The organism is Phaeobacter sp. B1627 (genome assembly GCF_006265095.1).
Taxonomy (GTDB): domain Bacteria; phylum Pseudomonadota; class Alphaproteobacteria; order Rhodobacterales; family Rhodobacteraceae; genus Epibacterium.
Genome location: NZ_VCNK01000028.1, coordinates 1 through 82,023 on the forward strand (window position 1 = coordinate 1; position 82,023 = coordinate 82,023).

At 62.8% G+C, this 82,023-nt stretch carries 89 protein-coding genes; 45 read left to right on the plus strand and 44 right to left on the minus strand.

Annotation, left to right across the window (positions count from 1 at the left end; all coding sequences use genetic code 11):
• Nucleotides 1-266: 266 nt before the first annotated feature.
• From maiA to hmgA, 6 genes are all read right to left on the minus strand, one after another.
• Nucleotides 267-914, minus strand: coding sequence for a maleylacetoacetate isomerase (gene maiA / locus FGE21_RS14820; protein ID WP_139664286.1), 648 nt, complete (start codon nt 912-914; stop codon nt 267-269).
• A complete protein-coding gene (locus FGE21_RS14825; RefSeq protein WP_139664151.1) occupies nt 907-1,137 on the minus strand; it encodes a DUF2783 domain-containing protein in 231 nt (76 codons plus the stop codon). The genes maiA and FGE21_RS14825 overlap by 8 nt, the downstream gene beginning before the upstream one ends.
• Entirely contained in the window at nt 1,134-2,756 is a 1,623-nt protein-coding gene (locus FGE21_RS14830) for an FAD-dependent oxidoreductase (RefSeq protein ID WP_139664153.1), read from the minus strand. Before FGE21_RS14830 ends, FGE21_RS14825 begins: the two co-directional genes overlap by 4 nt.
• Nucleotides 2,757-2,874: 118 nt before the next feature.
• Entirely contained in the window at nt 2,875-3,825 is a 951-nt protein-coding gene (locus tag FGE21_RS14835; RefSeq protein WP_139664155.1) for an MBL fold metallo-hydrolase, read from the minus strand.
• 92 nt (nt 3,826-3,917) lie between these two features.
• Nucleotides 3,918-5,174 carry a fumarylacetoacetase gene (gene fahA / locus FGE21_RS14840; RefSeq protein ID WP_139664157.1) on the minus strand — a complete coding sequence of 419 codons (1,257 nt, stop codon included), beginning with the start codon at nt 5,172-5,174 and terminating at the stop codon, nt 3,918-3,920.
• 103 nt (nt 5,175-5,277) lie between these two features.
• Nucleotides 5,278-6,633, minus strand: a complete 1,356-nt coding sequence (gene hmgA / locus FGE21_RS14845) for a homogentisate 1,2-dioxygenase (RefSeq protein WP_139664159.1) — start codon at nt 6,631-6,633, stop codon at nt 5,278-5,280.
• Nucleotides 6,634-6,707: 74 nt separating this feature from the next.
• Between hmgA and FGE21_RS14850 the strand changes: the two genes are divergently transcribed.
• Together FGE21_RS14850 and FGE21_RS14855 are read left to right on the plus strand one after the other, a co-directional pair.
• Nucleotides 6,708-7,154 carry a MarR family winged helix-turn-helix transcriptional regulator gene (locus FGE21_RS14850; protein WP_139664160.1) on the plus strand — a complete coding sequence of 149 codons (447 nt, stop codon included), beginning with the start codon at nt 6,708-6,710 and terminating at the stop codon, nt 7,152-7,154.
• 36 nt (nt 7,155-7,190) lie between these two features.
• Complete coding sequence (locus tag FGE21_RS14855) at nt 7,191-8,423, plus strand: adenylate/guanylate cyclase domain-containing protein (RefSeq protein WP_139664162.1); 1,233 nt, start codon at nt 7,191-7,193, stop codon at nt 8,421-8,423.
• Between the two features lie 209 nt (nt 8,424-8,632).
• Here FGE21_RS14855 and FGE21_RS14860 read toward each other — a convergent pair whose 3' ends face one another.
• The 4 genes from FGE21_RS14860 to FGE21_RS14875 all read right to left on the minus strand — a co-directional run bounded on the left by FGE21_RS14860 (nt 8,633) and on the right by FGE21_RS14875 (nt 12,069).
• The gene (locus tag FGE21_RS14860) at nt 8,633-9,442 is read right to left on the minus strand and encodes a division plane positioning ATPase MipZ (RefSeq protein ID WP_139664164.1); all 810 of its coding nucleotides are present in this window, start codon (nt 9,440-9,442) and stop codon (nt 8,633-8,635) included.
• Between the two features lie 494 nt (nt 9,443-9,936).
• Nucleotides 9,937-10,158 (minus strand): 50S ribosomal protein L31, encoded by a 222-nt coding sequence (rpmE, locus tag FGE21_RS14865; RefSeq protein ID WP_139664166.1) that lies wholly within the window; start codon nt 10,156-10,158, stop codon nt 9,937-9,939.
• Nucleotides 10,159-10,169: 11 nt separating this feature from the next.
• Nucleotides 10,170-10,541, minus strand: a complete 372-nt coding sequence (gene rplS, locus FGE21_RS14870; protein ID WP_139664168.1) for a 50S ribosomal protein L19 — start codon at nt 10,539-10,541, stop codon at nt 10,170-10,172.
• 325 nt (nt 10,542-10,866) lie between these two features.
• Nucleotides 10,867-12,069, minus strand: a complete 1,203-nt coding sequence (locus FGE21_RS14875) for an MFS transporter (protein ID WP_139664170.1) — start codon at nt 12,067-12,069, stop codon at nt 10,867-10,869.
• A gap of 67 nt (nt 12,070-12,136) precedes the next feature.
• Here FGE21_RS14875 and FGE21_RS14880 point away from each other — a divergent pair, with 67 nt between their 5' ends.
• On the plus strand, nt 12,137-12,559 hold the full coding sequence (locus FGE21_RS14880) for a helix-turn-helix domain-containing protein (RefSeq protein ID WP_139664172.1): 423 nt from the start codon (nt 12,137-12,139) through the stop codon (nt 12,557-12,559).
• On the opposite strand, the gene trmD is transcribed toward FGE21_RS14880, so the two are convergent.
• The 11 genes from trmD to FGE21_RS14930 form a co-directional block, all read right to left on the minus strand.
• Nucleotides 12,556-13,374, minus strand: a complete 819-nt coding sequence (trmD, locus tag FGE21_RS14885; RefSeq protein ID WP_139664174.1) for a tRNA (guanosine(37)-N1)-methyltransferase TrmD — start codon at nt 13,372-13,374, stop codon at nt 12,556-12,558. The two genes, FGE21_RS14880 and trmD, sit on opposite strands and share 4 nt — an antisense overlap.
• 95 nt (nt 13,375-13,469) lie before the next feature.
• Complete coding sequence (rimM, locus tag FGE21_RS14890; RefSeq protein ID WP_139664176.1) at nt 13,470-13,973, minus strand: ribosome maturation factor RimM; 504 nt, start codon at nt 13,971-13,973, stop codon at nt 13,470-13,472.
• Between the two features lies 1 nt (nt 13,974).
• Nucleotides 13,975-14,124, minus strand: coding sequence for a hypothetical protein (locus tag FGE21_RS20090; RefSeq protein ID WP_176695452.1), 150 nt, complete (start codon nt 14,122-14,124; stop codon nt 13,975-13,977).
• 6 nt (nt 14,125-14,130) lie between these two features.
• Entirely contained in the window at nt 14,131-14,784 is a 654-nt protein-coding gene (gene bluB, locus FGE21_RS14895) for a 5,6-dimethylbenzimidazole synthase (protein ID WP_255731604.1), read from the minus strand.
• Nucleotides 14,785-14,788: 4 nt separating this feature from the next.
• Nucleotides 14,789-15,157, minus strand: a complete 369-nt coding sequence (rpsP, locus tag FGE21_RS14900) for a 30S ribosomal protein S16 (RefSeq protein WP_139664178.1) — start codon at nt 15,155-15,157, stop codon at nt 14,789-14,791.
• A gap of 59 nt (nt 15,158-15,216) precedes the next feature.
• On the minus strand, nt 15,217-15,525 hold the full coding sequence (locus FGE21_RS14905; protein ID WP_139664288.1) for a chorismate mutase: 309 nt from the start codon (nt 15,523-15,525) through the stop codon (nt 15,217-15,219).
• Nucleotides 15,526-15,529: 4 nt separating this feature from the next.
• The gene (locus FGE21_RS14910) at nt 15,530-16,135 is read right to left on the minus strand and encodes a GNAT family N-acetyltransferase (protein WP_139664180.1); all 606 of its coding nucleotides are present in this window, start codon (nt 16,133-16,135) and stop codon (nt 15,530-15,532) included.
• Nucleotides 16,132-16,659, minus strand: a complete 528-nt coding sequence (locus FGE21_RS14915) for a GNAT family N-acetyltransferase (protein ID WP_139664182.1) — start codon at nt 16,657-16,659, stop codon at nt 16,132-16,134. Before FGE21_RS14915 ends, FGE21_RS14910 begins: the two co-directional genes overlap by 4 nt.
• Entirely contained in the window at nt 16,656-17,186 is a 531-nt protein-coding gene (locus tag FGE21_RS14920; RefSeq protein WP_139664184.1) for a GNAT family N-acetyltransferase, read from the minus strand. Before FGE21_RS14920 ends, FGE21_RS14915 begins: the two co-directional genes overlap by 4 nt.
• A gap of 8 nt (nt 17,187-17,194) precedes the next feature.
• Entirely contained in the window at nt 17,195-18,730 is a 1,536-nt protein-coding gene (gene ffh, locus FGE21_RS14925; protein ID WP_139664186.1) for a signal recognition particle protein, read from the minus strand.
• Nucleotides 18,731-19,120: 390 nt separating this feature from the next.
• Nucleotides 19,121-19,702, minus strand: a complete 582-nt coding sequence (locus FGE21_RS14930) for an FMN-dependent NADH-azoreductase (RefSeq protein ID WP_139664188.1) — start codon at nt 19,700-19,702, stop codon at nt 19,121-19,123.
• Nucleotides 19,703-19,832: 130 nt separating this feature from the next.
• Between FGE21_RS14930 and FGE21_RS14935 the strand changes: the two genes are divergently transcribed.
• Both FGE21_RS14935 and FGE21_RS14940 read left to right on the plus strand, forming a co-directional pair.
• Nucleotides 19,833-20,711 (plus strand): LysR family transcriptional regulator, encoded by an 879-nt coding sequence (locus tag FGE21_RS14935; RefSeq protein WP_139664289.1) that lies wholly within the window; start codon nt 19,833-19,835, stop codon nt 20,709-20,711.
• Nucleotides 20,711-21,637, plus strand: a complete 927-nt coding sequence (locus tag FGE21_RS14940) for a DMT family transporter (RefSeq protein WP_176695453.1) — start codon at nt 20,711-20,713, stop codon at nt 21,635-21,637. Before FGE21_RS14935 ends, FGE21_RS14940 begins: the two co-directional genes overlap by 1 nt.
• A gap of 98 nt (nt 21,638-21,735) precedes the next feature.
• Here FGE21_RS14940 and FGE21_RS14945 read toward each other — a convergent pair whose 3' ends face one another.
• A complete protein-coding gene (locus FGE21_RS14945) occupies nt 21,736-22,077 on the minus strand; it encodes a helix-turn-helix transcriptional regulator (protein WP_139664190.1) in 342 nt (113 codons plus the stop codon).
• A gap of 406 nt (nt 22,078-22,483) precedes the next feature.
• On the opposite strand from FGE21_RS14945, the gene FGE21_RS14950 reads away from it, so the two are divergent.
• The 6 genes from FGE21_RS14950 to FGE21_RS14975 all read left to right on the plus strand — a co-directional run bounded on the left by FGE21_RS14950 (nt 22,484) and on the right by FGE21_RS14975 (nt 26,162).
• The gene (locus FGE21_RS14950) at nt 22,484-22,825 is read left to right on the plus strand and encodes an AtpZ/AtpI family protein (RefSeq protein WP_139664192.1); all 342 of its coding nucleotides are present in this window, start codon (nt 22,484-22,486) and stop codon (nt 22,823-22,825) included.
• Nucleotides 22,826-22,863: 38 nt separating this feature from the next.
• A complete protein-coding gene (locus FGE21_RS14955; protein WP_139664194.1) occupies nt 22,864-23,667 on the plus strand; it encodes a F0F1 ATP synthase subunit A in 804 nt (267 codons plus the stop codon).
• A gap of 68 nt (nt 23,668-23,735) precedes the next feature.
• Complete coding sequence (locus FGE21_RS14960) at nt 23,736-23,960, plus strand: F0F1 ATP synthase subunit C (protein WP_005636439.1); 225 nt, start codon at nt 23,736-23,738, stop codon at nt 23,958-23,960.
• An 86-nt stretch (nt 23,961-24,046) separates the two neighbouring features.
• A complete protein-coding gene (locus FGE21_RS14965; RefSeq protein ID WP_139664195.1) occupies nt 24,047-24,613 on the plus strand; it encodes a F0F1 ATP synthase subunit B' in 567 nt (188 codons plus the stop codon).
• Between the two features lie 4 nt (nt 24,614-24,617).
• Nucleotides 24,618-25,175, plus strand: coding sequence for a F0F1 ATP synthase subunit B (locus FGE21_RS14970; RefSeq protein WP_139664197.1), 558 nt, complete (start codon nt 24,618-24,620; stop codon nt 25,173-25,175).
• Between the two features lie 174 nt (nt 25,176-25,349).
• A complete protein-coding gene (locus FGE21_RS14975; protein ID WP_139664199.1) occupies nt 25,350-26,162 on the plus strand; it encodes a phosphate ABC transporter ATP-binding protein in 813 nt (270 codons plus the stop codon).
• Between the two features lie 108 nt (nt 26,163-26,270).
• Here FGE21_RS14975 and FGE21_RS14980 read toward each other — a convergent pair whose 3' ends face one another.
• Entirely contained in the window at nt 26,271-27,038 is a 768-nt protein-coding gene (locus tag FGE21_RS14980) for a FadR/GntR family transcriptional regulator (protein ID WP_139664201.1), read from the minus strand.
• Between the two features lie 154 nt (nt 27,039-27,192).
• Between FGE21_RS14980 and FGE21_RS14985 the strand changes: the two genes are divergently transcribed.
• Nucleotides 27,193-28,407, plus strand: a complete 1,215-nt coding sequence (locus FGE21_RS14985; protein ID WP_139664203.1) for a PLP-dependent aminotransferase family protein — start codon at nt 27,193-27,195, stop codon at nt 28,405-28,407.
• Nucleotides 28,408-28,535: 128 nt separating this feature from the next.
• Nucleotides 28,536-31,991, plus strand: coding sequence for a chromosome segregation SMC family protein (locus FGE21_RS14990; protein ID WP_139664205.1), 3,456 nt, complete (start codon nt 28,536-28,538; stop codon nt 31,989-31,991).
• Between the two features lie 109 nt (nt 31,992-32,100).
• Here FGE21_RS14990 and FGE21_RS14995 read toward each other — a convergent pair whose 3' ends face one another.
• From FGE21_RS14995 to FGE21_RS15010, 4 genes are all read right to left on the minus strand, one after another.
• Nucleotides 32,101-33,300 (minus strand): lytic murein transglycosylase, encoded by a 1,200-nt coding sequence (locus FGE21_RS14995; protein ID WP_139664207.1) that lies wholly within the window; start codon nt 33,298-33,300, stop codon nt 32,101-32,103.
• Nucleotides 33,301-33,341: 41 nt separating this feature from the next.
• Nucleotides 33,342-34,253 (minus strand): adenosylcobinamide-phosphate synthase CbiB, encoded by a 912-nt coding sequence (cbiB, locus tag FGE21_RS15000; protein ID WP_139664209.1) that lies wholly within the window; start codon nt 34,251-34,253, stop codon nt 33,342-33,344.
• On the minus strand, nt 34,250-35,302 hold the full coding sequence (locus FGE21_RS15005) for a threonine-phosphate decarboxylase (protein WP_255731605.1): 1,053 nt from the start codon (nt 35,300-35,302) through the stop codon (nt 34,250-34,252). The genes cbiB and FGE21_RS15005 overlap by 4 nt, the downstream gene beginning before the upstream one ends.
• 149 nt (nt 35,303-35,451) lie before the next feature.
• Nucleotides 35,452-36,426 carry a glutathione S-transferase family protein gene (locus FGE21_RS15010; RefSeq protein WP_139664211.1) on the minus strand — a complete coding sequence of 325 codons (975 nt, stop codon included), beginning with the start codon at nt 36,424-36,426 and terminating at the stop codon, nt 35,452-35,454.
• Between the two features lie 306 nt (nt 36,427-36,732).
• On the opposite strand from FGE21_RS15010, the gene FGE21_RS15015 reads away from it, so the two are divergent.
• The gene (locus FGE21_RS15015) at nt 36,733-37,098 is read left to right on the plus strand and encodes a hypothetical protein (RefSeq protein ID WP_139664213.1); all 366 of its coding nucleotides are present in this window, start codon (nt 36,733-36,735) and stop codon (nt 37,096-37,098) included.
• A gap of 225 nt (nt 37,099-37,323) precedes the next feature.
• Here FGE21_RS15015 and FGE21_RS15020 read toward each other — a convergent pair whose 3' ends face one another.
• Nucleotides 37,324-38,496, minus strand: a complete 1,173-nt coding sequence (locus tag FGE21_RS15020; protein WP_139664215.1) for a MalY/PatB family protein — start codon at nt 38,494-38,496, stop codon at nt 37,324-37,326.
• 160 nt (nt 38,497-38,656) lie between these two features.
• Here FGE21_RS15020 and def (FGE21_RS15025) point away from each other — a divergent pair, with 160 nt between their 5' ends.
• The 6 genes from def (FGE21_RS15025) to FGE21_RS15050 all read left to right on the plus strand — a co-directional run bounded on the left by def (FGE21_RS15025) (nt 38,657) and on the right by FGE21_RS15050 (nt 41,829).
• Nucleotides 38,657-39,184 (plus strand): peptide deformylase, encoded by a 528-nt coding sequence (gene def, locus FGE21_RS15025; RefSeq protein ID WP_139664217.1) that lies wholly within the window; start codon nt 38,657-38,659, stop codon nt 39,182-39,184.
• Nucleotides 39,181-39,690 carry a peptide deformylase gene (gene def / locus FGE21_RS15030; protein ID WP_139664219.1) on the plus strand — a complete coding sequence of 170 codons (510 nt, stop codon included), beginning with the start codon at nt 39,181-39,183 and terminating at the stop codon, nt 39,688-39,690. The genes def (FGE21_RS15025) and def (FGE21_RS15030) overlap by 4 nt, the downstream gene beginning before the upstream one ends.
• Complete coding sequence (gene def / locus FGE21_RS15035) at nt 39,687-40,184, plus strand: peptide deformylase (RefSeq protein WP_139664221.1); 498 nt, start codon at nt 39,687-39,689, stop codon at nt 40,182-40,184. The genes def (FGE21_RS15030) and def (FGE21_RS15035) overlap by 4 nt, the downstream gene beginning before the upstream one ends.
• Nucleotides 40,185-40,355: 171 nt before the next feature.
• Nucleotides 40,356-41,300: a methionyl-tRNA formyltransferase gene (fmt, locus tag FGE21_RS15040; RefSeq protein ID WP_139664223.1), complete on the plus strand. Its 945-nt coding sequence runs from the start codon at nt 40,356-40,358 to the stop codon at nt 41,298-41,300.
• A gap of 3 nt (nt 41,301-41,303) precedes the next feature.
• Complete coding sequence (locus FGE21_RS15045) at nt 41,304-41,540, plus strand: hypothetical protein (RefSeq protein WP_139664224.1); 237 nt, start codon at nt 41,304-41,306, stop codon at nt 41,538-41,540.
• Between the two features lie 49 nt (nt 41,541-41,589).
• Nucleotides 41,590-41,829 (plus strand): GlsB/YeaQ/YmgE family stress response membrane protein, encoded by a 240-nt coding sequence (locus tag FGE21_RS15050; protein WP_139664226.1) that lies wholly within the window; start codon nt 41,590-41,592, stop codon nt 41,827-41,829.
• Nucleotides 41,830-42,017: 188 nt separating this feature from the next.
• Here the strand turns inward: FGE21_RS15050 and FGE21_RS15055 are convergent, their stop codons facing one another.
• The 5 genes from FGE21_RS15055 to FGE21_RS15075 all read right to left on the minus strand — a co-directional run bounded on the left by FGE21_RS15055 (nt 42,018) and on the right by FGE21_RS15075 (nt 45,561).
• Nucleotides 42,018-42,641: a trimeric intracellular cation channel family protein gene (locus tag FGE21_RS15055; protein ID WP_139664228.1), complete on the minus strand. Its 624-nt coding sequence runs from the start codon at nt 42,639-42,641 to the stop codon at nt 42,018-42,020.
• A gap of 33 nt (nt 42,642-42,674) precedes the next feature.
• A complete protein-coding gene (gene rnhA / locus FGE21_RS15060) occupies nt 42,675-43,133 on the minus strand; it encodes a ribonuclease HI (RefSeq protein WP_139664230.1) in 459 nt (152 codons plus the stop codon).
• Entirely contained in the window at nt 43,126-43,725 is a 600-nt protein-coding gene (locus tag FGE21_RS15065; RefSeq protein ID WP_139664232.1) for a class I SAM-dependent methyltransferase, read from the minus strand. Before FGE21_RS15065 ends, rnhA begins: the two co-directional genes overlap by 8 nt.
• A gap of 82 nt (nt 43,726-43,807) precedes the next feature.
• Nucleotides 43,808-44,764 (minus strand): 4-hydroxy-3-methylbut-2-enyl diphosphate reductase, encoded by a 957-nt coding sequence (ispH, locus tag FGE21_RS15070; RefSeq protein ID WP_139664234.1) that lies wholly within the window; start codon nt 44,762-44,764, stop codon nt 43,808-43,810.
• 227 nt (nt 44,765-44,991) lie between these two features.
• A complete protein-coding gene (locus FGE21_RS15075; RefSeq protein WP_139664236.1) occupies nt 44,992-45,561 on the minus strand; it encodes an NYN domain-containing protein in 570 nt (189 codons plus the stop codon).
• A 137-nt stretch (nt 45,562-45,698) separates the two neighbouring features.
• Here FGE21_RS15075 and folK point away from each other — a divergent pair, with 137 nt between their 5' ends.
• The 13 genes from folK (at nt 45,699) to FGE21_RS15140 (ending at nt 58,006) form a co-directional block, all read left to right on the plus strand.
• Complete coding sequence (gene folK, locus FGE21_RS15080) at nt 45,699-46,268, plus strand: 2-amino-4-hydroxy-6-hydroxymethyldihydropteridine diphosphokinase (RefSeq protein ID WP_139664238.1); 570 nt, start codon at nt 45,699-45,701, stop codon at nt 46,266-46,268.
• A 110-nt stretch (nt 46,269-46,378) separates the two neighbouring features.
• On the plus strand, nt 46,379-46,732 hold the full coding sequence (gene rpoZ, locus FGE21_RS15085) for a DNA-directed RNA polymerase subunit omega (protein ID WP_139664241.1): 354 nt from the start codon (nt 46,379-46,381) through the stop codon (nt 46,730-46,732).
• A 36-nt stretch (nt 46,733-46,768) separates the two neighbouring features.
• Nucleotides 46,769-48,901, plus strand: a complete 2,133-nt coding sequence (locus FGE21_RS15090; protein WP_139664242.1) for a bifunctional (p)ppGpp synthetase/guanosine-3',5'-bis(diphosphate) 3'-pyrophosphohydrolase — start codon at nt 46,769-46,771, stop codon at nt 48,899-48,901.
• Between the two features lie 32 nt (nt 48,902-48,933).
• A complete protein-coding gene (locus tag FGE21_RS15095; RefSeq protein WP_139664244.1) occupies nt 48,934-49,680 on the plus strand; it encodes a DUF2062 domain-containing protein in 747 nt (248 codons plus the stop codon).
• 272 nt (nt 49,681-49,952) lie between these two features.
• Nucleotides 49,953-50,711 carry a pyridoxine 5'-phosphate synthase gene (locus tag FGE21_RS15100; RefSeq protein ID WP_139664246.1) on the plus strand — a complete coding sequence of 253 codons (759 nt, stop codon included), beginning with the start codon at nt 49,953-49,955 and terminating at the stop codon, nt 50,709-50,711.
• Entirely contained in the window at nt 50,708-51,145 is a 438-nt protein-coding gene (locus FGE21_RS15105) for an ABZJ_00895 family protein (RefSeq protein ID WP_139664248.1), read from the plus strand. Before FGE21_RS15100 ends, FGE21_RS15105 begins: the two co-directional genes overlap by 4 nt.
• Nucleotides 51,146-51,163: 18 nt before the next feature.
• Nucleotides 51,164-51,577 (plus strand): holo-ACP synthase, encoded by a 414-nt coding sequence (acpS, locus tag FGE21_RS15110; protein WP_139664250.1) that lies wholly within the window; start codon nt 51,164-51,166, stop codon nt 51,575-51,577.
• Nucleotides 51,578-52,002: 425 nt separating this feature from the next.
• On the plus strand, nt 52,003-52,839 hold the full coding sequence (lepB, locus tag FGE21_RS15115) for a signal peptidase I (protein ID WP_139664252.1): 837 nt from the start codon (nt 52,003-52,005) through the stop codon (nt 52,837-52,839).
• 349 nt (nt 52,840-53,188) lie between these two features.
• On the plus strand, nt 53,189-53,875 hold the full coding sequence (rnc, locus tag FGE21_RS15120; protein ID WP_139664254.1) for a ribonuclease III: 687 nt from the start codon (nt 53,189-53,191) through the stop codon (nt 53,873-53,875).
• A complete protein-coding gene (gene era, locus FGE21_RS15125) occupies nt 53,872-54,777 on the plus strand; it encodes a GTPase Era (protein ID WP_139664256.1) in 906 nt (301 codons plus the stop codon). Before rnc ends, era begins: the two co-directional genes overlap by 4 nt.
• 122 nt (nt 54,778-54,899) lie before the next feature.
• Nucleotides 54,900-55,229, plus strand: a complete 330-nt coding sequence (locus FGE21_RS15130; protein WP_139664258.1) for a DUF1491 family protein — start codon at nt 54,900-54,902, stop codon at nt 55,227-55,229.
• 2 nt (nt 55,230-55,231) lie between these two features.
• Nucleotides 55,232-55,957: a DNA repair protein RecO gene (gene recO / locus FGE21_RS15135; RefSeq protein ID WP_139664260.1), complete on the plus strand. Its 726-nt coding sequence runs from the start codon at nt 55,232-55,234 to the stop codon at nt 55,955-55,957.
• Nucleotides 55,958-56,122: 165 nt separating this feature from the next.
• Nucleotides 56,123-58,006 (plus strand): PhoX family phosphatase, encoded by a 1,884-nt coding sequence (locus FGE21_RS15140; RefSeq protein WP_139664262.1) that lies wholly within the window; start codon nt 56,123-56,125, stop codon nt 58,004-58,006.
• 215 nt (nt 58,007-58,221) lie between these two features.
• On the opposite strand, the gene dgt is transcribed toward FGE21_RS15140, so the two are convergent.
• From dgt to FGE21_RS15155, 3 genes are all read right to left on the minus strand, one after another.
• On the minus strand, nt 58,222-59,577 hold the full coding sequence (gene dgt, locus FGE21_RS15145; RefSeq protein WP_139664292.1) for a dGTP triphosphohydrolase: 1,356 nt from the start codon (nt 59,575-59,577) through the stop codon (nt 58,222-58,224).
• Between the two features lie 253 nt (nt 59,578-59,830).
• Entirely contained in the window at nt 59,831-60,754 is a 924-nt protein-coding gene (locus FGE21_RS15150; protein ID WP_139664263.1) for a cation diffusion facilitator family transporter, read from the minus strand.
• A gap of 4 nt (nt 60,755-60,758) precedes the next feature.
• A complete protein-coding gene (locus FGE21_RS15155) occupies nt 60,759-61,526 on the minus strand; it encodes a sulfite exporter TauE/SafE family protein (RefSeq protein WP_139664265.1) in 768 nt (255 codons plus the stop codon).
• A 147-nt stretch (nt 61,527-61,673) separates the two neighbouring features.
• Between FGE21_RS15155 and FGE21_RS15160 the strand changes: the two genes are divergently transcribed.
• Both FGE21_RS15160 and FGE21_RS15165 read left to right on the plus strand, forming a co-directional pair.
• Entirely contained in the window at nt 61,674-63,359 is a 1,686-nt protein-coding gene (locus FGE21_RS15160) for an acyl-CoA dehydrogenase family protein (protein ID WP_139664267.1), read from the plus strand.
• A gap of 101 nt (nt 63,360-63,460) precedes the next feature.
• Complete coding sequence (locus FGE21_RS15165) at nt 63,461-64,180, plus strand: SGNH/GDSL hydrolase family protein (protein WP_370285738.1); 720 nt, start codon at nt 63,461-63,463, stop codon at nt 64,178-64,180.
• Nucleotides 64,181-64,291: 111 nt separating this feature from the next.
• On the opposite strand, the gene FGE21_RS15170 is transcribed toward FGE21_RS15165, so the two are convergent.
• Complete coding sequence (locus tag FGE21_RS15170) at nt 64,292-65,890, minus strand: phosphoenolpyruvate carboxykinase (RefSeq protein ID WP_139664268.1); 1,599 nt, start codon at nt 65,888-65,890, stop codon at nt 64,292-64,294.
• A 380-nt stretch (nt 65,891-66,270) separates the two neighbouring features.
• On the opposite strand from FGE21_RS15170, the gene FGE21_RS15175 reads away from it, so the two are divergent.
• The 7 genes from FGE21_RS15175 to FGE21_RS15205 are packed head-to-tail and all read left to right on the plus strand — an operon-like array spanning nt 66,271 to nt 71,741.
• Nucleotides 66,271-66,972 carry a response regulator transcription factor gene (locus FGE21_RS15175; protein WP_139664269.1) on the plus strand — a complete coding sequence of 234 codons (702 nt, stop codon included), beginning with the start codon at nt 66,271-66,273 and terminating at the stop codon, nt 66,970-66,972.
• A gap of 41 nt (nt 66,973-67,013) precedes the next feature.
• Nucleotides 67,014-68,753, plus strand: coding sequence for a sensor histidine kinase (locus FGE21_RS15180; protein ID WP_139664270.1), 1,740 nt, complete (start codon nt 67,014-67,016; stop codon nt 68,751-68,753).
• A gap of 7 nt (nt 68,754-68,760) precedes the next feature.
• A complete protein-coding gene (locus FGE21_RS15185; RefSeq protein ID WP_139664271.1) occupies nt 68,761-69,213 on the plus strand; it encodes an HPr kinase/phosphorylase in 453 nt (150 codons plus the stop codon).
• Entirely contained in the window at nt 69,200-70,114 is a 915-nt protein-coding gene (gene rapZ / locus FGE21_RS15190; RefSeq protein ID WP_139664272.1) for an RNase adapter RapZ, read from the plus strand. Before FGE21_RS15185 ends, rapZ begins: the two co-directional genes overlap by 14 nt.
• 9 nt (nt 70,115-70,123) lie before the next feature.
• Nucleotides 70,124-70,531, plus strand: coding sequence for a PTS sugar transporter subunit IIA (locus FGE21_RS15195; RefSeq protein WP_139664273.1), 408 nt, complete (start codon nt 70,124-70,126; stop codon nt 70,529-70,531).
• Nucleotides 70,532-70,801, plus strand: coding sequence for an HPr family phosphocarrier protein (locus FGE21_RS15200; RefSeq protein ID WP_139664274.1), 270 nt, complete (start codon nt 70,532-70,534; stop codon nt 70,799-70,801). It begins immediately after the preceding gene.
• A gap of 37 nt (nt 70,802-70,838) precedes the next feature.
• Nucleotides 70,839-71,741 carry a lysophospholipid acyltransferase family protein gene (locus FGE21_RS15205; protein WP_176695454.1) on the plus strand — a complete coding sequence of 301 codons (903 nt, stop codon included), beginning with the start codon at nt 70,839-70,841 and terminating at the stop codon, nt 71,739-71,741.
• Nucleotides 71,742-71,922: 181 nt separating this feature from the next.
• Here FGE21_RS15205 and FGE21_RS15210 read toward each other — a convergent pair whose 3' ends face one another.
• Nucleotides 71,923-72,798 carry a 3-hydroxybutyryl-CoA dehydrogenase gene (locus FGE21_RS15210; protein ID WP_139664276.1) on the minus strand — a complete coding sequence of 292 codons (876 nt, stop codon included), beginning with the start codon at nt 72,796-72,798 and terminating at the stop codon, nt 71,923-71,925.
• A 156-nt stretch (nt 72,799-72,954) separates the two neighbouring features.
• Between FGE21_RS15210 and FGE21_RS15215 the strand changes: the two genes are divergently transcribed.
• Nucleotides 72,955-73,779 (plus strand): DUF6473 family protein, encoded by an 825-nt coding sequence (locus tag FGE21_RS15215; RefSeq protein ID WP_176695455.1) that lies wholly within the window; start codon nt 72,955-72,957, stop codon nt 73,777-73,779.
• Nucleotides 73,780-74,081: 302 nt separating this feature from the next.
• On the opposite strand, the gene FGE21_RS15220 is transcribed toward FGE21_RS15215, so the two are convergent.
• The 6 genes from FGE21_RS15220 to FGE21_RS15245 form a co-directional block, all read right to left on the minus strand.
• A complete protein-coding gene (locus FGE21_RS15220; RefSeq protein ID WP_139664278.1) occupies nt 74,082-75,011 on the minus strand; it encodes an electron transfer flavoprotein subunit alpha/FixB family protein in 930 nt (309 codons plus the stop codon).
• Entirely contained in the window at nt 75,011-75,769 is a 759-nt protein-coding gene (locus FGE21_RS15225) for an electron transfer flavoprotein subunit beta/FixA family protein (RefSeq protein ID WP_139664279.1), read from the minus strand. Before FGE21_RS15225 ends, FGE21_RS15220 begins: the two co-directional genes overlap by 1 nt.
• Nucleotides 75,770-76,044: 275 nt before the next feature.
• Nucleotides 76,045-76,617, minus strand: a complete 573-nt coding sequence (locus FGE21_RS15230; protein ID WP_139664280.1) for a cob(I)yrinic acid a,c-diamide adenosyltransferase — start codon at nt 76,615-76,617, stop codon at nt 76,045-76,047.
• A gap of 3 nt (nt 76,618-76,620) precedes the next feature.
• Nucleotides 76,621-76,824 carry a twin transmembrane helix small protein gene (locus FGE21_RS15235; RefSeq protein ID WP_139664281.1) on the minus strand — a complete coding sequence of 68 codons (204 nt, stop codon included), beginning with the start codon at nt 76,822-76,824 and terminating at the stop codon, nt 76,621-76,623.
• Nucleotides 76,825-76,896: 72 nt separating this feature from the next.
• The gene (locus FGE21_RS15240) at nt 76,897-77,727 is read right to left on the minus strand and encodes an SDR family NAD(P)-dependent oxidoreductase (RefSeq protein ID WP_139664282.1); all 831 of its coding nucleotides are present in this window, start codon (nt 77,725-77,727) and stop codon (nt 76,897-76,899) included.
• Between the two features lie 31 nt (nt 77,728-77,758).
• Nucleotides 77,759-78,409, minus strand: coding sequence for an SH3 domain-containing protein (locus tag FGE21_RS15245; RefSeq protein WP_139664283.1), 651 nt, complete (start codon nt 78,407-78,409; stop codon nt 77,759-77,761).
• Between the two features lie 347 nt (nt 78,410-78,756).
• On the opposite strand from FGE21_RS15245, the gene parC reads away from it, so the two are divergent.
• Together parC and FGE21_RS15255 are read left to right on the plus strand one after the other, a co-directional pair.
• On the plus strand, nt 78,757-81,105 hold the full coding sequence (gene parC, locus FGE21_RS15250) for a DNA topoisomerase IV subunit A (RefSeq protein ID WP_139664284.1): 2,349 nt from the start codon (nt 78,757-78,759) through the stop codon (nt 81,103-81,105).
• Nucleotides 81,106-81,290: 185 nt separating this feature from the next.
• A complete protein-coding gene (locus tag FGE21_RS15255; protein ID WP_139664285.1) occupies nt 81,291-81,887 on the plus strand; it encodes a hypothetical protein in 597 nt (198 codons plus the stop codon).
• Nucleotides 81,888-82,023 lie beyond the last annotated feature (136 nt).

Below are 82,023 nucleotides of genomic sequence, written 5' to 3' on the forward strand. Positions count from 1 at the left end.
CTGGCTAGGAGTCCTGACCCTAATAAGATTTTGAAAATACTTAATAAGAATTTCGGCAGGTATCAAACTGAGTGAAACCCGTCAGCGCTCCCGCCCGCGTCTCCGCCCCCCGTCGGGGACTGTCGAAACGTTTGGGCATGGCGCGGCGCGCGCCCGGAACGGGCGCGCGCCGCGCCGGTCGCTTCGGGCAAAGCCCGAAGCGAAACCCCTCTCAAGCCGGTTCTATCGGGCAGGCTGACTATCCGGCAGGGTCCTTTGCGTGGCTCCTACCGGGCAGGTCCCAAAGGACGATGGCGGTCGGGATGTGCGGCGGCAAAGGCCGGGTGCGCGGAACAGATGTCTTCGACACGCAAAAGACGCGGAAAGGGCGTCAGATCAATACCCCAGCGCCGCGCATTGTAGAGCTGCGGTATCAGGCAGATGTCGGCCAGCCCCGGAGCGGTGCCGGTGCAGTATGTGGTCTCGCTCCACCGGTCGAGGAGACGTGAGAAACTCGCAAGCCCGGGAGCGATAAAGTGCTGCATCCAATCGCGCATATCGGGTTCTGCGTTGCGCTGGCTGGCACCATAGGAGGCGACGGAGAGGTTGCAGACCGGGTGCAGGTCCACCGCGATGCTTTGGGCCAGCGCTTCCTGATAGGCCCGCTCGACCGGATCCTCCGACACGAGACCAAGGGCGCGCGTGACATCCAGATAGGTCAGGATGGCCAGCGACTGGGTGAAGCGCTGACCATCGATCTCCAGCACCGGCACCAACCCCTGCGGATTGCGTTCCAGATGGGCAGGGCTTCGATGATCACCGGCAAGCAGATCGAGGGCGCAGCGGTCATAGGTGATCCCGGCGAGGGCGAGCGCGATCCGCACCCGGTAGCTCGCCGAGGACCGCCAATAGTCGTAGAGCACCGCATCAGTCATGCCCACCATCATGGGGCCGGTCATTGGAACCGGCGCCTTTGGCCTTTGTCAGAGCCTGAATGAATGTCGCCTGATCGCCGATGTGGTTGGCAAGGATCAGGATCAATCGTGCGTTCAGCGCGTCGCTTTGTGCCTTTGTCAGACCGTCATGCGCGGCCAGAAGCTCCGCGTAGACATCGTCTGGCCGGTCGAGGTTCGGGGTCAGGATCAGAGGGGAGGTCACGGTCTATACTCCTGTCCGATGGCGCGGCGCAGAGCTGCCCGGATGGCGCCGTCGTCATATGTTTCCATGCGGGCCGCCACATGCTGATCAGGCCGGATCAGATAGACAGCCGAGCCTGCAGTGCCCAGATAGCGCGCGGCGAGTGCTCCTGTTTCATCCGCGTCTGTCGTCACTGCGAGCCGGGGGATCGTGAGGCCTGCCTCCTCCACCACATCCGGGGCATCGGCGTTGAGGGTCAGCAATGTGAAGCCGTGGCCAAGCTGCGGCAACAGGAAGCCATCGCCCAGAGGAGCATCCGGGCAGGGGGCACCGGGGCGGGTGCCTGCATCCGCACCGGGCAGCCGGTCGCCTGAATTCAAAACGGACCCGTCATAGACCGTGGGCAGGGACAGACGTCCGGAATTGACCAGAGGCCGTGCGAAGGGGTGGTGCTCGGAGAGGTCCAGCACCGCATCGCGAAAGATCCGGGAGATGTCCGATTTCGGGGTGATGAAATCGGTCGAGCGGGAGGAGTTCAGAATATTCTCTTCGGCGGCGGCCACGCGCTCTGCGTCATAGCTGTCGAGCAGGCTGTCCTCGGCAAGCCCCTCCAGCACCAGTTGCAATTTCCAGATCAGATTGTCTGCATCCTGAAAGCCGGAATTCGCGCCCCGCGCCCCGAACGGCGAGACTTGATGAGCGCTGTCACCGGCAAAGATCACCCGATCATGGCGAAACCGGGCCATCCTGCGGCATTGAAAGGTGTAGATCGAGACCCATTCCAGCTCGAACCCTGTGTCCTCGCCGAGCATGGCCTTCAGCCGGGGAATGACGTTCTCCGGCTTTTGTTCTTCGGTCTTGTCGATGTCCCAGCCGAGTTGCAGATCAATGCGCCAGACACCATCCGGTTGCTTGTGCAGCAGCGCCGATTGGCCGGTGTTGAAGGGTGGGTCAAACCAGAACCAGCGCTCGGTCGGAAAATCCGCCTCCATGGTGACATCTGCGATCAGGAAGTTGTCCTCAAAGACGCGACCGATGAAATCCAGCCCCATCATGGCGCGGATCGCGGAGCCTGCCCCGTCACAGGCGATCAGCCAATCTGCCTCCAGCGAATAGGGTCCGTCGGGGGTGTCGATCGTGAGCGCGGTGTGGCTGTCGTGGGGGCGGACAGCCGTCACCCGGTTCCGGCCCCGGATTTCGATCGAGGCCCCGTCGGCCTGGAGGGTGCGAATACGCTGCACCAGATAGTGTTCGATATAGTATTGCTGCAGGTTCACAAAGGCCGGGAACTGATGACCGGCTTCGGCCAGAAGATTGAAGTCATAGACTTTGCGGTCGCCGAAGAAAACTTTGCCCTGATTCCACTGCACCCCCTTGTCGACCATGGCCTGACCGACGCCGAGCCGGTCGGCGATCTCCATCGTGCGCTTGGCAAAGCAGATGGCGCGAGAGCCGAAACTGACCTTGTCGTTGTCGTCCAGAACCACTACCGGCACCCCGCGTTGAGCCAGATCGATCGCCGCCGCGAGGCCGACGGGGCCGGCGCCGACGACAATGACCTTGTGGCGCGGAGGGTGGTCCGCATCTTGATCCCTGTTGCGCGCATAGGGGTACAGGGGGGTCTCAAATATCTTGTTCACGCGGTGTCCTCCCTCGGTCAGTGGACGGCAGGCCCGACCCGGTGGCGGGACCGGACCTTTCTGACCCGTCCCGCCCCGGCGTCATAAATCGCTCTCTTCAATGGAGAGAGGCGGACCCTCAGGATTGCAGAGCCTCCCACATGTCGAGATCGCGTTGCGCCGTCCATATGCGCGGGGTGTCGATGCCGCGGGCCTCGTCATAGGCGCGGGCAACGTTGAAGGGCAGGCAATGCTCGTAGATCGCGTAGTCCTTGAATTTGGGATCACAGACCGCGCGCACGGCATCCCAGGCGTCCTTCAAAGAGCCTCCCCGGGCGGCGACCTGTGCTGCCGGGCGATAGGTGCTGGCGACGAAATCGCGGGTATTTTCAATCGCGGCGTTGACCATGTCCTTGCCCACAAGGGCGTCGCCGCGGCCGGGAGCGATGGCATCCACGTCGTAGGATTTGATGTTGTCGAGCGTTCGCCCCCAGTCGCCGAAATGGCCATCGCCGCAATAGCAGGCGGAGTGGTATTCGACGATATCGCCGGTGAACATGACATTCTGATCGGGCACATGGATGACCGCGTCACCGGCTGTATGCGCACGCCCGAGATGGCGGATGTCGACACGGCGGTTGCCGAGGTACACGGTCATGGAGTCGGAGAATGTGGTAGTGGGCCATGTCAGGCCGGGAATGCTCTCATGTCCTTCGAACAAGCGTGGAAAGCGTTGAAATTCACTGTCCCAGTCTTCCTGGCCCCGCTCTGCGACCATTGCGCGCGCGGTGTCCGACATGATGATCTGGCCCGCTCCGAAGGCCGAAGCACCCAGCACACGAACGGCGTGATAGTGGGTCAGAACGACATGGGAAATCGGCTTGTCGGTCACGGATCGAACGCATTCGATGACCTTGTTTGCCAGGCGCGGTGTTGCCTGTGCCTCCACTATCATCACGCTGTCATCGCCGATGATGACGCCGGAATTGGGATCGCCCTCGGCGGTGAAGGCATAGAGCCCATCGCCGATTTCGGTGAAGGAAATATTTTTCTCGCTCATGTCGCCTTGGGATGCGAATGCCTTGGCCATCGGGTCGTGTCCTTCTCAGACTGGGTCCGCAGGAGAGGCTGGGGAGCCTCCGGCGGAGGTATTTGGGAAAAGATGAAAGGAAAGGGAGGAGGTCATCGCGCGTAGGGGTCTGCCAGAGCTGGTGTGACTTTGCCGGTGCATTCGCCAAAGCCGATGGTGTAGCCATCGCCTCTGGCTGCTCCTGTGAGTGTCAGGGTGTCGCCATCTTCAATGAAGCTGCGTGTGGCGCCCGAAGCCAGTGTGATCGGGTCTTTGCCGCCCCAGCTGAGTTCAAGGAGAGAGCCGCGTTCGTTCTTGTTGGGGCCCGAAATTGTACCCGACCCGAGAAGATCCCCTGCGTTCATCGGGCAGCCCGACGTCGTGTGATGCGCCAATTGCTGCGCGGCGGAGTAGTACATTTCGCGGTAGTTTGTACGCGCCAGGGTTTCCTCCGCGCCGCCGTCCGGGCGAAGCGATACGGAGAGATCAATGTCATAGAGCATCGGGCCGCAGTCTTCGAGGTGGTCAAGCAGTTCGACCTCACGCGCAGGCGTACTGCAACGAAACGGTTCCAATGCGGCTTTTGTGACGATCCAGGGGCTGATTGATGTTGCGGTGGCCTTCGATTGGAACGGGCCGAGGGGCTGGTATTCCCACGCCTGAATGTCCCGCGCGGACCAATCGTTCAGAAGCACATAGCCAAAGATGTGATCATCGGCCTCCTGCACCGTGATCGGACGCTCGGACGGGGTGCCAACGATCGCTCCCATTTCCAGTTCGATGTCAAAACGGGTGCAAGGCGCCCAGCGAGGAGTTTCGTCGTCCGGCCCTCGGACCTGCCCCCATGGCCGGCGCACCTCGGTGCCCGAGACGACGACCGAAGATGCGCGCCCGTTATAGCCGATGGGTATGTGCAGCCAATTAGGCGGCAAGGCGTTTTCTGCACCACGGAACATGGTGCCGACATTGGTGGCATGGTGGCGTCCGGCATAGAAATCCGTGTATTCGGAGACCATAAACGGCATGTGGAGTTCGGCATCTTTTGTGGGCACCAAAAGCGGCTCAACCTTCTTCTGATCCTGTGCCCCGTCCTGCAACAAGGTCGTCAACCGGTCGCGCAAGGCCGCCCAGACAGCGGGACCTTCTTCCATAAATTCGTTCCAGAATGGCATCTCGAAAAACGGCTCAGTGCCCAGCCGGACGACTCCCGCCTCTTCAGCGGCCTGCAGGTCGAGGATCATGTCCCCAATGGCGACGCCGCAGCGTGCCCTCCCACCACCGGTGGAAAAGACACCATATGGCAGGTTGTTGAGCGGAAACGGGTGATGTGCATCATTTGCCGATGTGACCCAGGATTTCTTCAAAGGCATGCGTGATCCTTCTGGAGCGGGGACTGTCCCCCGTCCTTCATCTTTTTGAAAATACCTCGGGGGTGAATGCGGCCCGACGGGCCGCAGAGGGGGCAGAGCCCCATCATTTCCGCCCCGGAGCGCCGTCAAACTTCTTCTCGAGGCTGGTCCAGCAGTCAATGTAGTCGTCCTGCAACGGGGCGTCCCGGGCTGCGAATTCCGTCAGATGCTGCGGGAAACGGGTCTCGAACATGAAGGACATGGTATTTTCCAGCTTTTCAGGCCCGAGATTGGAATTGGACGCGCCCTCAAAGGCATTTTTATCCGGACCGTGCGGCAGCATCATATTATGAAGACTGACACCGCCGGGGATGAACCCCTTCGGTTTGGCATCATACTGGCCGTAGATGTTACCCATCAGTTCCGACATTATGTTCTTGTGATACCAGGGAGGGCGAAACGTGTTCTCTGCCACCATCCAACGATCCCGGAACAGAACGAAGTCTATATTGGCGGTGCCCGGTTGTCCGGATGGTGCAGTCAGCACAGTGAAGATCGACGGGTCGGGATGGTCGAACAGGATGGCGCCGACCGGACAATAGGTACGGAGATCATATTTATAGGGCGCATAGTTTCCGTGCCAGGCGACCACATCGAGCGGGCTTTGCCCAATCCGGGTCTCGTGAAACTGGCCGCACCATTTGACGGTCAGTGTCGAGGGCACCTCCCGGTCCTCATAGGCTGCGACCGGTGCCTTGAAATCGCGCGGGTTGGCCATGCAATTCGCCCCGATGGGCCCGCGTCCCGGCAGGTCAAATTTCTGGCCGTAGTTCTCGCAGACAAAACCGCGTGCGGGCCCCTGCAGTACTTCGACACGGTAGACAAGACCGCGGGGCAGGATCGCTATTTCCTGGGGTTCCACGTCAATGATCCCCAGCTCGGTGGCAAAGCGCAACCGGCCCTCCTGCGGCACCACGAGCATTTCCGAGTCGGCGGAATAGAAATAGGACTCCTGCATGGATTGGGTCACAAGATACACATGTGACGCCATGCCGACCTGAGTGTTCACATCCCCCGCCGTGGTCATCGTCCGCATGCCGGTCAGCCAGGTCAGGCCTTCGTCTGAATGCGGTATCGGGTCCCAGCGATATTGACCCAGAGATGTCACATCCTGCGGAATATGGGGGGCTGTTTTCCAGTAGGGCAGCGCCACGCGTTCGTAGCGATGAGAATGTTTGACGCTGGGCCGGATGCGGTAGCACCAGCTGCGCTCGGGGCGTTCGGCGGTGAAGGCGGTGCCGGAGAGCTGTTCGCCATAAAGACCATAGTTGCATTTCTGCGGACTGTTCATCCCCCGGGGCAGCGCACCGGGCAGCGCTTCTGTTTCGAAGTCATTACCGAACCCGGGCATATAGCCCTCTGTCGTGCCCTGGTTGGAGGGAGCCTGGATCATCTGATCCGGAAGCGCGGCGCTGGTCATGGGGCAGTCTCCTCTTGCATCTTCTCCTCGGTAGTAGTTGTTTTTGTAACTAACAAGGGATGCGAGAGGCAGAGATGGCTGAAGACGACGATTTTGTTGTGCAGGACTTTCTGCCCTTTCTGTTGAACCGTGCGGCAGAGGACTCTTCGCTGGCGTTTCAGAAACAGTACAAGGGGCGCTATGGGATGTTGCGGACGGAATGGCGCGTGCTGTTTCATCTCGGCATATATGAGCGTCTGACGGCGCGCGACATCAGCCTGCGCGCCAAGATACACAAGACCAAGATCAGCCGCGCCGTGGCCAAACTGGCGGAGCGTCGCTGGATCACCCGCAGCCGCGATGTGGCGGACCGACGCTCTGAACATCTGCAGCTGACAGCCGCCGGCCGTGGGGTTTATGACGATTTGCGGCAGCAGGCCAGGATCTATGACGCCCGGCTCACCGAACGATTTGACCGCGCGGAGATTGCGCTGCTGCGCCGCATGCTGCGACAGCTGGCCAACATGGAGGACTCGGGCTAAACCCGGGCACATCAAAACTGATCCGAGCAGGATGCCATGACACAGACCTCTCCTTCTGACCTGTTGAATGTCTGGCTCATCGGTCAGGGTCTGAAAGCGCGGGGTCGCGAGGATATGCTGCGTGCCTTCTGCGAGCAGCTGGTGAATTACGGTGTCCCCTTGGTGCGGATGCAACTGGCGCAGCGGGCGCTGCATCCGGAATTCGGAGGCATCGGGTTCACGTGGACGCGGGCCGAGGGTATGCATTTTGAATATTTCAGGCGCCCCGATCAGGCGCAGGAAGATTGGTACGCCAGCCCGTTCTACGCCCTGATCAAAAGCGGCGAGGCGGAGATGCAGGCGGATCTGACGGGGCCGGAGGTGCATCGTTTCCCGATCTTTGCTGACTTGCGCGCGAAGGGGGCGACCTCGTATTTCGTCCATTGGCAGCCGATCGGAGAAGTGACCCGTCGCGATTATGACCCGGAACGGCTCAACACCGAAGGGGTTCTGGCGTCCTGGACCTTTGATGGTGACCCTGCCGAAGCAGAGCGCCATCGGGACGTGATCCGCGGCTGTTTTGAAACCCTGGTGGTGGTCCTGTCCACGGCGAGCAATCGGGAAATGGGACGCTCGTTGCTGAAGGTATATCTGGGCCGGGACGCGGGCGAGCGGGTCTTGTCCGGTGAAATCAGGCGCGGGTCGTCAGAGCTCATCGATGCGGTGATCTGTCTGTTCGATCTGCGGGGCTTTACGACGCTGTCGGAGCAGCTGCCGGGAGAGGCGCTGGTCGATCTGTTGAACGATTACTTCGGGCATGTGGTGGAGGTCATTCAGGCCCACGGCGGCAATATCCTCAAGTTCCTGGGGGATGGGGTGATGGCGATGTTCAACGTCGGGACGCTGGAAGAGGATGCCCGGGCCGCGTTGCGCGCGGTGTCTGAACTGGCACCCCGGATGGAGGCGGTGAATGCGGCGCGGGCGACGGCCGGCCTGCCTCTGGCGCAATATTCGGTGGCGCTGCACGCGGGAGAAATCCTCTATGGCAATATCGGGGCCCCGAACCGGCTTGATTTCACCGTCATCGGGCCTGCGGTCAACCTGACGGCGAGGATTGCCGATATGCATCGGACGGTGGAGCGGCCGATCATCCTGTCGGAGGATGTCCGCAGAGCGGTGGGGGGCGATGCTGAAAATCTGGTGTCGGTCGGGCGATACATGCTGCGCGGGGTGGCGGCGCCTATCGAGCTCTTCACGCTCTACATCCCGGAGGAGGCTCCTGCCTCCTGATGGCCTGCGGCGGTTCCGTGGTGGCAGGGATGACACATCCGCATGGGCGGTGCGCGGGGGGCTGCTGCTCAGAGGTGTTTCCGTCCGTTCCGGACCGACCCGCGCGCGCCGGGCCAAAGGCCCGGCGCGCGCTCCCCGCCGACCCCGAGGGGGCCCACCTTTGGTGGGAGCAAAAGGGGGCGGAAGGCCTTCGCCGAGGCTTTCACATGTCAGATGTCGATGGTTACCTCGGGCAGATCCAGCGCCTTCATCATGTCCCGCAATTCCTGGCGGGCTGCGATATTTGAGATGTTGAGCTGCTTGACGCCGACGTCCTTCAGGTCAAGGAGCGTCAGCCCGCGCGGAAACAATTCGCGAAAGACCACCCGTTCGGAAAAGCCGGGAGCGACACGAAACCCGATGCGCTTTGACAGCATCTTGATGGCGCGTTCCATCTTTTCCTTGTTGACCATCCGCTGTGTCCCGACCCGGTTGCGGATCACGATCCAGTCGATCGGTGGCAACCCTGCCTGCGCGCGCAATTGCCGCGCGTTCCAGACCATCTCTGAATAGACCGAAGGGCCTTTGATCTTTTCCCCCTTGTCGTCCGTATGGGCAAGGAGGTCAAAATCCACAAAGCTGTCGTTCAGAGGGGTGATCAGCGTATCCGCCAGCGAATGGGCCACCTGGCTCAACCGGGTGTGGGAGCCGGGGCAGTCGATCAGGATGAAGTCGTAGGCCGGCTCCAATTCAGAGATCGCAGCCGACAGGCGCAGGTCATAGATGTTCTCTCCTGGCTGCAGCGTATCCGGGTCTATCTCGGGCAGCTCGTGTAGGGACACCATGGGAAGGGTCACGTTGGAGGCCGCGATGAAGGCCAGTCGGTTCTCCAGATACCGCCCGAGCGAGCGTTGACGCAGGTCGAGGTCAAGTCCCGCCACTTTGTAGCCCATCCGGGCCAGAGTTGTGGCCACATGCATGGAGACGGTTGATTTTCCGGCACCGCCCTTTTCGTTGCCGACGACAATGATATGCGCCATCTACAATGATCCCTTTGAAGCTGCACCTGTTTGCCAAGGCGCTCTTGTCTTTGCCGGGACTATAGAGACCACGCGAATCAATGGAAAGCGCATAAGGCCCTGTATTAGAGCCTGATTCTCATCAAAGGCTTTGGCTGCGTGAATTCACGTCAGCGCAGTCGCGCCGCTGCGCCAAATTCCGCATGTGTTGCCGCATCCAGGGGGCGGTCCTCCTGCAGCAGGTCAAATGGAACAGGTCAAATGGAACAGGCCAGGTGGATCAGACCAGGTGGATCAGGCCAGGTGGATCAGGGGAAGCGCTTCGGGCCGGACAGAGTCGGGGAGGGGCGCTGTCAGGTCGAGTTGCGTTGGGCCGAGTTGCGTCAGGTCAGGTGACGTCTGGCGCGCTGCAGGTGGTGAATCGGGGTGGCGGGGAGCGGGGGGCAACGGGTGCTGCAACGAAAAACGCCGCCCTGAGGGCGGCGTTTCGTATCGTTTCGATCGGACGGGCCGGTTCAGAAACCGAGGCCTTCGTATTTCTTTTTGAACTTGGAAACACGGCCACCGGCATCCAGCAGGCGGGAGGTGCCGCCGGTCCATGCAGGGTGGACCGAAGGATCAATGTCCAGCGCCAGCTGGTCGCCTTCTTTGCCCCAGGTGGAGCGCATCTGAAGGACGGTGCCGTCGGTCATTTTGACGTTGATGAAGTGGTAGTCGGGATGGGTGTCTTTTTTCATGATACCACTCCTCAGGCTTTGGCTTTGTAGTGCGCGTCTTCGGCAATACGTGCGGATTTGCCACGGCGCGAACGGAGGTAGTAGAGCTTGGCGCGGCGGACACGGCCACGGCGCACAACCTCGATGGATTCGATGTTGGTCGAGAACAGCGGGAACACACGTTCCACGCCTTCACCGAAAGAAATCTTGCGGACCGTGAAGGAGCCGGCGATGCCGGAACCATTCTTGCGGCTGATGCAGACGCCTTCGTAGGCCTGCACACGGGTCCGGGTGCCTTCGGTCACTTTGTAGCCGACGCGGATGGTGTCACCGGCTTTGAAGTCGGGGATGGTTTTCCCCAGGGCGGCGACTTGCTCCGCCTCCAGTTGTGCGATCAGATCCATCTGATCTTCTCCTTTGCTGCTCGTGGTTTTGTCCACGAAGTTCGTATGATCCTCAGCGCTCGTGGTCTTCATCGGGTCCGCGCGGGGTTCAGGGAACCACATGCGCCCGCCAGAGTTGAGGTCTCGTTGCTTGTCGGCGCCGTCGGTAGTGCAGGACTGCTGAAGAAAGCAGGCTTGGGCAATACAAAACGGGTCCGGGCGACTCAAACAGAGCCTCGGACGCGCGGTGAATAGTCCAGATAGGCCCTGTTTGCAAGTCTCTTCCGCAGGCCCCGGTGCCACCAGGCAGAGCCGGTGCCACCAGACAGAGACAGGGGAAGGCGGCTCAGGCCCGGAGCCGGAAAGGGAGCGACCGCAAGCGTATAACAAGGGCGGCCCCCGCGCAAACCCCGAGCGGCAGTACAATGGCAAGGAACAGTCCGGAATAGCCGAGGACCCGCAGGATTGGCAGGCTCAGCAAGGGCGAGGCGATCTGCCCGAGAAAGACCGATGTGGTCATGACCCCGGCGGCCCGTCCGCGTCGTGAGGGGGGCGCGGAATTCAACGCGATCTCATTGAAGTTGGGGGATACGATCGCAAAGCCGAGCCCGACCAGACCCGCACCGGCATAGATGGCGCGCAATTCGGTGGCCTGCGACAGGGTCAACATGCCCCCGCCCATCAGGCTGAACCCCAGCGCGAAGAGGCCGGAGTGCCCCAGTCGCGGTTTCCACCTGGCATAGCGCGTGGCCACCAGTGCCCCTGCGAGGGTCAACGTGCCGAGAACGCTCCCGATTATGGCGGTATTGGTCACGCCGAGGCCCGATATGAAGTAGGGCAATTGCGTGGGCATGGTGAAGAAACACAGCGTCGTCAGCATCTGCAGCGCCGCCATCGCCCAGAGACCGCGCCCAAGGGCCCGGTCGCCTGCATCCTGCGTGGTTGGGCGCGGGCGGGGGAGGTCAGAGCGCGCGCGGACGGGCAAGGCGCGCCAGAGAAACGGCAGCATCACGAGGGCGAGACCATGGATCGCAAAGGCGGAGTTGGGCGATATCACCGCCAAAGCGCCGGCCAGGGTGATCGACACGAACCCACCGATATTGCGGGCCGAGATCTGCAGGCCCAACACGACGGTGCGGGCGGCGCCCTCAAAGTAATCCGCGATCAGGACCGTCTGCGCGGTCATGATCAGGGCCACCGCAGCCCCCAACGCAAACCTGCTCAGCAACAGGGCGGGCAGACTGTGCAACAGCACGCCGCTGCATCCCGCGATCGCGAACAGCCCGACGCCGAGCAGCAGGAGCCTTCGGGGCGCGCTCCGGTCGGCCAGCAGGCCCGCCCAGCCTGCGAGCAGGACCACGGCAACCGACGGGGCGGGGATCAGCATCCGGGTCAGCAGCGCCGCCTGCGGGTGGTGGGCAAAACGGGCTTCCAATCCCGGCAGGGCCGGGCTGATGGCGGCATTTGCCATGGTCGTCAGGGTTGCCGCCAGCAAGAGCGCCACCGCGCGACGGTCGCGCAGCACAGAGCGGGAGGGATGGACGGACATGAGGATCTCCTTGCCATGAACGGATCTGGCAGGCAGGCTACGAATTCAAGTCAGCTTGAGGTCAAGGATGAAGTTGCTGGATATCGCGACGGTCGCAGAGCGCAGCGGTCTGAAGCCGTCAACACTCAGGTACTACGAGGAAAAAGGTCTGATCCATGCTCTGTCTCGGCACGGTCTCAGGCGGCAGTACGGGCCTGAGGTGCTGCAGCAATTGGCGCTTGTGGCGATGGGCAAGATGGCCGGATTCGCACTTGATGAGATCGCGGCGATGTTCGGCCCTTCGGGGCGGCCGGAGGTGCCGCGTGCAGATCTGCAGGCGCGGTCGGATGCGATGCTGAAGCAGGCCCGCCAATTGGAGGTCCTGGCGCAGATGCTGCGGCACGTGGCGGATTGCCCGGAGCCAAACCATCTGGAATGCGGCAAATTCCAGAAGCTGCTGCGGCTCGCCACCAAGGCACAGAAGCGGGCGGGGCGAACCGCGCGCGGCTAGTCGTCCCGGGACTGACGCTGTTGATAGGCCTGCCAGAGGTCGGGGCGGCGCGCCTTGGTGATCTCCTCGCTCATCTGGCGGCGCCAGTCGGCGATCTTGCCGTGATGGCCCGACATCAGCACCTCGGGGATCTGGCGTCCCTGCCATTCTGCGGGGCGGGTATATTGCGGATGTTCCAGCAGACCGGAGGAAAAGCTCTCCTCCTCGGTGGAGGCCTGATTGCCAAGCACGCCGGGGATCAGGCGCACGGTGGCGTCGATCAGGGCCTGCGCGGCCAGCTCGCCGCCGGTCATCACGAAATCGCCGAGGCTGACCTCCATGATGCCGTAGTGTTCCAGCACCCGCTCGTCGACCCCTTCGAAACGGCCACACAGCAGGGTCATCCCGTCGCAACGGGCGAAGGTCTGCATCATGGCCTGATCCATCCGACGTCCGCGCGGCGACAGGTAGATCAGCGGCCAGTTGCCGCGGGTGCCGGTCCTGGCATGCTCGATCGCGTCTCCCAGCACATCGGCGCGCAGCACCATGCCGGCACCGCCCCCTGCGGGCGTGTCATCGACATTGCGGTGTTTGCCGATGCCGAACTGGCGCAGATCTATGGTTTCCAGCTGCCACAGCCCCTGCTGCAGGGCCTTGCCGGTCAGGCTCTCGCCCAATACGCCGGGAAAGGCGCCGGGAAAGAGGGTCAGGATCTTGGCCTTCCACACCCCGGCGAGGTCCGGCGTGTCGCGGATCAGGGCACGCGGCTTCAGGGTGGCGCCAATCGAGAGGCGCCCGTGAGACTTCAGGGCTGGTTTGCGCGGAATATCGGTCATGGCGATGTGATTGCCGCCCTTGTGGCGGCTTTGCAATAGTAATCTGCCCGGTCCTGTGATGCACCGCGTGGATGGCGCAGAGCTGCCGCAGAAACCTAGAACAGCCCCTCGGGCGGGTCTGCCACGATACGGCGCGCGCCAAGGTCAACAGTCGGCACGGCCGCCAGCGTAAAGGGCAGCAGCACGGTGCCCTTCAGCCCCGGCCCCTGCAGTTCCAGCAGATCAGCAGCCCCGTGATTCTGGACGGATTTGACCTGTCCCAACAGGGTGCCGCCGGTGTCATAGACCTCCAGCCCGATCAGATCGGCGTGGTAATATTCGTCATCCGGCAACGACGGCAGGCGGTCGCGCGGGGCATAGAGCTGCACGCCCTTCAGCGCATCGGCCTCTTCCTTCGTTTCCACTCCGGCCAGACGTGCGGCAAAGCCATTTTTCACCGCGCGGGTCAGGGCGAGCGCGTAGCGGGTCTTGCCGTCCTCGCTCAGAAGCGGCGAATAGTCTTCGATATCTTCGGGGGTGGCGCAAAAGCTCTTGAGCCGTATTTCGCCCCTCACACCGTAGGATCCGGCAATCGCGCCGACGCAGATGAGTTCGTCCATGTCACATCCGGCAGATCATGCCGGTCCCCGTTTCTAGTCTGCCCCAGTCGCCGCCCGCGACAGCGCAGCGGTCGCGCGCGCCACTGCGTTCATATAGCACCCCCGCGCCAAAGGCGATCAGGGTGAAGATCAGCATGCGGATCAACCCCATAGCCGATCAACGCGTCTCGACCGGCAGCGCGGCAAAGCGCTGTTCCCAGCCTTCCTGTTCCAGCTCCGGCGTGTCGGACAGACGTTCCGGATGGCCGATACAGACATATCCAACAAGGCTCCAGCCCTGTGGCACGTCCAGATCGCGCGACATCTGTTCGGGGTCCAGGATCGACACCCAGCCAAGCCCGAGCCCCTCGGCCCTGAGGCTGAGCCAGAACAGGGTGATCGCAGTCACCACCGAGTAGCGGCGCATCTCGGGCATGGTCTGGGCCCCAAGCCCGTGGCCCTTTTCAGTCTCGTCATCGCAGTAAAATGCGATCTGCACCGGGGCATCGCGCATGCCGGACAGCTTGAGCCGGGCATAGGTCGCCGCGCGGTTCTCGCTGTAATCCGCAAGCGCGGCCGCGTTGGCGGTTTCAAAATTCTCCAGAGCCGCCGCACGGGCGGTCTCGCTCTCGACGCGGATAATGCGCCAGGGTTCGCTCAGCCCCACCGAAGGGGCCAGCGAAACGGCAGCGAGGCAGCGCGTCAGCACTGCCTCGTCCACCGGATCGGTGCGAAATCGCCGGACGTCCCGACGAAGCCGCATCAACAGGTCAAGCTCGGCGCGGAACGCTTCGGGGAAACACCCTTTCTGATCCACGCCGGGCCGTGTCACGGGATTATTCCGCGTCTGCTGTGGCGTCTGCAGCCTCAGCCGCCTTGGCGGCTTTCTCGTCAGCGCGGTCCTGGGCTTTCTTGCCCGGGGTGCCCTTCTTGGGGTTGCTGCGGGCCGGCTTTTCACGGACGCCTGCGGCTTCCAGCATACGGGCAACGCGCTCGGTCGGCTGTGCGCCCTGGTCGAGCCATGCCTGCACGCGCTCCATGTCCATTTTCACGCGCTCTTCGCTGTCTTTCGGCAGCAGCGGGTTGTAGGTGCCCAGCTTCTCGATGAAGCGGCCGTCGCGCGGCATGCGGCTGTCAGCGGCCACGATGCGGTAGAAGGGGCGTTTCTTGGAGCCGCCGCGGGCCAAACGGATTTTCATTGCCATGGTGTCATTCTCCTTTGATGGCGTTGAACGGGATGTCCTGATGTCAGGTCACATCCCGCCTATTCTTGGTGTTTCCTGTGATGGCGGATGACCTCATCGATGATGAAGTTCAAAAACGCCTTGGCGAATTCGGGGTCGAGGTCGGCCTCTTTCGCCAGGTCTTCGAGTCGTTCGATCTGTGCGGCTTCGCGCGTGGGATCGGACGGAGGAAGGTCGTGTTGCGCCTTGAGCATGCCCACTGCCTGGGTGTGCTTGAAGCGCTCTCCCAGGGTGTAGACGAGGATCGCATCAAGGCGGTCGATGCTGTCGCGGTGGCCTTTCAGCACCTCGGCGGCGCGGGCCACAGGGTCGGTCGCAGGGTCGGTCATGGTGTCAGTCAATGGCCCATCCTTTTGGTTTGAACAGCGGGTCGGCGTAATGGCTGATTTCCATTTCGATCCCATGTGCAAGCTGGCTGTCCCTGAGTTGCGCGGGCGTGGGGTGGCGATAGACCGCGTCATTGCCGTCGATGGTCTGCGCGTCATGGTCCTTTTTGGCGCCAAGGCGTTCTGCCAGACGGATCGAATCGAGGTTCTTCGGGTCGATGTAGCTGACCGCACCGTCCCAGCCCGCTTGCGTGTAGAGGTAATTCCGGGCGGCATGGGTGGCTTCCAGCGCATAGCCTTTGCCCGCCTTCTCCGGCCAGATGATCCAGGCGATTTCGCGCTCTGGCCAGCCCGCGGGCTGCCAGCCTCCGGCCATGCCGAGGGTTTCGCCTGTGGCCTTGTCGTGGATCATCCACATGCCAAAGCCACGGATCTGCCAGTGGCCGACCTCTGCCGCATAGAGCATCCAGGCCTCATACGGGTTCAGTGGCCCGCCCATGAACCGCGCGCGATACGAGGTGAAGGTCGCCTTGAAGTTCGGGTAATCCTTTGCCTCGGGCCCACGCAGGACCAGACGCCCGGTTTCGATGACCGGGATGGCAGAAGCGGTCATGCCAGATCCTCTTGTTTCGGGTGACGCCAGATTTCGCAGGGCGTTCCGCGCAGGGTTCCGGTGGTCTCAAGCGTCGCGCCAAGCCGCTGGGCAAGCGCGCGCGAGCGATGGTTGTCCGGACGCACGTAGCTGATGACACCGTCGTGACCCTGATGCAGCGCCGCATACCGGCGGGCCGCGGTGGCGGCTTCCAATGCGATGCCGCGGCCTTCGGCGGCGTCAAACACGGTCCAGCCCAGTTCGGGCTCCTGCCACCCCGGGGCAAAGATCACGCCGGCCCAGCCGACAAAGGCGCGCGTCGCCTTTTCGGTGATGTGCCAGAGGCCATGGTCGTTCAGCACCCAATGCCCCAGGCGCGCAACCAGCGCCTGCCATGCCCCGTCGAGGTCGCGGGGGCCGCCGACAAAATGGCTGCGCTCGGTCTCGAAGAAAGCGGCCATATGGGACAGGTCGCTGCCATGAGGGGCCCGCAGGATCAGCCGTTCGGTTTCGATCACCGGAATGGGGAGGGTCATCGCGGTCATGCGTAGGCCTCCAGACCGGGGCCTGCCGTGTCGGGGAGATGGCGATAGACCAGATCAACCGGGTCGTAGCTGCGGGCATTGGGGTCCAGCACCGCCCCCAGCCGCTCGGCCAGCGCAATGGAGCGGGCGTTCTTTTCGTCAATGTAGCTGACCAGCGTCGGCACATCTAGGATCTCGAAGGCATAGTCGCGCATGGCGGAGGCCGCCTCCAGCGCATAGCCCTTGCCCTCGAAGCCCTCAAACAGGATCCAGCCCAGCTCCAGCTCGGGGAAATGCGGCGGTTTGCTGACGCAGACCTGACCGGCCAGTTCGCCCTCGGCGGTTTCGATTGCCAGGCCGCCCCAGCCGAAAATCTCCCATGCGCCGACTTCGGCCAGCATGCCCGACCACAGCTGCGACCGGGACTCGGGCGCCTCCATATAGCGCGACCGGTCGCTCTGGAAAAAGGTCCAGAACGCATCGAGATCCCCGGCCTCATGCGGGCGCAGGATCAGACGATCGGTTTCTATGGTGGGGGCGGAGGACATCGGGGGCGCTACTTTTTCTTGCCAAAACCGGAGAGGCCACCGGGCAGCCCCATGCCGCCACCGAGACCGCCGAGACCACCGGGAAGGCCCTTGCCGCCGCCCAGGGCCTTGGCCGCAGCCTCCAGCGCCTTCGGGTCCATCTGGCTCGGGTCCATGCCGCCGGGCAGACCGCCGGCCATGTCGGGCATGCCGCCTTTGCCGAACATGCCTTTCATGGCCTGTTTCAGCATCGAGCCTTTGCCCATCTTGCCCATTTTCTTCATCATGTCCGCCATCTGGCGGTGCATTTTCAACAGCTTGTTGAGGTCAGAGACCTCCATGCCCGAGCCCGCCGCGATGCGCTTCTTGCGGCTGGCCTGCAGCAAGGCGGGGTTGGCGCGTTCCTTCTTGGTCATCGACTGGATCATGGCGACCTGGCGTTTGATGGCGCGATCGTCAAAGCCCGAATCCTCGACCTGCTTGGCCATTTTCCCCATGCCGGGCATCATCTGCATCATGCCCTGCATGCCGCCCATCTGCAGCATCTGTTCCAATTGCATGCGCAGGTCGTTCATGTTGAACTGACCTTTCATCATGCGCTTCATCATGCGCTCGGCCTGTTCGGCCTCGATGGTGTCCTGTGCCTTCTCGACGAGCGCCACAATGTCGCCCATGCCAAGGATACGGCCCGCAATCCGGTCCGGCTCGAAGGTCTCGATGGCGTCCATCTTCTCGCCGAGGCCGACAAAGCGGATCGGCTTGCCGGTCACCGCGCGCATCGACAGCGCCGCACCGCCACGGCCGTCGCCGTCCATCCGCGTGAGGACCACGCCGCTGATGCCGATCTTGGCGTCGAATTCCTCGGCAACCTCGACGGCGACCTGACCGGTCAGCCCATCCACCACCAAGAGCGTTTCGCGCGGGCTGACCACGCGGGCGACATCCTCGACCTCCTGCATGAGGACTTCGTCGATCTGCAGGCGGCCCGCGGTATCGAGCATATAGACGTCATAGCCGCCGAGCGCAGCCTGCTGCTTGGCGCGTTTGGCGATATCGACGGGTTTCTGCCCCGGCACGATCGGCAGGGTGTCAACGCCGACCTGCTGGCCAAGCACGGCAAGCTGATCCATCGCCGCCGGACGGTAGACGTCCAGCGAGGCCATCAGGACCTTCTTGCCTTCTTTTTCCTTCAGCCGTTTGGCCAGCTTGCCCGTGGTTGTCGTCTTGCCGGAGCCCTGCAGGCCGACCATCAGGATCGACGCGGGCGGATTGTCGATCTTGAGCGCGCCGGGGTCGCCTTCACCGCGCAGGGTCTCCACCAGCGCGTCGTGCACGATCTTCACAACCTGCTGGCCCGGGGTCACCGATTTGGTGACCGCCTGACCGGTGGCGTCTTCCTGCACCTTCTTCACAAAGGCGCGCGCCACCGGGAGCGAGACGTCGGCTTCGAGCAGGGCGACGCGAACCTCGCGCAGGGCGGTTTTGACATCGTCGTCGGACAGGGCGCCCTGTTTGGTCAGCCGGTCAAAGACACCGGACAGGCGTTCGGATAGATTTTCAAACATGCCCTCTCGGCCTCCTTTGCCGGTTTAAAACGCGTGCCCCACATGTAGGGGGCGGTGGAACGATGCACAATCATCCCCGGTCAGTGACACCACAATAGGGTGCCGGATGGGAACGATCCAAACAGTATTGCCCCCACGGGCGCAACGCGCTGGTGGAGGGCGATCCCCGGTATCAGCCGAGGACCGGAAGTCACAAGAGGCTTCCGGAGTTGCGAGGGACGTACCCCCGCTACACTCAGGAGTCAAGTCAGGCTTTGCCCGGCAGTGCTGGCCGTACGGGCAGTTCAGGCAGTTCAGGCAGGTCGGGGGGCACGGGCTGCGCTCGTGTCCCAACCGAGCCCGTGATCAAAGACCACCACGGGCTCTTGGCTTCGGGCAGGACGACCCGGATCAGGCAGCCAGGCCGGCGATCTCGTCCTGCGCTTTTTTGGCGGAGCCGTCAGGGTCCAGAGCCTGTTGGTCGGCGGCCACGATGTCTACATTGGTGATCCCGATGAAGCCCAGCATATGGCGCAGGTAGCGGCTGGCGTAGTCGGCATCGGACCCGGCCGCGACGCCACCGGAGGCAACCACCAGAATCGCGCGCTTTCCTGTCAGCAGACCTTCGGGACCGTTTTCCGTATACTGAAAAGTCAGCCCGGCGCGGGCAACCTGATCGATCCAGGCCTTCAGCGTCGTGGGCACGGTGAAGTTATAGATCGGGGCGCCGATGACGATGGTGTCGGCGGACTGCAGCTCTGCGACCAGAGAATCGGACAGGGCGAGCGTCGCCTTTTGCGCATCGCTGCGCTGGTCGGCCGGCGTGAAATTGGCCCCGACCCAGGCCTCATCCAACAGCGGCAACGGTGTGGCAAGATCCCGGCGGATCACCTCTTTTGCGCCGAGACGCTCCACCACCTGTGCGGTGAGGTCGCGGGTCACGGACCCGGTGAGGCGGGCGGAGCTGTCGATATGCAGTACGGTCTGTGCCATTGTCTTGGTCCTTGTGCAGCAGAAATATCTGTGTCTGCGTCAAGAATGAGTATTTGCATCCGCGAACACAATTTGTGATATTCAACAGGAGCTGTGCGTGTCCGCGCAGAGCGTCATCGCGGGGGTCAGGTTGGAAAATTGGGATGAGGTGCGCACCGCCTATCAGGTCGCGCGACTGGGTACGGTGAGCGGCGCGGCGGAGGTGCTGGGCGTGCATCATGCGACCGTGATCCGCCATATTGACGCGATCGAGGCCAAGCTGGGCGTGAAACTGTTCCAGCGTCACGCGCGCGGCTACACCCCCACCGAGGCCGGCCTGGATCTGTTGCGGGTGGCGCAGGCCACGGATGATCAGTTCAGTCAGCTGGTCGGGCGCCTCAAGGGGCAGGGGGATGAGGTCTCGGGCGAGCTGGTCGTGACCTCCCTGACCTCGATGGCGCCGATGCTGGCGCCCGCCCTGTCGGATTTCCAGAAGATGCATCCTGAACTGGTGATCCGCTACCTCACCGGCGAGCGGCTGTTTCGTCTCGAATATGGCGAGGCCCATGTGGCCCTGCGCGCAGGCGCCGCGCCGGAGCAGCCGGACAATGTCGTCCAGCCGTTCCTGGGGCAGCGGCTGGCGCTCTATGCCTCCCGCGATTATGTGGAGCGCTATGGCATGCTGAACGGGGTGGAGGACATGGTGAACCACCGCTTCGTTGCCAGCGACAATGAAAACACCCGCGCCCCCTTTGAGCGTTGGCTGCGCGCGAATATTCCCGCCAGCAACATCGTATTCCGCTGTTCGGATGCGGTTGCGGTCCATCAGGCCATTCACGCCAGTGCGGGCATCGGGTTCATCTCCCTGTGGGAGGCCGCATGCCGGTCGGAGCTGGTGCAGATGATGGCGCCGATGGACGAATGGACAGGCCGGATCTGGCTGGTGACCCATGTGGATCTTCACCGGACCAACAAGGTGCAGAGCTTCGTACGGTTCCTGAAGGACCGGGCCAGGGACTGGCCGCAATAATGACCGCCGACACCCCGTCCGGCCGGGCCAGGGTGCCGCTGGCCGCTGACCACAAGGGGCACCTTGCGATGCTGGCCTTCTCGGCGCTGGTGGCGGGGTCATTCTCGCTCGGGGCAATGGTGGCCAACGAGATCACCCCGGCGGCCCTGAATGCGGCCCGGTTTGGTCTCGCGGGCGTGCTGATCGGGGCGGCCTCGGCGCTTGGACCGGGGCTGCGACGGGCGCATTTCGCCGCGCCATGGCGGTATCTGCTGCTGGGCGGGGTCTTCGCGATCTACTTTGTGCTGATGTTCTACGGGCTGCAGACCGCCGCACCGGTGAGCGCGGCCGCGGTCTTTACCCTGACGCCGGCCATGAGCGGCCTTTTCGGCTGGCTGCTGTTGCGACAGGTGACGACGCCCCGCATGGCGGTGGCTTTGGCCATTGGCGGGGCGGGGGCGATCTGGGTGATCTTCCGGGCCGATATCTCGGCTGTTCTGGCGTTCGAACTGGGCCGCGGAGAAGCGATCTACTTCGTCGGCTGCGTCGCCCATGCCCTGTATACGCCGATGGTGCGGAAGCTGAACCGGGGCGAGCCGGCGCTGGTTTTCACCTTCGGGATGCTGGTGGCGGGGGCGCTGGTCCTGATCCTCTTTGGCTGGCGGGATCTGCGGGCGACCGACTGGACCGGGTTGAAGCCGATTGTCTGGATCGGACTTTTCTATCTGTCCTTCTGTGCGTCGGCTTTTACCTTTGTGCTGCTGCAGTTCGCGACCCTGCGCCTGCCCTCGGCCAAGGTGATGGCCTATACCTATCTGGTGCCCACATGGGTCATCCTGTGGGAAATCGCGCTGGGTGGGGCCTGGCCCGCTGGTCTGATCCTGTTCGGCATCGCACTGACCATTGTCGCGCTACTGCTGCTGCTGAAGGACGAGAGCGGCCCCTGACCGACCAACTGCTGCGGGCGCAACGGGGGGGGGCTGGTCCGCGCCGGACGCTCCGGACTGGCCTGCGCGGGGCGCCAGGACTGGCCTGCGGCAGGGCGCTAGGGCTCATCCGCCGGGGGCGCGGCGAGTTCGCTTTCCAGAAACCGTTCGAACGCATCGAGGTTCACCGGCTCGAACTGACCAAATCCCTGCATCCACACCGAGGCGGCTCGCAGGGCGTCGGGCTGCAGCTTGCACCACTTCACCCGCCCGCGCTTCTCCTGCGCGATCAGCCCGGCGCGGGACAGGATCACCAGATGTTTCGAGATCGCCGCCAGCGACATGTCGAAGGGGTCGGCCACATCGGTGACGGCCATGTCGTCTTCCAACAGCATGGTCAGGATTGCCCGCCGGGTCGGATCGGCCAGGGCCGCAAAAACGGTGTCGAGGGTTTCGCTCATGGGGGACAGTCCTAAACCGCCGACCACGGGCCGGCAATCCCGAACTCCTTGGCGCAGGCGCCATCACCCGGTGCGACGACCGGACCCGATACCGCGATACCGGGCCCGGGTCTTCTGTCGCTGCAATCGGCGCGGCTGTCTGCCATCCGTCCGGGCGTTCGACGCGGCGGTCCCGTCCCTGGGGGCGGTGGGGTCTTTTTCAAGATCAACCGGATGGTTGAATATGGCATTTGCCTCAAATTGCAGGCCCGCACCGGAAACCCGTTGGCTGAGCCAGAGAGGGAGCTTGGGTTTGTGCCTTGAAAATAAACGATAAATTCAAGTTTTCACCGGAGGATATGCGCAATTGACTCTCAGCGGGGGACCGCTTAGCAACAGGCTCAGATTTCGTGTGAGGATGCGTCCGTTGATCGACGATGACCAAAAGCAGCGCATGGCGCAGCTGGAGGAAAAGCTGGCTGCCGCCAAACAGGCGCATGAGGAGCCGGCGCCCCGCGCGGATGAACATTATTCGATGGCCAATCAGGCCTGGCGAATGGTGACGGAATTGGTGGCCGGTCTCGTGATCGGCCTCGGCATCGGATACGGGTTGGATGTCCTTTTGGGGACGATGCCCATCTTCATGGTGCTGTTTATAATGCTGGGTCTGGCCGCCGGGGTGAAAGTAATGCTCCGCAGCGCACGCGAGATCCAGGACAAGCAAATGGCCGAGGCGGAAAAACACGCCGACGCTGATAAAGACGTATGAATGCCGGGCTTCGGGCCGGCGACAGGAGAAGCGGAACGATGGGCAAACTGGTCTTTTACGTAGCTTTGGCTCTGGTTGTTGTCTCGGGTGTGCTCTTCGCCCCGGAACATGCGGGTCTGGCCATCCATCCGATGGATCAGTTCACCGTCGAGGCGCTGTTTGGCGGCGCGCACGTGGCCTGGTATACCCCCACCAACGTGACGCTGTGGATGTTCCTGGCCATCGGCGCGATCTTCGTTCTGCTGGTGCTTGGCTCTGCCAACCGTGGCATCGTCCCCTCCCGCGCCCAGTCCGTGGCCGAACTCGCCTATGGCTTCATCTACAAGATGGTCGAAGACGTCGCTGGCAAGGACGCGGTGAAATTCTTCCCCTATATCATGACACTGTTCATGTTCATCGTGACCGCGAACTTCCTCGGCCTGATCCCGATGAGCTTCACCACCACCTCGCATTTCGCCGTCACCGGCGTGCTGGCGGTCATCGTCTTCGTTGCCATCACCGTGACCGGCTTTGTGCTGCACGGCGCCAAGTTCCTCGGCCTGTTCTGGGTGAGCTCCGCGCCGCTGGCTCTGCGTCCGGTTCTGGCCCTGATCGAGGTGATCTCATACTTCGTGCGCCCCGTGAGCCTCTGCATTCGTCTGGCAGGCAACATCATGGCAGGCCACGCGGTTCTCAAAGTTTTCGCAGGATTTGCCGGGGCGCTCGGTTTCGCCTCCTTCCTGCCGATCTTCGCTATCAGCGCCTTTTACGCGCTCGAAGTTCTCGTGGCCTTCATCCAGGCCTACGTGTTCACCATTCTGACCTGCGTCTATCTCAAGGACGCGCTGCACCCGTCGCACTGATAACCCCGCACGGACTGCTGGTCTGAACTACCAATCTGCAACTTCCAAATCTGTAAGGAGATACTATCATGGAAGGCGATCTCGCATACATCGGCGCTGGCCTGGCTGGCATGGGTACTGGTATTGCTGCTCTGGGTGTTGGCAACGTTGCTGCTAACTTCCTGGCAGGCGCGCTGCGCAACCCGTCTGCGGCTGCGTCCCAGACTGCAACCCTCTTCATCGGCATCGCATTCGCAGAAGCTCTGGGCATCTTCTCGTTCCTGGTTGCTCTGCTGCTGATGTTCGCCGTCTAAGACCTTCGGAAGCTTTTTCCTTACGGCCGGGCGGAGCGCGATCTGTGCGCCGCCCGGTGTAACGGCAAGTTCCATAGGAGGACGACATGGCAACCAATACGCATGACGCAGGTCATGGAGCTGCCGACGCGGCGCATGGTGCAGCAGATGCTGCCCACGGTTCTTCGGGCATGCCGCAGCTGGACTTCTCGACCTACGGAAACCAGATCTTCTGGCTTCTGGTCACGCTTGTCGTGATCTATCTGATCCTGTCGCGCGTTGCGCTGCCTCGTATCGCAGCGATCCTGAACGAGCGCCAGGGCACCATCACCAACGACCTCGCCGCGGCAGAAGATCTGAAAGCCAAGGCACAAGAGGCCGAAAACGCATATAACAAGGCTCTGGCAGATGCCCGCGCCGAGGCACAGCGTATTGCCGTTGAAACCCGCGCCGAAATTCAGGCCGGTGTCGATGAGGCAATCGCCAAAGCGGATCTGGAAATCTCGGCCAAGGCTGCAGAATCCGAGGCCGCCATTGCCGAAATCCGGGCTTCTGCTCTGGATAGCGTCAAAATCGTCGCGTCCGACACTGCCTCTGCGCTGATTGCGGCGCTCGGTGGCAAGGACGATGCCAAAACCATCGCGGCTGCGGTCGCCGAACGGACGGAGGGCTAAGATCATGCGTGTTACTCTTGCACTGGCTTTGACCCTTGCCTCTGCCGCGCCTGCCTTCGCAGCCGGCGGGGGGGCCAACCTCGGCAACACCGACTTTGTCGTTATTCTCGCGTTCCTGCTGTTCGTTGGCATCCTGCTCGCTGCCAAAGTGCCATCCATGATCGGCAAACAGCTCGACGGACGTGCGGAAAGCATCAAGTCGGAACTGGAAGAGGCGCGGGCGCTTCGTGAGGAAGCTCAGACACTTCTGGCATCTTACGAACGCAAGCAACAGGACGTTCAGGCTCAGGCGGACCGCATCGTTGCGAATGCACGCGCCGAGGCCGCTGCCGCTGCCGACCAGGCCAAGGCCGATCTCGAAGCCTCTATCGCGCGCCGCATGGCTGCTGCGGTGGAACAGATCGCGTCTGCCGAGGCCTCTGCCGTCAAAGAGGTGCGCGATCGTGCCATTACCATCGCCATCGAGGTCGCCGATCAGGTGATTTCCAAGCAGATGACCGCGACCGAAGCGAACAAGCTGATCGACGCGGCCATTCAGGAGGTCGACGCCAAGCTGCACTAAGCCGCTTGACCGTTGAAATCTATCTCAAAAGCCCCGGTGGAAACGCCGGGGCTTTTGCATGGGGGCTTTTGCGTGCGGCCATGAATTTTTTATGACAGTTTTGCGTTGCGACGTGATCGATTAACGCTCTTGTGCCACTGCAGGGAAAACCAATAGCCCCAAGGCAGTCTGCACATGTTTCATCCGCTCCCCTTCCATCAGCAAATGAAAGCCTCCGGCCCCGCTGAGGCGCCCGTCATGTCGTTGCGGGACTTCAGTCTTTCGCTGGATCAACGGGCGCTGCTGTCGGGGCTGACGTTTGATCTGTTCAAGGGCGAAGTGCTGGGGCTCATCGGTCGGGCGGGATCGGGCAAAACGGCCCTGTTGCGCGCCATGTGCCGTCTGCTGGACGAGAGCCGTGGAATTGCCACCAGCGGCGCACTGATGTTCGGTCAGCACGACGTCTACGGTCGCGCCTGTGACCTCCCCGCCGTGCGCCGCAGGGTTGCCTTCGTGCCGCAGCGCGCCAACCCGTTCCCGACCTCAATCTGGGACAATATCGCCTATGGCGCGCGCTTGCATCGGGTGGCCATGGACAAGCCCTCGATGGCGGAGCTGGTCGAGACCACCTTGCGCCGGTGCCTGTTGTGGGAGGCGCTGCGCGACGATCTTCACCGCAAACGGGGCACCGATCTGCCGATCCATCAGCAGCGCCTGTTGTGCATCGCCCGAAGTCTGGCAATCCAGCCGCACGTTCTTTTGCTGGACCGGCCGACGGGATCGATCGACCGCATGGAGCTGGAGCTCCTGAACCGGCTGGTGGACGATCTGAAAACGGATCATACGCTGGTTCTGGCCACCTCGACCCTGTCTGAAACGGCGCAGGTGGCCGACCGCGTGGCCTATATGGAAGCGGGCAGCATTGTCGAGATCGACAGCGCCGAGATGATCTTTACCGCGGCCCTGAACGCGGGCACGCGCGCCTTCATCGACAGCATCGGGATGTGACGTTTTCACAGGGCAGGGCGGCCCGGAGGCGGCAACGCGGCGCGTGGGGGGTGCGGGGGGCGCAGGGATGCCCGGTACTGCGCCCTCGGCTGAGGGCCTCAGCTCTTCCTAGCGGTTGCGCTCATGCTGCAACCGCTGGGCCGCGATCTCTGCATTGCGGTTGGCCCGGATCTGCTCTTCCAGCGCTTTCTTGACGTAGTCCAGGTGGGTCTCCACCGCGTGGCGTGCGGCTAGCGGATCGCGGTCCTGAAGGGCGGCATTGATGGCGCGATGCTGCTCCAGCAGCGCCTCGCAGGTGGTGTGCTGGCGGAACATGATCTGCCGATTGTAGAACACGCCCTTGCGCAGCATATCGAACATGGAGCGCATCATATGCAGCATGACCACGTTGTGGCTGGCCTCCAGTATCGCGGAGTGGAATTGCGCATCGAGCTCTGCGGCGTCATCGGAGTGCCCGGGATCACCCGCCTGTGTCATCTTGTCAAAGATCGCCTGAATGACCTCCAGATCCGCATCCGATGCAAACCGGGCGGCACGTTCCGCCGCGAGACCCTCCAGATCCCGGCGGAAGGAGAGGTAGTCGAACACCGCTTCGTCATCGCTGGCGAACAGCTGGATCAGCGCCGGCGAAAAGGCCGACCCCAGAACATCGGCGACAAACACGCCGGATCCTGCACGGCTGACCAGCAGGCCGCGCCCCTGCAGCTCGGTCAATGCGTCGCGCAACGAGGGTCGCGACACGCCAAGCCGGTCGGAGAGTTCGCGCTCCGAGGGTAACCGCTCGCCCGGCCGCAGGATGCCACGCAGGATCAGCTTTTCGATCTGGCGCACGACTGCAGCCGAGAGCTTTTCCGGCTGAACTTTTTGAAACGGCATTCGAAACCCCCGCGCCCTGAATTGGTCAAAGTACATGACCACTTTGTGCGCCCACTCGCAAGATCACGAAGGTTGAAATAATAGGTCAGCACTGTTGACATTATTTTCCGTTTCCTATCCGTTGCACGCAGATCGACGAAAGGAAATATCGGAAATGGCACTCCCTGCGCAATTTGCAACACGAATGAGCCGCATGAAAGCTTCGGAAATTCGCGAGCTGCTGAAGTTGCTGGATCAGCCCGGCATGCTGTCCTTTGCGGGTGGGATACCCGACGCCGCGTTTTTCCCGGCCGAGGCTTTCGCCGGCGCGTTTCAGGATGCGCTCTCGCCCGGCCGGCAGGCGCAGTCGCTGCAGTATTCGGTGAGCGAGGGCTACCTGCCGCTGCGACAGTGGATCGTGTCGCATATGGCGCGGCTCGGCGTGACCTGCCGGCCCGAAAACGTCTTGATCACTTCTGGCTCGCAACAGGCGCTGGATTATCTCGGCAAACTCTTCCTCAGCCCCGGCGACACGGCATTGGTCGGCTGGCCGACCTACCTCGGCGCGCTTGCCGCCTTCAATGCCTATGAGCCCCGCTACGACCGGCTGCGGGTCGGCGAGAACCGGTCCCACGCTGAGTATGCCAGCGCCGCAGAGGCTGCGGGCGGGCGGGTCAAATTCGCCTATCTCAGCCCCGACTTCGACAATCCCACCGGGCTGACGCTGACGCCGGCCGAAAGGTTGCAGGTTCTGGACACGGCGGCAGCGCTCGATTGCGCGGTGATCGAGGACGCGGCCTATCAGGGGTTGCGCTACGATGGCGACCCCGTGCAGCCGCTGCTGGCGCTGGAACAGGCGCAAAAGGCGGGCGATCTGGAGGCCTGCCGGACGATCTATTGCGGGACCTTCTCGAAAACCCTGTCGCCGGGCCTGCGGGTCGGCTGGGTGGTGGCCTCCACCCCGGTGATTTCCCAATTGGTGCTGATGAAACAGGCGGCCGACCTGCATTCCCCGACCCTGAACCAGATCGCGATCCATCAGGTGGCCGATGCGCTCTTCGATCCCCACACCGCAGCGCTGCGAGAGGCATACCGCAGTCGTCGTGATGCGATGCTGGCGGCCCTGCAGGATCACATGCCGCCCGGTGTCAGCTGGACCCGGCCGGAGGGTGGCATGTTCATCTGGGTCACCCTGCCCGAGGGGCTGAATGCCGCAGCCCTGCTGGAACGGGCGCTGGCCGAGGAAAAGGTGGCCTTCGTGCCCGGACAGGCGTTTTTTGCGGATGGGTCTGGCGAGAACACGCTCCGGCTGAGCTTTTCCAACAGCCAAGAGGCCGAGATTGCCGAGGGTATGACGCGACTGGGCCGCATCCTGACATCCGCGAACTGAATCGGGGTTATCCACAAGATATGGTGGCGCAGCGTGAAGGGAAGTCCCGATTTTGCGGTCTGCCCCGTTGACTCCCAGCCCGCGAGCCGCTGTGATTTCTGGCGACGGAATCACTTGAAAGGACGCTCTTGCGGTTCTCCAAACTCAGGCTGACTGGCTTCAAAAGCTTTGTGGACCCCACCGACCTGATCATCTCCGATGGTCTCACGGGCGTTGTGGGGCCAAACGGCTGTGGCAAGTCGAACCTGCTGGAGGCGCTGCGCTGGGTGATGGGCGAAACCCGCGCCAAGGCGATGCGCGGTGGCGGGATGGAGGATGTGATCTTTGCGGGCACCGCCTCGCGTCCGGCCCGCAATTTCGCCGAGGTCAGCCTGCAGATCGACAACTCGGAACGGCTGGCGCCATCGGGATTCAACGAGGCCGACCAGCTCGATATCGTGCGCCGCATCACGCGCGACGTCGGCTCCGCCTACAAGGCAAACGCGCGCGATGTGCGGGCCAAGGACGTGCAGATGCTCTTTGCGGATGCCTCCACCGGTGCCCATTCGCCGGCTCTGGTCCGACAGGGGCAGATTTCGGAACTGATCAATGCCAAGCCCAAGGCCCGCCGGCGGGTGCTGGAAGAGGCGGCCGGTATTTCCGGTCTCTATCAGCGCCGCCACGAGGCAGAGCTGAAATTGCGCAGCACCGAACAGAACCTGCTGCGGGTGGACGATGTCATCGAACAACTGGCCAGCCAGCTGGGGCAGTTGGGGCGGCAGGCGAAACAGGCACAGCGCTACCGCGAGATTGGCGAAAAACTTCGGCTTGCCGAGGGGACGCTGCTGTATCGCCGCTGGCGCGAAGCGGACGATGCCCGGGCCAGCGCCGAGGACGACCTGCGCACCCGCGTGACACAGGCCGCCAAGGCGGAGGCACTGGCCCGCGCCGCTGCGGTTCAACGCGCCGACGCCGAAGAGGGCCTGCCACCGCTGCGCGAGGAAGAGGCGATCGCAGCGGCGATCCTGCAGCGCTTCGTGGTGCAGCGGGATGCCCTGTCCGATCAGGAGGCGCAGGCCCGCCAGAGCATTGAGCGTCTGAACAACCGGATCCAGCAGCTCGGCAATGACATCGACCGTGAAACCGGCCTCAACAAGGACGCGGGCGAGACCATCGAGCGGCTGGAATGGGAGAAGCGGGAACTGGCCAAGGCGGGCGAGGGCCACGAGGACCGGATGGAGGAAGCCGCAGAGCTGGCCAAGGACTCCGCCGTGATCCTGCAGACGGGCGAGGATCACCTGTCGCAGGTGACAGAAGATGTCGCGCGCCTCGCCGCTCGCCACCAGTCCGCCCAGAGATTGGTCGAAGATTGCCGCCGTGCGCTGGACCGGGCGGAGGGGGAAGGCGCACGGGCGCAGGCCGCCATGGGCCTCGCGCGGGAGGCGCTCGCCGGATCGGAAGAGGCCTTCGAGACCGCGGTTGACGCCGAGGAAGAAGCGCGCGAAGCCGCTGAAATGGCCGAAGACGCGCTGGCCGAAGCGGATGAGCTGCGCACGCAGACGCAGGCCCATGAGACCGAGGCTAGGGCGCAGCGCTCCGAGGCAGAAGGCGAGCTTGGTGCCCTCAGGGCCGAAGTCACGGCGCTGGCGAAACTGGTGGAACGCGACACCGCCGAGGGCGGGCAGATCATGGACGACCTGCGGGTCACACCGGGTTATGAAAAGGCGCTTGGGGCCGCTCTGGCTGACGATCTGCGGGCGCCCTTGGCCGATGAGGACGGCCCGACCGGCTGGCTTCATCTGCCGGCCTATGCACGCGACATGCCGTTGCCCGACGGCGCGGATCCGCTGGCAAAGTATGTGGACGGGCCAGAGGCGCTCTGGCGGCGGATTTCACAGATCGGGGTTGTCGATCCGGACAGCGCGGCGCGCCTGCAGCCGAGCCTGCAGCCGGGTCAGCGGCTGGTGACGCTGGAGGGCGACCTGTGGCGCTGGGACGGCTATCGGTCCTGGGCGGAGGATGCACCCTCGGCGGCGGCGATGCGGCTGGAGCAGATGAACCGGCTGGAGGCGCTCAAGCAGGACATGGCCCACGCCAATGCCCGCACGGAAGGGGCGCAGGCTGCGCATGAAACCCTGATGCGCAAACTGGAGGAAGTGACCCGCGCCGATCAGGCTGCCCGCCAGGCCCGCCGGACCGCTGACCAGCGGGTGGCCGATGCGGCACGGGCCCTGAGCCGGGCCGAGGCGGAGCGCAACCTCGCCGAGGGCAAGCTGGAGAATTTTGGCATCGCCGTCGCCCGTCACGAAGAAGACGCGATGACCGCGCGTTTGCAGCTGAAAGAGGCCGAAACGGCGCAGGCTGGGCTGGGCGATCTGGCCGAGGCCCGCGCCCGGGTCGAGGATATCAAACACAGCGTCGAGGCGGCCCGGATCACCATGCTGTCCCATCGGTCGGCGCTGGATGAGCTGCGCCGCGAGGGCGAGGCCCGCACCAAGCGGGCGCAGACGGTGACAAAGGAAATCTCCGGCTGGCGGCACCGGTTGGAGTCGGCCGACAAGCGGATTTCGGAGCTGGAAGAGCGCCGCGAGACCAGTCTCGAAGAGCTGGAGGATGCGATGGCCGTCCCCGGTGAAATCGCCGAGATGCGCGAAGAGCTGAATGACCAGATCGCGGAGGCGGAAACCCGCAAGTCGGAGGCCACAGAGGCGCTTGTTGTCGCCGAGGGGGTCCTGCGGGAGGCGGTCCACACCGAACGGGAGGCGGAGCGCCTGGCCTCCGAGGCGCGCGAGGCCCGGGCCCGCTCCGAAGCCCGCACCGAGGCCGCCCGAGAGACCGTTGACGCCACTGCCGAGCGGATCTCGGAAGAGATGCAGCTTGCGCCGGAGGAGCTTCTGGAGACGCTCGGCGTCGCCCCCGAGGACATGCCCACCGCCGAGGAATTGGAGATCGAGGTCAACCGTCACAAGCGCCAGCGCGACGCGCTGGGGGCGGTGAACCTGCGGGCGGAAGAAGATGCCCGCGAGGTGCAGGAAGAATACGACACTCTGGTGGCCGAGAAACTGGACCTCGAAGAAGCGGTCAAGACCCTGCGCTCCGGTATTGCCAGTCTCAACCGGGAAGGGCGCGAACGGCTTCTGACGGCCTTTGAACAGGTGAACAGCTCCTTCACCATGCTGTTCACCCATTTGTTCGGCGGCGGCGAAGCGAACCTGCTGATGGTCGAGAGCGATGACCCGCTGGACGCCGGGCTGGAGATCATGTGTCAGCCACCGGGCAAGAAACTGTCGACCCTGTCGCTTTTGTCGGGCGGTGAGCAGACCCTGACGGCGATGGCGCTGATCTTTGCGGTCTTCCTGTCGAACCCGGCGCCGATCTGCGTGCTGGACGAGGTCGACGCGCCGCTGGATGACGCCAATGTGACCCGCTTTTGCGATCTGCTCGACGAGATGTGCCGCCAGACAGACACGCGGTTCCTGATCATCACCCACCACGCGGTGACGATGGCGCGGATGGACCGCCTGTTTGGCGTCACCATGCAGGAAAAAGGGGTCAGCCAGCTGGTCTCTGTCGACCTGAAAAAGGCCGAAGCATTGGTGGCCTGAGGGTGAACTGAGGGTGGGCTGAGGTCGCCTGAGCCTGTCCACCGGACCGTCCTCAGGCCCGGAAAAGAGACCCGTCGCAGAGAATGCAGAGAATACTGTCGCCGAGAGGCTACAGCGCCCGCAGGAGCGCCTCGGTCGGCCAGGCATCCGCAGGCATCCCGAGACGTTTCTGTTCCGCCTGCACCGCTGCCCGGGTGTTTGCCCCGAGAATACCGTCCACAGCGCCAACGTCATGACCACGGGCCTGCAGACGCCGCTGCAGCTCCTTCATCTGCGCGCCCGATAGCCCGGCTTCGGGCGTGCCTGCGTCATAGACGGCCGCTCCGCTCAGGCGCGTGGCAAAGTAGGCGGCGGTCAGCACATAGGTGAAACTCTGATTCCATTCGAAATAGACGTCGAAATTCGGATAGGCGAGAAAAGCGGGCCCCCTGTGCCCCTGGGGCAGCAACAGCGAGGCCTTTGCATCCTTCATCGCAAAATCCCCCTGGCGGGGCGTCACGCCCATGGCGGCCCACTCGGAGACCGGGGTCTTGTAGGCGGGGCCGGATCGGGCCACATCCATTCCTGCGGGGATCGTCACCTCCTGCAGCCAGGGTTCGTTCGGCCGCCACCCCAGCCCGGCAAGCATGCGGGCGCCGGACATCAGCGCATCGGCGGCAGAGGTCTTGAGCGTCACATGGCCGTCGCCGTCCGCATCCACCCCATGTTCAAGAATATCCCCCGGCAGCATTTGCACCATGCCGATTTCACCAGCCCAGGCGCCGGTGGTGCGGGCCGGATCGAAATCCCCCTTGCGGTAGAGCTCCAGCGCGGAGAAGATCTGGGGTCGGAACAATTCCGGGCGGCGGCAGTCATGGGCCAGCGTCACCAAAGCGTTGCGCGTGTTGAAATCCCCCTGAAACGCGCCGTAATCGGTCTCAAACGCCCAAAAGGCCAGCAACACGCCGCGATCAATCCCGTATGTGGTTTCGATCCGGTCGAATATCCTGTCGAACTCTTCTGATTTTCGCAGGCCCCGGGTCAGGCGGTCCTGCGAGATGAGGCGGCGCGAAAATTCAATGAACGGTTTCTGGAAAACGCCCTGTGCCCGGTCGGCGCGCAGAACCTTCGGGTCCTGTGCAACGCCCGCAAAGAAGCCGTTCACGGTGTTGATGGAATAGCCCGCGGTGACGGCCTCGTCCTTCAGGTGGCGCACGAAATCCTGAAACGCCCCCCCGCAGGCGGCGCTCGACAGGCCGGGGATGGCGGCAAGTGACGCAATCAGGGCGATGCGGTGCAGGACCGCTTTGGGGCTTGTCAGCGCACGCATGGCCGTCGTCCTTTGGTTGGGGCAATCGGGGCAGAGACTATCTAGAACAGCAGGGCCAATGCAACCGTCAGCAGAAGGGCAAGGGCCCAGGATTTCCACAGAACCTCGGTGCATCTGTCTATGGCGTGGGCATCGGCGCTTTTGCTGCCCGCCTCATTGACCCAGGCGAAGCTGCGCAGTTCACCCTCGTAGGAGCGGGGGCCGGCCAGCGCCACGCCGAGGGCCCGTGCCATCGCCGCTTCGGGCCAGCCTGCGTTGGGAGAGCGGTGCTTGCGCGCATCGGTTGCGATCTCGCGCCAGTCGCGGCCACAGCCGGATACAATGGCGATCAGGGCGGCGCTCAGCCGGGCCGGGACCAGGTTCAAAAGATCGTCGAGCCGGGCCGCTGCCCAGCCGAATTCCTCATAAGTTTCGGTGCGGTAGCCGATCATGCTGTCGGCGGTGTTGATCAGTTTGTAGACCAACAGCCCCGGCAAACCGCCGATCAGGAACCAAAAGGCAGGCGCGATCACCCCGTCCGAGAAATTCTCGGCACCGCTTTCGATGGCGGATCTGGCCACCTGCGGCCCTGTCATCTGTTCGGTGTCGCGGCTGACGATCCGGGCCACCGCAGCGCGTCCCTCGGGCAGGGTCAGGCGCAGCCCGGCCGCGACCTCCTGCACATGGGTGATCAGCGAGCGATGCGCGATCAGAATGGCCGCGATCAGCAGCGAGACCAGCCCACCGAACCACGACAGGATCCAGCCGAGGATCAGCCCGCTGAGCACCAGCACGCCGACGGCGATCACGCCGTTGCGCCGCCGTCCCTCGCCGTCATTCAACCGGTCGTCCAATCTCTGAACCAGCCGGCCCATCAGAACCGCAGGATGCGGCAGCCGGGACCACAGCCATTTGGGCTCTCCAAGGGCGGCATCAAGGATCAGGGAGGGGATCAGCAGCAGGGCGGTGCTCATGCGAGGGCGGTCTCCAGTTGGCTCCAGCGCGACTCTGGTGGCAGGCCCAGGCGCAGGAAGCGGGTGGAATAGGGGAAGATGCGGCTCCAGATGTGGGAGCGGGCCAGGCGGATCTGCCAGATGTGCGCATCCTCCACATCGTAGAGCCGGAACAGGTCGGTGCCGCCGACCGTCTGCGCGCCTGCCGCCTGCATCAACTGGTCGAGACGCGAGGCCCCATCCGCCAGTTGCAGGCGCGTTGCCGCCGCCCAGTCCTGATCCCGGAGCGCATGGGTGCCGGTCCGCAGCGCCGGGCCGGACACGGGCCAGGGTCCCATGGCGGCGCTCAGACCTGCGATCAGCTCCGGGTCGCCAATCGCAAACCCAAGCCGCAGACCAGCAAGGCCCCAGAATTTGCCAAAGCTCTTGAGGATCACGGTGCCGGGTGTCGCGGCCCGGGCGATCAGGCTCTGATCCGGGCAGATATCGCAGAAGCTTTCGTCAATCACGCAAAACGGGGCGCGCAGCTCATCGGCCAGCCACAGCCGTCCGTCCGGGTTGTTGGGGTGGACCACGACCTGTGCCTCGGTCGGGCCTTCATCGCGGATCTGCCAGCCAAAGGCGTCAAAGGCGGCCGCATGTTCATTATAGGTCGGGGTGGTGATCCGCACGGTGCCGGCCTGACGCAGCGCCGGAAGGCGGGCAATCAGCGCCGAAGCTCCGGGCGCGGCCAGAATGGCGGCTTCGGGCGGGACCTGCCAGAACGCCCGCGCCGCATCGATCAACGCATCCTGCGCCGCGCTGTCGGGCAGGGCAGTCCAGTCTTCGGTCCGCATCGGCGGCAGGGGGTAGGGGGCCGGGTTGATCCCGGTGGAGAGGTCGATCCAATCCTCGCGGCTGCCGCCGAACCGGGCCATCGCGGCACAGAGGTTGCCCCCATGGTCGCGTCCCCGCCCGGCAGCGCCGCCCTCGGTGGCGGAGGTCTCGGAAAACGGCGCCAGAGTCTGCACCTGAGTCTGCACCTGAGTTTGCATCTGGGATGGCGGGGCGGTGATGTGGCTTTCTGCCATGGGGGGACGGCCCTGTATCATATGCGGTTGCGCGCAGGATATGTCCCAGCCCGCCCGATAAAGCAAGCGTGGCGGCTGGGTCGCCCCCTGCCGCCGGAGTTGCCGCCAACCTGCCGCCACGCGTGCTGTCGCGGCCGCGTGATCCGGGATCAGCCCCGATTGTGAGGCGCGGTCCAGTCGAGAACAGGATTGATCGGCAGGATGCGGTTTGGATTGATGGTGTCGTGGCTGTAGTGATAGTGGCGCACGATATGCGGCATGACGACGGTCTCGGCCACGCCGGGCATCTGATAGAGCGCGCGCGTGTAGGCCCAGAGGTTGGGATAGTCGATCAGCCGCCGGCGGTTGCATTTGAAATGCAGATGATACACCGGATCGAAGCGCAACAGGGTGGTGAACAGCCGCCAATCGGCCTCTGTCAGCGTGTCGCCAAGCAGATACCGGTGCTGGCTCAGCAGGTCCTCAAGCCAGTCGAGACTGTCAAACAGCGGCACGACTGCGGCGTCATAGGCCTCCTGCGTGGTGGCAAACCCTGCTTTGTAGACGCCGTTGTTCACGGTATCATACACGCGCGCGTTGATCGCTTCGATCGGCTCGCGCAGGCTTTCGGGCCAGAAATCCAGCGTGTTGCCGGTGATCCCGTCAAAGGCCGAATTGAACATCCGGATGATGTCGGCGCTTTCATTGCTGACAATGGTGTTCTGCTCCTTGTCCCAGAGCACCGGGACCGTGACCCGCCCGGAATAATTCGGATCCGCCTTGGTATAGATCTGATGCATGAGGTCAAAGCCGAACAGGTCATCCCCGGTGGCGCCCTCGGCATCTTTTTCAAACGTCCACCCCTTGTCGAGCATGTCGGGATGGACCGCCGATACGCTGATATGGTCCTCCAGCCCCTTGAGCTTGCGGAAGATCAGCGTCCGATGCGCCCAGGGACAGGCGTAGGACACATAGAGATGGTAGCGGCCGCTTTGCGCTGCGAACCCTGTCTGACCGTCCGGACCTGCACGGCCGTCAGAGGTCAGCCAGTTGCGAAACTGCGCCGCCGAGCGCTTGAACGCGCCGCCCTGCGATTTCGTGTCATACCAAACATCTTGCCATTCGCCGTCAACCAGCAGTCCCATCCGTCGCCCTCGCTCTCCATTGCATGTGACAAAGGATAGGCAGCGAGGGAGGGCTCGGCCACCCATGCCCATGCGCAGCACCTCTGCACCGGTGCACAGTATCGCCGTATAGTGCCCCCATACAGTGCAGACACAGGGGCCTGAAACGGGGCCTGAAACGGGGCCTGCCGCAAAACCCGGAGTTCACGGTCGCGGTCTGGGCACCACACCCTCTCTGGCGACGGAGGAGAAACGGTGTCTTCACTTGATTTTAGCGAAATTCGGGCCATCCTTGTTCCCGACTCAAGAGCCGCCGGGGGAACGAACATGACCACTTTCATTCCGCAGTCCGTACAGGACGCGTTGGACATGGCCCGTCGTCAGGGGCTGAAGAAAAAGAATCGCCTGCGGGTGCATGTGGGCGATGAGATCTTTCCGGTCTTGCGCCAGTGGGACGGGGGCTTTTGTGTTGAGGCTGACCGGGTACCGCAGCTGCGTGGACTTGTGGATCTGTATGAAGGCAGCCGGCATTTGTCGCAGTGTCTGATCGTCGCTTCTGAGGCGGACAGCGGCGAAATGCGGTACGAATTCAAACGTGCGACGGCGGCGTCCGAAAAGGCGCCTCTGGATTTCTACCGAGCGCCGGATGCGCCCATCGGGCTGCTGGGCCACGACGCCTGGAGCGAGAGCTGAGGGGCGCGGAGAGAGCTGAAGCCAGGACGAAAGCTGAAGCCTGGACGAAAGCTGAAGCCTGAGCGCAATCTGAAGTATATGGCGCAAGGCGACGATGATCCCCTGCAACAGGCTTCTGCAGGGTGGGTCGGTTCGGGTTTGACCCGAAACGACGATTGTATTCGAAACCCATGCCGTGGCCCTGCCGATAGCGGTTCTGCTGACAGCGGCCCTATTGCCTATTGCCTATTGAAGGTCAGCAAAGGCCTGCGTCAGCCGCTCACAGGCCTCCTGCACACGCGCCCGCTGGGTGCCGAGGTTGAACCGGAGGCAGCTTTCCCCACCGCTGCCGAATGTGGTGCCATGGTTTGCGGCGATCCGCGCGCCCTGTTCGACGCGCCTGGTGAATTCCTCTCGGCTCATACCGGTGCCGGAGAAATCCACCCAGGCGAGATAGGTGGATTGAAGCTCCATCGACTTCAGGCCGGGAATGGCATTGACGGCAGCATCAAACAGCCTGCGGTTGCCATCGAGATAGGGCACCAGCGCCTCCACATAGGCGACACCCTCCGGGGAATAGGCCGCAATCGTGGCCGTCTCGCCCGCCGAATTCCCCTGCAGATAGATCGCCAGCATCCGGCGCCGGAACTGTGCGCGCAGCCCCTCATCCGGCAGAATGACCTGCCCGGTATGAAGCCCTGCAAAGTTGAAGGTCTTCGACGGCGCGGTCAGCATGATCAGCCGGTCGCTGATCTCCGGCGCGGCCAGCGACATCGGGATGTGGCGCGCGCCACCAAAGACCAGATCATGGTGGATTTCGTCGGAAATCAGCAGCAGGTCATGACGTTTGCAGAACGCGGCCACGGCCTGCAATTCGTCCCGCGTCCAGACCCGGCCGCCGGGATTATGGGGCGAGCACAGGATCACCATTTTCTCGCGCCCCGTCATTTGCGCGTCATAGGCGGCAAAATCCATCGTGTAGCGACCGTCCTGCACCACCATCGGGCATTCCACCACCTCGCGCCCGGCCAGGCGAATGACCTTGGCAAAGGCGTGATAGACCGGCGTGAACAGGACGATGCCGTCGCCCGCCTCAGTGAAGGTATCCAGACACAGGCCGACCCCGTTCACCAGACCGGTCGTGGTGAAGATCGCATCCGCATCAACCTGCCAGCCGTGCCGGTGCTCCATCCACCACTGGATCGCGGCTTTGTAGTCCGACTCGAGGTTGGCATAGCCATAGATGCCATGATCCGCCATCTCGCGCAGGCGCGCCGAGACCACCTCCGGCACCTCAAAGTCTGTATCCGCCACCCACATTGCCAGACCGTCGTCGGGCGCCACACCGTAGAGCGGCTCCATCATATCCCATTTTGCACAATGGGTCCCGCGGCGATCGGTGATCTTGTCGAAATTCATCAGAGGCTCTCTTTGGTGGTGTTTTTCCCGAGGCTAGCCAAATGTGCGCCCTGCGCAAGCCTTGCCAATGTGATGGTACAAACACATGGTCCGGGGATGATCGCCCCGAATGGGCGCAACAGGCGTTGCGGCCCTTGGGCGATTGGCCTAAATCGGGGGCATGAAACGCCCGATCCTGATCCATCCCGACCCGCGTCTGAAAAAGACTGCCGCCGCCGTGCCTGACTTGTCGGACGACCTGCGCGTTCTGGCCGACGATATGCTGGAAACGATGTACGCCGCCCCCGGCATCGGTCTTGCCGCGCCCCAGATCGGTGTGTTGGACCGGCTGATCGTGTTGGATTGCATCAAGGAAGGCGAGGGGGAGGCCCGCCCGCTGGTCATGTTCAACCCACGTGTGCTTGCGGCCTCGGACGAGACCAACGTCTATGAGGAAGGCTGCCTGTCGATTCCGGAACAATACGCCGAAGTGACTCGCCCCAAGGTCGTGGATGTGGAATGGCTGGACCGCAACGGAGCCTTGCAGACCGAGACCTTCGACGGGCTCTGGGCCACCTGCGTCCAGCACGAGATCGATCATCTCGATGGCAAGCTGTTCATCGACTACCTGAAGCCGCTCAAGCGGCAGATGATCACCCGCAAAATGCAAAAACTAAAGCGGGAACGCGCGCGCGGCGGCCCGTCATGACGTCGCGGCCGATCGTCACCTGGCCGGACTCGCGGCTGACGACCCGCTGCGACCCGATCCGCCCGGACGAGGACCTCTCCGGGCTGATCGACGACATGCTGGACACCATGTATGCCGCGCCGGGGCGGGGACTTGCGGCGCCGCAGGTGGGCGTTCTCAAACGCCTCTTTGTGATGGATGTCTCCTGGGTGGATGGTCCTCGGCGGCCGGTCGTGATGATCAACCCGGAAATCCTGTGGCGCAGCGACGGGATCGCATCCGGCGTTGAGGGCTGCCTGTCGATCCCCGGCGTTTCCACAGAGGTGGCGCGCCCGGTTCAGCTGCGGGTCCGGTGGCAGGATCAAGACGGGGCCTCTCAGGAACAGGACTTCGACGGTTTCGCCGCGCGCTGCATCCAGCATGAATACGACCACCTTGAGGGCCGACTGACCTTTGACCACCTCGCGGATGACGCCCGCAGACAGGCAGAGACCGACTATCTGGCAGCCAGGGACCCAGCTCAATGACGATACGCACATGCCTGCCATGGCCTGACAAACGCCTTCGCACAAAGGCGGAGGAGGTCACGGAAATCACCGATGAGATCCACGGCATCTGGTCCGACATGATTGATACGATGGACGCGATGCCCGGGGTCGGGCTTGCGGCGACACAGATTGGCGTCATGCTGCGGCTTGCCGTCGTCGATGGCTCCTCCGAGCGGGGGCGCGCGGTACGCCTCGCCAACCCGGAGATCCTGCACGCATCGATTGAGCTGCGCGAACATGACGAAGCCAGCCCCAATCTTCCCGGGGTTTCCGCGCGGATCAAACGCCCCCGCGCGGTCACAGTCCGCTTCCTCAATCAGGACGGTATCGTGGACCGGCGCGATTTCGTCGGCATCGAGGCAACCTCGGTGCAGCACCAGATCGATCACCTGAACGGCCGGATGTATTTTGACCATCTCTCGAAGGTGAAGCGCGACATGCTGGTGAAAAAGGCCCGCAAGTTCCGCGGCTGAGGCTGCGATGGCCATTTCATCTTTTCCGAAAATACCTCCGCCGGAGGCGCTCGCCTGCCCCACACGGGGGCAGGCTGATCTGTCGCGCATCAGCGCGCCTGCTCTGGCCCCGCGTCGCATCATGCGCTAAGCCTGTCGCCAATCGGCACGGACATCAGGAAGGACAGCGGGATGCGGGTTATCTTCATGGGGACACCGGAGTTTTCGGTCCCTGTTCTCGACGCGCTGGTCGAGGCCGGTCACGAAATTGCAGCCGTCTATTGCCAGCCGCCACGTCCGGCGGGACGCGGCAAGAAAGACCGCCCCACCCCAGTGCACGCCCGTGCTCTGGATCTGGTATTGGAGGTCCGGCACCCGGTCTCGCTCAAAGCGCCCTCCGAACAGGCGGCCTTTGCTGAATTGGAGGCGGATGTGGCTGTGGTTGTGGCCTATGGGCTGATCCTGCCGCAGGCGATCCTTGATGCGCCTGTCCGGGGCTGTCTCAATATACATGCAAGCCTGTTGCCACGCTGGCGCGGAGCGGCTCCGATCCATCGCGCGATCATGGCAGGCGATGCGCAGACCGGTATCTGTATCATGCAGATGGAAGCCGGGCTGGACACCGGGCCGGTGCTGATGCGCAAGGCAATAGAGATCGGTCCCGAAGACACCACCGCGCGCCTGCACGACCGCCTGTCCCGGACCGGCGCCGATCTGATCGTCCAGGCGCTGGCCTCGCTCAGGGACCTGACGCCCGAACCGCAACCGGACGAAGGCGTGACCTATGCCGCCAAGATCGACAAGGCAGAGGCCGAGATCGACTGGACGGCGCCAGCCGTAGAGGTTGACCGCAAAATCCGCGGCCTGTCGCCCTTTCCCGGCGCGTGGTTTTCGGTGGATGGGCAGCGGATCAAGGTTCTGGCCTCCCGTCTGGCCACCGGACTGTCGTCCCGAACGGCGCCCGGCAGCGATGCGCCGGGGATGGTGCTGGGGGACAGCCTGACGGTGGCCTGCGGCGAGGGTGCCGTGGACCTGTTGCGGCTGCAGCGCGCGGGCAAGGGCGCACAGGACCGGGAGACCTTTCTGCGTGGCTTCCCTCTCGCCGCCGGAACCCGACTGATGAGCGAAGGAGAATAACCAATGTTTCTTGCACTGATGGGCACCATCGTGATTGCCGGGATCGTGGGCTACGCTGCCGAGCGCAGCGGGTTCACGCAGAATGGGATATTGCCGTCGATCATCATTTGTGTCGGTGGCGCGTTCCTGTTCTACTTCCTGCGGCTGATGTTTGGGGTAGGGTTCAATGCGCCGGGGTGGAATGCAATCGCCTCCTCAATCGGCGCGCTTATCATCGTGCCATTTCACTGGCGGCGGTAACCTCCCAGGTGCGGGCAAGAAGGGTGTGGGCAAGAAGAAGGGTATAGATATGGGCAGCATAGTGTTCCTGGTCATCATCGGCGCGGCGGCGGGGTTCATCGCCACGCGGATCATGCGGATCGAGACAGATCTCATAACCACGATTGCCATCGGCATCGCCGGTGCAGTCATCGGCGGTCTGGTGTTGCGGACCCTCCTGGCGGTGCTGGGAATGATGGCAGGTCTGATCGGCGCGATTCTCGGCGCGCTGCTGTTGATCTTCTTGTGGCAGAAGCTACGCAACCGCTGAAGGGGCCCACGGCCGAAGATCGGACATGCGCGAGGTGTTTCGCTTCGGGCATAGCCCGAAGCGACCGGCGCGGTGGCGCGCCCTGCGGGCGCGCCACCGCGCTCCGCCCAACCGAACGAGGGCCTGAAAGGCATGAGGTTTGGGCGGGAGGTCACCCCGGCCCGCGCAAGAACCAAGAGACTGCTGATCTATTGGCGCGGTGGACGGGACCTATAGACCGGAAGGTGCCATCCAAAGATCAGCGAGCCGGCCCGGGTGACCCAGGTGACGGCTGAACAGGCAATCAGCGCGGTCGTGGCAGGCAGATCGAATGCCACCAGGACCACTGCCACAATGGCTCCGGCCATGGCGCAGGAGATATATAACTCGCCCTGCTTCAGCACCAGCGGCACCTCGTTGCAGACCACGTCCCGCATCAAACCGCCGAGACTGCCGGTGGCCATGCCCATCAGCACCACAATCACCGGACCATGTCCCATTTCCATCGCGGCGGCAGTCCCGGCAGGCACGGCGATCGCCAGGGCGAACGTATCCAGCCAGATCACCCACCGCAGGCGGCTTTCCACCAGATGGGCAGTGAAGAACACCAAACCGGCCATCCCGGAGGCGAGCAGTACCGGCACCGGGTCACCCATCCAGAACACCGGATTTCGGTCCAGCAGCACATCGCGCACCGTGCCGCCTCCGACCGCTGTCAGGCAGGCAATGAAGGCAAAACCCACGATATCCAGCTGGGCCCGGCTGGCGACCAGCGCGCCGGATGCTGCAAAAACCAGGACCGAAGCATAGTCCAGAAGCGTCAAGATGCTCATGCCAACCTGTGGTGACCCCTGCAAAGCGCGGGCTCAACCGCCCTTTTTGAACGGTGCCATACCGGCCCGGGCCAGCTCGTCGGCGCGCTCGTTTTCAGGGTGACCTGCGTGGCCTTTGACCCATTTCCAGATCACCTCGTGGCGGGCCTGTGCGGCATCAAGACGTTGCCACAGCTCGACATTTTTGACGGGCTTCTTGGCGGCCGTCTTCCAGCCGTTCTTTTTCCAGCCGAAAATCCACCCCGTCACCCCATTCTTCACATAGGCCGAATCGGTGACGACGGTGATCTTCGAGGGCCGGGCGAGGCTCTCGAGCGCGTGGATCGCGGCGAGCAGTTCCATCCGGTTGTTGGTGGTATCTTTCTCGCCGCCCTTCAGTTCGCGTTCCTTGACGACGGTTTCGCCGTCCATGGCACGCAGCAGAGCGCCCCAGCCGCCGGGGCCGGGATTTCCGGAGCAGGCTCCGTCGGTATAGGCAAATAAATCAGACATGCGCGGTCAGTACGACAAAGGTCTCCTCTGCGCCAGCCAATCCTTTGCCATTTCCCCGCCGCGCGCCGAGCACGGTATATCCTAGCACGCCGAGCAGATCGCGCAGCTCTTCTTCGCTGTAGTAGGCGTAGAACCGGCCCAGCTCGTCGCGGCCCTCGCCTTCGCCCAGTTTCATGCCGAGCGTCAGCCGCCCGCCGGGCACAAGGGCGCGCCCCAGACGCAGCAGGTGGCCGGGGAAATCGTCGCGCGGTGCATGCAGCAGGCTGAAGAACGCCCAGATCCCGTCAAACACCCCTTCGGCGGCGATATCGTCAAATTCGGCGATGCTGACCTCGATGCCATAGGCGTCCTTTGCATAGGCTGCCATCTCGGGCGAGGCATCGACGGCAGCAACCCGGTAGCCGGCATCGCGAAATCGCGCCGCCCAATGGCCGGGGCCGCATCCCAGATCCAGAACCGTACCGCCCTTTGGGAGGCCCTCGACAAAGGCCTCGTAGTCGGCTTCGTGGAATGTGTCCTTGACCTGGGAAAAACCGGCCGCATAGTCTGCCGCCGACCGCGCATAGACGGCCATTGTCTCCTCATCGCTCATAAATCGCTCCTATGCTGCAAAACGGCCCCCAAAGAGGGCCCAGTCTCAGGCCGTCGGTCTCGGGCAGTTCAGGTCGCCTGTCTCAGGCACTCTGTCTCAGCACGCGCGGTACTTTGAACTCGACTTTCTCAACGGCGGTTTCCACCATCTCGACGGTGACATCGTAGCGATCCCCAAAGGCGTCGATGACCTCGTTGACCAGCAATTCCGGCGCCGAGGCCCCGGCCGTGATCGCCACCGAGCGGATGCCCTCCAGCGCGCGCCAGTCTATGTTTTCGGCCCGTTGCACCAATTGCGCATATTTGCAGCCGGCCTTGGCGCCCACTTCGACCAAACGGCGGGAATTCGACGAATTCGGCGCGCCGACCACCAGCAGGGCATCGGATTTCGGCGCCACCGCCTTGACCGCCTCCTGGCGGTTGGTGGTCGCATAGCAGATGTCTTCCTTGTGGGGGCCGATGATGGCGGGGAAGCGGGCCTGCAATGCCGCCACGATGTCCTTGGTATCATCGACCGACAGGGTCGTCTGAGTGACAAAGGCCAGCCGGTCAGGGTCACGCACCGCGACGTCAGCAACATCCGCAACCGTCTCCACCAGCAGGACCTCGCCCTCCGGCAATTGCCCCATGGTTCCGATCGTCTCCGGGTGGCCCTTGTGGCCGATCATGATCATTTGCAAACCGGCCTCCGCATGGCGCTGCGCCTCGATATGAACCTTGGACACCAGCGGGCAGGTCGCATCGACAAACACCATCTCGCGGGCACTGGCCGCATCGGGCACGGATTTCGGGACGCCATGGGCGGAAAAGATCACCGGCCGGTCATCGGGACATTCCTCCAGCTCCTCGACAAAGACCGCGCCTTTTTCCCGCAGGCCATCGACGACGAACTTATTGTGCACGATCTCATGGCGCACATAGACGGGCGCGCCCCATTTCTCGAGCGCCATTTCCACGATCTTGATCGCGCGGTCGACGCCGGCACAAAAACCACGGGGCGCAGCAAGGTAGAGGGTGAGCGGAGGTTTGGGGGTCGTCATGCGGGGGCGGTCCTCAGCAGGCAGGAGGCGTTCATGTTTGTCCCACAGGTAAGCTGTGCATGCGTCAACGTCCAGTGCCAGCGTTCCCAGCTTGGGCGGCTCAGGCGGTCGCTGGCATGAGAAAACGCCCGGCGGAAGGATCTGCCGGGCGTTTCAGGGATTGAAATCTCGCCGTGCTGGCGTTCTCAGACAGTGACAGTCCTGGTGTCAGCCTGAAACAGAGGGGCTCAGCCTGAGACAGAGGCCGGGCGCACATCGGCGGGAATATCCCGCGGCGGCCGCCCGATCACGTCGCGCAATTCCTCCAGTTCGATGAAATTGTCGGCCTGACGGCGCAGCTCATCCGAGATCATGGGCGGTTGGCTGCGAATGGTCGAGACGACGGACACCCGAACGCCCTGCCGTTGCAGGCTGGCGATGAGCGGGCGAAAATCGCCATCGCCGGAGAACAGCACGATGTGGTCCACGCGTGGTGCCAGCTCCATGGCATCGACCGCGAGTTCGATGTCCATATTGCCCTTCACTTTGCGTCGGCCCATGCTGTCGGTGTATTCTTTGGCCGGTTTTGTCACCATGGTGAAACCATTGTAGTGCAACCAGTCCACCAAAGGTCGGATCGGGGAGTACTCGTCATTTTCCAGCAGCGCAGTATAGTAGAACGCTCGAACAAGTTTTCCACGCCGCATAAATTCCTGGCGCAGAAGCTTGTAGTCGATGTCAAAGCCCAATGCCTTCGCAGCGGCATATAAATTCGAGCCATCTATGAACAGCGCAAGCCGTTCGTCCTTGTAAAACATTAATCTTGTCCTTCTGGTGTCGCGGATTTCGTATGCCGTGAGTGAGTGAAAAAAAATCCCGAAATCCGCGGGTGGACTTAATTTAGGTTTTTTGGCACTCCCCGCAAGGGTGAGGTCATAGGGAATTGGGGTCAACTATGACCGAATACCGGTCAAATTATCTTATAGCACTCGGCAGCAACCTGGAAAATGAGGGAAATTCCCCACTGAAGACCCTGCAGGACTGTCTGCAGGATTTTTCGGTCGAGGGGCTGCAGCTCGCCGCCGTGTCGCGGTTTTTCAGCACGCCCTGCTTTCCGGCGGGCGCCGGGCCGGACTATGTGAACGCTGCGGTCGCACTCCATGCCGAATGCGCTGCCTCGGAGGTTCTGGCCCGGCTGCACCGGATCGAGGCGCGGTTCCGGCGGACCAGAACAGAGCGATGGGGCATGCGCACGCTGGATCTGGATCTGCTGGCGGCGTCCGATCAGGTGGTGCCCGACCTGGCCGAATTCAGGCGCTGGCACCGGCTCCCTCCGGAGGCGCAGCGGAGCAAAGCACCGGACCAGCTGATCCTGCCGCACCCGCGTCTGCAGGACCGCGCCTTTGTGCTGGTGCCCCTCGCGGACATCGCGCGCCACTGGGTGCATCCGGTCCTGCGGCAGAGCGTGGCGCAGCTGTTGTCGGAGTGCCCGGCGGCGGATGTCGCCGAGGTAAGGCCGCTTTGATCGCATTTTGGGGAATTTCCGTCGAATGTGATGGCGCGATGCTTGTCAAGCCCTCAAAATCGTCATAGAAGCACTCCCTCTGGACCCAGAACTGTATTGGAGAGTCGCCCATGGCCCGCGTGACGGTCGAAGACTGCGTTGACAAGGTTCCCAACCGATTTGAACTGGTGATGCTGGCCGCACACCGGGCGCGCGAGATTTCCGCCGGTGCCGCACTCACCGTGGATCGGGACAACGATAAAAACCCGGTCGTCTCCCTGCGCGAGATTGCCGAAGAAACACAAAGTGCCGACGCCCTGCGCGAACGTCTGATCGAAAGCAATCAGACCCAGATCGAGGTCGACGAGCCGGAAGAGGATTCCATGGCTCTGCTGATGGGCGGCGAAGCGGACAAGCCGCAGGAAGACGACATGAGCGAAGAAAAGCTCCTGCGGGCGCTGATGGAGGCCCAGGGTCAGGGCTGACCCAGGTGGTCATGAACGAAAGGTTGCGGACCGGCGATGACATCTGCTGATGACCTGATTTCGCTGGTCCGCGACTACAACCCGAAAGCGAACGAAACGCGCCTCCGCGATGCCTATGAGTTCGGCAGGGCGATGCATGAGGGGCAGTTTCGTCACTCGGGAGAGCCGTATTTCTCGCATCCCGTAGCGGTGGCTGCGATCCTGACGGAACAGCGGCTGGATGATGCGACGATCATCACCGCCCTTCTGCATGACACCATCGAAGATACCAAAGCCTCCTACGAGGAGGTCACCTCGCGCTTTGGCGAAGAGGTGGCGATGCTGGTCGATGGGGTGACCAAGCTGACCAATCTGCAGCTGTCCTCGCGCGAGACCAAACAGGCGGAAAACTTTCGCAAACTGTTCATGGCGATGTCGAAGGACCTGCGGGTCATTCTGGTCAAACTTGCCGACCGTCTGCACAATATGCGTACCATTCGCGCCATGCGCCCCGAAAAGCAGGCCCAAAAAGCCCGCGAAACGATGGATATCTACGCCCCGCTGGCAGGCCGCATGGGCATGCAATGGATGCGTGAGGAACTGGAAGACCTCGCCTTCAAGGTGCTGAACCCCGAGGGCCGTCAGTCGATCATCCGCCGTTTTGTCACCCTGCAGCGCGAAACCGGCGATGTGATCCACCGCATCACCGGCGACATGCGGCGGGAACTGGAAAAGGCAGGCATCGAGGCCGAGGTCTTTGGCCGCGCCAAGAAACCCTATTCGATCTGGCGCAAGATGCAGGAAAAGGATCAGGGGTTCTCCCGTCTCTCCGACATCTACGGCTTTCGCGTCATCACCCGCTCGGAGGAGGATTGCTACCGCACGCTGGGCACGATCCATCAACGCTGGCGGGCGGTTCCAGGGCGGTTCAAGGACTATATCAGCCAGCCGAAATCGAACGGCTACCGCTCTATTCACACCACGGTCTCCGGTCGCGACGGCAAGCGCGTCGAGGTGCAGATCCGCACCCGCCAGATGCATGACGTCGCCGAATCGGGGGTCGCCGCGCATTGGTCCTATCGCGACGGGGTGCGGACCGAGAACCCGTTTGCCGTCGATCCGGCCAAGTGGATTGCCTCGCTGACCGAACAATTCGACGGCGAAGATGATCACGACGAATTCCTCGAAGCGGTGAAGCTCGAGATGTATTCGGATCAGGTGTTCTGCTTCACCCCCAAGGGGGACGTGACCAAACTGCCGAAAGGCGCGACGCCGATTGATTTCGCCTATGCGATCCACACCCGAATCGGTCACGCCTGTGTGGGCGCAAAGGTCGATGGCATCCGGGTGCCGCTCTGGACGCGGCTGCGCAATGGTCAGTCGGTCGAGGTCATTACCGCCGAGGGCCAGACCCCGCAGGTCAGCTGGCTGGAAATCGCCACCACCGGCAAGGCGCGCACCGCCATCCGCCGTGCCCTGCGCGAGGCCGACCGCGAGCGGTTCGTCAAACTCGGGCACGAACTGGCCCGGTCTGCGTTTGAACATGTGCACAAGAAGGCCACCGACAAGGCGCTGGAAACTGCGGCAAGGGCGCTGCGGGTCAGCGATGTGACCGAACTGCTGGCCCGGCTCGGCGCGGCGGTGATCACCGCCCATGACGTGGTACAGGCGGTCTATCCGGAACTGACCGCCAAGGAGGGCGAAGAAGTCTCGCCGCGCCGGGCAGTGATCGGTCTGGAGCCCGGACAGAAATTCGAGCGCGCCTCCTGTTGTGAACCGCTGCCGGGAGAGCGAATCATCGGCATCACCACGCGCGGGCAGGGCGTGATCGTCCACACGGCAGATTGTGACCGGCTGGGTGAATTTGAGGATCAGATGGAGCGTTGGGTCGATGTGCATTGGCACTCCGGGACCCATCCGGCCGCCTATGGGGTGACGCTGGAATTGACGATCGGCAATGATGCAGGTGTCCTGGGCCGGATCTGTACACTTGTTGGCGAAAAAAAAGCCAACATTTCTAATCTTGAATTCGTCGACCGGAAACCTGACTTTTACCGCTTGATGATCAATGTGGAATTGCGTGATGTAGAACAGCTGCATTCGTTGATTTTGACATTGGAAGCTGAGAGCGATGTCGCCGCGGTTGCGCGCTACCGGCAAAGGCCAGGAACGCACTCTCGCCCGGCCTAGGCTCTTGGCTAGGAAGAATAGGGAAAATACCGTTGGTATTCAGGCGCCGAGACAGACGTACGCCACTCAGGGCGGTTGCGGAGTTTCTCTGGCCTCGTGGGGGCTGGGCCAGGGCGTTTCACTATGTCAAACACCGAATTCGGCGGCTGCCGGATAGTCCCGAACGCATTGCGCGGGGCATCGGTGCCGGGCTTTTCACCACGTTCACTCCCTTTTATGGTATTCATTTTGTGGTCGCGGCGATCCTTGCCAGGGGTATGAACGGCAATCTTCTGGCGGCGCTGTCGGCGACATTCTTCGGCAACCCCCTGACCTATGTGCCAATCGGAGTGATCTCGCTGCAGACCGGTCACTGGTTGCTCGGCAGCCAGCCCGTGGCCGAGGTCAACGCGACCCTTGCGGATAAATTCCTGGCGGCGGGCCGTGATCTTTGGCTCAATCTTCATGCGTTTGTCACCGGCACCGCGACCGACTGGACCGGATTGGTGATCTTTTATCATGAGGTTTTCTACCCCTATCTGATCGGCGGCTTGATCCCGGGCCTTGTGGCGGGACTGGTGGGCTATATTGTGTCGGTGCCCCTGATCCGGAGCTATCAGGACCGGCGCAAACGCAAGATCAAGGCAAAGTTCGAGGCGATCAAGAAACGGGCCGAGCTGGAGGCCGTGAACAGTCCGCATCCGCCGCGTGGCACCCAGCCCCCCAGCAGTTCGACCCGCCCTGCTTCTCCGCCCCCTTCCACGCCCGGTCGGCGACCGAAGGCGTCCCGACCCGACTAGGGGGCTGCTGTCGGTGCCGGATGTCCGGCGCAGCCTTTCGGTTGCCCTGTTCCGGGCGGCGCAGCGCATCCTCCCGGCAACAGGGGGCGACAGGGGGCAACAGCGGGCGACGGAGGGCAGCAGGGGGGGGGGCGACACGCCAATGATGCGCCAATAGGGGTACAGAATTGTATCACTCCGGTCGTTGCCGCTTGCCACCGGCTCCGGGGCGACTAGGCTCTGGGCTGACGAGCCGATCCATGCATTCAACCAACCGATAAAGAGCCCATTCCATGTCCGCGACCCCTCTGCGCCTTGGCGTCAATATCGATCATGTGGCCACCGTGCGAAACGCCCGGGGCGGTGCCTACCCGGACCCGATCCGGGCTGCGAAGCTGGCCGAAGAGGCCGGGGCCGACGGCATCACCGCGCATCTGCGCGAGGACCGTCGCCACATCACAGATGCCGATATTGACGGGTTGATGGCCACCCTGACCGTGCCGCTGAATTTTGAGATGGCAGCGACCGACGAAATGCAGGCGATTGCCCTGCGCCACAAGCCACATGCAGTTTGCATCGTCCCCGAGAAGCGGGAAGAGCGCACCACCGAAGGCGGGCTTGACGTCGCCCGCGATGAAAACCGTCTGGCACATTTCATTGCGCCCCTGCGTGAGGCGGGCTGCCGCGTGTCGATCTTCATCGCGGCGGATCGCAACCAGATTGAGACGGCGCATCGGATTGGCGCCGAGGTGATCGAGCTCCACACCGGGGCCTATTGCGACCATCACGCCGAGGGCAATTTTGCCGCCCGCGACGCGGAGCTGGCCGCCCTGAAGGAGATGTCGGCCTTTGCGCATTCCCTCGGGCTGGAGGTGCACGCAGGCCATGGTTTGACCTATGAAACGGTGCAGCCCGTCGCTCGATTTCCCGAGGTGCGGGAGTTGAATATCGGTCACTTTCTGATCGGTGAGGCGATTTTCCGCGGTCTTGAGCCTGCGGTACAGGAAATGCGCCGGCTGATGGATCACGCGCGGCAGGGAGCAACGGAATGAACCTGCGTCGTTTCACTCTGGTCTATCTGGCATTGATCCTCGCCATGATGGTGCTCGTCGTTCTGGTCCAGGCGGTGACGGGGTTCGACATCGCCAATGCCGGTATGGCGATCATCCCTGCGATGGGGGCTGCCATGATTGAAGGGCAGAAATTTGCTCGGCGGGAAGGCCGTCAGCCCGAGTCTGCGCAGATGTGGCGCTTTGCGCGCCAGTCGGTCGTCATCATCCTTGGCCTGTCGATGGTCGCGGTCATGCTCTTCAGCGTCACGGCGCCGGAGATAAAGATGCTGCTGTCGCAACAATACGGCGGCGCCCTCTTGTTGGGGGCACTCCTTTTTCAGGTCGCGGTCTCTTTCATTCTGGTGCGCCATTTCGTGGGGCTCGGGGCGCGCTCCGTTCTGGGGGCGCCCACCGGCAAAGGGGGGCGGGGCTGAAGCTCCGCGATCCGGTTCATGATCCTGGGTATCGGCACTGATCTGGCGAATATCGATCGCATCCAGGGGACGCTGGACCGCTTTGGCGATCGGTTCCGCAATCGCGTTTTCACTGCAGTCGAACAGGCCAAATCCGAGCGTCGTCACGATGTTGCGGGCACCTATGCCAAGCGCTGGGCGGCAAAGGAAGCCTGCTCCAAGGCGCTGGGCACCGGCCTGCGCATGGGGATCGCGTGGAAGGACATGGCGGTGTCCAACCTGTCGTCCGGCCAGCCGGTGATGCATGTCACTGGCTGGGCCGAGGCCCGGCTGGCCCAGATGACGCCACCCGGCCATGAGGCGATCATCCATGTGACGCTGACCGACGATCACCCCTGGGCGCAGGCCTTCGTTCTGATCGAGGCGCGACCTGTAGCGCCAGATCGAGGCTGACGAAGGCTGGCAAAAGCCGAGACCGGAGGTGCCGGAATGCGGGGTAAACGGGCCGGGATGAATGCCTGGCAGTGCGTGCCCCTGTTGTAGCCCCGGTACCAACTTGCTGTTCCAGCCACCTGCAACAGCCCGTTTCACAAGGGACGAACGGCACGAGGGGTTGCGCTGCGCCATGCGCATCGCGAGGGGGCGGGGGCCGCGCCTTCGGCGCGGCCCCCGCCCGGCCCAACGCTTTGCCGGGAGGCATCGCCTCATGGTCAAAGGGGCGGGAGCTCCCCCTACTGGATCCGGAAACCTGCGGCATAGGGTCCACAATCTCATGTGATCCTGCCCTTGCATGGCGGCCTCCCGCCGGGCCGGCTTGACTTGCGGCGGGCAGGCCCGCATGTACGCCCGGACCTGTCCCATAATGACCGGAGAGCCTGATGGCGTCGAAAACCACTGCCGGAAGTTCAATCCTCGAGACGATCAAGACCATCGTCTACGCGCTGTTGATCGCCGGTGTCTTCCGCACCCTGTTCTTTCAACCCTTCTGGATTCCCTCCGGTTCGATGAAGGAAACGCTGTTGGTCGGCGATTTCCTGTTCGTGAACAAGATGGTCTACGGCTACTCCTACGCCTCCTGCCCCTCGATACGGCTCGGCATGATCGGCCTGAACATTGACGCGCAGGACCTCTGCGGCGCCCTTGACGGCGACAACACCCGTTTCCTCGGGAGCGATCCGGAGCGGGGTGATGTCGTTGTCTTCCGTCACCCGGTCAGCGGTACCGACTATATCAAACGTCTTGTCGGCCTGCCCGGTGACAAGCTGCAGATGAAGGAGGGCGTGCTGCATATCAACGGCACCGCAGTCGGTCTCATGGATGATGGCGAGTTTACCGAAACCATGGAGCGCCAGGGCCCGCAAGGCAGCTTTCCGCGCTGTGAAAACAACCCTGTCGGCCAGGGCGGTGTCTGCAGAAAATCGCGCCAGATCGAGACATTGCCGGGCGGCGTGAGCCATGCCATCATCAATATCGGCAATCAGGCGAGCGACCATACCAAAGTCTACCATGTGCCGGACGGGCACTTCTTCTTCATGGGCGACAATCGCGACAATTCGGCCGACAGCCGGGTCCCGCAAGCCGTTGGCGGGGTTGGCTATGTGCCCTTGGAAAACCTGATCGGACGCGCCGACCGGATCATGTTCTCTTCTGCCGGCCGGTCGATGCTTTTCTTCTGGACCTGGCGGGCGGATCGCTATTTCAAAGCGATCAACTGAGCTGACACCGGACGTCCCGCGGCGCAAGCGATCGCTTGCGGGATGTCCGATCAAGGCGCGCGGGCACGGCGGCGCTCCGGTGCCACTTGCGCATGCCCGCGCGCGACTGGACGGGGGACGGCCGCGGACAATGGTCTGCCTGTTCGACCCGCCCCTATCGAAACCTTGCCAGCGGGCCGCAATTCCACGATCCTCCTCACCACGTCAGACGCAGGAGCGGAACCGGCCGACCCTCGGCACGGCCCATAGAGGGCGATTTGAGGGGGCGACATGTCCTTGTCACCGCGCGCGCCGCGGCGTATTGGGCGAACTCGACACCGAATTGCCACCAGATGTTCAAGGAGACGAAGTGAAGTTATCTCGGGAAATTCGCTCCTTTCAGGATCGGCTCGGGCATCAGTTCGCCAGCCCCGAACTGTTGATCCGCGCGCTGACTCACCCGTCGATCTCCTCGCCGAACAGACAGGATAACCAGCGTTTGGAATTCCTCGGCGACCGGGTGCTGGGGCTGGTGATGGCCACGGCGCTGCTGGACCAGGACAAAACGGCCACCGAAGGTCAGCTGGCGCCCCGCTTCAATGCCCTGGTGCGCAAGGAGGCCTGCGCGGAAGTCGCGCGCCAGATCGACATCGGCGCAGTGCTGAAACTGGGCCGCTCCGAGATGCTGTCGGGGGGGCGGCGCAAACAGGCCTTGCTGGGCGACGCGATGGAGGCCGTCATCGCAGCGGTCTACAAGGATGCAGGCTTCGAGGCGGCGCAGGCGGTGATCCTGAAACTCTGGGGCGCGCGTATCGGCTCGGTCGAGGAAGACGCCCGCGACCCCAAGACGGCGCTGCAGGAATATGTTCAGGCCCGTCGCCAACCGCCGCCGGACTATATTCAGATCGCCCGCAGTGGCCCCGATCACGAACCCGTATTCACCATTGCCGCCCGGATTGAGGACGGCACCGAGGAACAGGCCACCGCCGGATCAAAACGGCTGGCGGAACAGGCGGCGGCCAAGGCGCTTCTCGCCAAGCTGGAGCAAAAGTCATGAGCACACGTGCAGGTTTCATCGCCCTCATAGGCGAACCCAACGCCGGCAAGTCCACTCTTTTGAACCGCATGGTCGGGGCCAAGGTCTCAATCGTGACCCACAAGGTACAGACCACCCGGACCCGCATCCGGGGCGTCGCGATGGAAGGCGACAGCCAGCTGGTCTTCGTGGACACGCCGGGGCTGTTTCAACCCCGGCGCCGTCTTGACCGGGCCATGGTTGCCGCTGCCTGGGGCGGCGCGGCCGACGCGGATGTGATCGTGCTCCTGATCGAGGCGCACCGCGGCATCACCGAAGGGGTCGAACGTATTCTGGACGGCCTGCAAGAGGTCGCCAAGGGGCGCCCGGTGGCCTTGGCGGTCAACAAGATCGACAAGGTGCAGTCCGATGTGCTCCTGGGGCTGACCCGGGAGCTGAATGACCGCTTCCCCTTCTCGGAAACCTACATGATCTCGGCGGAAAAGGGATATGGGGTCGATGATCTGCGCAAATGGCTCGCAGGCAAAGTCCCGGAGAGCCCCTGGCTCTACCCGGAGGATCAGATCGCCGACCTGCCCCTGCGCATGATCGCGGCCGAAACCACCCGCGAGAAACTGACGCTGCGCCTGCATCAGGAACTGCCCTATCAGCTGACGGTCGAAACCGAAGCCTGGGAGGAACGCAAGGACGGCTCCGCCAAGATTGACCAGATCATCTATGTAATCCGCGACGGCCACAAAGGCATCGTGCTGGGCAAGAAGGGCGAAACCATCAAGGCGGTGTCCCAAGCCGCGCGGGCCGACCTTGAAGAATTCCTCGACCGCAAGATCCACCTCTTCCTGCAGGTCAAGGTCCGTCCCAACTGGCTCGAGGAAAAGGAGCGCTATTCGGAAATGGGGCTGGAGTTCAAGGACGGCAACTAGCGGCGGACCAGAGCCATAGCTTGCACGCCCCTTTCATCTTTTCCAAAATACCTCCGCCGGAGGCTCCCGCGATCAGCCCCCGGCGCGATCCTCTGCGATCCAAGACGCGACAGGAGCCTCCAATGCCCCGCCTTACCGCCCGCTTCTGGGTTGATGCCTATCTGGCCCGGTTGCGGTTTCAGGACATACCCGCCTTTGTCACCGCGCATGGGGACGACACGGCCGGTGCGGTTCTGGTCAAGCTCAACACCCTCGACGGGCAGGCCCGGGCCTTCCAGCGCAGCTTCGACCTGCTCAGCGGGGCCCGCACCTGGACCGAGCTGACGGCGGGCGAGGAGCGCGCGGTCGATGCATCCATTGCCAGGCAACGCCAGTTCGACAGCGATCTCTGGGTGATCGAAGTCGAGGATCGTCAGGGCCGTCATCTGCTGGACGAGCCGGGGCTGGACTAGGGATGGACTGGCGCGATCACGGCATTCTGCTCACCGTGCGCCGCCATGGCGAATCCTCGGCGCTGATCGATGTCTTCACCGCAGGCCACGGTCGCCACGCGGGACTTGTGCGGGGCGGTGCCAGCCGCCGGATGGCGCCGGGGCTGCAGCCGGGCGCGCAGCTGGATCTGGCCTGGTCCGCACGGCTGGAGGACCACCTTGGCACCTACAAGGCCGAACCCTCGCGCAGCCGCGCGGCAGCGGCCTTTTCCGGACGTCTCGCCCTGGCCGGGCTGAATGCGGTCTGCGCCCTTCTGGCCTTTGCCCTGCCGGACCGCGAACCTCACCCAGACCTGTACCAGCGCAGCGAGTCGCTGCTGGATCTCCTCGAACAGGAAGACCTCTGGCCGCTGGCCTATTTGCACTGGGAGCTTGCACTGCTGGAGGAGCTGGGCTTTGGCCTGGACCTCTCCGCCTGCGCCGCCACCGGCAGCACGGAGGGGCTGATCTATGTCTCGCCCAAATCCGGCCGCGCCGTCTCGGCCGCCGGGGCAGAGGGCTGGGCCGACCGCATGCTGCCACTGCCGCCGGTGATGCTGGGGCAGGGAGAGGCCGAGGATGCCGAGATCCTGACCGCGCTCAGAACCACCGGCTTCTTTCTCGAATCACGGCTGGCGCCTGCGCTCGGCAATCGCCCCGTACCGGAGGCCCGAGGCCGGTTCCTCGATGTTCTGGCACGGCGAACCTAGAACAATACGCCGGGAATCAATCGCTTGTGTTTCAGGACCCCGGCATATGCCGCTACGTCATACGCATGATACACTGGCGCAGGAAGAACAGTCTCGCGGTTCAGCCCCCCATCTCCCCCATCCGGGGCTGCATCCCAGCCACTTTGACAGCGAGGAGCGCGAACAATGGTTGATAAGACCCTCATTGATCTTTCATGGGACGATTTCGACGAACACCGGGACCCCCGTCCGGAGGGGAACGAGTTCGACCAGGTTGTCGATCGCGCGATCTCCCGCCGTGGCTTTCTCGGCGGGACGCTGGCCTTTGGCTCTGGTGCCGCCGTCTTTGGCGCCGGGCTGATGTCTTCGACCACGGCGGCGCGGGCGGCAGGATCCGCGACCTTCGCCTTCGACCCGATCGCCATTGCGACGGATCATGCGGTCCATGTGCCCAGAGGCTATAAATCGCAGGTTCTGATCCGCTGGGGCGATGCGCTCTGGTCCGAGGCTGAGGGGGCCTACACCCCGGAAACCGGCGTCTCTGCCGCACTGTCCGACAAGGTTTTTGGCGAAAACACCGACGGGATGGAGCTGTTCGACATCGATGGCCGCGAGGTCATCGCGGTCAACTCCGAATATGTGAACCCGAAGATCAACCTGCCCGCCGCCTCTGAGGGCGTGCCTCAATCTGCCGATGAGGTCACGCTGCTGAAGAACCTTCAGGGCGTCACCGTGATGGAGATCGCCAGGGGCGAGGCGGGCTACGCCGTGGTCAAGGACAGCCCCCTGAACCGCCGCATCACCCACGAGACCGAGATGACCCTCGCGGGCCCTCTTGCCGGGCATGAGCTGGTGAAAACCAGTGCCGATCCCACAGGGCGCAGGGTCAAGGGGACCATGAACAACTGCGGCTCCGGCCGGACGCTCTGGGGGACCTATCTGACCTGCGAGGAGAATTTCAACGGCTACTTCGGCGCCACCGGAGAGATGCCCGCCGGTGAGGGCTACATTCGCTACGGTATCGGCGGCACCGGCCGCTACGCCTACGAGAAATTCGACGACCGCTACGATCTGTCGAAAGAGCCGAACGAGCCGCACCGCCATGGGTTCGTCACCGAAATCGATCCCTCCGATCCGACCTCCACACCGGTGAAACGCACGGCTCTGGGCCGTTTCAAACACGAAAACGCCGAGATGGTGCAGGCGAGCGACGGCCGTATCGTGGTCTATCTCGGGGATGATGAGCGCGGCGAGTATCTCTATAAATACGTCTCCTCCGGTGTCTATACCGAGGGCGCTGCAACGGACGGTCTGTTGGATGACGGCACGCTGTTTGTGGCCAAATTCAACGACGACCAATCCGGCGAATGGCTGGCTCTGACACCTGAAACCACCGGCATGGAGGCGGCCGAGATCCTCTGTTTCACCCGGCTGGCGGCCTCTGCCGTGGGGGGCACCACCATGGACCGTCCCGAATGGGTGGCCTGCAATCCGCTCCGGGCCGAGGCCTATTGTGCCCTCACCAACAACAAGAACCGGGGCGTGAAGCCAAACGCCGGTGGTGACGACACATCGGTGAATGCGCCCAACCCGCGCGAGACCAACAAATACGGCCAGATCGTACGCTGGACCCCGACCGGGGGCAATCACGCCGCCGAGGGCTTCACCTGGGATCTCTACGTGATGGCCGGCAATCCGACGGTCTACAGCAACGCATATGGAGGGTCCGCGAACATCAACGCGGGCAATATGTTCAACTCGCCCGACGGGATGGCGTTTTCCTCTGACGGGATGCTCTGGATCCAGACCGATGGCGATGACGACAACGAAGGCGACTTCGCCGGCATGGGAAACAACCAGATGTTGGTCGGCGATCCGGAGAGTGGGGAAATTGCACGGTTCATGACTGTCCCGAATGGCGCCGAGGTCACTGGCCTGTGCTGGTCGCTCGACAAGACGGTGGCGTTTGTCGGCGTGCAGCACCCGGGCGGATCCTGGCCTGACGGCGCGGGCAAACCGCGATCCTCTGTGGTGTCGGTCTGGCGCGAGGATGGCGCGGCCTTCGGCTGAGGCGCGGCCGTGATGTCACAGGAAGAGCCCCCAAACCACTTGCGGGCCCTTTCTGTTGATGCCTCGTTGTGTTGCAGCCTGTCCCGAACGGCGGGCGCTCCGGTAACGATCCGGTAAATTTTGATAACAAAAACAAAATGATAGGTATGTGCCCCTGACCCATTGTTTCGCGCGCGAAACAATGGGTCAGAAAGGGTGACCTATTTGCGCGGTCCTCAGCCCGGCACCTGACCGGTGATCATGTCTCGCACGCGCAGGGCATAGCGGTCCGTCATGCCGGAGACAAAATCCGTCAGCGCATGGGCGGCCGTATAGTCATCGACGACCCCCCGCAGGTCGAGATCCACGGCCCGCACGAGTTGCGTCCAGTAGCCGTGCTGGCTCAGCAGGCGATCGGCCTCCCAGTTGCAGGCCTTCAGCGCCACAAACAGCGCGTGGAACTCGTCGAGGATGGTGAACAGGACCTGGCGGCCGACGATCTCCAGCTCCGTCTTGCGCCGCGCGGTGAAGATACGGGCGTTCGAGATTTCCTTCAGCCTGGCGAAGGCGGGGGCCTTGCCGGAGACCTCCATCAGCCCATCGTCGAACGTGCCGGCCATGATGCTGTCGTAGTTGTCGAGAAAGGCCGCGACGGCGCTGTCGATGGCGGCCCCGATGGCCATTGCACGCAGCATGCCGACGCGGTCGCTCAGGGTCATCTGCGGGTCGTCCTCGCGGTTGCGCTTGCCGGTGATGTCTTCAAGAATTTCGGAGACGACATCGCTGTCGAGGTCCCCGACGGTGGCGGCGTCTTCGAGGTCCAGGATACGGTAGCAAATGTCGTCTGCGGCCTCGACCAGAAAGGCCAGCGGGTGGCGTCGCCACCAGCGCAAGCCCTTGGGGCTGCGCTCTTCGGGCAGGCCAAGGGCCTCGGCCGCCTCGGCAAAGAGCGCCTCATCACCGGCAAACACGCCGAATTTCTTGAGCCCCACGTAGGAGCCTTTTGCATCGGCCGCGCTCGCGGCGGTGCAGGGGTATTTGGCAAAGGCGCCCAGGGTGGCGTAGGACAGACGCATGCCGCCCTCGCGCCGCCCCATCTCCAGCCGGGCGGTGATACGAAAACCCTGTGCGTTGCCCTCAAAGGCCTCGAATTCCGCACGCTGATCCGGAGAAATACCAGCACCGAGCCCGGTCCCGGTGGCAAACAGCCGCGCGAACCAGGCACCGATGCTGGCCTCGCCTGAATGGCCAAACGGCGGGTTGCCGATGTCATGCGCCAGACAGGCCGCCTGCACCGTGCCGGCCATCACATGCTGCAGCCCATCCTCCAGCCGCCCCTGGCGGACCAGGGCCTGGCCAACCTGGATGCCAAGGGACCGCCCGACCGAGGAGGTCTCCATCGAATGGATCATCCGGTGGTGCACATGGTCGTGATCGTAGAGGGGATGCACCTGCGTTTTCTGGGCAAGACGCCGAAACGGTTCGGAGAACAGGATCCGGTCATAGTCCTGCAGATAGGCAGGCCGGCCGGGTCTGTCGGTATAGTCCGGGCGGCACAGGCGGCCAGAGCTCAGCAATTGTGTCCAGTCCATCATTGTCATCTCCAGCACAAGTCTCACGGTGGCGGCATAAAGACCGGGTTTGGACGAGAATTGCAAACGGTCTGGCTGAGGTCTGATCGGGCGGGGGGGAGCTCCCGCCCCTTTGAAATGCGCCAGAGGCACATTGTAAAAGCGTTGGGCCGGGCGGGGGCCGCGCCGAAGGCGCGGCCCCCGCCCCCCGGCGATGCGCGAAGCGCAGCGCAATACCTCAGGCGGTGGGGCGGGGCAGGTTGTTTTCGCAGGGTCAGGGTGGCTCGAACGCGGTCGGTTCCAATCCTGTATCTTCCAGCTTGTGATCCGGCTCCACATGGATGGTGACGTAAACGCCCGGCAGCGTCGCTTCGATCTCGGCCTCAAGCCGGTCACAGATATCGTGGCTTTCGGCAACGCTCATTTCACCATCGACCACCATGTGAAATTCGACAAACATGGCCTTGCCTGCGCGACGGGTCTTGATGTCGTGGATCTGCAGCGCACCTCCGCCGGACCCGAGGATGACGGTTCGGATCTTGTCCTGTTCCTCCTCGGTGGCAGCGCGGTCCATCAGCCCGTCCACAGAGGTGGAAACAACATGCAGCCCCTCGCGCAGGATGTTGACGGCCACCAGCAGGGCCAACACCGGGTCCAGCAGGGTCCAGCCTGTGACCAGGGCCAGCCCCAGCGCCGCCAGCACTCCGGCAGAGGTCCAGACGTCGCTCATCAGGTGACGCCCGCCTGCCGCGAAGGCCGGAGAGCCGAGGCGCGCGCCGGAGTTCAACAGCACTTGCGCCCAGATCAGGTTGACCACCAGGGCCGCCGCATTCACGATCAAGGCCAGCGGTGACAGGTCGGCGTGCGCCTGGGTGACCAAAGCGCTCACCGCCTGATCCACGATCAGCACCGCCGCGAGTATGATCATGATGCCTTCGATCACCGCCGAAAAATATTCCGCCTTGTGGTGGCCAAAGGGATGGCTGTCATCTGCCGGGCGCTCCGCATATCGGATAGCGAACCACGCCAGAACCGCGGCCGAGACATTGACCAGGCTTTCCATCGCATCGGAAAACAGCGCCACGGACCCCGTCAGCGCCCAGGCCGCGAGCTTCAGCAGAAGGACCAGAACCGAGACGGCAATGGTGCCGCCGGCGATCTGACGGGCGGACAGCCGGGAGCTGAGGCCAAGGGGCACCGGCTCAGCCCACCACTGCGCGGCGCAACAGGTTCAGCCCGGCAATCAGCAGCACAAACAGCGTCGCCCGGCGAAACCCCTTCTGGTCGATCTTGTCCTGCAATCGGCCCCCGACCCACATGCCCAGCAGGGCGGGCAGGATCATCAATACGGAAAACGGCCAGGTTTCGCTGCGCATCACGCCGGAGCCAATATGCGCAAAGAACAGGACAACCGCGCCAAGACCGTAGATCACGCCCTGGATCCGCATCTGTTCGTGTTTTTCGGTGCCGAGTGCGGTCAGATAGGCCACCGTGGGTGGCCCCCAGATGCCGGAGAACCCGCCGATGAACCCCGCAAAGGCACCGATCGACAGTTCCATCCGGTGCGACGGCGCGGAGAGGGTGAGGTGCTTGCCCATCAGCTGCGTCAGGGCAAACAGGGTGATCGGCCCGCCGATGATCAGCAGCATCACCTGCGACGGCAGAACACGCACCAGTTGCGCACTGATCAAGAGGAACACACCTCCGATCAGGAGGAAGGCGCGAAAGCGGAGCATCGACTCCCAGGCGGCGCGCGGCCCCTGCCGCAGGGCCTGAAACCCGTTGGTTGCAAGGGTGGGCAGGATCAGACCGGCCAGCGCAAGGTCCGGAGCCATGATCGAGCTGAGGCCGGACACCATGATCATCGGCATGGCAAAGCCCACCAGACCCTTGATGGTGCCTGCGATCAAGGCGACGACGAAGGCCAGCACGAATCCGGCCGGGGCGAGAAATGGAACAAGATCAGTCATGATCCAGCCCTTAGCACATTCGGGCGGCGCTGCACTGCGAAAACGAAAGGGTAATTATTGAACGAATTGAACTTCTATTTGGTTTTTTTGTTGCGCTGCGCCTGCGAAGTGACCTATCACCAAGCGACCCTGAGGAGGATGTGATTCATGCCCCATGACGGACAGGATTTTGATATGACCGCCCCGCTTTTGCCGGATCTTCTGAACCTGACACGGGATGCGCTGGTGCCGCTGGACCAGCTCCTGGAGACTGCGACCCAACGGGTGCGCGACCGCGTGAGCGAGGGCGGGCGGGTGTCCGGCGCCTTGGTGGAAGCGAACCAATACGGGGCGCACGGGCTGGCCTGGCTTGCGACCTATGTCTGTGCCCTGCGGCAAATGCAGCGGTGGGCCGAGGCGCTGACCGGCGAGGGGCGCTTTGCGGAGCTGGAGGGGCTGATCCACCAGATTGCGTTCGGCGAGTATCTCGCGCAGATCGCGGGCGGCATCGCGATGAACCAGGGCGAGGTGCTGCGGCTGCAGGATCTCGGGCTGAGCGAAGAGGACCGGCAGGGGCTGACGGAGCCTGCGATCCAGGCGCTGATCCAATCGGGCAATACGCAGGCGGCGCGGGTGCGGCTGGTCGCGCTGATGGAGGCGCAGGCGGGCAGCACCATGTTTGGCGCTTCGGGGCTGGATGAAGAGCTGGAAATGATCCGCGACCAGTTCCGCCGCTATGCGCAGGAGAAGGTCGAGCCCTTCGCGCATGACTGGCACCTACGCGACGAGCTGATCCCGATGGAGGTCATCGAGGAGCTCGCGGAAATGGGCGTTTTCGGACTGACCATACCGGAGGAGTATGGCGGTTTCGGCCTGTCAAAGGCCTCGATGTGCGTGGTGTCTGAAGAATTGTCGCGCGGCTATATCGGCGTCGGCTCGCTCGGGACCCGGTCGGAAATCGCCGCCGAGCTGATCCTCGCTGGTGGCACGCAGGCACAGAAAGAGAGCTGGCTGCCCCGGATCGCCAGCGCCGAGATCCTGCCCACGGCGGTGTTCACCGAACCGAACACCGGTTCGGACCTCGGGGCGCTGCGGACCCGGGCGGTCAAGGGGGCGGAGGGGGACTACTCCGTGACCGGCAACAAGACCTGGATCACCCATGCCGCCCGCACTCATGTGATGACCCTTCTGGCGCGCACGGATCCGGAGACCACCGATCACCGGGGCCTGTCGATGTTCCTGGCCGAGAAAACACCGGGGACCGAGGCTGATCCCTTTCCGACCGAGGGCATGAGCGGCGGCGAGATCGAGGTTCTGGGCTACCGCGGTATGAAGGAATATGAACTAGCCTTTGACGGGTTTCAGATCAAGGCAGAGAACCTGCTGGGAGGCGAAGAGGGCAAGGGCTTCAAACAGCTGATGGAGACGTTTGAATCCGCGCGCATCCAGACCGCCGCCCGCGCCATCGGGGTGGCTCAGTCGGCGCTCGATATTGCCATGCAATATGCGCAGGACCGCAAGCAGTTCGGCAAGGCGCTCATTGCCTTTCCACGGGTATCGTCCAAACTGGCGATGATGGCGGTTGAGATCATGGTGGCGCGCCAGCTGACCTATTTCTCCGCCTGGGAAAAGGACAATGGCCATCGCTGCGATCTGGAGGCGGGCATGGCCAAGCTGCTGGGTGCACGGGTGGCCTGGGCTGCAGCGGACAATGGGTTGCAGATCCACGGCGGCAATGGGTTTGCGCTGGAATACAAGATCTCGCGCGTGCTGTGCGATGCGCGGATCCTCAATATCTTTGAGGGTGCGGCAGAGATCCAGGCGCAGGTGATCGCGCGGCGTCTGCTGGCCTGACGGGCGGCGCCGGCCGTCCCCGCGGGGAGATTTTTGGCGACCTGTCGGCGGCGAGGATGGTAGATGTGGGTATGATCTGGATTCGCCGTTTTATCGCCCCGATGCCGACCTCGCTGCTGACCCGGCCGCTCACTCTGGCTCTCACGCTGGCTCTCACCCTGGCGCTGACGCTTCTGGCCGCCTGCGGAGACGTGATTCCCCCCGCGTCAGAGAAGGCGCGCATTCTGGCCATGGGCGATTCGCTTCTGGCGTGGAACAGGCTCTCGGGGCAGTCGATCCCGGATGTGGTCGAGCAGAGCCTGGAAGAGCCGGTGGTGGACCGCTCGGTGATCGCGGCGCGGATGATCTATCGTCTGCCAGTGAGCGGGGCGGCGGGGCTGAGCATTCCAAAACAGTACCGCCCCGGCCCCTGGGACTGGGTGATTCTGAACGGTGGCGGCAATGACCTGTGGTTCGGTTGCGGCTGCGGCAGGTGCACGGACAAGCTGGACAAGCTGCTGAGTGAGGATGGCACCCGGGGCGCGATTGCCGGGGTCGTGCAAAGAATTCGCGCCGACGGGGCGCGGGTGGTTTTTGTCGGCTACCTGCGCAGCCCGGGCCGGTCCTCTCCGATCGAGCCCTGCAAGGACGAAGGCGATGCGCTGGATGCGCGGGTGGCCGCGATGGCGGCGGGGGACGAGGGCGTGTATTTTCTGTCGCTTGCCGATCTGGTTCCGCACCGCGACCTGAGTTTTCACGCCGCTGACCGGGTGCATCCCTCGTTCAAGGCGGGGCGCGTGATCGGCCAGCGCATTGCAGCGATCATTCGTGGCGCGCCTTAGCGGACCACGACCGTCCCCGGGGCTGTCGGCGGCTGTCGGCGCTGTTGGCGCCAAAGCCCCCGCGTGAACGGGGGCTTTGGCGTCAGATCGGGATCACAGGATTGGCGTGCTTCAGCAGATGGCCGCGGCTTTCACGTCTTCGTCGATGAACGGAAGATACTGTTCGAAGTTGTCCGAGAACATCTGCACGAGTTTTTCGGCCTGCGCGTCGTAGGCCTCCTTGTCGTCCCAGGTGCGGCGAGGCGTCAGCAGCAATTCGGCAACGCCCGGTGCGGCGACAGGAACGTCAAAGCCGAAGTTGGGGTCCTTGCGGAACTCTTCTTTGGCCAGCGATCCGTCCAGAGCCGCGGTCAGCAACGCCCGGGTCGCCTTGATCGGCATGCGGGATCCGGTGCCATAGGCGCCGCCGGTCCAGCCGGTATTGACCAGCCAGCAGGTGGCGCCGTGCTGGGCGATTTTCTCGCGCAGCAGGTTGCCGTAGACCTCGGGACGGCGGGGCATGAAGGGCGCGCCGAAACAGGTGGAGAAGGTCGGCTCCGGCTCGGTCACGCCGCGCTCGGTGCCGGCCACTTTGGAGGTGAAGCCGGACAGGAAGTGGTACATCGCCTGCGCCGGTGTCAGCCGGGCAATCGGAGGCAGCACGCCAAAGGCATCGCAGGTCAGCATGATGATGTTCTTCGGGTGCCCGCCACGGGCCGATTGCGACGCGTTGGAGATATAGTGCAGCGGATAGGCGCAGCGCATGTTCGCGGTCAGGCTGTCGTCTTCGAAGTTGAGGTCGAAGGTCTCGGGATCGAAGGTCATATTCTCGATCACGGTGCCGAATTTTTCGGTGGTCGCGTAGATCTCCGGTTCGGCCTCGGGGTTGAGGTTGATGGTCTTGGCATAGCAGCCGCCCTCGAAATTGAAGGTGCCGTTATTGGCCCAGCCATGTTCGTCATCCCCGATCAGCACCCGGTCCGGATCGGCCGATAGCGTGGTCTTGCCGGTGCCCGACAGGCCGAAGAACACGGCGGTGTCGACCGGGTTGCCCTTGGCGTGATTGGCGGAGCAGTGCATCGGCATGATGCCTTTTTCCGGCAGCAGGTAGTTCAGCAGGGTGAACACGGATTTCTTGTTTTCGCCCGCGTATTCTGTGCCCCCGATCAGGATCAGTTTGCGGTCGAAATTCAACGCGATGACAGTGTCGGAGCGGCAATCGTGCTTTGCCGGGTCGGCCTTGAACGACGGGCAGTTGATGATGGTGAAATCGGCGGTGAAATCCGCCAGATCCTCGCGGTCGGGTCGACGCAGCAGGTGTCGGATGAACAGGCTGTGCCAGGCCAATTCGGTGACCATGCGGACGTTGATCGCATGGACCGGATCGGCGCCGCCCACCAGATCCTGCACGAAATAGTCGCGGCCCTTCATATGGTCGAGCATATCGAGATACAGAGCGTCAAAGCCCTCAGCGCTCATTTCCGCGTTGTTTTCCCACCAGATCGTATCGGCGACGCTGGCGGTTTTTACGACATGTTTGTCCTTGGGCGACCGGCCGGTGAATTTGCCGGTGGTGACCAAAAGCGCGCCGCCCTTGCCCAGGGTGCCTTCGTCGCGATCGAGGGCAGCTTCGACCAGGGCAGGCTCCATGAGGTTGTAATAGACATGGCCCAGACCCTCGATCCCTTGATCCTCGAGGCGGAATTGCGGGTTTACCCGTCCAGATGTCATTTTGTCTTTCTCCTGGGTGTCGGCGGCGATGCGACGCAGCGTTGCGTTGCACTGGGGCCGCCTGGAACTATCGCTGCGCCAAAGGGCACCGGAACGCAATTTTGCATCCCTCTTCCGGGTCTTAACATGATGATTTACAGGATGAACAGGACGCTTTGGCGCAGTTAGCGCAACCACTTGGACCTTTAGCGCCACCAGATGTTTCACAGAGCTGTCATCGCTGTTTCACGGGGCGGCCTTTATCGGATACTAAGACATTTTTGCGTCAATGAGCGTCAAGATTTTGCCTGATTCGTTAATCAGGGATTGATTCGCGGCGTCTTCCACGCGACAAAGGACGCAAAAAAGCAACGAATATTGAGCAGATAAGGGCAAATCCAATGTCGAAGATTGCTTTGGTCGATGACGACAGGAACATCCTGACCTCAGTGTCCATGACACTGGAGGCCGAGGGGTTTGAGGTCGAGACCTACAATGACGGTCAGGCCGCGCTTGACGCGTTCAATAAACGACTGCCGGATATGGCGGTTCTTGATATCAAGATGCCGCGGATGGATGGCATGGACCTGTTGCAGCGTTTGCGCCAGAAATCCAAGATGCCGGTAATTTTCCTCACCTCCAAGGATGATGAGATCGACGAGGTCCTGGGGCTGCGGATGGGAGCGGATGACTACGTCAAGAAACCGTTCTCGCAGCGCCTGCTGGTGGAGCGCATCCGCGCTTTGCTGCGGCGTCAGGAGGCGGTGGCCACTGACGAAGTCGGCACCGCGCCCGAGACCAAGGTGATGGAGCGGGGCCAGTTGCGAATGGATCCGCTGCGCCACGCGGTCAGCTGGAAAGGTCAGGATGTATCGCTGACGGTGACGGAATTCCTGTTGCTGCAGGCACTTGCGCAGCGTCCGGGATTTGTCAAAAGCCGCGATCAGCTGATGGATGTGGCCTATGACGATCAGGTCTATGTCGACGACCGGACCATCGACAGCCATATCAAGCGTTTGCGCAAGAAGATGCGCAGCGCCGATTCTGATTTCGCGGCGATCGAGACCCTCTACGGGATCGGCTACCGCTATAACGAAGAGTAGGTACCGGGTTTCCCGGGCCTCTTCAGCGGAGACTGGCGCGCATGCGCGATACAGGTATGACGGATGTTTACCGGCAGACGGATCAGGATGGACGCCGGGACGGGGATGTCGTTCTGGGCGACGACTGGGTTGCGCCGGAACAGACCGTCGGACGGGAAATGCGGGCCAGGCGGGCGCGGCGGGGGTTGTTCTCGCTGCATGGCTCACCGCTCACACGCAAGATCATAACCTTCAATCTGATCGCCCTGATCATTCTGGTGTCGGGCATTCTCTACCTTAATTCCGCGCGGCAAAGTCTGGTGTATCAACGCCTTGGCACGCTGGTGTCGGAGGCGATGCTGGCCGCCGATGTGTTCGAGGCGCAGCTGCCTGCGGGCGAGTCGGTGAGCCTTGCCACCGGGACCGGTATCGATGTCCCGAAAACGCTACAGCGCCTGTCGCTGCGCGGCGGGGTTGAGGTTTTCATCTACGATGACACCGCGCAGGGCCTCGTCGCGACCCAGCGCGGCGTGGTGCGTGCGGATGCGCTCAACCGGCTGAACGAAAACGATCAGGGCCGGACCCTGATTACCGATACGCTTGCGGCGATCATGGCCGCAGTCGGCGGCGGCAGTCGCGACAGTACACGCCCGGATGTGATCGAGGTCAGCGACGATCAGCTGACCGACCTGAGCCTGCGTGCGCTCAGCGAGGGGACGCAGGTCGCAGCGGTTCCGGACACCGCAGGCGGCACCGTTTACGCGGCAGCAACGCCGATCCTGAACCAGGGCGCTGCCGTGGGTGTGTTGGTCATGACCTCGGCCACGGGCGAAATCGATACTTTGGTGCGGGCCGAACGGGAGCGGGTTCTGCAGATGTTTGTGGTGGCTTTGTTGGTCTCGGTCGGGCTCAGCCTGGTTCTGGCATCGACAATTGCCAATCCGCTGGCTGATCTGGCGGAGGCGGCCGAGCTGGGCCGTGACCGGGATGCGGATCATGTGAAGCCGGGACGCATTCGTATTCCCGACCTCTCTGCGCGTCCGGATGAAATCGGCCGTCTGAGCCGCGCGCTGCGGGGGATGGTCAAAGCGCTATATAATCGTATCGATAGTAACGAACAATTTGCAGCTGATGTGGCACATGAGATCAAGAACCCTCTCGCGAGTCTGCAATCTGCAGTCGGCACCTTGCGGATGGTTCACCGGGAGGACCAGCGGGAGAAGCTGATGGAAGTGATCGAACATGATGTGCGTCGTCTTGACCGGCTGGTGAGCGACATCTCCAATGCGTCGCGGCTGGATGCGGAGCTGGTCAAGGAGGACGAGGAGGACTTTGACCTGCTGAACATGCTGGGCAATCTCAACCAATATCTGGGGGAAGATGCGCGCAGTCAGGCCATCGACTACATCACTGAACTCCCCAACGAACCGATCATGATTCGCGGGCTGGAGGCGCGCCTGGCGCAGGTCTTTGTCAATCTGATCACCAATGCGATCTCCTTTTGCGAAGAGGGTGACGCTATCCGGGTCTGGGCGCGGCGCCGGGACAACCGGGTGCTGGTCGTGGTCGAGGACACCGGGCCGGGAATTCCCGAGCAGGCGCTGGCGAAGATCTTCAACCGGTTCTATTCGCAACGACCGGACGAGCATTTCGGCAACAACTCCGGTCTGGGGCTGGCGATCTCCAAGCAGATCGTCGAGGCGCATGGCGGTGTGATCTGGGCGGAAAACATCCGCCCGACCGAAGCGGATCTGACCTCGGAACCTCTGGGGGCGCGTTTCGTGGTCGGCCTGCCGGTCTGACCGTTCAATGTCAGGACCACCGGAGCGCGATCCTGATAGCCCGCTGATTCTGCACGCGAGTTGCGTGGCTTACGATGGCCGTGGCATCCTCCTGTGCGGTCCCTCCGGCAGCGGGAAATCCGCTCTGGCTCTGGAGTTGATGGCGCGCGGTGCCCGGCTGGTCGCAGATGACCGTACCGAGGTGCGGGCCAGGCGCCAGAGCCTGTGGGCACAGGCGCCTGCGGCGATTTCCGGCCTGATCGAGGCGCGCGGTGTGGGGCTGTTGCGCGCGGTGCCGGTGGCGGAGGTACAACTCTGCGTCATTGTTGATATGCAAGTGGTTGAAACCGAACGGCTGCCGCGCCACCTAGACGAGGACCTGCTGGGAATTGTCCTGCCCAAACTGAACCGCGTGGACAGCCCGTATTTTCCGGCGGCCCTGATCCAATATCTGAAAGGCGGAGCGATTGACCCCGACTGAGGTTCACAGCAGTCTCGAGACCGTCGCGCCGGATTCCACGGCCCGGCCGCCATTGGTGCTGGTGACAGGTCCGTCGGGCGCCGGGCGCACCACGGCCATCAATGTTCTGGAGGACATGAATTTCGAGGCCATCGACAATCTGCCGCTGCGGCTGGTGCCGGGGCTGGTGGATGCGGGGGGCGCGGACCGGCCGATGGTGCTCGGTCTGGATCCTCGCAACCGGGATTTCTCGACCGAGGCTCTGCTGGATGTGATCGACATGCTGACCTCCCGTCAGTCCTTTGCCACCACGGTTCTGTATCTGGATGCCGAACCCGAGGTCTTGTTGCGTCGCTTCTCCGAAACCCGTCGCCGTCACCCGCTGTCGCCTGCCGAAAGCCCCGAGGTGGGGGTGACGCGGGAATTGGACCTCATGCAGCCGGTGCGGGAGCAGGCGGATATTGTGATCGACACCACCGAGCTGAACGTGCATCAGCTGCGCGCCGAGGTGGAGCGTATCTTCGCGCCGGCGGGGCGGACGCTGGCAGTGGCGCTGCACAGCTTTTCCTACAAACGCGGCATTCCGAGAAATGTGGATATGGTGTTTGACTGCCGCTTCCTGGCCAATCCCTATTGGGTGCCGGAGCTGCGCGCCTTTGACGGGCGCGAAAGGCAGGTGCAGGACTATGTGCTGGGGGACGCAAAGTTTCAGGGCTTCTTCGACCGTGTTCTTGACCTGACCCTATCGCTGCTTCCGGCCTATCGGGCGGAGGGAAAATCCCACTTTTCCATCGCTTTTGGCTGTACCGGCGGCCAGCATCGTTCGGTCACTCTGGCGGAAACTCTCGCAAAGGCCCTTGCGCGCGAGGGGCAGCAGGTGTCAATTAGGCACCGCGAGCTGCCTGGCCAGCAATTGAAGTGAGAGAACCGCTTGATCGGGATTGTGATCGTTGCACACGGAGGGCTGGCCAAGGAATATCTGGCCGCCGTCGAACATGTCGTCGGGCCGCAGCCCGCGCTGATGGCAATCGCCATTGGCCCTGAAGACGACCGTGACGCCAAACAGGACGAAATCTGCGCCGCCGCTGATCAGGTGGATATTGGCGATGGTGTTGTCGTGGTGACCGACTTGTTCGGGGGCAGCCCGTCGAATCTGAGTCTGCGCGCCTGTGCGCCGGCCAATCGGCGGATCCTGTATGGCGCCAATCTTCCGTTGTTGATCAAATTGGCAAAGTCCCGCCACCTTCTGGTCGCTGACGCAGTGCGCCACGCCATGGAGGCCGGGCGAAAGTATATTAATTCCCAAAATGTGAACCCTGAAGGGGATGCGGCAGAATAGATGGCTCGAAAATCACTCAAGATAATCAATGAAAAGGGGCTTCATGCCCGCGCTTCTGCCAAATTGGTCGAAGTGGTTGAAGGCTTCGATGCCAGCGCCGAAGTCATCAAGGATGGCATGTCGGCCTCTGGCGACAGTATTATGGGGCTTTTGATGTTGGCAGCCTCCAAAGGAACGACTATTGACGTCGAGACCTCGGGACCAGACGCTGATGCGCTGGCCTTAGCCGTAGAAGCCTTGGTGGCTGACAAATTCGGCGAAGGCTACTAGTCTGTCGGAACGGTCCAGAAAAACGGGACGGGTGAAAGTGGCAGACACCGCGCATAACAACAATTCGGGTCTCACGCCGCGCGCGTCGCAGACGCCGTCGACGGGCGAGGTTTATGATCGCCGAACCCTGACCTATGCCAATTCCTTTGACGACCGCTGGACCTCTCTGGCGATCCGGACCCTGGAATGGCTCACGGGCAAGTTCACGATTCTGCGGATGGTGGCCAAATTCGAGAAAACGAATGCCGATCACCGTGGCAATAAATTCTGGCGCGGCGCCCTGGACGTGATGGGCATTAAGCTGCAGACCCCCGAAGAGCAAATCAACCGTATTCCCGAAACAGGACCGGTCGTGGTGGTGGCAAATCACCCGCACGGCATGGTGGACGGGATGATTTTTGCCGACCTGATCGGGCGGCGTCGGCTTGATTACCGGATCCTGACGCGCTCGGTCCTGACCGGGCTGGATGAGGCGGCGACCTCCTTCATGATCCCGGTTCCGTTTCCGCATGATCCCGACGCTCAGCGCAAGATGGTGGAAATGCGGGCAAAAGCGATGGCGCATCTGAAGGAGGGGGGGGTCGTGGCCTTGTTCCCCTCAGGCGTGGTGATGTCATCCGACAGCTGGTTCGGCTCGCCGGTGGAGCGGGAGTGGAACGTCTTTACCGCGCAGCTGATCCGCCGATCCGGCGCGCAGGTGGTGCCGATGTTCTTTCCGGGCCGCAATTCGCGCGCCTATCAGATCGCCTGCCGCGTATCGCCAATCCTGCGTCAGGGGTTGTTGCTGCATGAGATCGTGCGCTCCTGCAACAAACCGCAGAACCCAGTCGTGGGGCACCCGCTGACCGCGGAGCAGATGGAACGGCTGCACACGGATCCCCGCGGGTTTATGGCTTGGCTTCGCGAGTATACTCTGGGACTTGGCAAGTCTGACCGCTGAGATGCGCGGTCGAGAGCGACAAGAGCGACAGCTGAGACCCACCGATCAGACATCGCTCAGAGCCACGGTTGAGACCGACCGTCTCTAGACCCACAGATGGGTAAGGCCCGCTGGGAAGGGGCGCCCCGCCTGCGGGAGCCGTTTCAGGCGGATGCGCAGGAGGGCTTCAAGGCCGGTTCGCCTAGCGGGTTGGGATCGGCTCGTCGCCGCGGTAGTCGTAAAAACCCCGTTGCGTCTTGCGTCCCAGCCAGCCGGCCTCGACATATTTGGTCAGCAGCGGGCAGGGACGGTATTTGGTATCCGCCAACCCGTCATGCAAGACGTTCATGATTGCCAGACAGGTGTCGAGGCCAATGAAATCGGCCAGTTCCAGCGGGCCCATGGGGTGATTGGCGCCAAGTTTCATCGACTCGTCGATGGACCGCACGGAGCCGACGCCTTCATAGAGGGTGTAGACGGCCTCGTTGATCATGGGCATCAGGATGCGATTGACGATGAAGGCGGGGAAATCTTCGGCGCTGGCGGATGTCTTGCCAAGTTTTTCCACCACGGCCTGACAGGTCTTGAATGTGTCCTCGTCGGTGGCAATGCCCCGGATCAGCTCGACCAATTGCATCACGGGCACGGGATTCATGAAGTGGAACCCCATGAACCGCTCGGGCCTGTCGGTGCGGCTGGCCAGCCTGGTGATGGAAATCGACGAGGTATTCGACGTGAGAATCGTATGGGGCTGCAGGTGAGGCAGCAAATCCTCAAAAATTGCTTGTTTTACGGTTTCACGTTCGGTGGCCGCTTCGATCACTAGGTCGGTTTTGCCCACATCAGCCAGGGACAGGGTGGTCGAAATCCGCCCCATGGCGGCGGTCACTTCGTCGTCCGAAATCTTGCCCCGGCTGGCCTGACGGACAAGGTTTTTTTCAATCAGAGACAGCGCGTTGTCGAGAGATTGCTGACTTATGTCATTGAGAACAACATGGAATCCGGACAGTGCCATGACGTGGGCAATCCCGTTCCCCATCTGACCTGCACCGATTACCCCGACTTGTTTCACGTCCATGATGGTTGGCCTTTCATTGTGCCTGCGGCGGGATACTACCGGCTTCGCGGTCGCAGAAACAAGCCGATAGGAGGAGTTTTCAGCAAAATTGCTGATTAGCAGTTTGGAAAGATTCCGACGCCAATATGGCACTTGGGTGAAAAAGTGGTGGAAGAAATGAGTTATGAACTCAAAAGCGTCGACGCATTTGTCGGCGAGCTGTGCAGCTACGGCGATTCCAGGCTACGGGTCCGGGGACCTGCTCGCGAATTACGGGATCCCTATATCAGTTTCATGGGAAGTACCGAAGTGTTTGGCCGCTTTGTCGAGCGGCCCTTTCCGCAAGGTGCGGAAAATCAGGTTGGGCTTTCCTGCATCAATCTGGGTGGAGTCAATGCGGGGGTGGATACATTCCTGCAGGACGATTCCCTGCTGGAGATCGCCGCACGAGGGGAGCTGACGGTATTGCAGGTAATGGGGGCGCAAAACCTGACCAATAGTTTCTACAAGGTCCATCCGCGCCGGAATGACCGGTTCCTTCGGGCCTATGATGCTTTGTCTCACCTGTTTCCCGAGGTCGATTTCACCGACTTTCATTTCAACAAACATTTGCTGAACTCCCTGCGGGCGGTGTCGGGCGAGCGGTTCGACCGTCTGCGGAGGGATCTTCAGGCCACCTGGTCCACACGCATGACCCGTCTGATCGCTGCGTTGGACGGGCGTGTGGTGCTTTTGTGGTTGCGATACGACGTTGGCACGGCGGTCTCGCTCGGGGCTTCGCCAACGCTGGTGACCGAGGCCATGATCGACGGGCTGCGGCCGCGCGTTGCGGGTGTGATCGAACTGGAAGTGTCGACTGCGGAACAGGCAGAGGACATCACGGGCATGATTTTCGGTCCGATGGAGCTGCCCACAGCCCGGCTCATGCTGGGGCCCAAGGAACACGACCGGATCGCGGATGCGGTGGCGGCGCGATTGCTGAAATTCATGGCTGCGGCCTGACGCCCGGCCTCTTCCCCCGCGCGCTCAGTCAGTCTCGCACAATCTCCTCGTACTGCCTCGCCGCCTGGCGGAGGCCCCGCGTGCGCTTGCGGGGGCGCCCTCTGGCCGCCGCGCCAGCGCCTCGTCGCGTAGCGACTATGGGCCAGGAAATGGGTCAGAAGAAAATGGGCAGACGTAAACCGGGCCAGACGTAGAATGAGCCAAACGTAAAACGGGTCGGAGGTATACGGCGCCGGACGGAAAAAAGGCCCACGCAGCGCGGGGACCTTTCTCGATTTCAAACGGTCCGAGCCCTTTCGGGATCAGCCGAGTTTCTCGGTCAGCTCGGGCACGGCCTGGAACAGATCCGCGACCAGACCAAAGTCGGCAACCTGGAAGATCGGCGCTTCTTCGTCCTTGTTGATCGCGACGATGATCTTGGAGTCTTTCATCCCGGCGAGGTGCTGGATCGCACCGGAGATGCCAACCGCGACATAGAGGTTCGGCGCCACGACCTTGCCGGTCTGACCCACCTGCCAGTCATTCGGAGCAAACCCGGAATCGACGGCGGCACGGGAGGCCCCAACCGCCGCGCCCAGCTTGTCCGCCAGCGCTTCGATGATTTTGAAATCCTCTTCGGAACCGACACCACGGCCACCGGACACAACCACACCCGCAGAGGTCAGCTCCGGGCGGTCGCTCTCGGCAACTTTATCCTCGACCCAGGAGGACAGACCGGGATTGTCAACGGCACCGATGCTGTCGACAGCGGCCGAGCCGCCTTCGCCCGCCGCGTCAAACGTGGATGTCCGGAAGGAGATCACTTTTGTCGCGTCGGCGGATTTGACGACCTGGATTGCATTGCCGGCATAGATCGGACGTTCGAAGGTATCGGCGTCAACCACTGCGGTCACATCGGAGAGGACCATGACATCCAGAAGGGCTGCCACGCGGGGCAGGATGTTCTTGGCATCGGTGGTCGCAGGCGCCACGATGTGGCTGTAGTCTGATGCCAGCGAGACGATCAGGGCAGCGGTCGGTTCCGCCAGACGGTGCCCGAGGCTTTCATCCTCGGCAACCAGGACCTTGGTCACTCCGGCGATCTTGGCAGCGGCCTCACCCGCCGCAGCAGCAGAGGCACCGGCGCAGAGAACGGTCACATCGCCCAAAGGTTGAGCGGCAGAGATGGCCTTGGCGGTGGCGTCGAAGGCCAGCTCACCATTGGTGACTTCGGCAAGGAGAAGAACAGCCATTATACAGCCCCCACTTCTTTGAGTTTCGCAACCAGCTCGTCCACGGATCCGACAATGATGCCGGCGGCGCGGGCATCGGGCTCTTTGGTTTCGACCACGGTCAGCCGTGGCGTGACGTCGACGCCGTAATCGGCGGCGGTCTTTTTATCGAGCGGTTTCTTCTTTGCCTTCATGATGTTCGGCAGCGATGCGTAGCGTGGCTCGTTCAGGCGCAGGTCGACGGTGACGATGGTTGGCATTTTGACCGAAATCGTCTGCAGGCCGCCGTCTACCTCGCGCGTGACCTTCGCGGTGTCGCCTTCGATATCCAGCTCGGAGGCAAAGGTCGCCTGGGACCAGCCAAGCAGAGCCGACAGCATCTGGCCGGTGGCGTTCATGTCATTGTCGATCGCCTGCTTGCCAGCCAGCACGAGGCCGGGCTGTTCTTCTTCGACGACCTTGGCAAGGATCTTGGCAACCGCGAGCGGCTCGATGTCGGTGTGGACATCGTCGGCAGCGACGACCAAAATCGCGCGGTCGGCACCCATGGCCAGCGCGGTGCGCAGGGTTTCCTGAGCTTTTTCAACGCCGATGGAGACGGCGATGACCTCTTCCGCCTTACCCGCTTCCTTGAGGCGGATGGCCTGTTCGACGGCAATCTCGTCGAATGGGTTCATCGACATTTTAACGTTGGCGAGATCAACACCGCTGCCGTCCGCATTCACGCGAACCTTCACGTTGTAGTCAATCACGCGTTTGACAGGTACGAGTACCTTCATTTGACGTTTCTCCTTAACAATCGGGTCCCGCCCGCGCGGGCCCCATGAGTGCTCTCGGGGTGTTGATACCGGCTCGATGAGAGCGGCAACAGAGTAAAATCGTCACGTTTTGGCTCCGGGACGTCGCGTTTGCGAAAAGAGCGTTGTTTTTCGTTGCGGAACTTTTCGGTATCTGCCGCTGAAACAGCACCCTGAAACGCGTCGGCCTGCGTCAATGAGGTGGATGTTTGCGGAAACATTGACGAATCGTCTGGTCGTTGCACCGCATCGGTCGCTCAGAGATTGGCCCCCGGAACCCAGAGCACATCGTCCCTGCCGCCGTCATTGGCGACGCGGGAGGCGACGAAAAACCAATCGGATAGCCGGTTGAGGTAGATCAGAACCGCTTCGTTCACGTCTTCCACCGTGGCCAGCTCCGTCGTGAGCCGCTCGGCACGGCGCGCCACCGTCCGGCAGACGTGCAGATGCGCCGCCAATGCGCCGCCTCCGGGCAAAACGAAGCTGCGCAGGGGCTTCAGATCCTTGTTCATGGCGTCAATCTCGGCCTCGAGCCGATCCACGTGGCTCGGGGAGATGCGCAGCGGCGGATATTCGGCTTCGGCGTCCAGATGCATGTCCGGACGGCAGAGGTCGGCACCCAGATCAAACAGATCGTTCTGGATCCGGGCCAGGGCCGCATCCATATCTCCGCTCGCCGCCAGCCGGGCAACGCCCACCTGTGCGTTCAGCTCGTCCGAGGTGCCATAGGCCGTGACGCGGGCGGAATGTTTCGCCACCCGCGTGCCATTGCCAAGCGCCGTGTCGCCCTTGTCGCCGGTGCGGGTGTAGATCTTGTTCAGGACCACCATGGGTTAATTTCCTCCTCCCGAGAAATAGACAAAGGCCACCATCAGCACGACGGCGAGGAATTGGAAGAAAATGCGCAACCGCATCATCTTGTTGCCGTTCCTGCGGTTGAAATCGCCGCCGACACCAAAGCCGCCGATGCCGATTGCCAGCGCCGCGACCACCGCGGCCATGGCGAGAATGCCCAATATATAGAGTGGAGAGCCCATCGTCTGTCTGGTCCTTTGTTGTGCTGCCACCTGCGGCGCGCATGTGCTGCGGCTGTTCGGGCCGTGATGCGTCTATCTATAGCGCAGGAGAATGCGGTCAATTGTCCGGGTGCCGAGAATTCGGCGCAGGGTGCCTGCGATATAGGTCGGAGTGGTGACGTAATAGCGAGGGCGGGGGCGCTTTGATTGCAGCGCGTGGGCAAGTTTTTGTGCCACGGCCGAGGGCGGAAGTTCAAAGGGGTCCGGGCCGTTTGAGGCATAGAGCCGCTTCAGCAGGCTGTCCTGATAGAGGGCGCGAAGCGGGGAGGATTGCCAGTCGATGTGTTTCTCAAAGTGGGGAATGGAGTTTTGTCGGATATTCGATGTCACCGGCCCCGGTTCGATCAGGCTGACATGGATGCCTGTGCCGCTGAGTTCCAGCCGCAGCGTATCGGTGAGCCCTTCGAGGGCGAATTTGGTGGCGGCGTAGGCCCCGCGCCACGGGTAGGATACCAGCCCCAGCACCGAGGAATTCTGCACGATGCGCCCGTGACCCTGCGCCCGCATGACCGGGATGACCTGCCGGGTCAGCTCATGCCAGCCAAAGAAATTGACCTCGAAAATCTCGCGCAGACCCTCGGTCGGCAGATCCTCGACCGCGCCGGGCAACCCATGTGCGCCATTGTTGAAGAGCCCGTCCAGGGTCCCGCCGGTGGCTGCCAGAACCTCTTTGAGGCCGTCGCGGATGCTTGCAGGGTCGCTGTAGTCGATGCGGGGGCTATCAAAGCCTGCGGCCTGCATCTTGTCGCAGTCCGCCTGACTGCGGCAGGAGGCGAAAACGCGCCATCCGCAGGCCCGCATATGATGGGCGGCCGCCTGGCCGATGCCGGACGAACAGCCGGTAATCAGAAGTGTCTTGGTCATCTGGATCCCCGAGAAAGCCTCCGGAACCGAGTTATGACCCTTTCGCGCTGAGCAGGGAAGCGGCAATCCAGCCGACATCACCGGTGCGCGGATTTTCCAGCAAAGCCCAGCCGGAGGGATCTTCGTTCAGAACCCTGACCTGATCGCCGGCCAAAAGCTGGGTCATCACCGGAAATTGGGTGCTCGGGCCGAGGCGGATATTGGCCCGGGACGCGCGAATGCGACGGACATCGCCCTTGGGTTCGGGGGTGGCGAGGTTGACAATGGGGGTGGTCGCCGGTTCCGCCGTAATGGCGCTCAGCCCGCCTTCGAGGGCGCCGATCTGCAGACCATTCGCCTTGAAGGTCAGCAGTGCGGTGTCCGCCGAGGTCGGCGACTGTGGCTGGGCGACGCGGATTGCGGCCGGGGTCGGCACCTCGGCCGTGGCGGTCGGCTGTGGCGCGCTTGTCGGGGTGAGCCCGGTGATCGGAGAGGAGCCGTAGCGGGTCAGAACCGGCGTGGCCGAGGTGGTTTCAACCGGCGTTCCGATGATCCGGTCGCGCGGCAGCGGTGCAATTTCCCGGGCTTCGGCGAGGTCGGCAGCAGCGACCGGAGGCTCGGGCGGGGTGAAATCGGCGCCGCCGCTAAGCTCATAGAAGCCGAGCGCCAACCCAGCAAAAGACACAATCAAAAACCGCGACATTGCGCGCACTCCTCAAATATCACCGAACCACTCACCAATGCAAAACAACGCTTCCCGCCGCCTGAGGGCCCGTATCTTCCATGTTGCATCCACCATTCCCGTAAAGAACACGTGAGTCGGGTGAATGTTCCGCAAAAAATCGCGGGAATCGCCTGTTCGTTGCCCAATACTGCACGATTCTGGTGCCCCGCCGAGGGGAGAGCCGGCGCAATCCTCCCCCGAAAGACCCATTTGCTGGCCGCATGTGGCGTTCCGAGAAGGGCACGGCAGACACGACGTACCTTTGATCTGTTGAAAACCGTTGAAGGCCGCTTGCCGCCCGGCGAGGGGAACAGTATCAGGATTTCATGACCGATATGGCAGATGACCCCACTCCCCCCGACGCGCCGCAAAATGGCGAAATTCTGGAACCGCTGCGCCGCGCGATTGGTGAGCGGTATCTGACCTATGCGCTGAGCACGATCATGCACCGTGCCCTGCCGGATGCCCGTGACGGGCTGAAGCCGGTGCACCGACGCATTCTCTACGCGATGAGCAGGCTGCGTCTGTCCTCGACCGGTGGCTTCCTGAAATCGGCAAAGATCTCGGGCGATACGATGGGGGATTTCCACCCCCACGGAGACGCTGCGATCTATGATGCGATGGCGCGTCTGGCGCAGGATTTCAACGTCCGCTACCCGCTGGTGGACGGGCAGGGCAACTTCGGCAACGTCGACGGCGACAATCCGGCGGCCTCGCGCTACACCGAAGCGCGCATGACCTTCATCGCCGAAGCGATGCTGGACGGGCTGGCCGAGGATGCGGTTGATTTTCGCGACAACTATGACGGTCGCCTGCAGGAGCCGGCGGTTCTGCCTGCGACCTTTCCCAATATTCTGGCCAACGGCTCGTCTGGCATTGCGGTGGGGATGGCGACAAATATCCCGCCCCACAACATTGCAGAGCTGATTGACGCCTGTGTGCATCTGATCAAATCGCCGAATGCGGCGGATGACACGCTGTTGCAATATGTGCCGGGTCCGGATTTTCCGACCGGCGGCGTGATCGTCGAGCCACCGGAGAGCATTGCCCAGTCCTATCGCACCGGGCGCGGGTCGTTCCGGCTGCGGGCCACCCATGAGGTGGAGGATCTGGGCCGGGGCCAGTGGCAGATCGTCGTCACCGAGATCCCCTATCAGGTCCAGAAATCAAAGCTGATCGAAAAAATCGCGGAGCTGATCCAGACCAAGAAGGTGCCGATTCTTGCCGATGTGCGCGATGAAAGCGCCGAGGATATCCGGATCATTCTGGAACCCAAGTCCAAGAATGTGGACCCGGACGTCCTGATGGGGATGATGTATCGCAATTCCGATCTGGAAGTGCGGTTCTCGCTCAATATGAACGTGCTGATCGACGGCGTGACGCCCAAGGTCTGTTCCATGAAAGAGGTGCTGCGCGCCTTTCTGGACCACCGGCGCGACGTGCTGGGGCGCCGGTCGCGGCACCGGATGGCCAAGATCGATCACCGGTTGGAGGTGCTCGACGGGTTCATCATCGCGTTTTTGAACCTCGACCGGGTGATTGACATCATTCGCTATGACGAGGATCCCAAGGCGGCGCTGATGCGTGAACAATGGGATATAGATCACAGGCGTGCCCTGACCGAGGCGGATTATGTGACCCCGGCCGCCGGTGTCGGTGAGCTGTCAGAGGTGCAGGCCGAAGCGATCCTCAACATGCGTCTGCGGTCGCTGCGCAAGCTCGAAGAGATCGAGCTGGTGCGCGAACGGGATGCGCTGCGGGCGGAACGCGCCGGGCTGGAGGAGCTGCTGGGATCGGAAGACCTGCAGTGGAAGAAGATCACGGAACAGCTCCGGGACACCAAGAAGCAATTCGGCAAGGATTACGAGGGCGGCGCCCGACGCACCCGCTTTGCCGAGGCGGGCGAGGTCGAGGAGGTGCCGCTGGAGGCGATGATCGACCGTGAGCCGATTACCGTGGTCTGCAGCCAGATGGGCTGGGTCCGGGCGATGACCGGCCATATCGACCTGACCCGCGAGTTGAAATTCAAGGATGGCGACGGGCCGCGGTTCGTTTTTCATGCTGAGACCACCGACCGGCTGCTGGCGTTTGGCTCCAACGGGCGCTTCTACACGATTTCGGCGGCGAACCTGCCCGGTGGGCGCGGCATGGGAGAGCCGCTGCGTCTGATGGTGGACCTGCCCAACGAGGTGGAGCTGGTGGACCTCTTCATCCACAATCCCGAGGGGCGGCTTCTGGTGGCGTCGGATGCGGGCAACGGGTTTGTCTGCGCCGAGAAGGAAATCGTGGCCCAGACCCGTGGCGGCAAACAGGTGCTGAACGTCAAGGGCGATGAACGGGCCCGGATCTGTATCCCGGTGACGGGCGATCATGTTGCCGTGGTGTCGGAAAACGGCAAATTCCTCGTGTTCTCGATCGAGGAAATGCCCGAGCTGACCCGTGGCAAGGGGGTGCGGCTGCAGAAATACCAGATGGCGCGGGGCCGTCAGGGCGCGTTGGAGCTGGATGGCGGCCTGTCGGATGTCACCACCTTCAATTGGGATGAGGGCCTGCAGTGGGAAATGGGCGGCGGCAAAACCCGCCACGAGACCGACCTTGGCCAGTGGCTTGGCAAACGGGCCGGCGTGGGCAAACGCCCCCCCTATGGGTTCCCCAAGGACTACAAATTCAAATAGCGGCAGTTTCCTGCCCGGACCCCGTCTGAACATGTGGCCCCTGCGCAACCGCGCGGGGGTTCGCCGTTGTGCGGGTTTACCCCGGGCAAAGACCCGGTTTATCACTTGACGGCCCAACCTGGCGACCCGACTTGATACCCCGACTTGGCTGCCAATTCTTGTTCCGACTGAAAAAGAGAGACTTCATGATCCGCACGTTTGCCCTGGTGGCCCTGACAGTTCTGGTGACGGCCTGTACCGCGCCGACCCCCGACGATGACCTGCGTGATCTGGGCGCGTTCAGCCTCGGCCACAATATCGTTGTGGCGCCCAAAGTGCAGAAGGTTCCGGGATCGCGCCCGGTCGAGCCTCAGGAATGGGTCGATCTGCTGACCAATGAAGTGGGCGCCCGGTTCTCTCGCTACGAGGGAGAAAAGCTCTATCATTTCGGGATCAGTGTCGAAGGGTTCTTTGTGGCGCCCGGTGGGGTGCCGCTGATCCTCAGTCCCAAATCGGTTCTGGCCGTCAAGGTGACCGTCTGGGACGATGCGGAGAACAAGAAACTGAATGCCGAGCCAGAGACCTTTACCGTGTTTGAAACCACCTCGGGCGAAAGCTTCCTGCTGGGCTCGGGCAATTCCCGCACCCGCGAGGAACAGATGATGGGCCTGGCGCGCAACGCCGTGCGCGAGATCGAGATCTGGATGGCAGAGCAGCATGCGGAGAACGGCTGGTTTGACCGAGAGGGCAATGCGACGCCAGGGTCCGCCGCCATTGCAGCCACGCCTGAGGTCGGCGAATAACCCGTTTGTCAAGAACGAACCGCTTGATTTTTGCGCGCAAACCAAATAAGCCGCGCGCGCAGAGGAAACCCGGGTCCGACAAGACCCCCCAATTGTCAAAAGGCGCCTAAGCAATGGCTAAGGAAAAGTTTGAACG

Bases quoted from the DNA above. Each gene is read 5' to 3' on its own strand.
- maiA (WP_139664286.1), bottom strand. From the start codon at position 914: ATGACTGATGCGGTGCTCTACGACTATTGGCGGTCCTCGGCGAGCTAC.
- FGE21_RS14835 (WP_139664155.1), bottom strand. From the start codon at position 3,825: ATGGCCAAGGCATTCGCATCCCAAGGCGACATGAGCGAGAAAAATATT.
- fahA (WP_139664157.1), bottom strand. From the start codon at position 5,174: ATGCCTTTGAAGAAATCCTGGGTCACATCGGCAAATGATGCACATCAC.
- hmgA (WP_139664159.1), bottom strand. From the start codon at position 6,633: ATGACCAGCGCCGCGCTTCCGGATCAGATGATCCAGGCTCCCTCCAAC.
- FGE21_RS14850 (WP_139664160.1), top strand. From the start codon at position 6,708: ATGGCTGAAGACGACGATTTTGTTGTGCAGGACTTTCTGCCCTTTCTG.
- FGE21_RS14855 (WP_139664162.1), top strand. From the start codon at position 7,191: ATGACACAGACCTCTCCTTCTGACCTGTTGAATGTCTGGCTCATCGGT.
- FGE21_RS14860 (WP_139664164.1), bottom strand. From the start codon at position 9,442: ATGGCGCATATCATTGTCGTCGGCAACGAAAAGGGCGGTGCCGGAAAA.
- rpmE (WP_139664166.1), bottom strand. From the start codon at position 10,158: ATGAAAAAAGACACCCATCCCGACTACCACTTCATCAACGTCAAAATG.
- rplS (WP_139664168.1), bottom strand. From the start codon at position 10,541: ATGGATCTGATCGCACAACTGGAGGCGGAGCAAGTCGCCGCCCTGGGG.
- FGE21_RS14875 (WP_139664170.1), bottom strand. From the start codon at position 12,069: ATGTCCGTCCATCCCTCCCGCTCTGTGCTGCGCGACCGTCGCGCGGTG.
- FGE21_RS14880 (WP_139664172.1), top strand. From the start codon at position 12,137: ATGAAGTTGCTGGATATCGCGACGGTCGCAGAGCGCAGCGGTCTGAAG.
- trmD (WP_139664174.1), bottom strand. From the start codon at position 13,374: ATGACCGATATTCCGCGCAAACCAGCCCTGAAGTCTCACGGGCGCCTC.
- rimM (WP_139664176.1), bottom strand. From the start codon at position 13,973: ATGGACGAACTCATCTGCGTCGGCGCGATTGCCGGATCCTACGGTGTG.
- FGE21_RS20090 (WP_176695452.1), bottom strand. From the start codon at position 14,124: ATGGGGTTGATCCGCATGCTGATCTTCACCCTGATCGCCTTTGGCGCG.
- rpsP (WP_139664178.1), bottom strand. From the start codon at position 15,157: ATGGCAATGAAAATCCGTTTGGCCCGCGGCGGCTCCAAGAAACGCCCC.
- FGE21_RS14905 (WP_139664288.1), bottom strand. From the start codon at position 15,525: ATGACCGACCCTGCGACCGACCCTGTGGCCCGCGCCGCCGAGGTGCTG.
- FGE21_RS14910 (WP_139664180.1), bottom strand. From the start codon at position 16,135: ATGACCGCTTCTGCCATCCCGGTCATCGAAACCGGGCGTCTGGTCCTG.
- FGE21_RS14915 (WP_139664182.1), bottom strand. From the start codon at position 16,659: ATGACCGCGATGACCCTCCCCATTCCGGTGATCGAAACCGAACGGCTG.
- FGE21_RS14920 (WP_139664184.1), bottom strand. From the start codon at position 17,186: ATGTCCTCCGCCCCCACCATAGAAACCGATCGTCTGATCCTGCGCCCG.
- ffh (WP_139664186.1), bottom strand. From the start codon at position 18,730: ATGTTTGAAAATCTATCCGAACGCCTGTCCGGTGTCTTTGACCGGCTG.
- FGE21_RS14930 (WP_139664188.1), bottom strand. From the start codon at position 19,702: ATGGCACAGACCGTACTGCATATCGACAGCTCCGCCCGCCTCACCGGG.
- FGE21_RS14940 (WP_176695453.1), top strand. From the start codon at position 20,711: ATGACCGCCGACACCCCGTCCGGCCGGGCCAGGGTGCCGCTGGCCGCT.
- FGE21_RS14945 (WP_139664190.1), bottom strand. From the start codon at position 22,077: ATGAGCGAAACCCTCGACACCGTTTTTGCGGCCCTGGCCGATCCGACC.
- FGE21_RS14955 (WP_139664194.1), top strand. From the start codon at position 22,864: ATGGGCAAACTGGTCTTTTACGTAGCTTTGGCTCTGGTTGTTGTCTCG.
- FGE21_RS14960 (WP_005636439.1), top strand. From the start codon at position 23,736: ATGGAAGGCGATCTCGCATACATCGGCGCTGGCCTGGCTGGCATGGGT.
- FGE21_RS14965 (WP_139664195.1), top strand. From the start codon at position 24,047: ATGGCAACCAATACGCATGACGCAGGTCATGGAGCTGCCGACGCGGCG.
- FGE21_RS14970 (WP_139664197.1), top strand. From the start codon at position 24,618: ATGCGTGTTACTCTTGCACTGGCTTTGACCCTTGCCTCTGCCGCGCCT.
- FGE21_RS14975 (WP_139664199.1), top strand. From the start codon at position 25,350: ATGTTTCATCCGCTCCCCTTCCATCAGCAAATGAAAGCCTCCGGCCCC.
- FGE21_RS14980 (WP_139664201.1), bottom strand. From the start codon at position 27,038: ATGCCGTTTCAAAAAGTTCAGCCGGAAAAGCTCTCGGCTGCAGTCGTG.
- FGE21_RS14985 (WP_139664203.1), top strand. From the start codon at position 27,193: ATGGCACTCCCTGCGCAATTTGCAACACGAATGAGCCGCATGAAAGCT.
- FGE21_RS14995 (WP_139664207.1), bottom strand. From the start codon at position 33,300: ATGCGTGCGCTGACAAGCCCCAAAGCGGTCCTGCACCGCATCGCCCTG.
- cbiB (WP_139664209.1), bottom strand. From the start codon at position 34,253: ATGAGCACCGCCCTGCTGCTGATCCCCTCCCTGATCCTTGATGCCGCC.
- FGE21_RS15005 (WP_255731605.1), bottom strand. From the start codon at position 35,302: ATGGCAGAAAGCCACATCACCGCCCCGCCATCCCAGATGCAAACTCAG.
- FGE21_RS15010 (WP_139664211.1), bottom strand. From the start codon at position 36,426: ATGGGACTGCTGGTTGACGGCGAATGGCAAGATGTTTGGTATGACACG.
- FGE21_RS15015 (WP_139664213.1), top strand. From the start codon at position 36,733: ATGACCACTTTCATTCCGCAGTCCGTACAGGACGCGTTGGACATGGCC.
- FGE21_RS15020 (WP_139664215.1), bottom strand. From the start codon at position 38,496: ATGAATTTCGACAAGATCACCGATCGCCGCGGGACCCATTGTGCAAAA.
- def (WP_139664217.1), top strand. From the start codon at position 38,657: ATGAAACGCCCGATCCTGATCCATCCCGACCCGCGTCTGAAAAAGACT.
- def (WP_139664219.1), top strand. From the start codon at position 39,181: ATGACGTCGCGGCCGATCGTCACCTGGCCGGACTCGCGGCTGACGACC.
- def (WP_139664221.1), top strand. From the start codon at position 39,687: ATGACGATACGCACATGCCTGCCATGGCCTGACAAACGCCTTCGCACA.
- fmt (WP_139664223.1), top strand. From the start codon at position 40,356: ATGCGGGTTATCTTCATGGGGACACCGGAGTTTTCGGTCCCTGTTCTC.
- FGE21_RS15045 (WP_139664224.1), top strand. From the start codon at position 41,304: ATGTTTCTTGCACTGATGGGCACCATCGTGATTGCCGGGATCGTGGGC.
- FGE21_RS15050 (WP_139664226.1), top strand. From the start codon at position 41,590: ATGGGCAGCATAGTGTTCCTGGTCATCATCGGCGCGGCGGCGGGGTTC.
- FGE21_RS15055 (WP_139664228.1), bottom strand. From the start codon at position 42,641: ATGAGCATCTTGACGCTTCTGGACTATGCTTCGGTCCTGGTTTTTGCA.
- rnhA (WP_139664230.1), bottom strand. From the start codon at position 43,133: ATGTCTGATTTATTTGCCTATACCGACGGAGCCTGCTCCGGAAATCCC.
- FGE21_RS15065 (WP_139664232.1), bottom strand. From the start codon at position 43,725: ATGAGCGATGAGGAGACAATGGCCGTCTATGCGCGGTCGGCGGCAGAC.
- ispH (WP_139664234.1), bottom strand. From the start codon at position 44,764: ATGACGACCCCCAAACCTCCGCTCACCCTCTACCTTGCTGCGCCCCGT.
- FGE21_RS15075 (WP_139664236.1), bottom strand. From the start codon at position 45,561: ATGTTTTACAAGGACGAACGGCTTGCGCTGTTCATAGATGGCTCGAAT.
- folK (WP_139664238.1), top strand. From the start codon at position 45,699: ATGACCGAATACCGGTCAAATTATCTTATAGCACTCGGCAGCAACCTG.
- rpoZ (WP_139664241.1), top strand. From the start codon at position 46,379: ATGGCCCGCGTGACGGTCGAAGACTGCGTTGACAAGGTTCCCAACCGA.
- FGE21_RS15090 (WP_139664242.1), top strand. From the start codon at position 46,769: ATGACATCTGCTGATGACCTGATTTCGCTGGTCCGCGACTACAACCCG.
- FGE21_RS15100 (WP_139664246.1), top strand. From the start codon at position 49,953: ATGTCCGCGACCCCTCTGCGCCTTGGCGTCAATATCGATCATGTGGCC.
- FGE21_RS15105 (WP_139664248.1), top strand. From the start codon at position 50,708: ATGAACCTGCGTCGTTTCACTCTGGTCTATCTGGCATTGATCCTCGCC.
- acpS (WP_139664250.1), top strand. From the start codon at position 51,164: ATGATCCTGGGTATCGGCACTGATCTGGCGAATATCGATCGCATCCAG.
- lepB (WP_139664252.1), top strand. From the start codon at position 52,003: ATGGCGTCGAAAACCACTGCCGGAAGTTCAATCCTCGAGACGATCAAG.
- era (WP_139664256.1), top strand. From the start codon at position 53,872: ATGAGCACACGTGCAGGTTTCATCGCCCTCATAGGCGAACCCAACGCC.
- FGE21_RS15130 (WP_139664258.1), top strand. From the start codon at position 54,900: ATGCCCCGCCTTACCGCCCGCTTCTGGGTTGATGCCTATCTGGCCCGG.
- recO (WP_139664260.1), top strand. From the start codon at position 55,232: ATGGACTGGCGCGATCACGGCATTCTGCTCACCGTGCGCCGCCATGGC.
- FGE21_RS15140 (WP_139664262.1), top strand. From the start codon at position 56,123: ATGGTTGATAAGACCCTCATTGATCTTTCATGGGACGATTTCGACGAA.
- dgt (WP_139664292.1), bottom strand. From the start codon at position 59,577: ATGGACTGGACACAATTGCTGAGCTCTGGCCGCCTGTGCCGCCCGGAC.
- FGE21_RS15155 (WP_139664265.1), bottom strand. From the start codon at position 61,526: ATGACTGATCTTGTTCCATTTCTCGCCCCGGCCGGATTCGTGCTGGCC.
- FGE21_RS15160 (WP_139664267.1), top strand. From the start codon at position 61,674: ATGCCCCATGACGGACAGGATTTTGATATGACCGCCCCGCTTTTGCCG.
- FGE21_RS15165 (WP_370285738.1), top strand. From the start codon at position 63,461: ATGCCGACCTCGCTGCTGACCCGGCCGCTCACTCTGGCTCTCACGCTG.
- FGE21_RS15170 (WP_139664268.1), bottom strand. From the start codon at position 65,890: ATGACATCTGGACGGGTAAACCCGCAATTCCGCCTCGAGGATCAAGGG.
- FGE21_RS15175 (WP_139664269.1), top strand. From the start codon at position 66,271: ATGTCGAAGATTGCTTTGGTCGATGACGACAGGAACATCCTGACCTCA.
- FGE21_RS15180 (WP_139664270.1), top strand. From the start codon at position 67,014: ATGCGCGATACAGGTATGACGGATGTTTACCGGCAGACGGATCAGGAT.
- FGE21_RS15185 (WP_139664271.1), top strand. From the start codon at position 68,761: ATGTCAGGACCACCGGAGCGCGATCCTGATAGCCCGCTGATTCTGCAC.
- FGE21_RS15200 (WP_139664274.1), top strand. From the start codon at position 70,532: ATGGCTCGAAAATCACTCAAGATAATCAATGAAAAGGGGCTTCATGCC.
- FGE21_RS15210 (WP_139664276.1), bottom strand. From the start codon at position 72,798: ATGGACGTGAAACAAGTCGGGGTAATCGGTGCAGGTCAGATGGGGAAC.
- FGE21_RS15215 (WP_176695455.1), top strand. From the start codon at position 72,955: ATGAGTTATGAACTCAAAAGCGTCGACGCATTTGTCGGCGAGCTGTGC.
- FGE21_RS15220 (WP_139664278.1), bottom strand. From the start codon at position 75,011: ATGGCTGTTCTTCTCCTTGCCGAAGTCACCAATGGTGAGCTGGCCTTC.
- FGE21_RS15225 (WP_139664279.1), bottom strand. From the start codon at position 75,769: ATGAAGGTACTCGTACCTGTCAAACGCGTGATTGACTACAACGTGAAG.
- FGE21_RS15230 (WP_139664280.1), bottom strand. From the start codon at position 76,617: ATGGTGGTCCTGAACAAGATCTACACCCGCACCGGCGACAAGGGCGAC.
- FGE21_RS15235 (WP_139664281.1), bottom strand. From the start codon at position 76,824: ATGGGCTCTCCACTCTATATATTGGGCATTCTCGCCATGGCCGCGGTG.
- FGE21_RS15240 (WP_139664282.1), bottom strand. From the start codon at position 77,727: ATGACCAAGACACTTCTGATTACCGGCTGTTCGTCCGGCATCGGCCAG.
- FGE21_RS15245 (WP_139664283.1), bottom strand. From the start codon at position 78,409: ATGTCGCGGTTTTTGATTGTGTCTTTTGCTGGGTTGGCGCTCGGCTTC.
- parC (WP_139664284.1), top strand. From the start codon at position 78,757: ATGACCGATATGGCAGATGACCCCACTCCCCCCGACGCGCCGCAAAAT.
- FGE21_RS15255 (WP_139664285.1), top strand. From the start codon at position 81,291: ATGATCCGCACGTTTGCCCTGGTGGCCCTGACAGTTCTGGTGACGGCC.